The following is a 115343-nucleotide window of genomic DNA, read 5'->3' as shown; positions in this document are numbered from 1 at the left end:
ATAAATAACCTGCCTGTAAATAATAACCTTCTAAAAATGACTCTGCATCGTTATTTAATCGATCAGTAATTCTCTTTCTGTGGTATTCTGATTGCCATGCAAATCCTTTGTACTTGAATGCAGTTTCATAGTTCACCTGATCAACTTTATATTGCCCTGGTTCACCATCTTCGAATCCTCTTAAGGATCCTCCCCCTCCGGTTGAAAATCTTGTATATTGTGAAGTGTTAGTTAAAGCTGCGAATGCCAATGAAGCTTTAGGCTTCTCTGAAATTCCAATATCACTACCTTTAAAATCTACTGGTTCACCAAAAGGATTCCATTGTAAGCGACCGAAATACATCAAATTATTATCATCGTTTTCACGAGCACCCCTTCCAGTACCAGTAAAAATTCCAAACCAATAATCAAAATTGGCCATTCCTTTTAGAGTAGAATTACCATATACCTGCGCTCCCTGTTGTCTGTCTGCGGTAAAAGGCCTGTTAATTATTGATCGGTCGACCATAGTTTGAGCTCCTGAAGAAATAAATCTTTCTCTGGTGAATTCAACCTTCCATTGTCCGAATTTAAAATTCATCCAGGGATATTTTTCAATCATTATTCTGAAGTCTAATAATCTGGATGTAGCCAGTTCATACTCAAAATAATATTTCAACCATGGCTTATATCCATGACCTCCTACTTTTAATCTGGCCCGGTTAATCTTAAATACAGGCTTTAATTCTCCTGTAAGGTCATTAAAAGTTAACGGATCCTGATCTTCCGGAGTAGCAAACCTGAATTGCAATCGAGCTCTGATATTCATAGAAAACCTGTTATTATCAGATCTCATAGTGAATCCTTTTTTGCCATACTCTAGGTTTTTAACCTGAGGTTTTTCTATAACAACTTTGGCAGTATCACTCACTATTACTGTTGAGGTATCACCCTCTTGCGAAAAGGAAGAAAATCCTATTAATAATAAAAGAAAAAAGAAGGTTAGTTTTTGAAGCATGACCTTTTGTTAAATTAATATTTATTAAATGTTAATTAAATTTTAAAATCGGTCGCAAAGTAAATTTTTACAATTCAATTTTTAAACATATTTAAATGCTATATTAACTACCTAACAATTTAATAATATCAAATGGCCATAATTACAGACTTTGTTAACATTCAGTTAACATGGCAGAATTAAAAGTCTAATACAATACCTATCGATGGAAGAGCAGATCCGTTATCTATAGATTCAATTTCTGTTAATGTTGGAGGCTGGGATATACTACCGTCCGAATCTCTTAGATAGCCAATAGTCGGTGGAGATGGTGCCTGGCTGCCGAAAATATTTTGAATTTCGAGGAATAAATTGAGAGAGACTTTATTGAAATTCCACTTTTTATCGATTCTTATATCTACCTGGTTAAAAGAATCTAACCTGTTATATTCTAAACTATTATAATCATATATTATAATCGGGTAGGTTTCTGATGTTGCTTCTAAATCAACTTCTGGAAAGGGAGATGGCCCTACATACCTCGCTCTGACACCTAATTCCCAGTTTCTTTTAAACTTATAACCTCCTGTAAGAGATATCAAATTTCTACTATCCCATGAACTTGGAAGATATTTATCCTTATCGAATCCGGTAAATTCACTCCAAAATAAGGTGTAAGCAAAAATTGCATAAAAGTTATTTTTAAGCTTTTGGTTATAGAGGAATTCTAATCCATAAGTCCTGCCCAAACCAACAGACTCAACCGGCTCATTGCCCAAGACTTCAAAGCCAGCTCCAAGATTTGCCAAAGAAACACTATCTCTAAGGGAAACTGGATAGTTTTCATATTTTTTATAGAAACCTTCGATACTGATTTTAGATGCTTCGTTAAGTAAATATTCAATTCCTGCAACTATATGATCACTTTGAATATACTCTACATCCTTATTTACTTTGATATCTGAATCGTTAGCATATCCTAAAATTGTGTATGGAGGTAATTTATAATACCTGCCAATTGAGGCATTTAATGACCATCTTTGGTCTTCATCTAATTTATAAGTTGCTGAGAACCGAGGGCTAAAAGTCTTATATAATTGATTGCCATTATCTGTATAAGAATTTCCATCCAACCGGAAGCCGGCACTCAACCCAAGACGTTCTTTTAATAAACTGACACTAGCCTGACCAAAAACTCCATACTTCATAAAATTAATATGAGTATCATATGATACATTGTAGGTATTATCGGTCGTTTCATTTTTGTAGTCTGCATGTTGGATTGTTCCGCCCGCAGAAAAAGTCCAGTTGTCAACAAATCTTGTGGCCTCATATCTCAGTTTGGTTTCCCATTCACGAGAATTATTGTTGAATATAATGCCAGTTTCAGAAATATTATCTTCATATCGAACAAACTCATTATTTAAAATATTTGTACTTAAGGTTGTTCTCATGAATCCATCAACATCTTTAAACCTTCTTTTCCAACTGATTCCTGATGTGGTAGTCCATTGATTGATCACAGGAATCTGTTCCAGTGATGCTAATTGTTCCGGATCAGCATCCGATGGTTCATTAACACTAAAATTGTCAATTGATCCTATACCTGTTACAATTATTTCATTATAGTCATCGATTTTATGAGTTAACTTATACTGATAATCCCAATAATCAGGTAAAATTGTCAGATCAAGAAGTTTAAATAGAAATTGTAAATAAGATCTTCGTACAGAAGCGATAAATGAAGTGTTAGCAATACCGGCTTCATTTTTCTTCCCAATAGGGCCTTCTAAAGTTAGCGCAGCCTCTGATGCACTTATCCTAACATTACCACCAAATTCCCTGAAATCGCCGTTTCGCTGGTCAAATTGTAAAACTCCGCTAAGAACATTATCATATTGTGAAGGAAAAGCACTGGTAGTTAAGGTTACTCCTTCAAAAAAAGAAACATTTAATAACCCAACAGGACCCCCGGCACTTCCTTGCGTAGAAAAGTGATTAATATTAGGGATTTCAATTCCGTCGAGATAATAGACATTTTCGTTGGGAGCCCCTCCCCTAATGATAACGTCATTTCTAAATCCTGCAATACTTCCTGATACTCCGGGCAAGGATTGAACCACCTTAGCTATATCATTATTTCCTCCGGGATATGCCGCTATTTCTTCTCTGGAAAGTCTTTGAATCGATAAAGGCGTTGATTCAAGTTTTTGAAATGGATTAGCTCTGACGACAACTTCAGATAATTCTGATACATTCTCTTCTAATTCAAAATTAAGATCAGGATTACCGGCACTTCTTATTATGACATTATATTTGACTGCTTCCTTATAACCGATGAATGAAGCTTTAACATTATAAGATTTTGGTTCAATATTTTTTATAAGATAATAGCCATTAACATCTGTTACTGCTCCTTTAGTAGTTCCTTCCAAAACCACTGATACACCGATAAGAGGTTCACCGGACTTCGCATCTATTACTTTTCCTCCTAATTCTCCATTCTGCTGCCCCTGAATATCAGAAAATATAAAAAATTGAATCACAAAACATATATAAAAAACAAAGCTTCGACTGTCCTTCTTCATGATAATAGTAAGATATAACGCAATATTTTTAAAAATTTCTAAAGACAAAACGGAAAAGTACATTTAAAGTTTAGATTAATATAGATAAAATTTATCAGCTAAAAAGCTTATAAAATGAGACTTGCTGAAACACAGTTGTTTAGCTTTTTTTAAACTTAAATTGTATAAGTTTTCTTACATCAAATAAATACCAAATATATGATCGATATCCTATTAATTAAATTCAGGTTGATTTTTAGAATATTTGTTTAAACAGAATATCGTATTTAAAAATCAGAATGTTACAAAAAGCTGAATGGCTTTAATTGGTAAAAGACAAAATTTAATCTTTAAATTAGATTTAGGTATATTTAAAGGAAAATGTTATTACATATACTTTCTTATTACCTCATTATCATGTTAATATAAAAATTAAGATTTATTAACATTCAGAAAACATAAGTATTATAATTATCTTTGCACACCATGGGGAGAGTTAATAAAATTCTTAGTTTATTAATATTTTGTGCTTTAATAGTATACAAATGCAAATCCCTGTCTCCTTTAAAAAATCAAACTCTCTTAATTTTAATAACTAATAAGCTTTAATATGAATCAGTTTTACAAATCACTGACCTATTTGCTATTTATTTTAGTTAGTTCTTCTGCCTTTGCACAGGGATTAACTACATCAAGCATTAGTGGTGAAGTCTATGATATGATGGCAGAACCTCTGCCAGGAGCATCAGTCATAGCTATTCATGAACCTACGGGTACTAAATATGGAGTTGCCACTTTACCTGACGGGTCTTTCAAAATCCCTAACATGAAAGTTGGAGGTCCATATAATATTACTGTTAGTTTTGTAGGTTTTATTCCTGAAACTCTTCAATTGGAAAAACTTCAACTTGGAGAGAACTTTTCATTTACTATTGCCCTGATGGAAGAATCGACCACTCTGGGTGAAGTTGAGGTTGTTGCCTCCAGAAATGATGATGCAGAACAAACAGGAGCCGCTACTTATGTGAAAGGTGAACAATTGAGGGAATTGCCATCAATTGCCAGGAGTCAACAGGATTTCACACGTTTAACCCCTCAATCTGATGGTCTTAGTTTTGGTGGACGAAATAATCTTTATAATAACTTTTCATTAGACGGATCTGTATTTAATAACTCTTACGGACTTGACGTACCTACTCCGGGAGGACAAACAGGAGCGCAACCTGTATCATTAGATGCTATAGATCAGATACAGGTATCACTTGCTCCTTTTGATGTAAGACAAGGTGGGTTTACCGGAGCTGGTATCAATGCAGTGACCCGATCAGGTACAAATGAGATCTCTGCATCTGCCTATCACTTTTTTAGAAATGAAAATTTTGTTGGCGACCAGGTTTCAGGAACAAGTGTTCCAAATCTTGATTTTAAAACCAACACTTCAGGATTTAGAGTTGGAGGCCCAATCATAAAGAATAAATTATTTTTCTTTGTCAATGGTGAAATTGAAAGAAGAAATGAGCTCGCAACAGGGTTTGTAGCAGGCACTTCTGAAAACCAGGGTGATCCTAATGCTGCAACAGTTAGTGAATCAGACATTATAGCTGTACAACAACACCTGAGAAATAACTGGGGATATGACCCGGGAGCATACCAGGGGTATTTTCACGAAACTTATAATGATAAGATTCTTTTAAAGCTAGATTGGAATATAAATGACAAAAACAATTTTTCAATACGTTACAATTATCTGAAAAGCTGGAAAGACATACTTCCTCACCCTGAAGCGCTAGGTGGAAGATCTCCGGAGCCTTTCAGACTTGCTTTTGAGAATTCTTCATATAGAATCCACAATAACATTAATAGTGTAATTGCTGAATTGAATACCCAGTTTTCAAATAAACTCTTTAATAAACTCGTGGTAGGATACTCAGCTTTCCGAGATTACAGAGAGCCTAAATCAGCCCCATTCCCAACTATTGATATATTAAATGATCGAGGTCAGGTTGCTATTTATGCCGGATCTGAGTTTTTTTCAACAGAAAACAGACTCGACCAGGATATTTTCCAGATCAATGATAACCTGACATTTATCAGGGACAAGCACATGATCACTGTAGGTACAAACTTTGAATATTTTGCATTTGAAAACAGTTTTAATCTGTTTTATTATCCATGGGTGACTGCTTTCTCAGTTCAAGACTTTTTAAATGATGACTTTGTTTATTTTGCAGGTGATCCTAATGCACAGACTGGAGATTTTAACCAGGATGTGATTGAATCGAATAAGAATCCACTTAATATTACAAATGTTAAAGTAGCTCAATGGGCTCTTTATGTTCAGGATGAAATTTCGGTAAGCAACAAACTGAATTTAACCGCAGGATTAAGAGTTGATATTCCTCTTTATTTTTCAGATATAAATGGAGATCCCAGAGTTGATAATTATGATGGATGGGTTGACGAGAACGGAAACCCTGCTAGTTTCAACGCATCAGAATGGCCAGATTCAAAATTACTATGGTCTCCAAGACTTGGATTTAATTACAAACCATTAGAGACAGATAAAATAGTTCTTCGAGGTGGAACTGGAATATTCACAGGTAGAATTCCTTTTGTATGGTTAGGAAACCAGGCTGCTAATGCGAGATTTCTTCCGGGATACACATTTCAGGTTAATGCTACAGCAGAAGATTTCAGATTTCCACAAGTTTGGAAAACTAATTTAGCTGTGGATTACAAGACAGATAACAACTGGGAATTTACAGGCGAAATTCTTTACGGAAAAGATGTTAATGCTGTTGTTCATAGAAATTACAACATGAATGTTCCTACAGAAAGATTATCAGGAACTGGTGATGAAAGGCTTATTTTTACAGATTTTAGTGACGTAAACATTTATAGTTCAGAGCCTGATGCAGTAACTTTTCTTGATGCAGGAGCTATTCTTTTAGATAATACTAATAAAGGATACCAGTTTAATGTAACCGGTCAAGTGAAAAAAGCATTCGATAATGGATTAAACTTTATGGCTGCTTATACTTATCTGGATTCAAGAGACTTAACTTCTATTCCTGCTGAGATTGCTGCAGATGCTTTCCAGAGAAATGTTGTAGCAGGTAACCCGAATAATCCGGATTATAGCTGGTCTCGATATGGTATGGAACATCGTTTCATCGCTTCTCTTAACTATGGGAAAACGTATGCAAATGATAAGTTCAGAACTTCAATCGGTATGTTCTATGAGATCGGATCCGGAGGACGTTATAACATGGTGTATGCTACTGCCCCTGATGCAACGGCTAGTATTAACGGTGATAACATTACTTTTAATGACCTTATTTATATCCCTGCTAATCAAAATGATATAAATTTCGGAACTGTTGATGGTACGGGTGTCGGAATTGAAGCTGCAAATGCAGCAGAACAATGGGCAGCTTTAGATGCTTATATTTCAGAAAATGATTATCTGGATAGCAGAAGAGGTGACTATTTTGAAAGAAATGGTGGTCAATTACCTTGGTTCGCTCAATTAGATATCAAAATTCTTCAGGATTTCAATTTTCTGACAAACGGAAAAACTAATACTATTCAATTATCAGTTGATATATTGAACTTTGGTAATATGATCAACAGTGATTGGGGTGTAAGACAAATATTACAAACGAATGCTCCTATTACTTATACTGGTACAGATAATAACAACGTTCCTTATTTTAACTTTGATACTGATTTGCAGAATAACTACAATGATAATGTATCATTAGTCTCAAAGTGGCAAATGCAGATTGGAGTAAGATATATATTTAATTAATAGTTACTTAAAAATAAAAAAAGGCTGCCTTTTGAGCAGCCTTTTTTTTATCCCCTTAAGGAAAATTCATCATCTTCCAGAATTTTTGAAGCCATTTTTGTCACTTCATCAAGTTCATTAAGTCCATCTAACATGTGTTTCTTAATCTCATCAGGGTGCAGTTGATTATCCATTTCCATGAGTACCTGCAAGCCCAATAACCTGCACAGAGGTCCTCTAATTTTATGTGCATTAATAAATGCGTATCGAGTTAATTTTCTATTCATTTCCTGGATCTTTTTGGTTCGTTCATAAACCATGCTTTCCAGGTTACTATTTAATTCGGCAATCTCAAGTTGTTTATTAATAAGCCTCTCATTGGCATCTTTCCTTTGGGAAGCTTTTATTGCGATTACGTATGCATCTGCCAGGGATTTAAGTAATAAAATCTCTTCATCCAGCCAATGTCTTTTTTCTATTGATTCGCAACATATAACACCCTTTAATTTACCATAACTCATTATGGGGCAATCTAGTAGGGATTTAAACTTGTAATCAGATATATGATTTCTTTTAAGGTTAATTAAAAGGGGGTTGTTTTTAACATCTTCTACATTCAGGAATTCATTATTGATAAGAAAGTCAAAATATTCACTATGGCCAGATCTACTTACCTCCTTTAATGTACTTTCACTTTCTGAGCCAATATTATTATCATCAAGAATTAGTTTTTCATTTGAATAATCATAAACCCAAAAAGTTACCCTATCCAGTTTAAGGAAGTTTTTAACGTAATTAACAATTAATTTTCGTACTTCATGAAGATTTCCTTCATGTACGTCTTCCTCTTTTGAGATTTGATATAAAGCCTTTAAAACTACTCCTATTTTCTCCTTTTTTTCTTTGAGTAAATCATTAGCATCCTCCAATTCTATATGGCTCTTTTTTATCTCATCATACTGTTGACTAATAGTTTCTGCTTGTTGTGTTAAAAGAGTACTCTGGGTTTTTAATTCATTATTTAATTCGATAAGTTTATTATTAATTCTTGAAGTTTCTTTTTGGTATATATTCACAAAATAAATCCCGACTATAAGTAATCCTGAAATAGAGACTATATGCCACCAGTTCTGATTTCCAATTACTCCAAAGACGAGTTCATCTTCAAAAAGGTAAATGCCAATTAAGCTAAGAGTTATTAGGACAATCCAGAATATTACAGCTTTTTTATTTAGAAGTATAGAAGAAAGTAGTACAATAATCATCATCCAGTGTAAACCCGGAGCAACGATCCCACTTCTTTGTAACGAATAGGCTATTATAGCAAGATATATTGCAATACAAAATATCCAGGAAAACAGCTTTACAGAACGTGTTTTAATTAGAAAATAATAAAAGACACTAAAAGCAATGAAGGATATTCCAAATGTTATAGACTTATCTACAGAATTAAAAACCACATGAGATATGGTTAAAAATAATAAAGCAATTATTATTATCCTGTAAATTTTAACTAAAACTAAAAATTTATCCATGTTTGCTTTCTGGCTCCTATGTTTAGATAAAATAAGGTTGAGATAAAAAAAATAAATTCAATCAATCTGAATATAATATTAATCAAAATAATTAATTATAGATTTCAAATACTCGTTTAAAACGGAATATTTTTCGATTAAATCCTCATTTTTAATACATTATATTATTCAATTTAACATTCAGAAAAGATAATCAACGCAGTCTTATCCAGTTTTGATTGGGTAAATTTATAGGGTTTATGTTTTTGTTTAATCTTCAAACCTGCATATTAATCGACTTTTTTTGTGTTTTCTTTCTCAATAATTTAACCCTAAAATATAGTTTAACTCGTTAATTAGCTGATACGCTAATTATATTAAATAATTGTTTTGTCTTTCGGGATTTGATTATGAATTTTATTTAAATTTTATATTTGATTGAAGAAAGGAATTAATAATGAAGATCAGCAACCTTAATAATAATCGTTTATTTCCCAGACTGCTAGCTGAGGCAGAAGACAGGGAATTGAAAAATATTGTTGAAAAAGCTGCAAAAGACCTGGGCACTCCTATTGCCATGGTTAATTTAATGCTTGATCATATACAATTTTTCAGAGCTCATTATGGGTTGCCGGAAGACTTAAAAATAGCAGGCAGTACAAATAAGGACGTGTCATTTTGTCAATTTGTAGTTAATAAAGGAAATATATTTGAAGTAAATGATGCAGAAAATGATAATAGAATTCCTAAACATCTGGTAAGAGAATATGGTATCAAATCATATCTGGGAATGCCTATAAGAGCACGTCATGAAATCATCGGATCTTTATGTGTAATTGATACTGTACCAAGAAAATTCACTACTAAGGAACAGGAAAGCTTATTAAAATTATCTGAAATAGTTAATAAGAGGTTTGAAGAAATACTTATTGATAAAGAAAAATCCCGGCCAAGTCTTATTGAAAGAAACGCAACTTATGCAATTGAAGAATTGAGAGGTGCTATTAAACCTTTATCGGAAGGGGTCAATAATGGTTTTAGTTTTTTAAAAAGCATTAGTTCCTTTATAAAATTATCAGAACATCAGTTAAATGGAAATAGCGTTTCATCATCCTCATTAAGAAGTTTGCTAAATGCAGCAAAAAAATCAATAATAGAACTTGAGAATGATTTATATAACTTAGATGCTGCTGCAGGAGATATCAGCGATTCTGTAAAAGCCCTTGACAATTTATTAATTGAATCTGAAGCTACCTATTTAGTAGATGTTGCAGAATCAGGTAGAGAATTATCAAGACACCTTACTAAAGAGATTGGTGGAGTCTTCCTTCCTGATATCGAGACCAACCCACGCCTTTCAATTTCTAAATCCACCGGCATAGCTCTGGTATCAAACTGCTTGCTACATATGGCTATTATTTTATCAGAAAAGGAAAATTATTCTGATGGTATTAAAATGAATATTTCAGATCTTGAACATGAAGCTTGTATTTCAATCCAGGCATCAGGATTTAGCAATTCTAATTCAAAAAATCTTTTAAAGACTTTAAATAGCCTGACAATTAATAATCCCTCAATAGAAACCGTCAAAATACCAGATGGGGTCGAATTAAGGTTTTCTATTTTAAGGAAATAATTTATCTGTCATTTTTGGAACTAAAGGTCAGAAGGTATTTATCAGAATCTTTTAATATAAGTTCATTATCATGAATAATATATGATGAGGTTTGAGTTAATGAAAGAATCAGGTCATTTTCTAATTTAGAACATCCTTTTTTTCTAAAAGGTCTGAGTTGTATTAGCAAATAATTATCCTTAACAAAATATTTCCCACTAATTATATTACAACCGGTTTTCCCAACAACGCTGCCATGCTTATCAAACCGTAGTGTAGGGATTTTCCTTTTGGAATCAGGAATTCCGGTGGACTCAAAATGTATCTCAGTAAGCTTCCAGGAGTTATCTAGTAGTTTATCTCCTTTTGTAAATGATTCGTTTGTTTTACAAGAATAATTCAATAAAGAAATTAAAACGCTGCAAATAAGTAGGTGATATTTCATTCTGGTAGTATTTGTTTCTTATATAATATAAGAATTTCCAGAATTAATTTCACTTTTTATTTCTCACATATACATGTTTTATGTTAGATTTTTCAGTTTTTCTCTCGTCAATTTCAAATTGATCATCTAAATCCTTCAATATTGGGGTTAGTTTAGGATATCCATAATTCCTTGGATCAAATTCAGGTCTTTTTTTGATCACCAGGTTACCAACCTCTCCCAGAAATGCCCATCCATCATCATCTGCCAGGTCATTTATGGAAGATTTAATTATTCGCAAAATTTTCTTATCCAATCGTGCTTTAGATTTACCTTTAGATTGACTGGTTGATTTTTTGACTGATTTTGGTTTATCTTCATCATCCTTACTCAGGATTTCAAGATAGATGAATTTATCACAGGCAACAATAAACGGATCAGGTGTCTTTTTTTCACCAATTCCAATTACTTTCATCCCGGATTCCCTTAATCTTGTGGCAAGCCTCGTAAAGTCGCTATCACTTGAAACAATGCAAAAACCATCAACTTTCTCACTGTATAAGATGTCCATTGCATCAATAATCATTGCAGAATCAGTTGCATTTTTTCCTTGAGTGTATGAATATTGTTGAATTGGTGTGATAGCATTTTCAAGTAGGACGCTTTTCCATCCAGCCACTGTTGGTTTGGTCCAGTCTCCGTATATTCTCTTAGTGGAAGGAATACCAAATTTGGCAATTTCCTCCATCATTTCTTTCACATTTTTATACGGCACATTGTCAGCGTCTATTAATACAGCCAGCCTGAGATCTTTTTTTTCATTCATAATTACGTGTTTCAAGCGTAAGTTACGAAAAGAGTTGACAAATACATCTTGTCAACTCATAAGCCTTATTTTAAATTCAAACAGAGCTTATTGGATACTAACTCATCTCTGACATTTTTTATATAAAGACAAAGCTGATCGATCTCTTTTCTTGTTAACTCCGGATTTATTATACACAATCTTATCACCGGTCTGCCAAGCAGTTCGGTAGAAGTAATTATATATTGACCATCTTCCAGGAACTTATTGATCATTGCTCTTGTTAGTTTATCCTCATCCTGAGAATCACTATCCTGCAACTTAGGTCGGAAATTAATAATAGCAAGCCTTGCCGGTGTAACTATGGTCCATCCATCCTGGTCAATCAAATTTTCTTCTACTCTCCTGGCCAGATCCATACCGAGTTGAATGGCTCTGCGAAATTCTGATACCCCAAAAAACTGCAGCGATAACCAAAGTTTTAGAGCTTTAAAATTTCTTGTCAACTGAATACCCTGATTATAATAATTCAATTGCTCTGAATCATCGTAGGTTTCTTTTAAATATTCAGCTTCAATATGAAAGGCATTTAAAAGATGCTCCTTATTTCTTACTAATAGGCAACCAGCCTCATATGGCTGAAACCACCATTTATGTGGATCAAGAGTTATTGAATCTACCTCTTCTATACCATTTAACAAATGCTTTCCTTCTTCTGTTAAGACAATTGCAGCACCGTAGGCTCCATCTATATGAAGCCACATTTTATAATCATTTGCTATTTTTCGTAGCATTTTGATGTTATCTACAGCACCTGTATTCGTAGTTCCGGCATTTCCTACAATTACAAAAGGAATGAATCCGTCATTTAAATCTTTTTTGATCTGCTTTTCTAATTTTATCAGATCTATCGCAAAATTTTCATCGTGATCTATGGGCTCATATTGGTAAGGCTCAAATCCTAATACCCTTAATCCCTTTTTTACTGAGGCATGAGTTTGTGTAGCTCCGTATATTTTAAATTTCCGCCAATTGTCCGAATGAAAATTTCTTCTAGCAGTTTCCATGGCTGACATATTTGCCATGCTACCCCCACTTAAAAATAGACCACCTCCAGATTTAGGTAACCCGATACTTTCAAGTAGCCAATTGATGGTTTGTCTTTCTACCTTCGCAGGACCTTTTCCTACTAGCTGACTTCCGGAAAAAGAATTAAAACTGGAAATTATGTAATCAGCAAGATTACTAATGAAATTTGATGGTCCTGGTATATACCCCAGAAAACGAGGATTTGATGGCAAGGACGTTTCTTTATATATCTCACGAGTAATGAGTTTTAACAGACCCTCAAAAGATTTACCTTCTTCTTTAAAAGGGTTCTTGTTTAGAACTTCTTCTAGTTTAAAGCTTGGTTTACTAAGTGGCTTATATTTTTGATTTGCCTGATGATCGATAATCTCTGCAGTCACCATGTCTGCGAGTTCTTTCATTTCTTCAGGTGAAATTCTCAGGGGAGTATTATTATTCATATTGGACGCGTATATTTTCTTATTCAAAACTAGTAAATAGCTTAATTACTTCATTTATCTTAGGTTAATTTTCATTGCCTTTTGCAATAAATTTTGATGTCCCTATGTTAAAAAATGTTTATCGGAATTATACTGCTATTCATCATGTTATCATATGATATTGATCGATAAAATTAAAAACTATATAGTAGTCAAAACCAAATACCTTTTCTTTGCCGATATTTTTTTTCTTTCAATCATTTTTTAATATGAAAAGACTACATTATTTATTAATTGCCCTTTTTGTTTTTATCGGAACTGTAAATATTTCAGCTCAAAATCTTGATAGAAACACTGTGTCATTTTCCAGATTAAGACTTCCTTTGACGCCTTTACCGGAAAATATAAAGTTTTACAATCCTAAACTTGATTTAGGGTATATTTACCATGGAGATAGCAAAACTGAAGTAGAGCAAAAACTTCAGAATGCTATTAAGATTGATGGCCTTGAAAGAGGCCCTGCAGGAGAGGATTGCCTCACTATTATGGCTCGTCTTGAAACTTATTATAAGAGTGAAGTGAGATTTGAAACTGTTCAAAAAAGTGAAAAAAGAGGTGATGAAACTGTAAAAGTAACTTATCATTATTTGACTTTCGATTACAAATACCCTCTTTATTATGAATTGGTACTTCCGGGATCATATTCAGCTGAATCAAATGGATTTATAAATAATTCTAATGAAATGAAAAGTTATACGTCTGCTGAATATAGAAATAAGGGAGACTTATATAAGTGGTGGAATGAAAATTATAAATCACTTCAAGCTAAACTTCGCCAGGACTTATTGAACAGTAACGCTTCAAGCTTAGCTCATCTTCTAGATAATAGATTTGGATATAAGACTGTAAAAGATTCTGAAATGTTTTTCACAGTAAAGAAGTTTAAAAAGTTTGAATATACTGATCTAGACGAGGCTTATTCGATAGCTAAGCAAGGATTAGAAATGATGCAAGAAGACCAGCCTCTACCATCTGACGCAGCGAGATCAACAATGTCCAAAGCAATTGCTATATGGGTTAAAGCCTTAGATGAGGCAGATCTTGAAAACCGTAAAACCAGAATAAATTCTAAAGTTGCAGGGGCTATAGCTAACAACATGGTTAATCTTTATACTCTGATGGGTGAATTTGATAAGGCTCAGGAAATTATTAACAAAGCAGATGAAGAATTTAAAAAGGATGGTTGGACTTATATGGCTCAAGAGAAGTTAAATGATCTTAAAAAGAGAATTGAAGCTAATCAAATTACAATCCAATAATTTTTAAATAATTATTCTGATGAACTTTTTTACCAATTTTTTTACTGGACTTTTTTTATTGATCATATTCGTAGGATGTTCGCCTTTGGAAGAAGGAGAAAATAAACCTGCAAATACAATTATAGATAGTGACGGAGTAAATGTAGTCTTAGAATGGACTACGGGTGGTACCGTTACAGAATCTTACCAGGAAGCAGATCTTGATCTCTATATAGGAACTACAAATTCTGCGGCTAATGCAGAATTAAAATCTACAGGTTATGGTTTTGAGCAAATTGAAATAGGTTCTATTTATGCTGATAAAACATATTATGTAATGGTAAAATATTTTTCCGGAACGGCAAGAGCTGATTACACTATTTATGTTCAAGGTTTGTCACCCAATGGTGAAACCTTAACCTATGACGGATATTTTCTTTCTGATGATGATGGTCTGATCTCACAGGTTATTACAATTACGAAAAATCAAGATCGTTATAGCATTGTTGACTAATAAAAACAATTCACAATATAAAGGGCTTCAGTTTTGAAGCCCTTTTTTTATTATAATTAATTTCATATTTTGGTTTCTTAACCTGACTCAATTACCCTTATATGAAACTAATTAATCTCCCCTTCAGAATCTGTCTTCTGATTTTTTTTGTCATTCCTGCCATAGCAATTTCTCAGGAAAATTTACCCATGGAATTATTCGATGCAATTGAATATCGCTCAATAGGTCCATATCGAGGTGGAAGAAGTGCTGCCGTAACAGGTGTTTCTAATAAGCCTGATCTATTCTACTTTGGTAGTGCCGGAGGTGGTGTCTGGAAAACCTCTGATGGCGGTAAAACCTGGGGAAATATTTCAGATGGATATTTTGGAGGTTCGATTGGAGCCGTAGCTGTAAGTGAATATGACAATAACGTAATTTATGTTGGAGGTGGAGAGAAAACTGTCCGTGGAAATATGTCATTTGGTTATGGGATGTGGAAAAGTGTTGACGCAGGTAAAACATGGAAAAATGTTGGACTTAGTAATTCCCGTCATATACCCAGAATAGAAATACATCCAAAAAATCCAGATATTGTCTATGCTGCAGTTTTAGGGAATGTATTTAAACCTGGTCCGGACAGGGGTGTTTATCGATCAAGAGATGGAGGAGAAACGTGGGAAAAGATATTATATGTAAATGAAAGAGCCGGAGCCGTAGATCTTATTATGGATCCAACTAACCCGAGAATTTTATATGCTTCAACATGGAATGTCCAGAGAACCCCGTATAGCCTTGAAAGTGGTGGTCCGGGATCAGCTTTATGGAAAAGTACCGATGGAGGAGAAAACTGGACTGAGATCTCCAAAAATGAAGGTTATCCAACAGGAACCCTGGGCATCATAGGCGTAACTGTTTCACCAGTTAACAATGATGTTGTCTATTCAATTGCTGAAGCAGAAGATGGAGGCGTTTTCAAATCTGTTGATGGTGGAAAAACCTGGAATAAAGTAAATGAAAAGAGAGACTTGAGGCAAAGGGCATGGTATTACACTCGCATTTATGCTGATCCTAAAGACGTAGACAAAGTTTATGTATTAAACGTACAATATCATGTATCAGAAGACGGAGGCAAGACATTCAAAGGGTATAATGCGCCTCATGGCGATCACCATGATCTTTGGATTTCACCAAATGATCCGGATAGAATGATCATTGGAGATGATGGAGGAGCCCAGATAACATATGATGGTGGGGAAAACTGGTCTACCTACCATAATCAGCCCACTGCACAATTCTACCGCGTTACCACTGATGATCATTTCCCCTATAGAATCTATGGTGCACAGCAGGATAACTCTACAGTCAGGATACTTCACAGAACTGAGGGGTATTCTATAGATGAAGATGACTGGGAATCAACAGCCGGAGGAGAAAGTGCACATATCGCTGTTGATCCGGACGATAATGAAATAGTTTACGGTGGTAGTTACGGAGGATTTTTTTCAAGAATTGATCATAAAACGGAACAAATAAGATTGATCAATGTATGGCCTGAGAATCCGATGGGCTATGCAGCGAAAGATATTGCATACCGGTTCCAATGGAACTTCCCAATAGTTTTTTCTCCACACGACAAGGATAAGCTTTATGCAGCATCCCAATTTCTTCATGTTAGTACTAATGAAGGGCAATCTTGGGAAACCATTTCTCCTGATCTTACAAGAAATGATACTACCCGAATGATGGCTTCAGGCGGGCCAATCACCAAGGATAATACATCTGTGGAATATTATGGTACTATTTTCGCAGTTGCCGAATCTATTCATGAAGAAGGCGTGATATATACGGGTTCCGATGATGGCTTGATTCATATTACCAAAGATGGCGGACAGAATTGGACAAATATCACTCCGGAGAATATGCCTGAATGGTTGATGATAAACAGTATAGAGATCGATCCATTTGATAAAGGCGGAATGTATTTTGCTGCAACAGGTTATAAATCCGGCGATTTTACCCCCTACATATATAAAACAAGTAATTATGGCAGATCCTGGACAAGAATTACCGAAGGAATAGATAATGAGCATTTTACAAGGGTAGTCAGAGCTGATCCGGAAAGAGAGGGGGTTTTCTATGCAGGTACTGAAACCGGAATATATATTTCATTAAATAACGGAAAATTCTGGCAGCCATTTCAACTTAACCTTCCGGTCGTTCCAATAACTGATCTCACTTTAAAAGACAATAATCTCATTGTTGCTACCCAGGGGCGAAGCTTTTGGATCATCGATGACCTCACTCCTATTCATCAATACAAAACGGGAATGGAAAACAAATCTATTCACATATTTCAGCCTAAAAAGGCATATCGATTATATGGAGGGCAGGCTGAAGATACCCCTGAAGGAGAAGGCGTGAACCATCCTGGCGGGGTAATGTTCTATTATTACCTTAATGAAAAACCTGACAGTACAAATGCTGTTACTTTGACAATTTTGGAAAATGATGGAGACACTATCAAAACTTTTTCATCAGTTTCGGAAGATAAGAAGTTACTGATTGAGTCTAAAAAAGGAAGTAATTTATTTGTTTGGGATATGAAGTATCCTGATGCTGCAAAATTTGATAATCTAATATTATGGGGTAATGGTCTAGATGGTGCCAGGGCCGTTCCAGGAACTTATAAGGCTGTTTTAACCTTTGGAAGTGAATTTAGTAAAACCAATTTTGAAATTGTAAAGGATCCACGATCTGATTCAAATCAGGAGGAACTTCAAGCTCAGTTTGACTTTGTACGGGATTGTCAGGAAAAATTAACTGAAGTTCATAATTCGATAAAGACCATCAGAAAACTTAAAGCAAATATTAAAAGTGTCTTTAGCCAATTAGATAAAGAAGAGAATAGAGAAGTTTTTGAAAAAGGAAATGAAGTTCTTGAAAATTTAAACAGAATTGAAAATCAATTATATCAAACTAAAAATCAGAGTCCTCAAGATCCGCTTAATTTCCCTATAAAATTGAATAATAAATTAGCCAATTTGGCTCAACAAGCATCTATAGGGAATTACAAACCCACAAACCAGATGTACGACTATAAAAACGAGGTGGTAACTTTAATTGATGAACAACTTACTTATCTTGATTCAATTCTTAAAAATGAAATACCAGAACTCAATAATTTGATCGAGAATTCAAGCTATAAGCCACTGATGATCAATCCTTAGCTGAAATTAATTATAAATAAAAATTCTATATTTATATGATATAATAAATTCATTATGGAATCTATAACTATTAAGGCACCACCTGAAGTATCTGTCACTTCAAAGCGAAAGAGCCAGTCAATACCTGTTTATGCTTATGCAACAGTAATATCTTCAATCAGTATTATGATTGGGTTAGTGTGGGATATAAGCTGGCATACAAGCATTGGCCGGGATGGTCTTTTGTCTCCACCCCACCTGGCAATATATTTCGGAGGTATCCTGGCAGGTGTATTTTCAGGAATCCGGGTTTTAAAAACCTCCTTTTGGGGAAATGACCATGAAAAATCCAAAAGCCTGAAATTTTGGGGGATCTTTTATGGTTCTCTGGGTGCACTATTTTGCATTTGGGGAGCTTTTGCAATGTTAACTTCTGCTCCATTTGATGATTGGTGGCACAATACATACGGATTAGATGTTACTATTCTTTCACCGCCTCATACAGTTTTGTTGTTAGGCATGGTGACAATTCAATTTGGTGCAATGGTTAGTGTATTAGCCGTAAATAACAGAGCCCGGCAAATAGAAGATTATTCAAATAAAAGAAAAGCAAACATATTATTTGCGATATCCTCGGGGTTTTTGGTTTGTATGATCTTTACGATTTTAAGTGAGTTTTTTGGTAGACATGATATGCACAAAGCCTCTTTTTACCAGGTTGCATCAATGGCTGTCCCTCTGTTATTAGTCGCATTTAGCAGGTCTGCTCCTTCAAAATGGGGTGCTACACAGGCCACATTAGTTTATACAGTTTTTATGGCGGCCATGGTATGGATTTTACCATTATTTCCTGCAGAACCTCTCCTGGGTCCTGTGTTAAATCCAATAACTCATTACCAGGCTTTTGCTTTTCCGCTTTTATTACTATTTCCTGCCGTAGCAATTGATATTATTAATCAGCGTACACGAAATAAAAATAACTGGCTGAAGTCAATATATTTCAGTGTGGCTTTTGTAGCAGTGCTTTTTATCGTACAATATCCATTTGGTGACTTCCTAATGTCAGAATATGCAAGGAATTGGTTTTTTGGGACCGAAAGCTGGTATTTCGGGTCAAATCCTGACTGGGAATTCAGATACAGCTATGCTGATTACATGGAAACAAAAGGTCTGGATCTCTTAATTGGACTCCTGATTGCTATTGGATTAGGGTTAGTAAGTTCGAGAATAGGATTAAGATGGGGGAAATGGATGAATAACATTAAAAGGTGATATCAAAATCATGAAAAAGTCTTTATTATACATGGGCCTGTTTTTGAGCCTGATTCTTCTCCCATCACATATCGGGAGTCCCGGAGTGACGCTTGAAGGTGCAGCTGGTCCTTACAATCTAACGGTAGTTGTTAACTCACCTGATGTTATACCCGGAACTGCCTCAGTTGATATTTACACAACAGATAGAGGTATTGATTCTATTACAGTAAAACCGATGTACTGGTATGCTGGTACCAAAGGTACTCCTAAATCAGACCCGGCTTTACCAGTTGAAGGAGAACCAGGGCATTATAGAGCCGAAGTTTGGTTGATGAGTAGTGGAACAGCAGGTATATCAGTAAATGTCACAGGGAATGATGGAGATGGAGAAATTCTCGTCCCTGTTATGGCGGTTTCAACCGCCAAAAAAGAAATGGAGGCATCACTTGGATGGACATTAGCCGGACTGGGATTGTTTTTGGTAATTCTGATGACTACGATTATTAGTCTTAGTATAAAAGACAGCCAACGTGATCCCGGAGAAAAACCGGATAAGAATGCAAAAAGGAAAAGGTGGACTGGTGCATTTATTGGGATGATCATCCTGATACTAATATTGTGGGGAGGGAATAATTGGTGGAAAAGCTGGGCTAAAAACTACTCGAGGTATATGTACAAACCTTATACCGCCACTACTGAAATAAAGAACTCAAATGGGGTTCAGAAGCTAGTTTTTAACATTGATTCAACAAAATTGGAATCTTTATATTTAACCCGAAGTCTCAATTATCTTGTGCCTGATCACGGTAAGATCATGCATATGTTTTTATTGAGAGAAAACAAGTTGGATGTTTTTGCACACCTCCATCCTACCCGGGTTGATTCTTCTACCTTTGAGACAATAATTCCACCACTTCCACCTGGTAATTACTATGTTTTTACCGATGTATCAAGACTTAGTGGTTTTTCCGAAACAATAGCTGATACAGTTACAATAGGTACACCTTCAGAACAACTTATAAGCTCCTGGAGTGATTCATTGTTGATGGATGTTGATGACACATATTACATTACTGATCCTTTTATTAAGGATACCGAAAAAGATATTCTTCCTGGAGGAGATATTGTTATTTGCGGTAGCCCTGGTGAAAGGACTCGTTTGCCAGATAGTAGCTGGGTAACTCTGGAACTTCCTGAGGAAAAAGTTTTCAGGTCAGGTCAATTATATGATCTTACTATTGTTGTTGATGATCCGCAGGGCAATCCTGCCGAACTTCAACCTTATTTGGGAATGATGGGGCATGCAGTAGTATTCAAATCTGATGGGTCAGTCTACATTCATCTACATCCGGTTGGTTCTTATTCAACTGCTTCTCAACAAACAATGCTTTCCAGATTCCAGGGAGAATCGGGCATGGTCGATTGGGATAATCTTCCAGATCCTGAAATTTTTATGGACAGTGTTGATAATTACATAGCCTATCTGAATAAATTACCAGATAAGGAAAGAGAAGAAATCCTATTAGCAGACATGGATCACGACTATGATGTTAATGATCCTGAGCACGAAGAACATTCATCAGTTTCATTCCCTTATACATTTCCAACTCCCGGGAATTACAGGATCTACGTACAAATGAAACGAAATGGCAGAATATTAAACGGCGCTTTTGATGTAGTTGTTGAAGAATGACTTTCAATATTTTTTAAATAAAGGAACCATTATTATTTTAATGGTTCCTTTATTTAATATTCCTGATCAGGACCAGTTAATTCAAAATCCATTGATTCTATAATTTTTAACCTGTCGTAGTAGAAATGAACTTCATGAATTTTGTTGTTTATTATTAAAAAAGCTAAATGATAAGGAACTATAACGGAAATTCCATTTGTATGAGTATTCCGATTCTTTCCCCAGTTATAAATCCACTGTCCTTGGCTTTGTTCATCATATTCACCGACAAGCCATTTTTTTTCAATGATTTTGGGATTTAAAGTCATTCTTATTTCTTCCCAGAAATCTATATGACTATCCCTGTCCAACGATTGATTGCCTCCAAGATTATAAGCTGTCGAATTATCGGATAGCAATGATCTCATTGTATTCCAATCTGCTTCTTCATAGGCCTCAACAAAAATTTTTGCTGTTTCCAGTTCTGCTTGTCCATTTTTCAATTCATTATTCTGAGCCTGTAATTCGAAAAGAAATGCCGAAAAGAAAGAAAATACTATTAATATGGTCAGTTGCTTTTTCATGTCATACAATTTTAAATTTTATGATAATTACAATCACAAATCCTTACCTATTTAGCGAACTGATAAACTCTCTTTAACAGAAAAGTAATATTGATAAATTCTCTTAATAATTTTAACGAAAACAGATTATTGACGTTGCTATTATGATTAATTATATAAGCTATTGAGTCAAATTTCCCCCAGTTTAGGGTAGATAAAAAGATGTTACTTCAGGTTAAAAGTCTTTAGAAGTTCATCAGTATCCAGAGGCCTGGTATACATTGTTAATTTTCCATCCGGGTCAATTGGCCATTCTTTTTTGGGCTTATCCCAGTAAATTTCAACTCCGTTTTTATCCGGGTCATTAAGGTAAATAGCCTCTGATACTCCATGGTCGGCAAATCCTGTTAAGGGATATTTAGCTTTGAGTAGACGATCTAAAATGATAGCCAGGTCTCTCCTTTCAGGCATCAAAATAGCGGTATGAAATAAACCCGGTTGATGATTAGGGGCAGGTTTCTGGTTTTTACTGTACCAGACATTCAATCCGATATGATGATGGTAGCCTCCAGCGGAAATAAATGCTGCTTCATCCCCATATGTGGTGATTAATTCAAACCCAAGCAAGCCACAATAGAAATCGAGTGACTTTTTTAAATCGGATACTTTTAGGTGAACGTGACCTATTCTGGCTCCATCAGGGATTTTAAAATCATCAGACATTATTGCTTTTCCGTTAAATTAATAATTCTCACATGATCAAGCATAGCTTTATTTATTTCACCATCCATGTTTGTATTCCATTCTTCGAATATAACTTTGCCTGAATATACACCGGGTGATAAATATGTTTGGAAAACATTAGAATATCCCCAATCTGACCATTCGTCTGTACCTCGCTGTGGCAATACAACAACACCTTTGTAGGTATCATTAAGATAAAAACTACGAATAGCACAATTGTTATCAGTATTCCATGGTCCTGTTCCATTCGAATATCTGAAATCGATCAGATACCAGCTTTCCTCTTTTATATTAAGTTTAAATTCTACATCCTTATTTTTTGATTTTGATATCTCAATAAATCCTTCTCCTGTATAATTAGTATAATCTTTATCAGAAGGTTTTACATGATTTTCTAACTCGATATATGATATATTATCTTCAGGGATATTATAAAATGGTTCAGAAGTAAAAGAATGATATCCCATGGAATCTACTGCGCTCACCTTATATATATCCCCATCATTTTTATTCAATGGGATAGAATTTTTAACCGACCGGTCTTGTAAAGCCCCGTTTTTATAGATCAAATATTCTTTTGCCCCATCCATCGATTTCCATTGTAACTCGTTATTAACAAGTTTTACTCGAGGAGTAGGTAAAGAAAACAGATTAGGTTGTAGATTAATGCCATCCTGATCAAATGAGTTGTTTTTAAGAATGATTTCAATTGAATGTTTACCAGTTATGTCAGCCGATACAAAATTAATATCAGACTCTTTACCATCTATAAATATCTGTTCAATTTGATTCCCATATCCTTTTACTGAAATATTCAGCACTGCATCTCGATATTTAAAGTTTGTAAGCGTTTTTTCGCCTTTATAGCTTTTTGGAACAACTGGATTAAAATAAATTCCTTCCGGTTCAAAACTCATCCCCATAAAGACCCTGTGAACCATAGCAATATTACCAGCCATACTCCAGAGCATTCTATGAGAATTGATTTCAGTTCCTTTATAATCCCCTGTGCCAGCCACAAAGTTCTCGTAATTTGTAAGAAATAATCCGCAGGCTCTATATAAAGAAGCAAGACCATGATTAAGGACTTTTTCATTTCCTGCTTTGGCAGCAGCCAAATTCCAGTAAGATTGAACAAACGGCCAGATTCCATTATTATGATAAGGTGGAATTCCAGGGATCTGGGGATAAATACAGGTTACACCAAAAGGCGTTACCGGTGATCTCGATATTAATGTTTTCTGCTGTTCTTTACTTGCCACATCAAAAATAACTGACAGAGCAGAACCAAGTGCTTCAAATCTTGGTGACTGGTTGAGATAAGGTCTGCCATATAGATATTGGGCATGATATCCTTTGTCATCCATCCAGAGATAGTTATCAATCCCTTTCTTAATTCTTTTAGCTATCTCAGAGTATTTCTCATGTTCTTCTCCGAGCGCTTTCGCCATTTTACTTAAAATGATGTGCGCCTGATAATGGACAACATTTGTACCCAGGTTTTCTGAATAAAATATATCCCGGTTATCCATCCATTTGGGATAGGTCTGTTCCCGCCAGTCAAGAAATGATGATTCACCTTTATATAACCCTGTATTTGTATTAAATAGTGTTTTGCGATCATCTTCAAGGGTATTCTTAATTATTTCATAAGATTCTTTTAACCATTCTTGATCTCCGGTTACTTTATAGAGTTCCCAGGCAGCAAGAGCCCATGTTGTCCGGTCTGATGATACTGGCCAGGCACCACCTGAGCCTGTGTCCTGTATTATGCGACCTCTTTTTACTTTTCTCATGAGGCTGATTTTTGCTACTTTGGGTTCGTGATAGGCAAAGGCCAGGAAAATGGAATAACTAACATCCCTTGTCCAGACTCCTCCCCATTTAGCGCCTGTCCTCAAAGTACTATCAGGCTCAATGTTAAGGATAGCCTCTTCCAGTGAAAGATTATATATAGCATCTACTATAGGCTGGTTAGATTTATAACCTGGTTTTTGTGAAATATCTTCTGACAATTCCCATTTTTTATTGCTGGATTCAGTTTCATCGTAAGGATTAAGATTAACTGTAACCGTATAGATATGCTCTTCTCCGGATTTATTTAACTTTAATCCTTTGTCTTCCAGATTTACAAAATCCCAGGATAAGGGTTCAGCATTTCCTGCTATGTATACTCCTTTGAAATCATCTTCTGCGATTCTAGTGCCTTCATAGGTTTCGTAATATCCTTTTTCTTTGAAAGAGTTAAAAACAGGTGATAGATCCGCCTTAAACGTGTATTCATAATTGGTAGGCAATCCTGATTGAGGAACTTCAGTACTATCGACATACCGTTCCCCGAATGTTATAACTGGGGATTCATGTTCATCTGTAATAATGATAACATGATCTTCGCCAGGCGCAGATTCATTATCTTTCTGGTTAATGCTAAATTTAAAGTTTATTTTTCTGGAAAAGTTTTCTGAAGCAGGACTTTTGTAGTTAGACTGTATGGTTGAATCAGATATGACTCTGGCGAGATTTTCTCCCTGCACTACTTTGTCTTTGTATAGCGTGTATTCGTTATTGCTATACAAAATATCATTACTATTCGTCTCTTTTTCCTGATTTTCACAGGCGATAAAAATCATGATTGTTAAAAGGCAATATATCTTCCGCATAAACTAAATTTTATAGCGGTAAATTAATAATTCAATTCTGAATACGCATGTTAATGGGATTAGAAACTAACCATTTTTTGTATTGGCTGGTATGTATAATTAATCAGATTCTTTTAGCCATTCAATCGCTTTTTTTCTGTCAAGAAAAATTCTGGTTGGTTTTAAAGGTTTATTTAAACCAAGAAAAAAATTTCCAATCATTTTGCCTATTGGTTTTGTTACTATCAAAGCGCACTTAGTAAATGTTTTTGCATGATCTTCTCCTGCAAAATGTTTCCTGCATTCTTTAGACATGCTAATTACATTGGACAAGTCACATAATAAGGGTTTAGGGATTTTACCAAGTATCTCAGATGTAATCCTTGTGGATTCTAAACCATCTTCGTATGTCATTACCGTATCTGGGAAACATTCAGTTTCAAAAATTCCATCTTCATAAAGTGTGAATTTGATTTTAGAGTTTTCCCTAAAGTCAATAATACCGGGTGATATTTCCGAGGTAATTGCCTTGTTACTTACTTCTCCCATTTTCCTTTAAATTATTTAATATTATCATTAACACCTATTGTAAAATAAAAGTTTGATCCTTTACCTTCTTTAGATTCTACCCATATATCTTCACCTGTTGATTGAAGTAAATTTTTAACAGTAGCAAGCCCTATGCCCTGGCTTTCATGGGTTCCCTCAGGATCATATTTATGAAATAATTCGAAAATTTTATCCTTTTCGTCAAACGGAATACCCGGACCATTGTCTATTACTGAAATTACTGCTTTGTTCTCTTTTTCAGTAACCTTTATTTTTATTTCGCAATTCGGTTTATCACAATATTTAACTGCATTACTTATAAGGTTGCGTAAAATTCTAAGTAAAATTGTTCTGTTAAACTCAATTTTCTTTTCAAAATGATCTACCCTAATTGTAATATTGTCTTCATAACGGTCTGTTTCTATTATTTCATTAACTATTTCCTTTAGATTGACCTCACTTTTTAATTCTGTGGGATCTGCAACGACTGAATATTCAAGAATACCATGTACTAAGTTTTTCATTTTATCAACAGTACTGGCTATTTTAACAATTATGTCCTGTGCGTCACTATTTTCTTCGCTTACCGTATTAGCTAATAAATAAACCAATCCTGACAAAGAATTTAAAGGTGATTTCAGATCATGAGCAGTGCTATAAGCGAATTGCTCAAGTTTCTTATTGGTTTTATCCAATTGCTCTTTCTCAACAGTGTTATCTTTCAATTCTTCGCTTAACATGTTAAGACCAAGTGATATGGCATCGAGCCTATCATTATTTTTACTAACAGGTAATTTATGATCTAAATCTAGTGCCGCAATCCTTTCAATCATTTCAAGAATTTGGGAAAGCCTTTCATCTTTAGACATAATATTTTGTGCTATACAATTCAAATGATCATTACTAAAATAAAAAATTAACTAAATGATTTTTATAAGATAATACATTTTATATAACAATATAAATTTTTTGTAGAATTATAGTCAGGCATAATTATAATTCTAATTGAGCTAAAAACTCCTTACATTATTCTTTATTTATGTATAATGATATATTTATAACGAATAAGACATACTGATAACCGTTATAATATGCGAATTGTTTAATATATTGATATCAGTTAAAACCAATCAAATTAACCAATGAAAAATTTACTATACCTATTTGTTTTTTTTATTATAGCCTGTTCTTCGGCTAAAGTAGTTAGTTCCTGGAAGGATCCGGACACAACAATTAGGGAAACTAATTATGAAAAAGTAATGATAGCTGTACTAGCTTCTAACGAAGGAAGACGAAGGGCCGCTGAGGATTTTTTAGCTCAAAAATATCCAAAGCTTTCCCCCTCTTATCAGGTCTTCAGTGGAGTTGATGAAAAAAGCATTGATAAAGAACAAGTTAAAAACATTCTTACCAATCAAGGATTTGATGCAGTTATAGTAATGAGGTTAGTTGATGTATCAAAAGAGACAAATTATGTCCCTGGATCTTATAGTGGTGGATTTTATGGCTACTATGGATCATATTGGGGTGGTTATTATAACCCTGGATATTATTCTGAAGACACAAAATATACTGTATCGACAGATGTATTTTCCCTGAAAAAAGATAAACTAGTCTGGTCCGCTGTTACTGAGACATATAATTCTACTAAAATTGAAACGACTATTGAGGGTATAGCCTATTCTGTAACTAAAGAAATGAAGTCAAAGGGATTTTTGCAATAGAGTAAATTAAAAAGTCACGACTTTTATGGTCGTGACTTTTTAGAATAATTATAATTCCTCAGTTACTTTACCGCAATTCAGCATTTTGTCTCCAAAATATGGATTCATTACTTCTTTTTCAGAACTGATCCAGCTGGCACCCTTATTATTAAATGCCATTGGGCAATATTGCTGATAGAGTGGCATATCAAGTTGGGTTGATTTAATCATTTTATAAACAACCTCAGATAGGTCTTCGAAAGCTTTTCTTTGCTGTTCGATATCAGATGAATTGGCAATTGTGTTGCTAGCTTTAGATAATGCTTCCATTTTATCAACCTGATTTTCATTGATAAAAACATGTAGAGACTTTGCTGCCTCTGCTGTTTTTTCCCTATCAGATTCAACTAATGAATTTTTTATTTTTAAATATTCATTTACTATTGCTTTTGCTGTTGCAGGATCAGCATTCATCTCATAGGAAATTTCTTCTGTTCCTTCAGTGTTATGATCATCATTCATATCTGCATTGTGTTCATGATTTTCGTGCATTTCTCCATCATGCTCATGCATCTCTGTTTCATTTTCAGATGTTTCACTTTCTGAGCTTCCTCCGCAAGACATTACGAATAAAGACATTACAAGTAAAAAACTTAATCCTGAAATTAATCCTGATTTTTTCATTGTTTTGTTAGTTATCTATTGAGTTTAAAATTAAAAATATTATCGTTAGAGCTCCTAAAATTACCCACAAAATATTTTTGATTATCCGGGATGATTTAGAAGGCTTTTTAGCGTTATTTTCGGTTTTACAACAATCCTTCATTAGTTGATCTTTCCTTTTACTTCACCACAGGTAAGCATTGCATCACCAAAATATGGATTCCTGATTTCTTTATCAGCACTTAACCAATCAGCCCCATTATTACTGTCAGCCATTGGGCAATGCTGAATATAATATTCCTTAGATCCGGAGTTGAAAATCTCAGCAACTTCAATAATTTGGTTTGATATTGTTATAAACGTATCTCTCGCTTTATCGATATTATCAGCTTTCGCGAATAATTCTAGTGATTTAGATAAGTTTTCTTTGTATTCATCAAACAAGGTTTTAGCTTCTCCTGAAAAGTTATTTAGATTTACTGTATTAAGATTTGTTATTAATTTATTAGCAAGGTTTCTGGCTGAATTTAAATCATCATTAACAAGACTGTTTTTTAAATCTAAATACTGGTCTATCAACGTTTTAATTTGTTCTTTACCATTAATGTTAACTTCATCTTCCAGATTTAAACCTGATACATTTCTATTCATCATACTTGGTTTGTCAGCTAATTGTGCGGCAGCATCTACGCTAAAGGTGCCATTAACAACAATTTCTTCACCAGGACTTAAACCATCTAAAACAATATATTGATCATTAGCCTGTGGCCCAAGGGTGACTTCTCTGAGTTGAAATCCTGTTTTAGTTTCACTATCTGCCCTGACATATACTACGGACCGTGTACCAGTCCATAAGACCGCAGATTCAGGAATCATTATTGATTCGTCAATGTTTTCAACTTGTGCATCAACTATTCCTGTAGCAAACATTTCAGGTTTAAGTCTGTTATCAGGATTTTTTACAGTTACCCTTGCAGATGCTACTCTTGTTTGAGGGTCAATTACGGGATCAATGTAATCAATGATCGATTTATAGGTTTTACCTGGGATGGATCTGATGGTAAAAGTAATAGAATCTCCTTCATCAACCCAGGGTAGATCACTTTCATAAAGGTCAAACATAACCCAGACTGTAGAGAGATCAGCCAGCTCATATAATGCTTCGCCCTGTTTAACATGATCACCAATATTTACAGTCTTTTCAACTACATACCCGGATTCATCTGCGGTAATAGGGAATTCGGTTCTTACCCTGCCTGATTCAGCAATATTCTCGATCTGCCTTTCACTTAATTTCCAGTTTTTCAGTTTTCTCTTGGTTGATTCATATAATGAAGGTTGAGATTCCCTGATCTTTTTTGCTTCAAATAATTCTTCCTGAGCAGTCACCAACTCGGGAGAATAGATGTATGCTATTACCTGTCCCCTTTTAACTCTTTCTCCGGTAAAATTGACATTCAGCCGTTCAATTCTTCCGGGTATATGGGCAGTTTGCAAGAAAACTTTCCTTTCATCCTGCTTTACCTTACCTGTTAGCCTTAATACTTTGCCGGCGTTGCCTCTTGCTACTGTCATTGTTTGAATGTTTGCGAGTTGCATTGCAGTTTCTGACATCGTAACAACATCGGGATCAATTCCTTCTTCTCCACCTTCCTCAACGGGTATAAGATCCATCCCGCAAATAGGACAGTCCCCTGGTTCATTTTGCCTGATCTGAGGATGCATTGAACAAGTATAGATGGTTTCTTCAGAATGATCATGTTGCTCAACCTTTGTTTCTTTTTCTTCATCATCAGAACCACCTATGAATAATCCCGATAATACACCGATCAACAGCATAAAAATGCCGTATATTATTAATTTATATTTATTTGAAAGTTTCATTTTCATTTCTCGTTTTGTCAATGAATTCTTATTCAGTCGCTGTATCTAAATTATTACCTAAATAGTAATCGAGTTCAGCTTCGGCAATCTTATATTCTTTTATTACCTCTAATTGAAGTATCTGGTATTCTAACAGCTCTTGCTGCATTCTTAAAAGTTCTTCAAAATCCTCACTATTATTGGCATAAGACCGATATTGCAAACTAAGCATTTGCTTTAAGTGACTGATCTGCTTTTGATACAAGTCCAGTTTATCCTTTACTTTAGCCAACTCAAATTTTGACATATAATAGGCTGACTGAAAATCATTAATTGCCTGCAACCTCATTTCTTTATACGAATTTGACATTGCCCGGGCTTCGTTTTTAGCAGCCCTGTATTTTCCTCCGAATATAGGCAGGGAAATACTGACCATTGGCATGATTACATCTTTACCGCTATCTTCCACGGGCATCCTGGCCTTGTCAACAATCACATAGTCCAGACCAATCCCAAATCCGGGCTTACTTTGAGCTTCAATCGCTTCAATTTCCGCTTCTGAAGCTGCAGCCTGCATCTCAAGTGACTTAATCTTGGAATGATTATAGAAGGTAGAGTCTGAAATTATCTTTATCTCATCTTCGGAAATAGTCACAGTATCAGCAATCTGAAAAATAGTATCGACAGGCCAGTCCATTACTGAATTAAACCCCGCTCTTAATGGTTCTTCCTGATTCCTGAGGATTTCAATTTCAGTCTCAGATTTATTGATCAAAAGGTCGGTTCTTAAAACATCTACCAGAGGCACTTTTCCATTCTCAAACTTTATCTGTGCTATTTTTTTATATGATTTAAGAAGACTAATATTTTCTTCAAGCAGCGTGATCTTTTTATCCAGTTCATATAATGGGTAGTAATATCCAGCCAGCTTTTGATATAAAAGACTTTTTGCATTCTGAAACTCAAGAAACTGTGCATCTGCAGCAATTGCAGCAGCATCTCCCTTCGCTTTTAAAGTGCCAAACCATGGAAACATTTGACTAAGGGAAAACTTAGCTCTTTGAGGACCTACTCTTGTTTCTACTGGTGAAATAAAATACCCAAAAGAAAGTGTAGGATCTGGTAAACTATTAACCTTATCAACTCTTTCAAGAGCAGCTTCAAACTGATAATACTTAGCTTTTACTTCCGGATTATTCTCCAAAGCGATCTTATAATATTCATCAAATGTCTGGCTATATGTCGTTATACAAGTTAAAACCAATAATAACAGAGACACAGCCCCCTTCTGAATGGTTATATATTTAGTTTTCATTTCAGGCCTCATCTTTTTGAATTAATTTTCTTTCTTCTCTCCAGCTGTAGATAACCGGAACAATAAAATAAGAAATAGCAGATACCAACATTCCCCCAAAAGCAGGTATTGCCATCGGTATCATGATGTCCGATCCTCTGCCTGAGGAAGTCAGGATTGGTAAAAGAGCGATAATAGTAGTAGCTGATGTCATTACAGCAGGAGTAATTCGCTTCTTACCTGCCTCAATAACTGCTTCACGAACTGATTCTCTGGTGTTTGTTTTATTCCTGTCAAAACTTTGATCCAGATACGTTGCCATCAAAACACCATCATCGGTAGCGATACCAAATAAAGCAATGAATCCTACCCATACAGCCACACTTAAATTGATTGTATGTATCTGAAATACATCTCGGAAATTAACACCAAAGAGGTCTATATTGCCAAACCATTCATATCCATATAACCAGATCAGCATAAATCCACCGCTAAAAGCCATAGCTATGCCAGTAAACACCATTAAAGTTGTAGATACAGATCTAAATTGGAAGTAAAGAATCAGAAACACTACACCAAGTACCACAGGAACAATAATTGAAAGCCTCTTTTCTGCTCTGACCTGGTTTTCATATGTGCCTGAAAACTTATAGCTAACACCCTGTGGAACTTTTAAGTCCCCGGCGTTTATGGCATTTTCGATTGCAACCTGGGCATCGTTTACCACTTCCACTTCAGAAAAACCAGAGTTGCGGTCAAATAAAACATATCCTGTCAGGAATGTTTCCTCACTTTTAATTGCCTGTGGTCCTTTCACATATTCAATGTCTGCAACCTGATTTAGTGGAATCTGAGTTCCTGTTGGTGTCGGCAATAAAATATTACTTAAGGAGGTAGGGTCGTCTCTTAATTCCCTTGGATACCTGACTCTAACAGGAAACCTTTCTCTTCCTTCCACAGTTGTAGTAACCTGCATTCCACCCACAGCAGTTTCAAGCGCTTCCCTAATATTTTCTATTGTTAGTCCGAATCTGGCAGCTTCATCTCTTTTGATATCAAATTGTAAATAAGGCTTTCCTACAATTCTATCTGCAAAGACAGCTTCTTTTTTTACTGAAGGAACATTTTTCAGAATTCCCTCCAGTTTCATTCCAAATCTTTCAATAGTCTTTAAATCAGGCCCATAAACTTTGATTCCCATGGGGGCTCTCATGCCTGTTTGCAACATAACTAACCTTGTCTCAATAGGCTGAAGCTTTGGTGCCGAAGTTACTCCAGGTATTTTTGTAACCTTTATGATCTCCTCCCAGATGTCATCCGGAGTTTTGATATGATCTCTCCAGTTTCTGAAGTAATCACCATTCGGTTCTTCTACCAGGTAATCTTGAATATTATTTTTTATTTGTTTATTCAACTGGTGCTGAAGACTGGTTTCCAGTAATTCATTATCACTATTGTAAAAAACACTTTCAGATTTATCGTAATATATACTGCCATTTGTGTTAGCAAGCCCAGTTAAAATAAAGCGTCCTTTTTTATCAGTTTTAAACCTGATCTTGTGGCCATCTTCGTTGGTAATATATTCAGTTTTATAGTTAATGACGTTTTCGAACATGGATATCGGGGCAGGATCCAACGCTGATTCTACCCTGCCTAATTTACCGACAGTAAGTTCAACTTCCGGAATGTTGGTCACCAGCATATCCATTTGAGCTAAAACCTCTTTGTTATATTCAATGCCAGAATGAGGCATAGAAGTAGGCATTAATAAAAAACTCCCTTCATCTAACGCAGGCATAAATTCCTCTCCTATACCTGGGAATGTATGAGTTAGTGAAGACCATACTTCTGTTTTTCGAATATCAATTCCGATTTTTTCAATCCCTGTTCCTATAAATCCAAAGATTGCATTAAATCCAAGCCAGATATTTAAGGCTAGAATAATTAACACTAATGGAATTGATAAAAACAGCTTTTTATTTTCAAGACAGAAAGTAAGAATATTAGCATAAAACTTTTCAAGCAGTATAAAAGCTCCTAAAATAAGTGTAACCAATACGCTGACAAACAGGATGTTTCCGAATAAACTAATTCCCGCTCCCAGAGGAAGCCAGTAATAGCTAAGAAAAATCACTACAATCAAAATACTTAATACCAGCTCAAAATTCGAATAGAACTTCTTTATTACAACTCTGCCTTCAAGCTTATTTTCAGGGAGAACAGTTGCTTTTAATAATCCGGATAATCCAAATAACAATAAAGCAAGCCCAGCCCAGATATAGCCATAAACGCCTGATATTATTGCCATAATAATCAATGCGGAGTTTAGGATGATACTAGTTCTTTTTGATTTAACTCTTATACCGAACACAAAATGAGCAAGTGAAGGAAGAAGAAATAGAGCAACAAGTAATGCAGCAACCAGAGCAAATGATTTAGTCCAGGCTAATGGGCGAAACAATTTACCTTCTGCAGCCTGCATAGCAAATACGGGTATAAAACTGACTATTGTTGTTGAAACTGCTGTTAATATAGCAGAACTAACTTCAGCGGCACCATCGTATACAGCCTCTTTTACATTTTTAAAGTGATTTTTTGATTTTCTCTTTTCCGGATCATCTAAACCATACTCATTAAACTTTTTAATAATGTTTTCTGAAAGAATAACCCCTAAATCGATCATCGTACCAATTGCAATGGCGATACCCGAGAGAGCAACTATATTGGCTGTAACGCCAAAATAACGCATTGCTATGAAAACCATCAAAACTGCTATCGGTAGCAACACCGAAATTAACATTGAGGCTCTCAGGTTAAGAATCATTACTATTACAACCAGAATTGTAATTAATACCTCAAGTGAAAGAGCTTCTTCCAGTGTACCCAGGGTTTCGTGAATTAACTCAGATCTGTCATAAAAAGGGACGATGGTTAGTTGACTTTCCGTGCCATCTGCGAGGGTTTTCGAAGGAAGTCCCTGTGAGATCTCATTAATCTTACTTTTGACATTATTTATTACCGCCAGAGGATTGGAACCATATCTGGCTACCACAACCCCACCGACAACTTCTGCCCCATCTTTGTCAAGAATTCCTCTTCTTTGTGCCGGCCCTAATGTCACTCTGGCTATGTCTTTGACCCTGATGGGGATATTATTTTGTACATCAACGACAGCTAATTCAAGGTCTTCCAGTGATTTAATATACCCAAGCCCTCTGACAAGGTATTCAGCTTTATTTATTTCGACTGTTTTAGCTCCAAAATCCTTATTAGACTCCTGCACAGCCATCATTACCCTGGTCAGAGGTATATTGTAAGCTTTTAATGCATCAGGATTTACATCAATTTGATATTCTTTAACAAATCCCCCAATAGAAGCTACTTCTGATACTCCTTCGGCTGAATTGAGAGAATATTTAACATAAAAGTCCTGTATTGTTCTGATTTCATGTAAGTCCCATCCACCTGTTGGATTTCCTTCTTTATCTCTACCTTCGATGGTGTACCAGAAAATTTGCCCTAGAGCTGTGGCATCAGGACCTAAAGAAGGCTGAACATCTTCGGGTAATAAACCAGATGGTAGTGAATTAAGCTTTTCAAGAATCCTTGATCGTGACCAATAGAACTCAATATCTTCATCAAAAATTACATAAATGCTACTAAAGCCAAATATTGAGGTACTTCGTATTGATTTAACTCCTGGAATTCCAAGTAAATAGGTTGTTAATGGATAGGAAATCTGATCTTCAATATCCTGTGGAGATCTTCCCGGCCATTTAGTAAATACGATTTGCTGATTCTCACCGATATCGGGTATAGCATCAACAGGCACGGGATCAGATGGAAGGAAATCAGTTTTCCAACCAAAGGGGGCAGTGACAATACCCCATGCGACAAGACCTGAAAAAACAAGTATTGTCACTAATTTATTATCTATAAAATATTTTATTACTTTATTTAGCATCCTGATTAAGAGTTACCATACAATGAAATATTACTAAAGATTTTATAAGATCTTTAAATGTATTGTTGGTGAATTGATGCTATAAAAGAAATGCCTCATGCATGACGGTAAGGTCATTTATTACAGGAGGTAGAAATGGTTTTCGTAGGTTTGAATTTAAATCATCTGAAGTTATTACCTCAGGAGAAAAGGCAACTAGGAATGATGTGATAAATACGTAATTATAACTATCTAAGGAAACTTTTGAGGGAACCGTTATATCATCCGTTTCAATTGACTGATAGTGGTTATCACAACATTTTGGGCCTTTTAAAATGGTTTGATTAGGGTTTTGATCATGATATCCTTCATGAGTATTTTCCAACTCCATACCACAATCAAGATTTTTTGATCCAAAAGTAATTTCAGAAAGCATTGGTATGCCACCGCAAATATGAGTGGCCATTGTCAGGCTGCTGTTCCCAAGCAACAAAATTAAAATAAGCGATATGGAAATTACTCGTTTCAAATCAGATTATTAACGACCCAAATATATAATTAGTTGCGTTAAATTAAAATATAAGCTGATTAATATTTGTTAATCTATTTTATTTTTTAATTTTTTCAGATTGAATGAAAGAATGATCTCAAATATTCCGATTGCAATAAATGTTACAGCTGTCCAGATTACTACAGTGGCCCCTGCAATTATCGGGTTCCAAAGCAGAATAAATGCAAGGATTACTCCTATTATCCCGATAGCCAGCATCCAACCCCAGTTGGGACTTTGATACTTTCTGATTTCCATGGACCAACTTACAGAAAGCATAGATCTGAATAAAAGAGCAAAGCCAACTATAAAAGCCAGCACGATCATTCCTATTTCAGGCCTGGATAGAATTATAATCCCGATTAAGACATCTAAAATACCTCCAGCTAATGACCATCCCCAGCTATCTAATTCATGGCGATTAGCTATTGCATAGATAATTTCAATGATTCCAGTAAAAAGAAATGTTATACCAAAAATAAAAGCCAGGGTAACATATGCATCAACAGGATTAGTAAATACATAGGCTCCTACCAAAATTAATAATAATCCTATGATTAAGTGTAAATACCAATGTTTGATAGTTGTTCTAACTGTTTTTGTAAATTCACTCATAGATTGTTCCTTTTTTTATAATATAAGTCGTATCGTATATAAAAACAAACGGACTGACAGAAATGTCAGTCCGCTCAATTATAAGACTTAAAACCAAATTATTTGAACTTCTCCACATCATCACTGAGATCATAAACAGTAGTCTCAGGTATTTCTTTTTGTAGTAAACTAGAACCGATCGCGGATCGGTAGCCTCCTGCACAATGAACCACAATCGGTTTGTCTGTAGGTATTTCGTTTATCCGATCTTTTAGTTCAGGAAGTGGAATAGCTATTGCATTATCAAAATACAGGCCTTCTTCCGTTTCAGAATTGTTTCTGATATCAACTATAGTATATTTTTCTTTATTGTTTTTAAATTCATCCAGGTCAAGTTTTTTATCAGTAACATCCTTTTCTCCATTTATGGAATAGGTGCCTAATAGTCTTCCTTCATATCCAATTTTAGAAACCCTTTTCTTCGTCTTTTCAATTTGATCAGTGTTATCTCCTATCAGGTAAAAAGGACTTTCGGGGTTAACTATCGATCCCAACCAGGTTTCAAATTTATCTTCTTCACCAGCCTGTATATTAATTGCTCCTTTTAGATGTCCTTCTTTAAAATTGTCCTCATCTCTGACATCAACCAAAACTGCATCTTTTTTAATCTCAGAAGTATTCTTTACAACCGGAATTTTATTGAGTGTTTCTTCAATTGATCCGGCCCCACTCCTGTTCATATCTACATCAAATGGGAAATACATTGGAATAAAGGGCTGTCCTTCAAGAAAAGCCTCAATAAACTTATCTTTATCTTCTACTTTAAATGCCCAATTAGTTTCTTTTTGTTTACCTATAGTTGAATCCAGCTCGTCACTCATATTTTTCCCACACAAAGAACCGGCTCCATGCGCAGGATAAACTATTACGTCATCATTCAGATTCTTAAATACGTTATTAATAGTGTCATACATCATTCCAGCTAATTCTTTTCGGCTTAACTGGATATTTCCGGCTCCTTCACGAAGATCAGGACGACCTACATCTCCTATAAATAATGAATCACCAGTAAATACTGCATGTTCCTTACCATCACTGTCAATTAATAAGTAGGAATTGTGATCTGGTGAATGTCCGGGTGTAAATAAGGCTTTTATTACTAGGTCGCCAATTAGAACCTCTTCATTATGTCTTAATGGTTCAAATTTATAATCTACACCAACATCCGGGTTTATATAAATTCGTGCCCCGGTTTTTTCTTTCAATTCAAGGTGACTACTGACAAAATCCGCATGCGGATGTGTCTCAAATATTGCAATTAACTTTGCATCTTTTTTCTTCAAATAATCTAAGTACGGTTGTGGATCTCTGGCTGGATCGACAACTGCTGCTTCATTATTATCTATTATTAAGTATGATGCCTGAGCTAATGGCTTGTCGTAAAATCTTTTGATTTCCATGTTAGTAATTGTATAGTTGGATTTAAATTGATTCTACTTATTATAACGTTAACTAATACCAGATGTTAGTGATTTTAGTCACATTAGAGAATAAGATAACTTCTTTAAGTAGATTGATGTAAAATACTTATTTTCAGTTTATTAAAAGTTATAATTAAACACCACGTTTACTTGAAACATATCTACTTTATTAATTATATAATTTGGATTGTCAGGATAATTACCACTGCCGGGCTTCCAGGTTAAAAGTAATTCAGGTTTAAACCCTTTTAGTGATTCATTAGAATAAAATACATCCAAATTGATATGTGTATAATCCGGCATCGCGTATTTGTTCAATTCAGGATCTGTAACAGTAGGTCTTATATGTCGCCCCGCACTTATTGTGGTGTTAAACACGTTTTGTCCGGAGATAATCTTTCTTTGGTAAGTAAGTACGATTGCATGGTTATTAGCAAATCCTTCGGTTCTTTCACGTTTTTGAAAACTAAACAGAAACTCTCTACCCCATTCCCTTGGGAAAAGAAACCTGCCATCCGGGAAAATATAATCATAAGCAACCATAAATTTACTCTTACCTATCTTATGACTGATCTGTAAACCGACAATATTGGATTTCGAAGACGTGAAATACCTAAGTGAATCAAAAGAATTACCACCTTCTCCAACTCTTACCTGGTTTAACCACTCAAAACTCAGAGAGGTTTTACTGTTTTTGAACTGATATGTTGGTTTAAAATAAAATGCATTGAATACATTATCAGTGTAATAATTCCATACTTCGAACTTCAAAGCTTCTGATAATTTGTGATCGATGTTTAAGATAATCAGGAAATCAGAATCAGTATTATCCTTATAACCACTTTTACTACCATCTTCATTTCTCCCAGTCGGGTATTTTCCAATCGATTCCCCAATAGAATAAAAACCTCCTGTTGACCTTGGTGAAATTTCATTTATTATCCCCATTTCCAACAGAGTCTTTTTAAAAGACTTATTCTTATACCAAATTCCCTGAATAAATGTCGGGATCATTCGCCCATCTTGGCCATTTAAGAAAGGAGTTTTGACCTTCATACGGCCTAGTTTCACATCGTGATTACTCTTGCTATAGCGGATAAATAATTCTCCCAATATTGGAATGAAGTTATCTGACGGATCATTTAAGTCATACAGTCCAAGCTCGTACCTGCTTAATTTTCCTGTGGTTGGATCTGGTTTACTCAGATCCTGAACATTAGTGTTTACAGAAAGATATCCTGCAATTCCTGCTTCAAAAGATTTGCTAAACTTATAGGTGTACTTAAGATATCCACCCAATGCCAGGGAATGAAAGTCTTTAAGACTGTCTTTATTAAAAGTACTCATATAAAAAGTTCGGAACTGCCCGGAAACATCTGATCTTTTCAGACTATCTGTGTTTTGCCCCTCAACATTTAAACTTGTTAAGAATAATAGTGAGTATATAAGTCTGGTTAATCTCATTTTTTCTTTTTTAATCCATATTGTTGATAATAATAATCAGCAATTGGTTTAAATGGACCGTATTTATGCTGTAACGAATCAAATTCATCTTCCCAGGGGCCATAAGGTGTGGAGATTGGTTTTAATTTCCTGTCCGGAAAGTCTATTTGAGTATTGTTTTTTATTGGTCTGGAATATTTATTTATATATGCAGCTACATGAATAGCCTCTTCATCACTAAGCTTTGGCTTTTCGGTTGTAGCCTGTCCAAAAGGCATATTTCCTTTTATAAATGCTGCAGCAGTTAATACCCGGTGCATACCCGCACCATTGTTATACGAATCATGTCCCCAGAGAGGTGGATATTGATACACCTTATTTTTATTGTCAATTTTTATACCTTCCCCATTATTGCCATGACAAAGCGCACATTCCTGTTCATAAATAGCCTTACCAATTAAAGTATCAGCACGATAAGATGATATTTCAATATCAGTAAAACCAGAATGTTTTTGAACAATATAATCTGATGCTCCCTCACCTAGCCATTCCATATAACTTATTATGGCTTCCATTTGTGGAGAATCTTTAGGAAGAGACTTACCATCCATGCTTCTTTCCATACATCCATTGATTCGATCTTCCAGTGTAGAAACTCTATTTTCTCTACCTCTGAATTTAGGATATCTTTTAGTGACGCCTACCCAAGAAGCTGCACCGGAACGTGTTCCATTATCAAGGTGACAACTAGTACAAGATAGATTATTTCCTGTATATCTCAATTGTTCACTTGATGCCTGAGGCCCCATATATCCGGGTGATTGGTTAATTAATAAGTAGCCATATTTAATTTCCTGACCTTTACGACCGGCAGGAAGATGTTCATCAATAGTTTTATTTTCGATGAAGGATGTTTCATTTTTATTATCAATCAAAAAATCAGGATAAAAATTCACAAGCTCAACCAAAATAAAAAATACCGACAATCCAAATACCAATAAGGACAACACGAGAGCTAACTTCCCGATGGTTTTTTCAACATTCATTTGAATAGATCTGATGGTTAACAATTATACAGGTGAAGTCGTTTTTTTATGAAACCACTAAACTTCACCTGTATTCATCGGAAAACGTTAAGTGAAAATACGATTACAGAAATGATCACTGAAGTTTCACCGAATTACTAATACAAAAGTACTTCGGTGTCTAATCAAAAAAAGTAACTAATGTCACACTCGGACATAAAAAAAGCCGCTTTCGAGCGGCTTTTAGTAATTTCAATTTCACATTTACTTCTTGACCAGCCTTGCTATCAAGGATATGACAAACAGTACAATAAAGATGAAGAAAATAATTTTTGCAATAGATGCTGCACCTGCGGCTATACCTCCAAATCCAAATAGTGCTGCGATAATAGCGATTACTAAGAAAATTATTGTCCAACGTAACATAATAGATTGATTATTTGTTTTTTGGCTTTTAAACCACCAAAATTTTGCCAATTATAGTTAAAGCCTGTTTAAAGGGATTTTACTTGCCAATAAAAGAATGTAGGGGAAAAGATTCTACACCAATCGTAGTTTTTTCGGTACAATAATATTAGCTAATTACCTTGCTAAAGTTCACAATATCATCGGGTTTACCGCAAACATAAATCACGTCTCCCCTTCTGATCACTTCCTCTGGTCCGGATTGAATAAATTCATTTTTTCTATTTATTCCCAGGATATTGATTTTAAATTTTTTTCTGATATCAGAATCAGCCAGAGATTTTCCTATTATTGATCCTGAATCTGATATAACTCTTATGGCTTCAATATTTATTTCAGGAATACCTAAAGGCCTTATTTTCTTTCTTTCTTTTTTCCTGGTTAGCAATTCATAATTGTCAGAGCGAAAAAGCTTAGCTATATTTTCCATTCTGTGTACTGGAATTAGATATCTGTGTAATGCCCTAGTAAATATTTCAATGGAAGTTTCAAATTCTTCAGGAATAACCTCATCTGCACCCAATAATAAAAGTTCATCAGTTTCGGTAATAAATCTGGTACGCACAATCAGGTGAACAGATTGTGTGAGTGAGCGTATATTTGAAACTATACGTTTGGTGGCACTGGCATCAGAAATTGCTACAATAGCTACTCGTGCTTTTTCTATTTTGGCTTTATGTAGTATAAAATCGTTTGAAGCATCACCATAAAATATTTTCTCACCCTTTGCTCTTTCTGCTTTTACAGTTTTTGCATTAAATTCTATTATCCTATATGGTATGTCTGTAAGTCGAGCTGCTCTAGCAACATTACGTCCATTTAATCCAAAACCAATGATAACAAGGTGATCCTTAAGGTCTTCAGCATCAATAATTTTCTCTTCTCTCAAATCATCAAGTCTTCTTTTTTTATGGCTCCTTTTGCCAGAGAGAAAAATGGATAATTTTTCAGAAAACATCATTACAAAAGGAGTAGATATCATCGACAGAATTGAAATAGATAAAAAATATTGATTTAACTCGGGTGTTAAAAGTCCGTTATCTATACCTACTTGTGATAATATAAATGAAAATTCCCCTACCTGAAATAATGCCAGACCACTTACTACACTTGATCTGAAAGGATATTTTAATATACTGGATGCAAAAAAGACAATAAATGATTTCAGAAGAAATACAAGAACTAGAATTGGTATTATTATCAAAATATTTTCCCAAAGAAAATCCAGGTTCAATAACATCCCGATTGAGATAAAGAAAAAGCCTGTAAATAATTCTCTAAAAGGCAACACAAGGCTTACAGCCCGATGGCTATATTCTGATTCTGAGATTATTAGGCCAGCGATAAAAGCTCCAAATGCTAGTGATAAACCAGCTTGCTCAGTTAATACAGCAACACCAAGACAAATAGTTAAGGTAGTGAAGATGAATAATTCATTACTTCTGGTTTTTGCAACTAAGTGCATCAATTTAGGAACGACATATCGTGCACTCAGTAAGGTAAAAACTATTATTATCAGCGTTTTTATCGCTAATTCTGTGATACTTCCCAGAACATTTTCCGTATTTCCAGCCATAATCGGGGTGATTAGCATCATAGGTACCACTATCACATCCTGGAATATCAAAATGCCCAGAGAAAATCTCCCATGTGGCATATCCATCTCATTTCTATCCTGAAGCATTTTGAAAACCAGAGCTGAACTGGAGAGGGAAAATAAAAAGCCTATAAAAACAGCAACCATTATATCGTTTACGAAAATGTAAACTATCAGAGATATAATGAGGATAGTTGCTAACACCTGTAAACTTCCACCCAAAAAAACGGTCTTTCTAATGGAAGCCAGTTTTTTAATCGAAAATTCAAGGCCAATAACGAACAGCAAAAATATAACGCCGATTTCTGCGAGCATTTCTACCTCTTCATTGGCTGCTACCAGGCTTAATCCTGATGGCCCTATGATTACACCTGAAGCAAGAAATCCAATTACAGTAGGTACCTTCAGGCTTTGAAATATTAGTACAACCAATACTGAAATACCAAGTAAATAAAGTATGTCAATTAGTAGAGGTGCTGCGTGCATTGGTCAAAGGAAATTATTGTATAAATTTCCATGAAGATAATCAATACTGATGATCTGAAAAGTTTTTATTCCTGGATATTTAATAATTTTTCAAGTTGTTCGAAAAACATCCCGATATCATAACCATCGGCTAAAGCGTGATTAGCATGAACAGAAACCGGGAAAGTGTATTCCTTGTCATCTTTTGTTAGTTTGCCTATAGAAATTTTCGGACAGCTATCTTTATATTTAAAGGACCTGGCGTGGCTAATAGATGAAAATTTGATCCATGGAATCGAAGAGAAATGAATAGCTTCAGGGCCTGCTCTTTCAACATCCAGACCTGAGGATTGCTTTACGTCATTAAACTCTTTTGTGGCATTGTCTGCAAATTCATCAAAGTCTTCAAAAAATTTAAGAGAGGTAAAGCCAAATGTTCGGTCATCTCTTAAAACAGTAGATGATAAACTAACAGTATTATACTTCAACACCTTATCCTCAGAGATTCTTAACCTAAAGGCATCGATAGAATTTGCAACCCGAAGTATACAATGCATATAATATAAAGAGAATGACCAGTTGTTTCGTTTACAAAGTTTATAAGCTGCAGTGCAATTCATTTCAGCTGTAAGACCAAAATAAGGCTCATCAAAAGTGTTAAAAAAGTGAAAGTGATCTTTTCTCTTCCATGTATTAATATCTACTTCAGAAAATTCAGTCATTTTTAGAGGGTCTTTTTGGGGAACTTAGTTTTCCAATTAAAAATGCTAAAATTACAGTAAGATAGAGTTGTCCTGCAACCCCTGTAAATATAGCGATAGAGCGACCAAAATTTGAAGACGGCACCAAATCACCATATCCTACTGTTGTGAGAGTAATAAAACCATAGTATAGGAACATCCCTGTTTTAGAACCGATATCATCATCTAGAATTGTTTGATTAACTGAAAAATTAAATGAATTATTATCATACAAATATCCGATACCAATCAATAATGAAATAACTATTCCTAATAATAAATAACCGTTGATGGCTTCAAAAATGACACTGGGGGTCACTTTTCGGGCGGCAGCAATTATAATTATTAAGCGGAAAACTATATAAATAAAAAAGAAAAGCTCGGCTACTGATACAATTTTGAAAAATAATGATTCGGGTATTAAACTCCCTCCTATTCTCAGGATAAACAGTGTCAGTCCGACAACAAATACTTTAGATTTTTTTGCTTTATGAATCTCATTAGTTTTATGGCTAACCACATAACTACAAAACAAAATAATGAAGGCATATGATATCCCATAAGTTCCCCTTTTAAACTCTACGGGAAGAAGATTAACGACAAATATTGTAAAGAATAGGGTTATAGCAAGTAAAACATTAACCCAAAGCGAAATTTTATATTTTTTAGCCACTATTTATTCAGCCTTTTCTATTTTTTCTTGTACTTCTTTCTTTTCCTCATAATCCAATTGGAGGTTATTTTCCTCATCATATTTAAAAGTGAGAGCAAGATCCACCAGGACAGGAAAATGATCGGAATTTATAGAAGGAAGAGTTTTTAATTTCACAAGTTGGAAATGATGACTACAAAATATGTGGTCCAGAGGCCACCTGAGTAATGGATATTTAGCATTAAATGTATTGTAAAACCCCCTGCCTCTTCTCGGATCAAGAAGATCACTTGTTTTAAGAAATAACTCAGTAGTATGACTCCATGCTACATCATTAAGATCACCTGCCACAATTACAGGTAATGACTCTTTTACTGCTTTTTTACCAACTATGAGAATCTCTGCATCTCTGTCTGTTGCCCAGGCATTTTCACTTGGGACAGGTGGTTCGGGATGAAGACAAAATAATTTTATGCGATTATATCCCAAAACTACAGTTGTTTCTATAGAAGGTATTTCATTTTTAATCAAATGATTAACCTGGGTATTTTCAAGTTTTAATTTCGAAAAAAGTAACATCCCATAAGTGTTTTCCTGATCTTCTAACACCCGTTCAGTATATTGATCTCCAATTGCCTTATCCATAGCTTCTCGCCAGTCTGCACTCGTTTCAACCAGTAAAATAATATCAGGGTCGTTTTTAGAGATCAATTTGATTAGTTTACCATATTTCTTGTTATACTGATAGACATTTGATATCAGAAGACGTAAATTATTTCTGTTGTCTTCCTCTACTCTACTTAATTGAATGGGTGAAAAAACAGTATAAGGATAAATCTGATAAGATAGAAATATAATACTTGCTGAAAGTAAAACAAGGAGAATTATATCAATGATCTGAAAATCCTTAAAATATGCAAAGAAAATACAGATTATAACCAGATTAATGACCCACTTTTGAAGTCTTGGAAATTCAAACACCCGAAAAGTCCAAAAGTCATTTCTTATTAAAGGTAATATAGTAGCAAACACCATAAGTATGGCTAAGACTCTTATTACTATCGTTAAAATTACTTCCAAAATGATTATAAATTATTTACTATAATTTCAACAGAAATTTTCTATTTTAAAAATTAATTGATGGTAGTATAATTAAATCTTTCAATATTTGCTGATCCAATTCCTGATAATAAAATTATATTTATTGAAAATCTATTTAATTAGCAGATCTCCGGGCTTTTTCATAAACAATGTTAAAGATAGAATTTTGTTAAAGTTAAGGCAGGGTAACTACCAGTTATCAAATGTAATTGACTCGAAATTTAATTTGTATATATAAGTATCGTCTGATTGATCATGCTTTTTTGTTTAATATCCAATTGTTTCTAATACTAAAATTCTCATCATTCTGTAATCATTCAATCCGATTAATATATCCTGCTTGGTAGATTTCTTACTAAGAGTAATTTCATAATTAGTCTCTATCATTATTTACTCTATAATGGTTTGTCTTATTTAAATTTTATATTTCCTGACACTTTTTTAGAAAGTTTACGACAAACACTTACCCGAATCAGTTATTTTTTAATAAAATTATTCTTATATTAAATATGACTTTATGCGCTTTTATAATGAGTCTATCACTTTAACTTAAATTTGTTTTTATATGAAAAAGGTATTTTTATCAGTCCTTTTCCTATTCGTGTGCTTTTTTTCATATGGTCAAGAAAAACCTAATATCCTTGTAATCTGGGGTGATGATATTGGCACCTGGAATGTTAGTCATAACAACCGGGGAATGATGGGATATAAGACACCTAATATTGACAGAATCGCGAAAGAAGGTGTTGCTTTTACAGATTATTACGCACAGCAAAGTTGCACAGCCGGTAGAGCAGCTTTCATTTCTGGAAGTGTACCGGTTCGATCAGGAATGACAAAAGTAGGTCTTCCGGGAGCGGAACAAGGCTGGCAAAAATCTGATGTTACAATGGCTACAGTTTTAAAAAGTTTAGGATATGCTACTGGTCAATTTGGGAAAAACCACCAGGGTGATCTGGATGAACACCTACCTACTATGCATGGTTTCGATGAATTTTTAGGTAATTTATATCATTTGAATGCAGAAGAAGAACCTGAAAACCGGGACTATCCCCGTGACATGGTATTAAAAAATGGAAAAACTTTTCGTGAAGTTTATGGTCCCAGAGGAGTTATTCACAGCTGGGCTGATGGTAATGGTGGCCAAAAAATTGAAGATACAGGGCCTCTGACAAAGAAACGTATGGAGACTATTGACGATGAAACCGTTGAAGCTGCAATACGGTTCATTAAAGAGAAACATGAAGCCGGAGAACCATTCTTTGTGTGGTGGAATGGCACGAGAATGCACTTCAGAACACACGTGAAAGAAGAGCATACGGGAATTTCAGGACCAAGTGGTAATGAGTACCATGATGGTATGGTTGAGCATGACATGCATGTTGGTGAATTACTTAAAGTATTAGATGAATTAGGAATTGCAGATAATACTGTAGTAATGTATTCAACAGATAATGGGCCGCATTACAACACCTGGCCCGATGCAGGCACCACACCATTTCGAAGTGAGAAGAATTCTAACTGGGAAGGTGCCTATCGGGTTCCGACGTTTGTGCGTTGGCCGGGTAAATGGCAGGAAGACGTTACTTTAAACGGTATTGTAGCACATGAAGATTGGCTTCCAACATTCGCAGCAATTGCCGGTAATGATCAAATCAAACAAAAACTCTTAGATGGAGTATCATTAAATGGCAGAAATTACAGAAACCACATAGATGGATATAATTTAAATGATTATTTATCAGGAAAAACGGATAAATCACCCAGAAGTGAGTTTTGGTATGTAAACGATGATGGTCAGATAGTAGCGGCAAGGTATGATGACTGGAAAGTAGTTTTCATGGAAAACAGAGGCGAGAAATTCGGTGTCTGGGTAGAACCATTTGTCGAATTAAGAGTGCCCCAGGTATTTAATTTAAGAAGAGATCCTTTTGAGAAAGCACAACATAATTCAAATACATATTATGACTGGTTACTTGAACGAGCTTTTGTTCTGGTACCAATACAACAAATGGCAGGTAATTTCTTAAAGACGATGGAAGAATACCCTCCAAGTCAATCTCCGGGAGCTTTTAATTTAAGTTCGATACAAAAGCAACTTGAAATGGGTAGAAGTCATTAAATAAACAAACGAGGGATTTGATAGACTCAAATCCCTCTATTTTTAATATGGATCGGATACTATTCTTTTTATTCTTTTTACCATGCACACTATCTTTATCAGGTCAATCCGTTCGAAAATTTGATAATGATATCTATAACGCCTATTTCGATAGCCTGGAACAAATGGATTACGATCGAATTTTACCAATATTTGGGAAACAGGCGTATAAAAGAGGCTATGATATTCAATATGCTTATGGAATAAGTGGTGTTTACTTTACTCAGACACAGGAAATTTCAATCGAAAGTACTTTATTAGGCTTTAACGATAGTGAATTAGTCGACATGAGTGATTTTATTGTTTTTGCACCCACTGTTGCTACAACTAATGCCTATACGATACGACCTGACATCTGGATCTTTCCATTTATGAATGTATATGCGATCATTGGTGGTGGCACTACGCAAACGGAAGTCACGCTACTAGATCCAATTGGTCTTAGAACCTCACAAAGATTTAATGCATCTTCTTTTGGTTTGGGAGTTACTTTAGCCGGATCCTTAGGACCTGTCTGGCTGGCCTGGGACAATAACTATAACTGGGCAGATGTAGAGGTGGTTGTGGAGCCTGTACCGGCATATAATGGAAGTTTGCGGTTAGGTCATACGTTTTTTAACGCCAACAACCCACAGAGCAACCTGGCAATATGGGCCGGCGCTTTCTATCAAATTATTAAAAGTGATACCGAAGGTAGTATTCCCTTGCAAAATGTTTTTCCAAATGCAGGCAGTGGACAAACCATTGATAACTTAAGAGACTGGGCTTCTACCCTCCCACCTGCACAAAGACTAGTCGCTAATCAAATCATCGATAAACTAGAGGATATAAGTAATGGAATAGATCCGGATAATGCTATCATAAATTATAAACTGGATAAAAAAGTAGCCAAACCTATGAATCTGATTTTCGGAGCACAATATCAATTCAATAAGCGTTGGATACTTAGAACTGAATTAGGCGTGTTTGGTAAGAGAAGCCAGTTTATGTTAAACTTAAATTACCGATTTATTGGATTTTAAAAACAATATATACTCGAAACAGTTAATAGTGATAATTAATTCTTTTAATATAAACTTTTGCTGGGTTTAATAAAAAATATGTTTATTGAATTCCTCTGGGGATGCTATTAAAGGAAGATTATTAAATCAATTATAAACCAATATAAACACCGTTATGCAAATCAAACATTATCTATTCGTCATGTTGATTATGTGTACTACTATTGCACATAGTCAGGATAAACCCAATATCCTGGTTATTTGGGGAGATGATATCGGCTGGTCTAATCTCAGTGCTTATGAGCATGGAGTGATGGCTTACCGAACACCAAATATCGATCGGATCGGTTTAGAGGGGATTATTTTTACTGATCATTACGCCCAGCCATCCTGTACTGCGGGAAGAGCGGCTTTCATTACAGGCCAATACCCTATTCGATCAGGAATGACTACTGTAGGACAACCTGGTGATGCCCTGGGTCTCCAGAAAGAATCTCCAAGCCTGGCAGAAGTTCTTCTGGCAGAAGGTTACAGCACAGGACACTTCGGTAAGAATCACCTGGGGGACAGAAATGAGCATCTTCCCACAGTACATGGATTCGAAGAGTTTTTTGGTAATCTATATCACCTGAATACTCAAGAAGAAGCAGAACAAAGAGACTACCAGAATTTTGCCAGGGCTTATGAAGGTTCTTTGGAAGAATATGAAAAGAAATTCGGAACAAGAGGTGTAATCCATTCTTTTGCCACAGACGAATATGATGATACATCTGACCCGCGTTTCGGTGAAGTTGGTAAACAACGCATAACAGATACTGGTCCCTTAACCCAGGAACGAATGAAAAATTTTGACCGGGAAGAAGTGATTCCTAAAGCACTGGATTTCATTAAAAGATCTAAAGAGGACGATGAACCATTCTTTGTCTGGTTGAATACAAGTAGAATGCACTTATATACCAGAATAGAAGATAAATGGCTTAATAAAGTAGAAAAATACACCAGTGAAGCAGATTATTATGGAGCGGGAATGTTACAACATGATTCAGATATAGGCTATGTACTGGATCAGTTAGAAGAAATGGGGCTTTTAGAGAATACCATTATTCTTTATTCAACAGATAACGGACCGGAACATGCTTCATGGCCACATGGAGGTACTACACCGTTCCGGGGTGAAAAAATGACAACCTATGAAGGTGGAGTCCGGGTACCTTGTATGGTAAGATGGCCAGGCAAAATACCTGCTCGAACTCAACTTAATGGAATTCAAAGTCATCAGGATCTGTTTACAACCCTGGCTGCGGCTGCCGGAGTAGATGATGTAGCTGAAAAAATGATGAAGGAGAAAAATCAATATATTGATGGTGTAAATAACCTGGATTACTGGATGGGAAAAACTGATAAATCAGCCAGAAATCATATTTTCCATTACTATGAAAGTAAGCTGACGGCCGTGAGAATGGGGCCCTGGAAATTCCATTTCTCAACAAAAGAAGATTACTACGCTAATCTTGAGCCACGAACAGTTCCCCTGGTTTTCAATATTCGAATGGACCCGTATGAAAGTTATGATAACACCGACTCCTATGGTCACCTGATGCAAAAAGTATCCTGGCTGATTCAACCGATGGGTGAGCTCATGGGCAAACATTTACAGACACTGAAAGAGTATCCACCTGTTCAGGGAGGTAAATCATTTGATATGTCTAATGTTGTTGATGAATTTATAAAAAAAGCAAAACAGTAAATAAAATCAGGTTAGGAATGTTTTCCATAGTTATTAGGATTGAACCACTATTCTTGATTTAGATAGTTATTAAATATTTGATAAAAACTGCATTGTGTAATTAATACCAATGCAGTTATTTCTTTATTAATCTTATAACGTCTTCGTGTTACTTGTGAGAAACCTTAACAACATATACCCTAAACAGTAAGGTGATGATGGTTTTATTTTAAGTATAAAAATAAATGCATTAACTTATATAATAGTATTTGATTCAAGTTTTGATTCTTATCCACTATCAAAACCTGGATATAAATTAAATCAATTACAAAACACTCGATCTATGAAGGCTATAAGTTATTACCTTATTGTGATGATATTCGTATTTCTTGTTTCCTGTTCAGATAATAAGGAAAACGAAGAAACAACCGAAACAACTGAGGAAACATCAGTTGATAACGAAATCAAATCAAATCCATTAAAGAATGTTTATTTTGGCAACCTTCATATTCATACGAGGTGGTCGTTCGACGCATTCATTAATGGAGCAGCTACCGATCCTGACGGTGCCTATCGATGGGCTAAGGGAGAGTCCATTCCAGGCGGTGGTGATGGAACTCCACTACAGATAAAAGTTCCTTTAGACTGGTATGTAGTTTCGGACCACTCTGAGTTTATGGGTTCTCTTCCCATGATGGAAAATTCTGAAAGCCCGGCGAATAAACATCCCCTCGCAAAAGATATTACCGGTGATGATCCGAAAAAATCTTTTGATGCTTACACAAAAATCCTTGATGATATCTCTAATCGTAGAAATGACAGCATATTAGGTGACCCTGAGCTTCAGCAAAATGTATGGACCAAAATTGTAAATATTGCCGATGACCATTATGTTCCTGGTGAATTTACCACTTTTGCCGGGTATGAATGGACTTCTAATCCTGATTGGAGAAACCTTCACAGGATAGTCGTATTTAAGGATACTGACAATGTGCCTAAGCTTCCTTTTTCTGCTATTGATTCAGATGAACCTGAAAAGTTATGGGAATGGATGGATAATCAACGTCAGCAAGGTAATGAGGTTATGGCAATTCCTCATAATGGTAATGCAAGTGATGGGTTAATGTTTCCGAACGGTGAATCATATGGAGGAAGTCAAATTAATAAGGTCTATTCTGAAACAAGAATGCGTAATGAACCAGTTTATGAAATAACACAGATCAAAGGCACCTCTGAAACTCACCCTGCACTTTCTCCTAAAGACGAATTTGCATCTTTTGAGCTTTGGGATTATACACTCGCCTCAACAGCAACACCACCAAAGAATAAAAAGGGTGGTTATATGCGTGAAGCACTAACCCGTGGATTGAAATATCAAAAAGAAGGAAAAGGAAATCCATTTAAATATGGTTTTATTGGAGATTCAGACACCCATAATTCTGCCTCATCGATAGAGGAAGATAACTATACAGGTAAATTCGGGTTTGAAAATGACCCTAAACATCGACTTGAAGGACCTCCCGGAGTAAGTGACGCAGCTGCGAAACAAGTTCGAGAATTCAGTAGCGGTGGTGTGGCTGCTGTCTGGGCAAAATCTAATACTCGTGAAGCAATATTCGAAGCTTTCAAAAACAAAGAAACCTATGCTACTTCAGGCCCACGAATGAAAGTGCGGTTTTTTGGAGGATATGATTTTAATGATGAAATACTAAATAATAATGACTGGCTTGAGCAAGCTTATTCAAATGGAGTGCCAATGGGAAGTGATTTAAAGAGTGCCTCTGAAGGACAATCACCCGTGTTTTTAATTCAAGCAATAAAAGAAGCAGATGGAGCTAATCTTGATCGCATACAAATCATAAAAGGCTGGGTTGATTTAAATGGGAATACTGTGGAAAAAATATATAACGTAGCTCTCTCTGACAATCGACAAGTTGATAATAAAGGGAATGCACCTGAGGTAGGCAATACTGTTAATGCGAAGGAAGCTAGCTACACTAATGATATCGGCGATACTGAACTCTCAACAGTGTGGAAAGATCCTGATTTTGATCCAACTCAGTATGCATATTATTATGCAAGAGTTATCCAGATACCTACACCTCGATGGAGTACTTATGATGCCAAACGGATGGGTGTAGAGCCCCGTGAAGATCTGCCGGTAAGCATTCAGGAAAGAGCCTGGACAAGCCCGATCTGGTATACCCCGTCAAAATAACATTTGATACATCTTAAGGAATACAGTCTATGAAAACAATCAGTTACTATTATATTTTCGCTATTCTCCTAATTTTGAATTCATGCTCTGGAACTGAAGAACAAGAAGAATCAACCGAAGCAACTGAGGAAATATCAGTTGATAACGAAATCAAATCAAATCCATTAAAGAATGTATACTGGGGTGATACACATAATCATACTGGTAATTCCTTTGATGTGTACTTATTTGGAACACCAAACTCCACTCCCGAAACTGCCTATCGTTTCGCAAAGGGAGAAGAAGTAGAAAGTCCGACTACGGGAAGACCAATGAAATTGACTGAACCACTGGACTTTCTTGTCATTGCTGATCATGCAGAATTACTTGGTGCAATTCCATTAATGTATGAGAATACCCCGGGAATTTCTGATTCCAAATCAGGTCAGGCCTTTTTGAAAATCGCACCAGATAAAACTGACGAGAAAGGACTTCAAAAAATCTATGATATTTTGAACTTCGCAGCTTTTGACCAGCCTAATGAGGCCAATCTGGGAAGTAAAGATTTAATTAATGATCTTGGTGGAGAAAACCGCAAAGAAGCCTGGGCGCGGTATGTTGAAACAGCAGAAGCACACAATGATCCGGGAACCTTCACTACTTTAATTGGTTGGGAATGGTCATCTAACAATAGCGGGGCTAATCTACATCGGGTAGTTTTTATGCCACAAGGTAAAGATGTTGCCGATCAGTTTTTACCCTATAGTGCATTAAGTAGTGATAATCCTGAAGACCTATGGACATGGCTCGAAGAAACCAGTAGTCGTACTGGCGCAGAGTTTGTCGCCATTCCACATAATCCGAATATCAGTCTGGGATTGATGTTTCCTGAGACTCGGCTGAATGGAGAACCAATAGACAGGGAATATGCTGAAAGCCGTATGAAGTGGGAGCGGAATGTTGAAATCACCCAAATCAAAGGTGATTCCGAAACCCACCCTGCCCTGTCCCCAAATGATGAATTTGCTGATTTTGAAACGTATGATTTTGCTTTAACGCCAGATGGCACCAGGTCTAAACCTACTGAAGCCGATTATGTACGTTCCGGCTTAAAACGTGGTCTGGAATTGGAACAAAAGCTAGGCATAAATCCCTACAAAATTGGATTAATAGGAAGTTCGGATTCTCATACCGGAATGTCATCAATAGAAGAAACAAATTTTGCTGGTAAGGGTCAGCACGATGCAACACCTTCGAAAAGACCGCATCCAACTGGTATCGGATCATCAAAAGGCTGGGATATGGGTGCTGCCGGCTGGGTTGCAGCATGGGCTGAAAGCAATACCCGACAAAGCATTGTCGATGCATTCCAGAGAAAAGAAGTATATGCTACTACTGGACCAAGAATAACACTTCGCTTTTTCGGAGGGTTTGATTTTTCAAATGATGACCTGGGGAACAATATGGTTGAAACCGGGTATGATAAAGGTGTACCCATGGGTGGTGACCTGAATCAAAATGGAGAAAAAGCACCAACCTTCATGATCTCTGCTATCAAAGATCCAAATGCTGCTAATCTGGACAGAATTCAGGTAGTAAAAGGATGGCTTGAAGCTGACGGAAGCACAAATGAAAAAGTCTATTGCCCTTTCAGACGATCGTAGCGATGGTAGTGTACCAGTGGGAAATACCGTTGATCTTGCTACTGGAAAATATACCAATACGATTGGTGACGCAGAATTGAAAGTAGTCTGGACTGATCCGGATTTCAACCCATCACAAAATGCCTTCTATTATGTTCGGGTATTAGAGATCCCTACGCCGAGATACTCTTTACTTGATGCGATAGAACTTGGAATAGATGTTAAAGAAACCAATCATCCGGAAACTATTCAGGAAAGAGTGTATAGCTCTCCGATCTGGTATAATCCAAACCAATAAAACTTAAGTTATGAGGATATCTACACAACACATTTTTATTCTTTTTCTTTCATTGACATCTATATTGACGTATTCTCAGGAAGAAGAATTAATTGATGAAAAGTCTGAATCTGAAGCAGAAGAACTAGCAAAAAAATTGGCTAATCCCATAGCCTCTTTAATTTCCATCCCATTTCAGAATAATACCGATTTTGGAATCGGTGATCTGGAAGGCACAAGAAACACATTAAATATTCAGCCTGTTGTCCCAATCAAGTTATCTGACAATTTAAATCTAATAACCAGATATATCTTTCCAATAGTTACACAATATAACATAACCGAACCCGGTAGTAAGCAAAGCGGCCTTAGTGATGCAGTTGTATCTGCATTTTTTTCTCCCAGCAATTCAGAAAAATTAACCTGGGGTGTCGGACCAGTATTTCTATTACCAATCGGATCAAATGATTATCTCACCGCTGATCAATTCGGTGTCGGTCCTACAGCAGTGGCTTTAACTCAGACCAATGGCTGGACTATCGGTGGTTTAATAAATCAAATATGGTCTGTTTCGAGTGATGAAAACAAGCCTGATATAAATCAAATGTTTCTGCAGCCCTTTATTATCTACAACTGGAAAACCGGTGCAGGACTTGGTGCAAATATTGAATGGACACAGAACTGGGAATCAAATCAGTCTACTATATGGTTAAACCCGACTTTTAGTGCAGTAAGTGCATTGGGCAAACAAAAATTTCAACTTGTAATCGGCCCTAGATTTAATCTGGATGCTCCCGACGGTGCAAGAGCAGATCTGGGAGGAAGAGCAGTTCTGATATTCTTATTTCCAAAGTAGGTTAGCATATCATTTCTAGTTATTTTAATATATCTATCAAATCAATTTATGATCATGAAAAAACTATTAAAAGAGCCATTTTTGCATTTTGTATTAATTGGCTTTGCCATATTTATAGTTTATGCTTTTACCGTTGATGAAAATGATTCGGAAAATGCAATAATCATTGACGACAGCGATATCAGTCATATGGTTTCAATATGGGAATTGCAATGGCAGAGAAAACCTACCTCAGAAGAACTCGCTGGTCTGATCAATAAAACACTCAAGCAGGAAGTTATGTATCGGGAAGCGTTAAAAATGAACCTCGATCATAATGATGAGGTTATAAAAAGAAGGCTGGCTCAAAAAATGGATTTTATTACCAGTGATGTTTCAGCGATGGTGAATAACCCAAACGAGGAAGACCTTAAAGAATATTACAATAAACATTCTGAAAGGTATATGCGTCCTGCTCAATATAGCTTTTACCAGGTCTGCTTTACCTATGACAATCATTCTGATCCGGTCACTCAAGCTAAATTAGTATTAGAAAATAATAGTGATATATCTATTGATGAGTTCACAAAATTAGGAGATCCTCTACCCTTTCCTTTTTATTATGAGAGCATCTATGCCAATAAACTGAACTCAGAACTTGGTGGCAATATCGCAGAATCAATGGAAAATCAACCGCTAAATCAATGGATTGGTCCAATTGAATCTGGTTTTGGTATACATCTCGTTTATATCACCGAGAAAACGGATCCTCAACTACCCTCTTTTGCTCAAATGAAGGATGTCATAAAAAGAGACTATGATTACGATATGGAACTGGATAGCCGGGAAAAGATATATAAAAATATCAAAAAGAGTTATGACCTCAAGCTTGAAGCCAATCTGGATAGCGAAATAAAAGAAAAGATTTTAACAGAATTCGGTAGTTAACAAAATTTGAATTAAAGATGATTAAACGATATTATTTAATATTCATTTTAATGTTTCTGCCTGGAATCCTTTTGTCTCATGAAATGAGGCCGGCATATCTACATATCAAGCAGGTAAATGAAACCACCTATAATGTTTTCTGGAAGATCCCACGTCGTGGTGATATGGTCATCCGGTTAAGTCCGGTATTTCCACAATCAGAATCATTAACTGAGATTGTAATGCCAAAGTTAATGGAAGGTGCGATGTTGTACTCATATTCATTGACCACATCAAACCCTCTTGAAGGGCAAGACCTGATAATTGATGGATTGCAAAAAACCATGATTGATGTATTGGTAAATGTAGATTACCTCAACGGGGAAAAGGTATCTTTTATGCTAAAACCTGACGATCCTGAAAAGATCATTCCCGGTAAAATGAGCACTTTTCTGGTTATAAAAAATTATACAGTTCTGGGTGTTGAACATATTTGGTTTGGTATAGATCATTTACTTTTTGTCCTGGCTTTAATTATAATCACAAAGGGATTTAAAAAGATCGTTAAGACCATAACTGCATTTACCATAGCACATAGTATAACACTTAGCATGGCTGTTTTGGGCTTTGCTAATTTACCCGGGCCTCCGGTTGAAGCTGTTATCGCTCTGAGTATCGTTTTTCTTGCAATTGAGATAGTTAAGAACGCAAGCGGACAAGAAACGATTACCAGCAAAAAACCATGGCTCGTGGCTTTTACCTTCGGCCTTTTACACGGTTTTGGATTTGCCGGTGCATTAGCTGAAGTCGGACTTCCTCAAACAGATATACCTTTGGCGCTGGCTTTTTTTAATGTCGGTGTTGAGCTGGGTCAGATAGCTTTTGTTTTAGTTGTTTTACTGGTGATCCGTGCATTGTCATACAAGAAGAACTGGCCGCTTATAATTAAAAAGATTCCTGCCTATGCAATCGGATCTATAGCAGCCTTCTGGACCATTGAGCGTATTGCCGGATTTTGGTTTTAAAAAACAAACAACTGACTATTTAAGAGATGATCAAAACAAAATCACCTTTCTTATTAATAATCAGTTTATTATGTGTTTCGTTTTTATCTATTCAAGGACAAGATGTCCAAAAAAAGGCAAAGAAATTCCGGATAATCGGTCTGCCTACTATAGACTACAACCGTTCGATTGGGTTTAAGATTGGTGCGATGGGGATGGGATTTTTTAAACTAAATGAAAAAGATACCATTTCACCTATTTCATCAGTTGGCGTTACAGGCTTCTGGTCTACAAACAAATCATGGATCGTATTACCATATGCTCAATTGTTTTTCGCTGAGAATAAATTTAGAATAAAAGCAGCTGCTGGACTGGTAGATTTCAATTTTCAATATTATGAAGATACATTTTTCCCTGGTGGGGTATTTATAGATTTTAATACAGCATCTGATTTTGCCTATTTCAATTTTGGAATCAGGTTAAGAGAAAATCTTTACCTTGGACCTCAACTTATTTTTTCAAAGCGAGAAACATTATTTGACCTTCCTGTAGAAGTAAAAAATGAGACACGCGCTTTCAATGGAATTGGAGGTGTTTTGGAATGGGATGATCGTTCAAACGTTTATAATTCTCACTTCGGATTATATGCCAAACTATCAACATTTAGTTATCGTGATTGGCTTGGTTCTGATGTGAAATTCAATAATATTCAATTAGAGATAAACAAATATTTTCCAGTTGATTCAGTACGAACCATAGCTACAAGATTATATAGTTATTTTGCTGTTGGTGATGACATACCGTTTGAAGCTCAAAGAACGATTGGAAGAACAGATATCAGAGGTTATACTCAGGGAGAATTTCGTGGTGAGCAAAATATATCAATACAAGTCGAATACCGGTTGACATTCTATAATAAATGGGGAATGGTCGCTTTTGCAGGACTGGCCCTCTCTCATGATCCTGAAGGCTGGAGCCAGCTTTTGCCTGGTGGTGGTGCCGGAATCAGATATATGATGATACCCGATAAACGGATTAATGCCGGAATCGATGTTGCCGGTGGTATTCGTGACTGGGGGATTTATTTCAGGTTAACAGAGGCATTCTAATAATACTACCTAGAACCTAAACAATAATAGAAAAGTGTCCAGGCTTACTTCATCTATAACTATATTCATTTTACCATACCCATGATCTCCTCAATATCATTTTCGTTATATTCAGGATTAGCTCCTTGTTTAGAACAGACATAAGCCCCCATGGCACTAGCAAAATCAAGTGCTTTTTGCGGATCCTCTCCCTCGTATATTTTCAAAACTAATGCGCCTAGAAATGAGTCTCCTGCCCCAACAGTATCTACCACTTCTACATTATAACCAGGATTATAAAAAAAATCACCATCAGAATATAAAACAGCTCCTTTGTCGCCTCTAGTCACACATATCTTATCTACCCCGGAATTTAATGATATATACTTCATTGCCTCTTCAATTCCTTCAAAAGGTTGCCCGTAGACAAGCTTAATAACCTCTTCAATTTCCTTATCATTGAATTTAACGAAGTCTGCTGCATTGGTAAGTCCTAACAATGTTTCACTAGTATAATGTGGTGCTCTGAGGTTTATATCCAATACATTGAATGCATCGTTATCAAGAAGTCTGATCAAGGTCTTACTACTCATTTCACTTCGAGATGAAAGGGAGCCAAAAATAAAAATATCACATCCATCAACAACATTTTTCAACTTTTCCGAAAACATAATTTCATCCCAGGCTACAGGTTGATGAATAATATACGTTGCTTGTTTATTTTCATCTAGTTGAACATCAACTGTGCTTGTCGCAAGATTTTTATTTTTCTGAATATGATCAACATTTATATCCTGATGGATAATATTTAATAATTCCTCCCCATTATGATCACTCCCAATTCCACTGATAATTGAAACATCCGCTCCAAGGCTTTGCATTGTTAATGCAACATTTAACGGGGCTCCTCCAATTTTCTTATTTCCTTCAAAAACATCCCAGAGAACTTCGCCAAATGTAACAACTTTAATCTTTCTATTATCTTTTATCATAATGTAATCCTGTTTGTATATCGGTTTTTGGTGTTTATATCAATCCTAATATAACGAAAGAACTTAACTATCTAAACAGGACATAATTTCATTTGTTTAAAGTGATGAAAGTTACTTTCCGGGATATGATAAATGGGTAATTTTCTATATATAAAAACTAAAAGCCATGGAAAGTACTGAATTAAACAACACAAATCCAATGCCCAGAATTGGTGACCTGGCTCCTGATTTTGAGGCAATGACAACAAAAGGAAGTATTAAGTTTTCTGAATATGCTAAAGATAACTGGGTGGTTTTATTTTCTCACCCTGCTGATTTTACCCCGGTATGCACTACGGAAATGAGCGGTTTTGCACAACGCAAAGATGAATTTGATAAATTAGACACAAGGCTTATCGGGTTAAGCATTGATAGCATCCATTCTCATTTAGCCTGGGTGAATAATGTCAGGGAAAATACCGGAGTATATTTTAATTTCCCGATAATCGCTGACCTTGATATGAAAGTATCAAAACTGTATGGTATGCTTCAACCAAATGAGCATGAGACCGCCGCCGTACGGGCAGTATTCTTCATAGATCCGGAAAGAAAAGTCAGGTTAATCATGTATTATCCTTTAAATGTTGGTCGAAACATGAACGAAATTTTGAGGGTACTGGAAGCATTACAAATCTCAGATAAACATAAAGTAGCCTTGCCTCTGGATTGGCAAAAAGGAGACAAAGTGATTATTCCTCCGCCAAAAACTCTTGAAGAAATGGATGAAAGGCTGGCCGATGAATCAATTGAAAAAACAGACTTCTACCTCGCTAAAAAAGAGTTGGTCTAATCTTTTTTAGCTCATATAAAGTGGCGCTTAAACGGCGTCACTTTTATATTTTAATAGACTCACTTTTTTCTGTCAATTTCAAATTCCTGTATTGCCCATATAATCAGGATAAAACCAACTCCAGTTAATGTAGGTGGAGCGATATTGTTTTTAATTCCTAAGTAGATCATAATTACAGAAATTATTAAAAGTAAAATGCTAATGAGATTAATCTTGTTTTTTCTATTCATGACAACTTTTGGTTAAGTACTTCAATAGCTAATTCTTTACTCATGCTGTTCAATGATCAAAGATCAATGTCAACTATCACTGCATTATGATCGGAGATAAATTTATCTGTTGTAGGGATTATCTTAGTTTTAAATTTTCTTAAGCTATAGGATATCAGAATATGATCTATTTGCTCTTGAGTACCTAAATAAGTATATGTATTCCTTGTCGTTTTATCATCGATATAAATATCATCTCCTGATTGAATTAGCTCTTCGTAAATATCATCAAAACCCCGAATTCTTAATATCACAGGATGACGTTTTTGACTATTTAAATCACCCATTACAACCACATGATTCCCGACTTCCAATGAATTGATAATATACCTTCTTACAATTGAGGCCTGCCCGAGTCGTTGATAATCTGATTCGGCTCCACCACGTTCTGATTTAAGGTGCAGGACATAAAAATCAACCGTATCATTATTAATTTTAATAGTTGCTTTCAGTCCTTTACTAACCCCGGTATCATCAGTTTCGTCCATATCCGGTTCAGTAAAAAAGTAGGATCGGCCGTCTAATTCATCCCAACCTTCTAAAATGGGAAATTTAGAAAGGATAGCTACCCGTTGACCAGTAATGTTATCTCTTGAAAAGCAAACAAGAGAATGAGAATAATTGGTTCCCATGCTATCGAGTTTTTCAATAAGCAGGTCTACTTCTTCCTCCTGGCCTACTTCTTGTAAACCAATAACATCAGCATTCAGGGTGTGAATATATTTAGCCACCTCAATAGTTGCCTCATTGAACTTCTTACTTCTGAATTGATCTGTCCATTGTTCGCGGACTTCCTGGGTGGTATCACTAAGTCTGAATGGCAATCCGTATTTTACGTGAATCGTTTTTTCTACCAGGAATTCACAATTGAATGTTGCAACCCGAACCTGTGAGTACAGATTTGTAAAGCACAAGATGGATATTATCACACAATATAGTTTTAATCGGCTCATCCTTATTTAAGATAATGAAAATAAGTCAATTAACTATTATTTTAGGGTAAAAATATATTCAAATTTTAGCCAGACATGGTTTTAAAGTGTTAAGAATTCTATTATAGAATCACCTACATATTTTTTAATAAGAAGCTGGCTTAAATCATTTAAAATAATATTAAAAAAGAATTCAGTTAAGGTGAATATTGAGTTTCATTAGTGTAAATTATAGTTATATAACTAATTTATTTTTGTATTTATAATAAATTCATATGTCCGGCAAAGCCTACAGACTTCCGGGGTTTTTATTATTGTTGTTATTTACTTTTCACCTGTCATTTAGCCAGGATGTACCTGATAGTTTGAACAGAAATATATCTGGAAGAGTGATAAGTTCAAGTGATAGCATAATCGTAGATACAACTCGTATTATTGAAGATGCACCATTAGATATAGGACAAGATCGAGGGTTATTTATTATTAGTGCTGATAAGAAATTACAGCTAAGAATACTCGGTTCCGTTAGGTATCATGTAGTGATGGATCAGAATAATTTAGAATCTGAGAACTCCTTTAATACTCATGAAATCCCAACTGGAGATGATAATAATCCTATATTCAATTATTCAAATCAAATCAGTCAAACCAGACTCGGATTTGAAGTTACACACAGTACAAGTTCCGGAAATGTATTTATCAGACTTGAAACTGATTTTGCGGGTGCTGATGGATTCAGGATACGCCATGCTTATGGACAATTTAAAAATGTTTTATTCGGGCAGACCTGGAGTTTGTTCTCTCATGTGACAGCGGTTCCCGCTACTGTAGATTTCGCCGGACCAACTTCATCCATAAACATCAGAACTCCCCAGATGAGATATACTTTACCCAATATATGGAATAATTATACTCTTGATTTAGGTTTAGAATATCTGGTGCCTAATATAAATCTCCCGGATAGCATAGAGGCTGAAATCTTTCAATTAACACCTGATTTTACTGCACGGATAAGAAAAAATTATAATTGGGGACAATTTCAAATATCAGGAATATTACCTGTTTTGTCAGGTAGGAATATATTTGATGAAGTCATTGTAAAATTTGGCTATGGGTTGTCTGCTTCTGTAGTTATAAATTCCTGGAAGCAAGGTAAATGGTATTTCCAATCTGTAGTTGGCAGAGGCATTTCAAGATATTTTAATGATCTGGATAATAATGTTCTGGATGTTATAATAGACAAGAATAATAAATTAAAGCTTCCTTTAAACTATGGGTTCAATGCCACCTATGAACATTCGTGGAATGAAAAGTGGCTGACAAGTTTTACATACGGAATATTACAGTTAGAAAGATTTGCAATAAATCCTGATGAATGGTATTTCAGAGGACAAACTATTAGGTCCAACACATTTTGGGATGTATCAGATGGGGCAAAGATCGGAGGAGAAATTATTTGGGGCCAGCGAACAAATAAGAACTTCGTTAAAGGAGACGCTATAAGAGTTAACGTCCTAGTTTATTACGACTTTTAACCGTATAATAATTAACTCCTGGATTTTGCATATCTTGACCTGAAATGATCATTGTCCTTAAAAACACACGCATTTATCTCGTTAATCTTATTGCCTTCCTCCTTATCCACTTCCAGTAGGTCAATTAATGAAACTCCTACATTTGGTAAAACCTTATCCCGCATCATAAAATAAACCTTATCTAACTCAGGATGAAGTAGTAAACTTTGTGTAGTTGGAGTAATACTAGAATATTTTTTTCTGTAAAAATCACACATGTCCTTCAGCATGTGATGAGGGTGTGAAAAGTCAAAATCATAATTATTTCTGACCCTGTCTATAAGACTATCAGGCATTCCATCTTGTTCATAAGATTTTGCTAATTCATGCGTTTTTTCATCTATTAGATCAAAATCTTCTAAATCAGAATTTAAAAGATCTGATTCTTTTTGAAGAAGTAATATTTTCATTAACTGCTCTATAGAAAGCCACAATAAATTACTTCCTCCGACAGTACCGCCGCGAATCCACAGGTATCTACCCTGAATATAATTTCTGTCAGCAGTAGATAACCAGTTGTTTAATACCTTGATAAAGTGTTTATTTTCAGCCATATATAAATTTAATAAATTATATCGGCTTCTTTCGTGACGAATGACACAATATCAATTGATTTTGTTAAGTATTTATATTTGATTTCTATATACTCTATAAGGCCTATTTGCTGATTTTTTTAAATATCTTCCCTTCTTTCTCCATTTCTCTTTGTATACCTTTATAAACTTCCTCTAGTTCAATGTAATTTTTATTATTTGATAGCATTTTCAAACAGGAGAATTGAACTATATTAATTATACTACCACCGCTAAGTTCATATTGGGCTGCAATTGCAGGTATATCATAGCCTTTTTCGAATACAATTTCTTTGGGAAATGATTTTTCCCATATTTTTTTTCGTTCATCATAAGATGGAAATGGGAATTTAATAATAGCATTAAATCTTCTTAAAAAAGCTTCATCTATATTGGTTTTATAGTTAGTTGATAAAATAACTAATCCATCAAAATTTTCAACCCTTTGTAATAAGTAGCTTACTTCCTGATTTGCATAACGATCGTGAGCATCACTAACATTGGTTCTCTTTCCAAATAACGCATCAGCCTCATCAAAGAACAAGATCCAATCTTTTCTGGCGGCTTTCTTAAATAAGTTTTCAAGATTTTTTTCAGTTTCTCCGATATATTTTGACACGACAGTTGATAAATCAACCCTGTAGACCATTTTATTTGTGTATTTACCCAGTAAAGTAGCTGTAAGTGTTTTTCCAGTCCCTGGAGCTCCATGAAATAGCACCCTGTAACCGGGTTTAAGCTTTTTATTCATTTCCCAGTCATCCATTAACTCATCATTATACTCAACCCAATTTTTAAGTTCTTCAATTTGTTCTTGAACAGGTTTTGAGAGAACCAGGTCTTCCCAATCCATTTGAGTATAAATATTTTGTGCAGGAAAAGTGGGACCAAAATCAGGATTTGAGACATACCCAGCGGTAAATAGTTCTATATATTCTGGGTTCATGATAATTCTGCCACTATAAAAAGGATTACCTGACTTTGCTTTTTCGAGAAATAGCACCTCATCTCTGACAAACCAATGTTCATTTGAAAAAAACTTTTGTACAGCAAAACGAAGGTCCAAATCATCCCCTGCCAGAAAAAACAGAGCTGTCTCTCCTGTTGGAACAAAGCCTCTCCCCTCACTATCTCTTTGTCCTCCTATTTCTGTAAAATCTCCCGACTCAGGTAATGATTCTTTTATAATTTTTTCAATAAAATCAGGTTGGATATGAGGTGCTAATGCTAATAGAATTATAAAATATTCAGCAAAATTTGGAGTGTGACTTTTAATAAATGAGGCAAAAGCTGAATCATCATCATAAAAAGCCAGATCATCCTCATTTAAATTTGTAATTAGTGCATTGTTCTCTTTGTAATAATTTTTCAGGCGATACTCAATAGCTTTTTTTAAATATAAAAGGGAATGGGTTAAATTCTGAGCATTCGATATCGGATTAATATTTTGCATAATCATTTATTTTAAAACGACATTAGATCTTTTAGTTAGTTCGGAGATTGTCTGATCAGATACTTTTTTATTTTCTTTTTTTAGCTGATTGTAGAAATTAATAGCTTCTTTTTTTGCTGTTAATGCATTAATAGCGTTCTTTATTTCCCCGGCCTGGAGTACTGATATTCCCGTATTTTTGGCAATGTGTTGACTGGAATCAGTTGATAAATTAACTCGTTCAATTTGTGTTTCATCCAATTGGTAACTACTTAGAGCCTGATCAACAGGGTTATCAACATTGGTCGTAACGAGGTTTTTCTTGTCTTTATAACTTCCTCCTTTTTCTTCGAGTAAATAAGCTTCACAAGAAAGAGTTGTCGGCACATATTTTTCTGCTTCTTTTATTGTTTTTACTTTGGGCCAGTCTATGGGTTCAATATTTGTGCCTTTTAATTTTTCATCAGAGGGTGCAGATGAAGCTCGATTATAATTCGGAGTTACATTATACCTAACTATTGCCCCGCTTGAAACTGCTGTCTTAACTTTTGTTTCAACATCTTGTAAATGATTTTTATTGCCTTTTACAGAAAGAGGCGTCATGTTTTTCCAAATACCCGGACCATGAATATTATCATTTAAAAGATGTCCTCTAACATAAAAAGCGCCTTTACCAAGTCTTCTTAGATTCAATTTATCATACAGGGTATGAGCTGCCTGGGTTGGAGAAGATCCTTTTGTTCCTTGCTTAGGTAGTTTTTTGGTGAGAATTTTTGCTTCCATAGATTTTCCCATAGAACTACCTCCATAAGTTCCAGGAGTATGCTTTACATCAGATTCCGGAAGATCAGAACCAAACAATACTGCTGTAGGTACACTCAACTGAGTTAGCAATTCTTTAATTCTTTTTTCTTTTTGTTTGGATAGTTTTTTCTTTTCCTTTTTATCTTTACCCCCTAATGGTTTATTCTTTTCAGTATCGATTTTTGCGGCAATCGGCTTAGCTTTTTTCAGTGCTTTTTCTTTCTTTTTATCATCGCCAGGGTCAATCTCTTTTAAAAAACTTTCATAGGGTCCCGGATTTTCGCTGGCCACCATTAGTTTTGCCGACTTTCCTTTACCTTTTAAGTAAAGTTTATGCTTCTCACCGTCGGCTGCTTTAAAGTTTTTCTTTGCCTTCCACCAATTTACTAATTTATCCTTTGCCCCTTTAACAGCATCTTTTCCTTTTTTAAGGAACTTTTTAACCAGAGCAATGCCTTTATCAATTAACTTATCTATTATTTTATTTATTGGTGCAGTTACTTTTTTTATCAACTTTTGTATTGTTTGACCAATACCTCCTAACCCTGCCATTGAGGCCAGCAAACTGATCAATACAGGTAAGCTCTTACTCATCGCTTCTTCCACCTTTTTTGAGGCAGCCTCTATTTGACCACTTGCAATAGCGGCAACTGAATTGTATACCGACTTAACAAAATCAACAATTTGCTGAAATTTATCTACCAGCCACATTATCAGATCATATGCAAGCTTTAGAATTTTAACAAGTGCCCCCGCTGGATTTAAAAGCCCTAAAAGCCAGGTGATTCCTTCATATACAACTGTTTTAATTACATAATCCCTGATAGCTCCCATAACCATTTCTTTTAGGTTGGAGAGTTTCTCTTTGACAATTTCCCATAAGACCTGAGGACCTTCAGTTATTACTCTTTTAATGATTGACAGACCTTCTTCAACAACATAAAATACTTTTTCCGCCGGAGGAAATTTTTTAATTATTCTGGCTTTGATATTTTCGTAGGTAAGACCTAAAATCTGGAGAACTAATTTGAAAATGCCAATTACATCAAAAGTCTCCGGTAATTTTATTGGTGTTTCAGCAAGTGCGCCAGTAAGCCAACCGATTAGCCCCTTTATTAAATGCTGCTTAATATTAGAGAAAAAGTTTCTTACCCCTCCCCCAATAGCAGCCATTAGATTATTAAAAAACTTTAAAGGGTTTTTTAATATATCTGTTAATAGTTTTTTTGCTTTATCCAACAAATCAAAGATTGGACCAGGATCAATTCCGGCAATATTACAAGCTGCCTTAATAGCAATTTTTAGTGCTTCTGCAAAATCTCCTGTTAACACTGCACCCGCTATTTGCACTGCCGCTTTGAGCCCCTCTTGAAATGTAGCCAGGATTTTATCCAGTGCTGCAGCCAACCCATCAGCCAATGCTTCCACTCCTTCAATTGCTTTATCAGCTACATAGTTAACACCATCAATAGCAGTATCTACGAAACCATCAATACCTTCATTAATTTTTTTTGCGAGGCCAGGAAAATGCTCTTTCAAATATTTATTTACCTGGTTTTTAGCCCAGTCCCTAAACTTATTGAGTTTATCAATAACCCATTTTCGAGCTTTATTAATTAAATCTACTGCTAATTTCTTTGCTGCTTCGATGATTTCCGCAACCGCCTTCCTCAAAGCTTTAAAAATTGAATCAATAGCATCTGTTATAGCCTTAACCGCTTTTTTGATCGCACTTTTAACTCTGTCCCACCAACTATCACTCTCTTGTTCTTTTTCTAGTTCCCGTTTCTTGGCAGCCGCTTCCTTTTCTTTTTCTTTTTTCTTTTTTTCAGCCTTGTCTTCACCAGATTTTAATTCCTTTTTAGCATCTTCTTCCGAGGTTTTAACCTTTTCAGTGATTTCTTTATTACTTTTTACTTGCTCTGTATCCGCCTCTATATTAAATGAATTAACATGGTCATATGCCCCCTGGATACCTTCTTTTTGCTTACTGGCTACTTTCCCCCTGTTTTCTATAACTATATTTCGCTGTTCATTATCAGCGTCTTCACTAATTTTTTTCGCCTTCGACTTTGCAGTATCTATTTCTCCTTTCTTTTCAGTATCTCTTTTGTTTGCAGCTTGTTGTGTTTTGGTTTTGGCCTCATTTAGGTTTGCTTGCAATCCTGGCTGCATCATTTCATCAGTTTTATCCCTGACGTTTTTTGGCAGTTGGGCTTCGGCAAAATCTTTAAGGTTATCCTTATTTTCAGTTTTTATATTTGCTGTAGGCTCGCTGTTTATCTTAGCTGTTTTTTCTTCATTTACTTCCTTAGGTTGGATGTTTTTTTGTCCAGGATGATTTTTTAATTTATCAGTAACTGTATCACGCTGTGTTACCACCTTCCCTTGGGCATCATCTCGTTGATTTCTTAATCTCTCAGGATCGGATTCCCCTTTAAGTTCTACAGAAGGACGATCACCTGCACTTGTATTGACCCCATCATCAGTAGTTTTGATACGGGACATAAAGCTTTTGATATTATTTCGTAACCAGGCTAAAAAACCATCATTGTCATTTTTATCTAATAATTTTTTATTTTCCTCATTCGATGGTGCAGGTCCTTTATTTTCATGAGGAGTTGCTTCAAGGTTGCCAGGATCTGCTCCGGTAGTACCATCAGTTATATCACTTTCAGAGGGTATACCTAATTGATCCGGAGGTGTAATTCCTTCTTCGACCTTACCGCTGGTTTTTAATTCTAATTTAGGTGGATTATCAGCTAATTCTTTTTTCTCAGAGTTAGCTTTTTCTTCGAGTTTTGGACCCAAAGTATTAAAGTTGTCGGCCATCTGTGAAGGTTTTGCTTCAGTATATTTTACCATAGCCTCATCAGATGAACCGGATATATCCAACTTTTCAATTTTAGCAATTTCTTCAGTTTCATCTACCGAGGGTGGAGCCGGTAATTGCACCTCTATACTGGTATCTTCCTCTGATGGTGTTTCTTCCGGGGAAATTATATCTTCACTTTCCCCTGCAGGCAGTTCAGTTACTTCTTCTTCATCAATTGGTTTATCTTCACCCCCCTCCTTCTCTTCAGGTTCAGAAATCTCATCTGGTGTGACCTGAGTTTTCACTAAGGGGACATCTGGCATATTTAATTTACCAATGGGATCCATAAAGCCAGATTGTGCATCTTGCCGCCACTTACCAATAGGCTCCCACTTCTCTTCAACCTGGCCTCCTAAATTATCACTACCGGCAGTATTGCCATTGATCGTGGCAACCATTATACTGTTATAATCTTTTCCTTTTGCTGATTCCGGATCTTCCACTCCGGTCACCATGGCAAAGTGCTGGTTTGGTTGAAAATCAAATGCTATATCACCTTTTCTAGGCAGCTCACCAGGTTTCCTTGGAATGGTGTGTTGCAAAATATTCTGACCTAATTTCCAATCCGGAAGTGGTACTCCTGCCTTTTTTAATGACCACCAAACGAAAATACCACACCAGCTTGGTAAGGCATCTTTCTTTTTTCCGTCTACCATGGTCATTGTAATATATTTTATCACCTGCTTTGGGATAACTTCCTTATTCCCAAAAGCAGTAAAGAAAATTTCATATAATTTTTCCCAGCCTATTCTGGTTTTATCAGCATTGATCAACTTTGAATTAATCTTTCCTATCTGCGACCTTGCTATGCTAATTGCTTTTAATATTTCTGGACGAACATAATACCCATTATCATCCTCTTGCAATTGAATCACTTGCTCTTTCTTCTCTTCAACAACTCGTTGCTGTATGGTATGTGTTAATTCATGGGCAAGCAGGTGTTCACCTTCTTTTATGTCAGGATTAAAATTATTTTTGTTAAAGAAAATATCCTTACCATAAGTAAATGCCTTGGCTTTAAGCATTTTTGACAGTAAGATAGCCGTATCATCAGTATGGATTCTTATACCGCTAAAATCTGCGCGAAATTCTTTTTCCATTTTTGCCTTAATAGGCTCAGGCAGTCCCTTTCCTTTACTTTTTTGTTCTTTAAGTTTAGCTTCTATGGCACCATCATTAATACTTTGTTTTTCGCTCCTTTTAGCTTGAATTTTATCTTCATCCGATTTCTCCTGAAGATCTTCTTCTTTTTCCTGAATTGCTTCCTCCTGCTCTAATTGAAGATCATTATCTTGTTTTTGTTGTAGTTTATAGTCTTTTGATTCTTTATTCTCTTCTTCCTTTTTCTTTTGAAACAGATCTTCGCTTTTTTGAATTTCATCATGTTGCTTCAGTTGAATATTTTCATTCTCCTCATTTTCCAGATCAATACTTTTTTGTAATTCTTCTTCTTCCTTTTTTGATTGAATCTCTTCCTCATTTTGAGCCTGTATAGCTTCGTCTTCCTTCTTTTGAAGTTCCTGTTTTTCTTGCTTATTCTGTATTTCCTCTATCCCTTTTAATTGAACTCCTTTTGTAATTTGTGAGAAAAGACCTTTCTTTTGAATTGTTTCTTGAGTAGAATCTATTTCTTCATTGAATGGTTTTGAAGCGACCACATTGTCTGCCATTTTATCAGCTTCTTTCTCGTACTTATCATCTTTCTTACCTGATTTTAGTTTTGACTGAACTTTCTTTTGAAAATAAGGACTATGGTTTGCCCTGCTCTTTTTGGTTGTTGAAGAGTTGGGGGAAATGGCCGGTGATACCTTGGTTTTCATTGTTTTTGTTTCAAGCCCAGTTTACATGTACCTTCCGGTCCAGCCATGGCAGTTTAATCAAAGATAAGGGCCATGGTAATTGCCCAATAAGCATATCTGCACCTCTTTGTTCTACAGTGATTTCTAAGTAATGATCATGGATTTTCAGCAGCCCTTCACGCTGAAGAAATGTTTCTCTAAAAGAATCATTTCCGGTATTTTTCAAAACTTCCCAATATTTAATAGCGTGTTCAATTACAATTTCTATTTCTGCTTTATCAGATTTTGATAATACCGGTTTATATTTCAACTCTTCTTCAATCGCTATACCACATAGTAATTTTAGAAAGACAACCTGAGATTCATCGAAATCTAAATGCCCATTGACCATGTAAAACAAAATCCACACACCCTTTTCCCGAAGTCGTTGTGTTTTAAAGTCATTTTCTTTCAATAAATTTAAATTTTCAAAAAGTAGTGAAATAAATGGGTTTAAAATTACCACCCCAGCATTTGCCACAAAAAGCCCCATATCCTCACTATCCTTTCTATTTGATGGATTCTGCTGTTTGTTTTCATCTGTTTGATCATTTAGCCCTACCATATTATCTTCTTCTATAGTTGGGTTCTTTATCTTACCCCTTTCAATTGTAGTAATCCACTTTGTGAATTTTGTTAATAATTCTTTCTGACCTTCATTCTCAATAAAAGATGGGTTAGATATATTTAGTTGTTTTTCTTCAATAACCTGCACAACAAGTTTATTGACCAGCCAAACAATAAAATTTGCGGGGAAATTATAAATCAGTCTATTTTGGATTTGTTTTTGGCAAAGCAAAGAAATGTATATTTCAATATTTTGAATCCGGTTTTTTTTATAAAAATTTTTAATTGCCTCAGCAAGTTCCTTACTTGATGAAAAAGAATTAGACCATGAAAAGTGACCTTTTTTTAAAAAGAAGAATAGAAACTCTATCAAGGTTAATTCCTGAGCAATCTTACTTTTTCTGTTAATATTCTTATTATTATTTGTTCTTTTATGTTCGATTAGTTTAGAAAGAAGTTCCTTTTTAAATACTTGATGTAACTCATCCTCAAACTGTTTTAAAGAAATTTGACCTAAATCAATTTCTAATTCATCTATTTCAATGTAAATACTTGCATCAGCTACCTCATCACAGCTTTGTTCAATTTGTTTTATGGCTTTTTGTAAAAACCATCTTTCAATTTTACCTGGCAAATTGAAATTATTCTCCTGTTCATCAAACCGAAAATTTAAGGTGGCACTTTGTACGATATGGTTGGCAATTACCATATGATCCTATTTTAATTTAAGCTTTTTAATTGCTTCAAATACCTTTGGCTTTTTACTTAGATTATTATTTTCTATCCAATCATTGGTAAGCTTACCCAAATTGACAGATGATTTTTTATTAATTTTTTCGACCTCCGAAAATGTACGTTTAGTTCCGGAACTCATTTTTTCAGGAGAGATAAGAGATATTTTATCTAAATAGGAATTATGAACTACTTTTAATGATTCGTTAATTCGATGTATTGATTTTTCATTTTCAGCTTCATCTAGTAATTTCACTAGCTCACTATTCGTTTTCTTATATTCTTTATTGATCTTATTAATATCTGATTTGGGACTCATCATAGTATCTACCCAGGAAGCAACTATTTCGGCATTTTTTTCATCCACTTCTCCGGAAGATTCTACATAATTTTTTTCAGCAAAGGAATTATAGTAATTATAACGACTACCATAAAATCTCAAAGCCTCTTTGCCTGTATCTGTATTTATATCATAACCGGATCTTCCGTCATATAATTCAACTACCAATCGATTTATCCTCTCCCACTCCAGTTCAAAATCCAGATTTAAGGTTTGATTAGGCTGAATTGTAATAGTTTGTGATTTCTGCTCATAAGCCCTTGCTTTAGCTATAACTTTATAAGTACCGTCCGGTAAATTTAAGCTGTATCCATTTTCATCAACTTCAGTTTCTTTAGCCTCATTTGTATTAATATTTATTGCTGTAACTGAAGCTCCAAATATCATATTCCCTTTTCCCGCATCCCTAACTGTCCCGGTTATAGTTGCCTCTCCTTGCTCCACTTCTTCTTCAAAAATATCACTACAATCTCCATCGCAACATTGCGTTGAAATACAGAAATCACCCAACACAATATAATTATCTAAGGGATCTGATGGCTGGAAATTAACCGCAGCCATAGCGTTTATTTTAGGGGCCTTTTTTGCTGCTACAAGTTTTTCTTCGAGAAAGGAAATCTTTTTCTTTTTAGCTAAGTGATGTTCCATAGTCATATAGTATTCATTGGTTAAAATGAATTTGTCACCTAACTCTTCCATCAATTCTTTAAAATCTTCATCTACAGAATCTTTGTGGGCATATAATATTACAAAAGTACCTCCTTTTGGCACCCCGGCTTTATGTTCCATTTCTGGATGTTTACTAGCATAACCAGGTAAAGTCATCTCTGATAAAATATTGAAAAACCGCTCTGAAAGCTCGCCGCTTAAGTTCCCAAGTAAGGATTGTGTATTATCAGTAGCCAGAACAGATCTCTTCTCAGCAGTATATTGCTTTGCCTCTGCATAATATTGATCTTTTTGCAAAATTTGAGGTGTATCTTGATTATCAAAATTAGTGAAGGCTTCTACAAAGTAATTATATCTGGCTTCAAATAATTCAAAATCAAATTTAGAAATGCTTTCACTACTTAAGCTTTTCATTAGATCTTCTGTCGAATCCATTAATGCCACAGTCGGGTAAATAGCTTCAGTTATTGTTTTAACATCAGTATCCTTCTTTATTTCCCTTTTTATTACCCGATGTGTTCTCTCATATAAATTTTCTTTTTGTCCCTCCCCATTAATTGCCAAATAAAGATTGCCCAAATCCTTAACTTGTGATTCTTTATTAATTTCTTTAACAACCGTTCCTTTATCATAACCTTTCTCATTTCTTATTTTTTTCAAGATTTTATCACTTTTTTGTCTTATGATTTTTTTATCGATAAAATCCCGGTTGCGAGACTCAGGAAAATCCTTTTCTATAGTTTCTGCAGCATGAGATTCAAGGTCTAAATGGGGCATTTTCAAAGTACTCCTTCCTATTCTTGAAAGAAGAATTAGAAGCATAAACAACATAAAAAAGAGAATGGCAATTAGAATTAAAAATATAATATCCAGATCTCGCATTTTACACATTAAAAGTCTACGGGCTGAATTCATTAATTCACTTATTTGCTCATTATCTTGATCTTTATTACCAGTCAAACCAAAATATATAGGTTCTATAGCAAATGATAACCCCAAATCTTTCTTTTGGTTGATCAAATTTTTCATTACAGTAGCCAGTCCTTGTCCTATATGGCCTTCAATTCTATAAAAATTATGATCATCCATTTTATTTAATAAAGGATGTACATTAGCTTCAGATATAAATTGATAGGACAGAATTCTATTTAAATCATTTCGAATTGTTTTATTAAACGACCAGTTAGCATGAAAATCATCTGACCCATTAAATGCATAATAGAATGGGATAGATTTTTCTGAAAGATAAAATTCTCCATCCTTACTAGGAGTAATTTGTATATCCTTTTGATTCATTACGGAAGAATCATATCTGAATGCAGACAGGTATAGTCTATAATGTAGTGACCTGATTTTATTTAAGAGCATCCCCTGCTCTTGAAAGATCATAGAAGGAATAAAATAGTGTCTGTATTGTAATGGCCTTGATGATGGAGCCAATCCTGTTTGTGCCAATATTGGATTAAAATCATTACCCAATGAAGTTGGTGAAAAGGCTGTCTTGCTATGATCGGGTTTTCCTAACAAAATATGCTTTGGAAATCTTTTAGGATTTGGACAGCACTCGGCTACAAATTTATGAGCGAAATGTATAAATTCATTATATGACTGCACGAGGTCATAGTAAAAATCATATAAATATTGAAGAGATATTAAATTCTGGGCAAAATCACTATTTACACGAGCTAGATGACCGGAGAGATTATCGAAAGGTCCTGAGGGAAAATCAGATTCAGGATATATTTCTGTTAGTAGATATTGATAAGTTTCAAATGAGTTTTCAAGTGCATCTATCAAATCAGGCTTCAATCCATCTAAGATGCTTTTTATTCTCGAATATAGTTCAATGAAATTCTTTATATTATATCGTGAAGGGTTGATTTTTTCAATATTCAGGTTATTAAGATTAAATTTTGGATGTTCATTTAGGTGCACTGGTAATTTTGCTATCTCTTCTTCTTTATGTAGAATATCAATTGCATCTGATTCATTTATGGCAATCACCCGAATATCAAATGTCATTTTAGCTCCTTTATCAGAACAATCATTAATATCGCAATTACGCAATGACTCCCTTTCACATTCCAGGTAAAGGAGAATCACCTTTTCATTTAAAAATTCTTCGGTTATTTCACCAGGTTCTTCTTCACCTTCCTCTTGCACAAAATCAGTAGGAAGTAATTCCCACATATCTATATTCTCATTATTCTGATCTTTGAAAAAATGATAAGGTTCGTCCTCGAATTCACCATCAGAACTTTCCTCAATTGAAGTTCCGGGAAGTGTATATGGCAAAAACTTATTATAGAAATTTTCTTTTAAGCTTATCAGGAACCCCTGAGAGGTTACTGCAGTTCCCTTACTAATATAAACAACTTCTTCAGTGGGCTTCCAACTAGGCTGCAATCCACATAAGATGCCAATTCCTATTAATTTATTTCGAGTATCTCGATCTTGTTTTTCCAAGTACCCTACAAGATCGTTTAAATGTGTATAGCTAAGAACTTGATTTGGTTCGAAGACTGGATATTCTGAATAAGTGCTCATAGCTTATAATTTAAAATATGCCTAAATTTGTATTCCCAAGCCGAACAGGGTTTTCATCCCCATCCTCTTCACAATCATGAAGTGTAGCTTTCGGGTTTATAGTTTTTAAGTTTTGTAATATTGACAAAAGGTCCCCCAGCGCACTGCTGAGTATAGAAGGATCGATATCTTTATCAGCCTTAGCTTCAAGCCAGGTTTTATATTTCTCATCTAGTTCTTTCATTTGCTCATTGCTTACCCAACAGATTTTTAAATGAATATGGGCGGGAATTTCTTTTCTCGCCATTTGCTCAAAAAATTGTCTGAAATGCATATTGTTAAACCGCCCTGGCCAGTATGGTAACACAAGTGACACCCTGAATGAATATGGGTCTTCTTCTCCACAGAAGTCACAATCTTCGGGCAAGCAGACACTCATCAACGGGTCATTATCATGAAAAGGCCTTAATAATATATGCTCAATAAGATGAAATCCTTCATCAATACATATATCATCTGAATTAAGTATCTGGTCGTAAGCCTTAATGATATTATGGATTACTTCATATGCTTCCTGGGGAGAATTGAAAATTTCATCGTGAGTCAGGGTAATTCCACCTCCGGAAATAGTAAAATGATAATTCCCTGAACCATTATCATTTACGCTATATGATTCAGCAAATCTAACTCCTTGGAAAACTTTTGTACTGTTCTCCTGCGCCTTTGTTTTTTTATCAAATTTCTCTTTAGATTTAAATATTATTTTATTCTGTTGATCTTTAAAAACAGCCTGGTGTTTATTGCCTGTTTTTCTTGATTTAGCCATTGTTGTAACTATTTCATTACAATGAAGATCACGTCTTAAATAACTGCTTATTCCCAGAAGACGGCTCAGGCGTTTTTCAAATCCGGATACATTTTTTGTATTCCAAATTTCGGTAAGGTCTTCCGGACGATAATTAAAGGCCTTACCTCGTTCCCTGCTAAGTTTTGGGTATAACTTCAAGAAACTTGTTTTATCTTCAATTAAGTCATCTCCAATTTTTAACTTATCCCCATCCAGAGAATAACTCATCATAACATAATCTGTAAATTGCTCAGCAAATCGTGCTAACAGATGATCTAATATTTGATTTTTACGGATATAATAAAGTTCGTTGCTCTCAGTAAGTTTATTTCGTTTAAGATTATTTGATAAAGCTGGAACTCCTCCATCTTCAATGTACATTTCACTTTCAAAATCCTTATCAACTCCTGTCATTATCGAATTATCGAGATATTTGCTAAAATATGTCTGCTTCACACTTGTGTCTAAGGAAAATAGCTTTCTGAAGTTAGAGAGTTGCTGTAAATAATCAGCTAGTAATTGATCATAGAATGTTAAGTAACCTTTCAGTTGCTTTGCCTTAGCTCTTCTTTCCGGGGAAGCAGAAGAAGGTAAGCCCTCTTCGCTTATTCCATAGTTTAAGGGCAAATCATCTTGAATGGTAAAATATTCATCTATATTTCTATATTTCCCCGGTTCGACCGGCAGGATTTGTCCCAGTGAGACATACGCTGATTTTTTTGAAAGTTCCCTTAATTGGTTTAGGGTATTTTCAAATTCTATAGTTTTTGCTGTATAAGGGATATTGTTTTTATAGAAAAGTATTTTCGAAGTTTCCAGATACAAAAATGGCTGATGATCTGGAGGAATTTCCATACACCACTTTTGGCTATCACCAATTGGTTTACCCTCAGAATCATATTTTCTAAGTAAAACATTCTTGACAGCAACTACTTCTTCAAAATCCATTAAGATATTTATAATATCAGAAGTATGAATAAAACGCCTGAGTTGTGTTGCTTTGAGTTCATTAACTTTATTAAAACCCGGCTTTGTAAATACCTTTTCATTTGAACATTTAAAATCATAATCAATGAAAGGGCCATTAAATATTTCATCCGTACTAATCCCTTCTTCCAATAACTCTGAAAGTGTATAAAATTTTAGTTGAGGATTGAAATATTGTTCAATTGCATGATAGGTTTTAGCTTGAACTAATTCTATATCGGCGTCAGGCTTTAGAATCATATCTGCGCAAATAGATATTCTGCAAGATTTTACTATATCAATCTTTAAAAAGTCCTCAGATAAATTTCTGTGTGCATTCAAGACACAACAAGCCTTATTTAATATTTTATTTATAGATTGCTGTTTGGCCCAAAAAACAGGAAACAAACTATTTTCTTCTTTATCCAATAGTACATTTTCCAGTTTAGTGGAAGTTACTTCCAGAGAGGGTAAATCAGAATCAGGTTTATCAGAAATAATTCTAATCCGCACATCTGTGAAGGATATGATAGTGCCATTTGAATATTCGACTGTTAAGCCAGTTTGCCATATTCCTTGAAATATCTCTGCAGGAGGATTATCTATTGTTAGCGAGGTAAAATCTTCCTCAAATGGCAAGTCCTTATCGACAAATTTTTCATCTTGGATACTTAAGTTAAGTTTTAATCCTTTTAAAGGACCTTTTGCAACAACATAAATAAGGTCATAATCATTGAGTGACCCAAATTTATCATCAATTTCCAACTCCAGTAAAACTTTGTAAAGCCCTGTTAATTTTATGGGATGATTATCTTTACCTTGATCGTTTTGGGGTTTAAAATCCAATTTTTCTTCCTTACAATTTGCAAAAATCGGTATTTCAGAAGACCTGTAATCACTTAGTTCAGAATCGGTCATTGGATTTAGCCATGCATTTTTAATGCCTTCGATCTTTACAAGTAATTTTCGATAATCGATTATTGATAATGGATTACTTGTTAAAATTTCATGAGCAGGAAAAAAACTACTAATATCAGGTTTATCAAATCCACCATTTGGCCTGGTAAGAATATCCTTCATGTCAAAGGATGTCCGATAACTTAAGTCTGTTAATGCATAGCTTAAAATTTCTAATATAGTAATACCCGGATCATGACTATTATGATCAGTCCATAACTTGCCTGATAGCTTTTGAATATGCTCAATTCCCAGACTTCTAAGATAATTATAATCTTTTGCCGGTAATAAAGTTCTATTTTTATCTATAACAACTGGTTCTGTCATATCAATTATATCTCGTTAATAATATGCGTCTCATGAGAAACAAAAATTGTCCGTGAAACGCTAGATTCTATTACTTCATGATCAACCTTGTTCCAATCACTATCTATTATGGATACATCTTTTTTATGGTACATTTTAAAATCTTTGACATAGTCTACATGCTCTTGTTCTTCTATAAAGTTGATGATTGCAGACTTATGTATTTTACCTCCAAAACTTATTTCTGCATTGTTGTTAAATGCCCAGGGGGATAAAAATTCAATTATAGATTGGTTTAATAATGTCGTATAAAACTGAATATCTCCAATCTCTGGCATAAAGGACACCTTGAAATCAACTTGTATTTCTTCAAATTTCGGGTTTTGCACTTCTAACTGAACAAATGGTGAAATACGGCTACTCAAAAACTCCCTGACTTTTACCAGTGTACTTTTCTTAGTATAAGGTCTTAAAGAGTTTTTTAACTGACTATCAGTAAGATCAGGCACTGTAACTACTAATACATGTCCAGGTTTTATTTCATTATCAGCTATGATATTATTTTGATCATCTCGACATACCTCAGTATGGGTAATGCATTTAGCTCTATATATCTCAGGGAATTCTTGAAGTATAAGTTTTTCATAATCCCATATTGTCACTGCCCTGTCTTTATGCCTAAGGCGTTCACTAACCCGAACATAGAATTGTTCATCCGTTTCAATCGCACGTCCATCAAAAGAGTCATAAGGTTGAGAAACTTTTTTTACAGATGAATTACTTAATTTTAATTTTGATATTTCTCCCTCAGATACAATTTTACCGGGAAACAAAGGATCATTATTTTGATTATCAAATGAAACTTGTACAGCCTGAGCATTAATAGAAATAATATTATTTAATGAGTCGCTATCCTTTTCTACTGACAATTTTATCCAATGGAAGGAGTTGTCTAAAATATCATGCTTTGTATCTGCGTTTCCTGGAAACGACAATCCTACCAATCCGGTACCGGTAAGATTATTTGTTTTATCATCAATATCTTGTTCGTCAAATTTTATCCACTCATTTCTAACTAAATAATGCCAGGATACCTTCGTAGGTAGTTTGAGAGGATTAGAGGATCCTTCATCAAGTTGAAATAATAGAGATATTTTTTGAGGTGGTTTCAGATTTTCAATACCAATATATAATTCTCCTTCATTTTCAATATTGGGGATTAAAAATTCCTGATTACTCTTGGTAACAGTTGTCTCTCCAAATGGATATAAATGAAATATTTGTTGTACTTCATCAATAGTGGTTTCATAACTTAATTTAAAATCATTGACTACGGCATCATATGGTTTTTTAGGAATCTGATTGGTTGCATTAACATTTGTAGGTACCGTATAGCTACTACCCCCTGCTTTACCAATTAATGCTAAAGTTTTGGCATCTAAATAATCATCATGACCAAATCCTCTTCCTAATGAAAATTTGAAGTAACCGTTGGAGGCAGCATTGGTATAGGGCTTATTTTCTGAGGATAATTTATCATCTACACTAATTTCATCAAGATTATTTAGAAGTAGGGCATGGTTTTGAGAAGCAGTATAGAGGTTAGAATTGGTAAACATGTCTCTATCGGCAAAGGTATCGCCCTCCCAGACTCCATTTTTTAAATAGCTAAACTTCCATTTGAAGTTATCCGGATTAACCTTTGTATAATAAGAAAACTGACCATATTGCTCTTTATATTTCAAATCCAAACCCAACCATTGGAGAGGCTTTGAATTTAATTCATTACTTCCGATAATAAACGAAGATCCTTCAGTTGGTAATGAACCGAAAAGATTAAATGGCTTTGAAATATCGACTATACCGTTATCATTTTGTAAAATAAAATCTTTAACATTTTCTACTACTGAAAAAATGCTAATATTTTTGAATTTCATTTTTTTTAACTCAGTATATCGCTTAAACAAATTTTCATTTAATTCCTTTTTGTCAAAGTCAAAAACATATTCCAATACAGGATAGGAAGTTTCATAATCTCTCTCATGTATCTCAGTATTAAACGACATTACAGGCTCTTCTTCTGCCTTGATAGTAATAATTGTAAATAGAACAGTCCCAAATAAAATCACCTGGACCTCGGATTTCTCATTTGATCCAAGCTCAATCCATTTTTTTTCTCCTGTAAGGCGGACTTTAAATAACCCTTTTAAATCTTCAATGCCAGCATTTAATGTTAGTTCTGCAGCGACTACAATTGTTCTTTTTCCTTGAGTTAAAAACAATTTTTTATCAGCAATAGCGAAACCCAATCGAGCGAAAGGCATGGAAGGTTCTCCACCTGAAGTTAGCGGTCCAAATGCCGGCCAGCTAGTTTGTTTATCCTTTAGCGGTTCATCAATACCATCTGAGGTTTTAACATTCTCAGCTGAATAAGGAATCAAAAAATTGGTTGGACTGGATTTAATCTCAGGCTGGTAGAATGACTTAAGGTTTTTAACAACCGCCTTATTAATTACGATATCCTGCTCTGATTTAAAATGAACATCATTTCCTAAATCATCTTTTCCATTTTTAAATAGTGTGCCGGATTTAAGTAAATATTCACTGACATTTTTTGCTAATTCAATTGTCACGTAAGCCTTTTGAGGTTCCGCATTTTTGGGAGAGAGACTTAGGATTTCCCTGTAATAATAATCTAAATGTCTTTTAGTTAATTGGTTGAGTTGATTTTGATTGATTTTAAACAAATGAACAAATGATAAAAACAAAGCATAATCTGGTTTATGCTCCTGATTATCTTCCAGGCTCTGTTCAAAATATTTTATGGCTTCAAGAATAAGATTTTCAACACCGGCGTAAATCTTATTGATTTGTCCAGATAATAAACTATAATTCAGGGCATCATAAATCTTTTCATATATGGTTGTTCCTTCTAAAAAAGGATCTTCATCTGCAGGAATGCCATTATAAAAAGATGTCCAATCAGAGAGTAAAACTTCTGAAACAAACTTTTCATTTAAATCTAAGTCACTTATAGACGTCATTCCTTCAATTTCACTTAGTACCTCATCTGGTATTGTTATGCTCCCTGGCAAAGTGAAATTATTAACATCTATAGCTCCTCCATCAACAACATTCTGGTTAATGGCGCCTTTATAATTAGCAATAATTCTTTCAAGTGCTAGTTTTAAATCCCGATCAAATTGATTTGAAATAAATGCTTTTAAAGGATGAGTGCCAACTAGTAAGCCATAGTGGTTACTTATCTCCTTTATTAATATTATAGGGAGATATATAAATAATTTATAATGAGATTTTAAAATAGTTAAATCAGCTGATTTATCTGATTCAAGAAAAATGATTAAGCTTTTGTGAAAATCAAAGTATATACTTTTAGGAGTATTAATAATTGAAGCAAAAATAGCTGACGGATCATTCTCGAAATATGCTTCCCAGTTGTTATCTGGAAAATTTTTAGGGTCATAATACTTAATAAATTGACTATACTTCTTTGCAAAAACTATTATATCCTTAATGTCTCTTCCATCTACTTTTACATTTTCGGGATACAATGAACTTATATATCGGTCACTTTGACTAGTGCCGCTGTGTTTAAAAGGGTTGCTTTGGTCACATTTCTTAGCCATAATTACTGGTTAGCCTCCTTTAAATAGAATGGGTAGACATAATTATACCTTGAATTATCAGTTCTTACTTTAAAATCTACTTTGATAAATAAGATGCCATTATTCTGATCTACATCCAGGTTGACATTTTCCGCATCAATTCTTGGTTCATGATAAAGGATTGCTGTTTCAATTAAGTTTCTCAAATATGCCAGCATTCCGGTATTCAAAGCATCAAAAACTGACTCAGCTAAACTGCATCCAAATGTTGGATTCATGACTCTTTCTCCTAAACTCGTAGTAAAAATTATCTCTAAGCTTTCATAGATATCCTGAATACCTTTAGACATTTCAACCTGATTTTGAGTTCTGGTAAAAGCAGGTGGAAAACTCCAGCCTTGTCCTAAAAATTCCTGATCAAATTCCATTTATCCTCCTATATTTACGGTTAATAATCCAGCAGCTATAGTTCCACCATGGGCTGTACTATCTCCTAACCTGGCAGCCGGTTTCCCTCCAATCATAACAGTTCCCGATCCCATAACGATAGAATCCGGAGGGCCGGCACACGAACACATGTCCCCTACTGTTGCTGCTGGCACACCACCTATCAGTACTGTAGGGCTACCAGGAGGCAGTATTGGCCCTCCTGCATGGGGCACACCACCTGGATTAATTAGTGGGCATGTATGAAAATCAGTTATCCTTGCTGCTGCTGGCATATTAATTTATGTTTACTATTGAACCTTTAATATCCATTGTCCCACTACTTGAAAGCTTTGAGCTTGCACTGCCTTCAGCCTCAAATCCGGCACTAGCGGAATTTTTTATGTTAACGCCTTCTGTTTTTATATCTCCCTGAGCCTTCATAATGATATCCTTGCTGCTTTCAATGGTTATCCCATTGGAATCCAGGATTATCTTATTATCGTTTTCGTCATTTATTGAGATATTTCCACCATCTTCATTTAGCATGATGGTATTACCTGAAGGAGTAAGTAAGGATAGTATATTTTTTTCATCGTCAAATGTAATGCGCATATCACCCCTTGTAATTATTCCCTTAATATGGTTATCATCAGAAGCGTCAAGTGGTGAAGGCTTTGCACTACTATGCAACATCCCCAGGACCACCGGATAATTTGGATCATCATTAATAAAGCCTACGATGACTTCATCATCAATTTCAGGTAGCCAGACAATTCCCCTGTTTGCACCCGCATCTGGTAGAGCTAATCGACACCATGTTCCTTCGTCATCATTATTTATTGATGGAATTTTAACTAAGATTCTATTTTCACCGGCAGGGTCTTCTTGCAATTGAGTAACCACTCCGATTTGCAATCCATTTATGGCAGGATTAAAATAAGCTCCGGGCAAAGAGTTTACCTGATATTGTTCCAGGTGCCATTTTTCTGAATGACCTATTTGTAAAGTAGTTGTCCAATTACCATCTCCTATGGTATGTCGAATCCCGGAAACAAATGCATTTCCGGAGAACCGCTTACCCACTCCCTTTAGTTCTACAGAATCACCGGGAAAAATACCTGAAGTACCTTGAACTTTTACAGTACCTCGAATTTTAGCAAATCTTGATTTAATCATTTGGGCTTCTGCCCATGTTTCTATTTCCTGTTGAGTAAGTGATCCGCTATGTTTTAGACTCAGCGGATTTACTTTACCTACCTCTGCAATTTTATTTCCTTCCCTAAATCCATGATCTGGATCATTAACTTCAGATATATCAGTTTTAATTAATTCCTGACTGGTATAGTCCCAGGCTGAAGCCTCGACCGATTCGAACTGTGTTCTAGATTCCAGTTCCAGATCTGCATCAAGAATATCCACGCCATAGGTAAACTTTCCAACTGCAGAAATTGACGGGACCATTTTTTTTATTTTAAGTTTTCCACTCGAATAAAGACAATAATGCCCTAAACGCTCAGCGCGGGTCACAATGAAATCCCAATCACTTACTTGATATTGAACTATTTCAGGATAAGGCTCACCCAATAGCTCTATATCTGTTGATATTCCGTATTCCTGACAAATTTGATCAAACAAATCTCCGTCGGAAAGCTCTTTAAAGTATCGTGATTTACGATCTAAGGTCATTTTAAAAGCTTCATCCCTTGCTTCAATATAAAGCAAGCTGCCTCCGGATCTTTTAATCTTAATTCTTTGTTTGGTTACTACTCCACTAAAAAGCTTTTTTTCATTGAGATTGTACCCTGATTTAACAACTATATTGCTACCGGTTTCGAATGTGTTACCAGTACTTATTTCAAATTCTTGCTTGGCAGCATCCCCGTCATAAAGTAAAATTCGTGTAAAAGATATTTGATTAATTGTCTGGCTGATGTCAATTGAAACCACATTATAGGTAGCAGGTATTACTTCTCCATTAACTTCAATAGTAAAAGTTGTTAACGATGTATCCGTTTTATTAATTAAATCCGGGTTTGGTATACTAGGCATAGCTTATTGTTCTAAAGGCGGAAAATATAACCGCTTTCCATTTTTCAATCTTCGAATATTATCAAGTCCATTTTTTTCGGCTACATGGATATAATAATTGGTCGATTCGTATTCCTTATAGCTGACAAGCCATAATTGTTCTTTTTCTTTTACATCATGTGAACGAGTGAGATCAGGAGAACCTAAGTTTTTTAGTAATTCCTTTAATAGTTTGGGTTTATGTTCTTTAAAAGTCGCCGAAATAACTGCCCTGAGTGGCGTTCCATCAGGTCTGAAAAGCTTATAATTTATTGTATAACTTTCCAGGACACAATTTGCTACAAATGTACCCCAGCTCAGCATTAAGAACCTGGGACGATGTATTGGACCAAAGAACCCTACTGTGGCTTTAAACAATTCAATTTGTGCCAACACCTCCTTTTTTTCTCCCGTTGCCCCAGTTCCATCCAACAGAAAGTCAAATGAATATTGCTTTGGCTTTATGCATTTAAATTTCGCTTCCTCTCCATCATCACCATGGGCAGGATCTTCCTGGGCATATTCCAATTCATTGGTCACGCTAAAGGTTTCAGGGTTAAATTGAGCTATAAACGGAGGCCCTGAAGGCAAAGCTGCTTGAACATTTTCAGATTCGCTAAATGGCAATATTTTAAGTTTTCCTAAAAATCCGTCCAACATTTATCTTTCGTTTTGATCTCTTAGTATTTGCAATAAATGATCTGTTAACTCTTCTAGTCTAAGTATCCTTTGTTTATTAGAGTCTGCGGCATTTTGACTACCTCCCTGAATGGCCTGTTTGCTTCTTGTTTCAGCTTTGCCAACTTCAGCATTTACTATTAAATTTCTAATGATAACAGGCATATTATGGTGTTTCTATTCTATAAAATTGATAGGCAAGCTCAAGCGTTTCGACCACGATGTCACTATTCTCAGCATTAAAATCAGAGATACTCCATTTTTTTGGCCATGCATTTTGAAATATATATTGTTGTAGTGGTTCATGCTCTTCATTTAGGAGGTTTACCCATATAGTAATTGGTTTAATGTCCAAATTATAAATGGCATCTTCACACCATTCGTACAGGACAGAACCTGTTAATAAACCTCTTTTTAAAACCAGATCAGGAAACCGTGCACGAATTGGCAATTTTTGTATAAACCGATTTTCACCACCTTCTACAACAGTCTCCTCTTCAAGTTCTAAATTAAGTCCAGAGACTTCCCTGAATTTAAAATCATTTTCACTGATTCCGGGAAGATCAAAAATGACGCTAAAATGAAAGCCTACAGGCGGATAATATTTCTGGTTGCTTTGAGCCATAACTTATTCATTGATAATGCTAATTCCTTCGTGAGCAAGCTCGATTGAATTGACAGCCACTTCATTGCCATCAGCTTTTAAATCTGTTCCGGCAATTTTAGCCGGCCAGGCATTTTTAACTCTCCAGGTCATTGTCGGCTCATGTTTTTCATTAAGTAAGCTTATTGTAACATCCCGACGTTCAACCTTATTAAGACTAGCGGTATTCCACCAGGCAAAAAACTCATTATCCAGTGGCAAAATGCCTCTTTTTAATGTGACATTTCCGAATTTTTGTCTTCCAGGCATTTTCAGGGAATTGTATTCTCTGCGGTAACCTTCAGTATATTCGATTATTTCAGTTTCAACATCTAATCCGGTCACTTCAGTAAAACCGATTCTAGAACCTCCCCACTCAATTTGAAAATGAAATTTTGGTAATGGATATTCAGCCATGATTATATAATTTTGATAATTGTTTTACTTATTAAGATTCCTGCATTTTATGTGAGAATTTTAGAATAATAAATTCAGCTGGCCTTACTACTGCCATTCCAATTTCTACATTCATAAATCCATTGAGTATATCCTCAGCAGTCATTGTTTGGTTTAACCCGACTTTTACATAAAAAGCATGTTGTGGTTTTTCACCTGCTAACGCACCTTCTCGCCACTGGAGAATAAGAAAATTTTCGATCATGGTTTTAACCATGGTCCATGTGTTCTTATCATTGGGTTCGAATACAAATCTTCCTGTAGCCTTTTTTATTGATTCTTCAGCGAAATTGAAAAATCTTCTCACAGGAACGTATCTCCATTCATTATCATTTCCAGCGAGAGTCCTTGCTCCCCATACCAGGGTTCCTCTACCAGTAAAGGTTCGAATAGCATTTATCGATTTTCCTGAATTAGGATCGATGTTTAAACCATCCTGAAAATCATTTGTCACTTTTATAGTCGGGCTTTCAATATTTGAAATGCTTACATTCGCCGGGGCTTTCCATACTCCTCTGTCATTATCAACCCTTGCATAGACTCCGGCCACCGCACTACTTGGAGGCAAAGTAACCTTAAATTGGGTCACATAGCTTTTAACTGCGACATATACACTATTAAAGTCTTGAGCAATATTTTCAGTAGTATCATCCAAGGTCACGCCTCCGGTAATACTGGTTGGTATAGTAACTGAAGTTGTTCCCGTTACATCTGTTCCTGTTGAATCCAGAATTTTTACTGTATGTGACGTAATTGTAATGGACGAATCATTAGTTAAAAAAGGATATGAGGTCTTTAGAAATGGATAGTAAGCAGCTCCATATTTAATAATACTTAGATCACTTAAAATTGGAGTTCTAAAATTAGTATCGATATCCGTCATTGATTTGTCATTTGGCACATCAATAACTGTCACTCTGTCTTGCAACTTATTGCATTGTTTTAATGCCGCATTTATGATATCTGCATAATTACCCTCATATACTGCACCTGGTGATGCAATAATTGTTGGCTCATCAAATTCTTCTAAAGTATTAACAGCATTAATAAATTTTGTTGACGCAGCTGAAACGATATAACAAGGCCCCCCACCATTGGCATAAAACAGTTGTATAGCATAATACAACAAATCTGAACCACTGGGTGGTGATGGTGGAGATCCTGTTAATGTAACTTTGGTTGATAATAACCGCAGCGGTTCTTCAGAATATTCCTGAACAACATCTACAGCAAAGGCTTGATTTGAAGAACGACCGAAAATTTGTTCGAATTCCAATAGGGATGTTATTCTTTTCGGAACATCAATCAATGTATTACTTTCAGCATCGGAAGTCTTTTTAGTTATTCCTATAAATGCTGGTATTGCTGTTTCCACTGGTGCCACCGAAGGTGGAAATGTGGGTATTTCTTCAATATAAACTCCTGGTGTACTCATATTAGTATGGTTATAATTATCTTGGTTTAAATCTTATTTCATAAACATTTCCTGACGGATCCGCGTTTTCCTGAGAAGTTTCCCAGTAGATATCTACAATTCCATTAAATTCTTGTTTTACTAATTCATTATCTAGATATATAGTCCTGGCAGCAGGTTGACCACTGTCTGTCTCTAGTAAATAAGGTCCTGCCTGATTAATATATGAAGCTTGTTGCAGTAATGGATCGTTTAATTTGGTTCTAACATTGATTAAACCCAGTGGATTTTCAATAGCAACTGATTGAAGTGTATTTGTTGGATTAAATTTTTCCTTAATTCTATATTCTGTTGGAGTTGGTGCGATTGACATATCAGTATTTACAGTGAACGTCACTGGCAACATCTTCATTGAATCACTTACATTCACTTCCGAACCCTCTGTTAATACTTCCGTCGGCCCATTTAAAATATTCCCGTTATTATCGAGGTTATCAAAATAAAGTTGAGGAACAACATCAAAATCTGGCTCATAAACTTTAAAGAAATTAAGGTCAGAAATAATCATTTTAAAATTGAAACGTGTTCTTTTGGTGATCGGGGCAATAACAGGGTCTGTAGCATAAGGATTTCTTTGATAAAATATATCAAATCCGCCTATCCTGGGTTTGAATACTAATCGATGTTGATTTAAAATCTTTTTGCATTCATTACTAGGACTAAAGAAAATCGATTGCAAAGGACTTGAATCAGAAGTATTAATTGTTCTCACCTTAAAAAATTCTATATATGATATTGTAAAGCTCATTTCATTCTGTAGGTGAAGTATTAACTGATATGGTATTAATGGCAGGCCCTTCTAAATCAATATCACGTTGTAGTTTAACTAATCGTAACTTGTACATAACTGAAGGGAAATGATCACCGCCCAATACACCCCAAATATGGTTTAGCTGTTCAAAATTCAAACTGAACAATTCCAGCATTATTTTTTCCAGATTATCAGGGAAGGGATTTGCTATACGTTCATTTTCTGATGAAAACCAATGCCTGTTTTGAAAAACTTCTATCGTGTCAGACATGCGCTGTACACTTTTGGTATATGTTTCAAATTCAAATGCAAAAAAAACGAATAAATTTAAATATACAGGAGGCTCCTTATACCTGATTTGGTTGTTAACATTAATATAGTGAGGGGTGTTTTTTAAAATACCTTCTTGCTCCACATTAAATAAAGATATATAAAGCCCCTCTTTATTTTCTGCTTGTTTTAAAACCTGAAGATTTTCAATAATTACCTCATCAGAAGTTAAGCCTAACTCAAATACTAATTCTTCTCTAATATAATTTAATGCGTCAAGTATCATAATTACATTTTTTCAAAAATCAATTGAAAATCACCTTCATCAATCATGTTCTCAATTATTGGCAAAAGGTCATTTTTGGTTATGTTTTTAACTATCACTAAATTTTTTGACCAGAAATATTTTTTTGCCACATTCTTGCTATCATTAAATTCTTTTTCAAATTCTTTTTCCAGTTCAGTGACACATATGAAATTCGCGCGGTATTTAAATCCAGTCCCTATCTTAACTATTACTTCTGTATTTAAATGGTTAAAATCTACAGTTTGATTAGCACTTTCTTGTGACAAATAAATTTTATCTATGGTCATAAACGCTTTGTGTAATACGCCTTATTATTTCTAAAATAGCATTAGTAATAAATGATTGTCAATGAATATTTGAGATTGGGTAAGGTTTCCGGAATCTTCGGTATTAATCATAGAACTAACGGTGTCCGGTATATGAGTAGGTTGTAAATAAAGAAATTAACTTATGCAAATTAATCGTTATTAAACGATTTTAGTGTGCAAAAAAATACTATTAGATATGATTCATCAGGGAAAGAAATTCAATCTTTCTCCTTCTAGCTAATGGAACTGGTTTAGAATTAGCATTAAAGAACAAAAAACCTTCTTTAGTATACTTTTTTACAAATTTCAAATTGATTAAATGAGATTTATGACAACAGAAAAAACCAAGATTCAATAGAATTTTTTTAAATTCACCAATATTATAAGAGCTTATGATATCGGTTTTATCGGTTGTGATGATCCTCGTACATTTTTGTAATCCTTCACAGCGAACAACCTTATTAGTATCAATAAATTCGATCCCTTCAATTGTGGGAACACCTATAAGTCTGTTATGTTCAAAATTTGGTGGTGCATTTTCTTTATGAAGGTTGATTTCTGATTTTATTTTTTCAAATGCACATTGAATAGATAAGCCGACTTCTTTAATGTCTAATGGCTTGGATATAAACCCACAAAAATTATTTCTCAAAGCATGAATAGCATCTTCCTGATTGCTTGAAATTGAAATTATTTTACAAGAGGACAGGTCAGTAAAAAGATGACCGAAATCTTTAAATATATTAGAATCAATAAATAATAAATCAACTGCTGGATGAGTAATTTCATCTATGGATCCTGAAATTTCACTTAATATGCCAATATTATTAATTTGTGGAAATAGATTTTTTATCCATAAATCCAAAATAATTGAATCATCTTTATTTTGATCAATAATTATAGAATTTAGCGATGTAGTTGAAGTCGATTCACTCTTTTCAAATTTCTGATAACTCCGATCATGATTTAACTCAAAAATAATCTCTGAAATATGGTTCAAAGAAATATTTTCATCTCCTTTAATGTGTGATGATTTAACATTTGACATTATCCTACTTTACTTTGGTTTTAATAATTTCAGATACATGTTAGGACTTTATAAAACTTTTCAAATCTCTCCCTTTAAATTTTATGGTACCGAGTATTTTAAATTCAGAAAGTTAAAATATTTACAAACTAGCTTAACACATGTTATTAACATTAAAAGTCTTAAATATATAACTTCGAAGAAATACCCAAGTTTGGGTATTTTGTGTTCAAGTTTTTTGACAGAGCATATTATTTAATCAAGAGGAAAATTGACAAGAATTATTTTTAAATAATTTCCTGGTAACCTTTATAAAATTAGAATCACTAAGCTATAAAAGAATCTAAAATTTTATTAGTTTATAATATGATTTATTCGGTTTTAAAATTTAGAAGGTGGCTATATAATAATTAAATAAGATTCTTAATTACTAATCCCTTACTTCTACCTTAAACTAAAACTATCCAGCCATGAAAAGAATTATATGTTATTCACTTTCAATTATCTTTATATTGATACTGATTTGGGGATGTAAATCTTCCGGATCATCAGCGACTGATGATAAGGATGTCATTAAGATGTCTCTTGCTACACTAAACATCAAATCACGACCATTGGACCTTGGTAATATTGGCCAGGTTTACCGTCTTCAGAATCCCCCACCCGAAGAGACTCGCTTAGAGGTAAAAAATGATATAAGTAATAAACTTTTACCAAAAACAATAAGACTTTTCAGGTATGTAGAAAGTGACAATCTTTGGGTCGAGATCAAAGATTCTTATTATGATGCAGAAAAAAATGAATTAGTAGGAAATAACTTAAAACCAGGTCTTTACACAGCTAGCGGTTGGTCTTCAAATCCTGCAGCGAATGCCATGCAACGAATGATCTATGATTTGAGTAAAGGATTTGAACCAATATTCAATGAAGATCAACTATATCAGGATCGCGATAATAGTGATCTGGATATTGATTATCGAACTACAATTGTTCAAAACTGGATCAGTTATAGCGTGAATCTAAAACGAATTACTTGCGAAACCATAGATAGTGAAGAATGTGATGATTCTTGTGGCAGATCAGCTGGCAGAACCAAATTAAGTTCATGCCCTGAAGAATGCCCTGAACCTGAATGCTGTGAATGCATAGAGTTTACCTGGCCTGAAAAGATTTTGATACCGGTTAGCTTTCTGGATATCCAGGATATTCCTCTCCCAAGACCAATATGTCCTTATGGATTAAGCTGTCCAACAAATTCAGATAATTCAATCATTAAACCGACATTAGACGTTCCTGATTATTCATTCATGAAGGATCTTGGAATGGCCAGACTAATTAATGATGCAGCATTGAGAGACAACTTGCATCAATTGACCGAGGTGATTATCGGAAAAGAATATCCGGTTCCCCCACCCTGGCCTAATTATAATTAAATTACTCATATTTATAAAAAATAAAAATGCTCCGCTGCTTAACGGAGCATTTTACTTTAAAAATTAGTTGATAACTTTTCCTAAACCATTACCATTTGGAGCATGATACTCAGGGTAGAACCAATCGGGGACATAAGGATTATACCCTGTATTTTCAACTTGAATCAGAATAAGGTCGGGCCAGTAAAAGGAAGTTCTTCCAATTTCTTCACCATCCATATTATACCACCTTTCGCCTTCTATATAATCAGTACTTTTACTGGCAATTAGTTTTCTCATTTGAGTCCAGCGTTCGCTTCCTTCACCCATCGAATATTTAAATACGATCCAGGCATTTGAATTCACCCAGGTTTCAGGATAGATTCCATCTTTGGAAAGAAGATCATTATTCCATTTCATTTGAAGCTCACAGTCAAGTAAGAAGGGGGGCATCATAAATTGAAAATAATCAAATTGACTTAATAACTCATTCCAATACTCAATACCTTCACCCTGGTATGGCGGATAATGATAATGTGGCATATCCTTAAACAAAGGATCACTCATGAATACATTAATTAAATACCCTTTATAGTGTTGAGCATTTAAATTAAAACCCCATTCATCTGTTCCTGTAATTTTTGCGTTCAGATTCTCTGGTTGATGCATCGCTCTTACATCCATTTGTCTGGCGGGTACAATTTCTTCAGTTTCCTGACAAGAAAACATGAATGCCATTAGACAAGTCATTCCGAAAATAATTTTTATGTTTTTCATGGTAAGGTATTTTGGATATCTGCATATACCCAATTTCGTTCAACCCCCCGGATTGTTGTTAGTAATTTTGTGGCAATGAATAACAATTATGGAGCTTTAAGCTTTATTAGCTCAATTTTTATTTCTAGATGACTTAAAACATTAATTTTCAGTCATCAACTTATTGATTTTTGAAGAGACGTTGTGTGGGACCGAAAGTACTTCTTGTTTTGAACTTGAATAATAGAAATTGAATTCTTCCCTATTATTTACCAATATTTGAATGCTTATTTTAAAGGAATCAAGTTGTTGTTTAATTGTTCCTGAGATTATGATGAAATCACCTGAAGTATCGAAAGATTCGGTAATATCTATTTCTAAATCATCAATAGAATGTATACTATAATTCAGAAAATCAAATTGTTCACTGTATGTGTTTAATTCATCCTTCATTGCACTACTGAAGCCTTTGGAAAGATAATCATATTCTCTATTTTCAGATTCTACAGTAATAGGTAATATGTAAACGTTAACATTTCTTTCATTTTCATCAAAATAGCTACCTAATAGAAGGAAGACAATAATTAACAGTGAAAACCCAATAACAGAGGAAATCCAATATTTATTTGCAGGGAAAGATTTATCAGCTGGATTTAGTGTTAAGATAGTGGACTCAGACTTTTTAAATGTACCCGGAGTTATTCCATATTTTTCATGAAAGCATTTATCAAAATATGACAAACTTCCAAATCCAGTGAGGAAGGCTATTTCCGAAATATTAAGATCACTATTTTTGAGTAATTCTTTAGCCTTGTCAAGCCGGACCTCTTTGATAAAATGGCTTGCTGACGCTCCTGTAATGGCCTTAATTTTTCTATTTGTCTGAGATCGACTTAAATTAAGCTTATCAGCCAGAGATGAAACGCCAAAACCTTCATCTTCGATGTTATTTAGGATTATATCCCGCGCCCTATTTATAAAATCATCATTGACCATACCTGATGGATCATATTTGATTAAGGTACTTTCATATTAGTTAAAAATATATGACAAATGTCAATGCTTGAGCTGATGTTAAATGGAGACGAAATAATTGTGAAATTTCATTTAGTTATTATGCCTCTTCCTCTTATTCTTTTGGCCGACATGTACAGCAATCATAAATTCCAGCAAGTATTAATGCGATTTTTAACTATCTGAAATTCTGGATGCTCACGCACATGATCGAGAATTGAAGGAAATAGATATCGAATAAGTAGCGTTGGCCAGGGTTTCCAGTCATTACATCTATTAAGTAAAGCAAGTGATTGCTCTATATCTCCATTGGCTGCTGAAACTACCGCTAAGGTTAAATTATCTTTGTCAATATCGTTACTTTCGGCTTCTCCATCCATCTTTAGAAGAAGCAGAGTTTTAATCAATTCGGGACCTCCGGGTGCCCATTCGACTGCTATATTACCTAATGCTTTTTGAGAAGCATTATATTCACCTAAATGAAATAGAATAATACTGTGATAAAAATCTACAGTTGTCCAGTCTGATTGTAGTTCTTTTCCTTTAATTACATAATCAAGAGCCAGGTTTGTTTTTCTGTTAATCAAACAAGAAAATGCCAAATTAATATTAGCCTCAGGAGAGAATGGGTCAAGTTCAACTGCTCTTTTACCACTTGACATCGCAATATCTGGCTTTCCAATTAACTGGCTATTCCAACTCAACTTATTATGGGCATTCGCATAGCCGGGCCTTAGTTTAATCGCCGTATGAAGACTTTTAGACGCTTCAGTTCCTTTTTGATAACTATTCTGAAGAACTCCTAACGCAGCGTGGGCTTCTGCCAGATCAGAATCTATTTGTATAGCTTCTTTTATTAGTTTTTCAGCACAGGGAAGAGTTTCTTCAGCTGGTAAATACCCATAACCAAACAAACCAAGTACAGCAAAAGCTTTACCTACCCTGGCAAGTGCAAATTTTTCATCCAGGTTCATGGCCTGATCAAAATGGTCCATCCCTCGACGCATTCCTTTTTCTGTTCGCTGCTCAATGCATGCCCATCCTTGCATATACAGTCGATAAGCTGTTAAATTATTAGTGGATTTCTTTTCAACTTGTTTTTTCTCATTTGGAGTTAAGGTGGTCTCAAGTGCTGAGGCAATTTGTTTTGTGATATCTGATTGTATGTCAAACAAATTGGTAGCATTGAGTTCTCCCTGAAAATTATTAGACCAAATTTGACGGTCTGTTTGTGTATTTACGAGCCAAACACGTACCTGAACCAAATCTTCAATTTGTTGCACACTACCTTCGACAACCCAATTCACATGCAATTCTCGTGAAATCTCACTAAGGCTAACGAGTTTATGTTGATATTTAAGTACCGATGTTCTGGAAGTAACTTCTACTCCTGAAATACTTGAAAGCCTCGTTAAAAGGTCATCATGAATTCCCCGGGTAAAAACCTTTGCATCTTCTTTCCCTAAGGTTTCAAATGGAAGGATCGCCAGACCTTTCCGTGATGACTTTAAATCTCCATTAGATATTTTATGATTAGACCGAATAGAATCTGTTAAATTAATAATTTCAGTAGAAGGAGTTATTCCCCAGTCTTCATAAGCTTCTTTTTCAAATTGCTTAAATAGCTTTAATGCTTCTGACCTTTTTCCTTCCTGATCCAGAATTTGAAGCATTCTTATATAGGCAGCTTCATCAAAATCAGAAAGATCCAGTGCTTTCCTGGCCCATTCAATACGGTAATCACCGCTAAACTTTTCAGATAATTTCCAGGCTGATTGAGCAGCTTTTTCCCGGAAATAATTTCTCATATTATCAAGCCAGGTAATATATTCATTTGACACATTTCCCGGATGAAACCCTATAAGGAGATCTCCATGATATAAATCCAGTGCTTTCAAAAATTCATTTTCTTTTACCGCTTCCTGAAATTTCAATGCATCACACCAGATACTTTCTTTGTTAAGCCTGATTTCCTCATTACCCCGATTATCGAAAGCATCCTTTCCAAGAACACTTCGTATTTGGTGAAGCATGTTACTTAAAGAATTTCGAGCAGCATGTTGAGATAAATCTGGCCAAAATAATGATGTGAGCCTGTCTCTGCGATAAAAATGGTCTGGATGACCTAAAACAAGATAGATCAAAAGTCCCAGTCGTTTAGGACCAGCAAGAAAAGACTGGCTATAATTACCACTATTGTCTAATAACAATAAATTCCCAAGAACATGTAATTCATTCATCTCTGACTCCTCTTACTTTAATCTAATAAATAATTAGATACATACAAAAAAAGTCTTAGATGAAATCTAAGAGTAAACTAATATTTAACAAAGACCTGAACATTAGAATTGCTAATAACAAAAAACTATAATCAATTATTCTATCACCAAACCCGTTTAATAATGAATACGATACGATTATACAACCTTACAGGCTGGATCTTTTTAGCAGCCCTATTTTTAATTTCTTGTCAGGAAGAATCCATGGTCAACCCTGGAAATCCTGAATTAAAAGGCCTGGCTAATGCAAACGATAATGCCAGAGATCAAGCTTATCTCCAAAAAAATTCCTTGGAGATGACTGTTTTTCATGATGAAGGAACAGGCGAACATGCATATAATTTTAGTACCCAAGAGGTCGACGCTGGCTGGGTAACCATGAAGCTTGTAAATCCAACTCACTCAGATCACTTTGCATTATTTTACCATGTACCTCAAGAGGCAATTGAAGCTGCTGAAGCAGCAGATCTGTCAATTAAGGACTATTGGCACCAGGTAATCACTACACCTTTCCAAGATGAATTTAATCCATATATCCAGGGAAATATAGATTATGGAACATTTGTCAATAATCTTGTTGGAGAATTATTAGGTGTTGCGCCATGGTTTTTTAATCCCGGAGCTGCTGTAGTTGGAGGTCCTGGGATAACAGCTGGTGGACATGTGAGTCAAACTTCTGTGTACCTTGAACCGGGAACATATATTGCAGAATGTTACATAAAAGATGACGACCAGCTTTTCCACTCTTATACAGGTATGTTAGAAACACTGGTAGTTTCCTCTTCGTATGCAGATGTGAAAGAACCAAAGCCTTCAATTGATGTTACCGTTTCTTCAATAGACGGTATTCAACATCCTGAGACTATCCGTCCGGGTAAGCATACAGTGGCAATCCATTATTTAGATCAAACTACCTATTCTAATCTTGTCGGGCATAATGTTCAGTTAGTTCGATTTGATAATGGATATGATACTTCACTACTTAATGAGTTAGGATTATATATGAACTGGTCAACAGTAGAAGGTTTAACTGTTCATTCACCTGAAGGAACCACATTTATGGGAGGGTCGATGGAAATGTTATCAGGAACAGCATATTACTATGTTAACTTAAAACCGGGTACTTATGCCTGGATTGCTGAGGTTCCTGATTCTGCTTCAAAAGGAATGCTTAAAGTATTTACTGTGCCATCACCAAACTAATAACTAAATAATGAGCCACACAAGTGACCATGATAATTTCATGGTCATTTTTTTATTTACATTAGCAATTTCTCTATTAATTTGAATTTGATATGCGCTTTACTAAGATCTCAAAATAGCATTAATAATATCAGATTTGAATATCAAATCCATGGATCAGGATCAATCTAAGTCCGACATATAAGATTAAAATAGCTGTAAGGATACCAATAACTCTCATATCTAATTTTTTATTGGAAATATAAGATCCCACCAATCCACCAAGTACAACTGCAATAATCAGGTTGATTACCAGATCATAATTGATTACAAAAGTTCCAGCTACTGTCAATCCTATAATACCTGATATTGAATTAACTAAAATAAATACTGAGGCTAAAGAAGCTACTACAAGTGCATTTTTCCAGTTTAATAAATTGAGTGTCGGAGATAAAAATATCCCGCCACCTATACCAGAAACACCGGATAGAAATCCTATCACTCCACCAAGTAGAAATTTCACCGATTTTGATAATTCTTTTGAATTCAGGTCTGTTCGTATATATTTCAACACCATAAATATACCGGCAAGTAGTAAAGCAGACCCCAAAATAATGAAAAATGTACTTTGGGTTAATTCCACCGTTGCACCCAGGTAAGCCATAGGAATGCTGAAAAGAAAAAAAGGCCATACCAATTTCAGCTTAAGCACACCATTTTTAATAAACATGATTGTTCCAATAGATACCACACAGGCATTTAAAACCAAAGCTGTGGACCTGATTTCGTAAAAATCGGTTAATAGCAGACTCAAAATAGCCAGGTAGCTGGATCCGCCTCCAAATCCTACCGAACTATAGAATAAGGCCACAAAGAAAAATATAAATGGAAGATATTCTAATGCCATTTCAAAAAATCATATAGCAACTAATTTCGTCTCCTTTTTTAAAGCGGGTTTCCGCATCAATGTATGCTAAGGCATTGCCAACTGCTAAAGAATGAAGCATTGAGGAACTCTGACCATTTAATACTTCAACTTGATTGTTAAATACTTGTGCTTTTAAGAATGACGGGCGGTCAGATTTATTTTCAAAATCATGGGAGATCGGTAGTGAAAACTTATCCAATCCGACTTCCTTCATACCACTCAGTTTTTGTAAAAATGGTAACACATAGATATAAAAACAACTTAATGATGAGGCTGGATTTCCTGGTAGGGCGAACACATATTTATTTCCTTTCTTACCAAAGTAAAGAGGCTTACCCGGTTTTTGGTATACCTTATAAAAAAGCTCTTCTACCCCGTTTTCTTCCAGGGCTTCTTTCACAAAATCATAATCTCCGACTGATATTCCGCCACAAAGAATTAATACATCTGAGACTTCAAGCTTTTCTTTGATACCTTTTTTTATCGCCTCAAAGGCATCTTTAATATGGATCCTGGTCTGGCATAAGAAACCAAATTGCTCACAGGCTGATGAAATTGCATAGCTATTTGATTCATAAATTTGTCCTTCCTGTTTTGGCTTTCCTGGCTCGATCAGCTCATTACCTGTAGTAATCAGATTGATCTTTGGCTTGCTAAATACCCGAACCTTTTCTTTCCCAAGACTACCGATCAATCCGATACCTGCTGGTGAAATGGTATAATTCTTTTCAAATACTATCTGACCTTCTTGTAACTCCTCTCCTTTTCGCCTAATACACTGTCCTTCAGCTGGTTCCTGATCTAGTATTAGTTTACTTCCTTCTACATTAGTTTTCTCCTGCATCATAACAGCAGTTGTATTTTCCGGCACCTTTGCCCCAGTAAAAATTCTTACTGCATGCCCGTTGTTCAAGGAGATATTTCCAGTATCACCTGCAGCTATTTCTCCAACAATCTCATACTCTTTTGAAATTCCACATAATGCGTATCCATCCATTGCTGAATTATCAAAGGAAGGGATATTAAATGGCGCAATAATATCTTCTGCCAGTGAGTAACCCAGGCTGTCATTCAATGGAACTAATTCTGATTCAAACTCTATGTTTTGGTTTGAGATAATCGTTTGTGCTTCTTCTATTGTTACCATTATCCACCTATTGATATCATTGATCTGTTTTTCTCATAATGCTCTGCATCCATCTTAACATCCATTCCGTCACGGGAATATTTTTTGGTCTTTATTGCATTGATTATAAGCTCCTCCATTTCTTCTCCATTACGAAATGGAGTAAGCAGATCGGTTTCTGAATTAGCAAACAGGCAGTTCTTCATTTTCCCATCGGCTGTTAACCTGATCCTATTACATTCGCTGCAAAATGGATTAGTTATCGTACTGACAATGGCGAAACTGCCAATATGACCAGGGACTTTGTAATTGTTGGATGTACTGTGTTTCGGGTTTACGAGTTCTTCAACTTCACCAAATTTATGAGACACGGTATCCAGTATCTCTTGCTTTCCAACACCTTTGCTCCAATCCCATTTATTTCCTTTAAAAGGCATAAATTCGATGAACTTAACGGTTAAATTTTTATGCCGGGTGAGTTCTACAAAATCATTGATTTCTTTATCGTTCACTCCTTTGATCAACACAAAATTAAGCTTAAGCTCCATATCCATTTCAAGAGCTTTTTCCATGTTTGTCATGATCCGGTCAAAATAATCTCGTTTAGTAATGAAGACCGAATTGACTTTATCCAGTGTATCCAAACTGAGGTTTATTTTATTTAATCCTATTTTTTGAAACAGATCGAGGTATTTATCCAGGAGAATACCATTGGTAGTGATCTTTAAGGTCAATCCCAGTTTTGACAGTTCTTCAACAAGATAACCGAAATTTTTCCTGACAAGCGGCTCTCCACCGGTCAGGCGAATGGTGTCAACTCCCAGAATACGAAATATAGCAGAGAGAGCAATGATCTCTTCAAGACTCATGATATTAGGTTTGTCCATAAGTTGAATTCCATCTTCCGGCATACAGTAGAAACATCGAAGATTGCACCGGTCTGTCAGTGATATTCTGAGGTAGGTGTGTGGTCTTCCAAATTTGTCTACTATTTTCTTGTTAGTCATGTCTTTTCCCTTCTATCACTTTATAAACATGTAAAATATGTGGAAAAACTGAATCCATACATTCTACGGCTCCTTTAGTAGATCCGGGCAAAGCCAAAACCACTTTACCGTTCTTCATTCCAGCGACTGATCTTGACAACATAGCATAAGGCATCCGTTGTTGACCATAGTTTCTCATCTGTTCTTCCACCCCTTTTAACCTGAGGTCAAGCAATGGCTCTATCGTGTCAGGAGTTACATCTCTTGGCCCTACGCCAGTCCCCCCGGTATAAATGATCATATCTGCTGTATTTTCACTCAGAATGGATCTGATCGATTCAGGGTCATCAGGTATAATTGATTTTTTAGCCTCTATACCAAGCTCAGCTAATTTTGAAACAATAGCTTCACCTGCCTTATCCACTCCTTTGCCTTTTGATATTGTATCGGAGCAAACTACCACATGAGCCTTTAATCCATCGGCATTGATTTTAAACGACGATTTGCCTCCCTTTTTCTTTTCCAATCTGATCGCGCCAATTTCCACGTTTTTATCAATGGGTTTTAGCATATCATACATTGTCAGCGCAACGATACTGGCTCCGTGCATTGCTTCAACTTCAACACCAGTCTTATAAATTGTCTTTACAGTCATCGAAATGTGTATTTCTAATCCTGATATTTCAAAATCGATACCTGTATACTCTATGGGTAGAGGATGGCAATCTGGCAATAGATCAGGTGTTTTCTTCACTCCAAGTAAACCGGCTGCTTTCGACATTTCGAAAACATTACCTTTGGGCACAGTATTTTCTTTTATTCGATCTATCGTTTCCTGACTACTGGTTTTCACCACTGCCAGGGCAGTTGCTTCTCTTAGCGTTGTAACTTTATGTGTTATATCAATCATTTATTTACTTTCCATTGATGGGTTTCATCTTCGAAAATTTCCTTACCGAAAATGGGCACTCGGGCCTTGATTTCTTCTACCAGATAATTACATGCTTCAATAGCTGTTTTTCGATGAGCAGATGATGTAAAAACAAATAGACATAATTCCCCTGCTTTTACTTCTCCAAGACTGTGATAAATATGAGCACAAGTCATATCAAATTTAGAAAAAGCAGCTTCCCTGATTTCGTGAAAAACCTGCTCAGCCATATCCTCATATGCAGTATACTCAATAGAACGCACTTCATTACCATCTATTTCATCAGCTCTAACCTGCCCAAGAAAGATACTATGCGCACCAATATTGGTCTTTGATTGATGATTTGCTATTGACTGAGCTATCTTTTCCGGGGGAATGGCTCCCTGTATAAACACTTTTTTTGTTTTTTTCTTATCCATTTATAATTGTTTCAATTCCACCTTCAACATTTTTTAAATTATGAAATCCGAAATTCTCTTTAAGTAAATCAATTGCTTTCAAACTTCTGGATCCTGATTGACAAAACACCAGTACTTCCTGCTCATTTGGTATTTCTTCAAACCGTTCTTCTAACTTCCCTAAAGGAATATGAATGACATTCTCAGAAACCACCGTTGGTAGTTCGAACTCTTCTCGCACATCAAGGTAAATCCTCTTTTTATCTCCTATCTCACAGTTTACCCTAACAGGCTGGATGCCATTTACTTTTATCAACTCAATTTCACCCGGTTTTGCTTTAATAGTTAAGGTTTGTTCGGTACCTGAAAGAATATTGATCAATTTCAATTTACCGGAAAGCACATTACCAATATCAAGTAATACTTTAAGTGCTTCAGCTGCCTGCATTGTACCCAATATTCCCGGAGTAACTCCCAGTACTCCTGTAGCTTCACAACTAATGTTTTCACGGGTTGGTGAAGGAAACAGGCATCGATATGTTGGACCATTACGGTAATTAAACACTGATATTTGCCCCTCATTTTTATAAATTGATGCATAAATCCAGGGCTTTCCGGTCAGGATACAAGCATCATTGATCAGGTATTTGGTTTCAAAATTATCTGTTCCGTCAATGATCAGGTCAAATTGACTAAACCACAATTTGGCATTTTCAATATTCAATGATTCTTCAATAGGAATTAATTGCACCTCACTATTTAGCTGCCTCAATTTGTTTACTGCAACAAGCGCTTTGGGTTTCCCAATATCAGATTCAGTATATAAAACCTGACGATGAAGGTTGGTTATTGAGACCTTGTCGTGATCCATTAAACCAATTTTACCAACACCTGCTCCGGTGAGATATTGCGCAGCAGGACATCCCAAGCCTCCAACACCAACGATTAATACACTGGCCTTATGTAGTCTGGCTTGTCCTGAGGATCCTACCTCATTAAGTTTTATTTGTCTTTCGTATCTCATTACCCTCCTGCAAAAGGTGGTAAAAATGCCACCTCATCACCTTCATTTAATTCGACTGATGATTCTAAATCCTGATTTACTGCAAGTTGAACAGACTCAGGATCAGGAATCTGGTACTTTTTGATTTGCTGATCTTTCAAATCAGATACAGACATTCCTTCTGAGATTTCCAGAGTCTCTTCATTTTTGCCTGCAGCTTCGGCGATCATCCCGAAATATTTAATATTAATTTTCATTGTTATTCGTACTGTTTTAATCGGTCGACATCAACCTGGGTATCTACATCAAATATTCCTTTATCAAACTTCACTGTCTTGAATTCAAAATTATCCCTGTGGATTAATTTTTTCGCTCCCTGGTCACCACTAAGCTTTTCAAGATCTTTAAATACATCTTTAGAAAATATGGCAGGTACTCCGATTTCATTTTCATACTCTGAATAGGTAGCATGATTTTGCCCCTTTAGCTGTACTTCAATAAGGTTGATCAAATTATTTCTCTCAATAAAAGGTTGATCTGACAGCAAAATCACCACGTGTTCTAATTCAGGATCTACATCCTGTGCTGCTTTCAAACCTGACCGGATACTTGATGCGATTCCTTCATTCCAATTCTCATTAATTACTACTTTAAAATCGGTAGTATTGATCTGTTTCTTAATTTCATCTGTTTCTGCTCCCAATACCAAAACCTTAACTCTTAAAGGAATAGAATCAGTAACATCGATTACATGTTGAAGCAAAGGTTTTCCATGAAACTGAACCAGTTGTTTAGGAAACCCCAGCCTGCTGGATGATCCAGCTGCCAGTATTATCACTCCTATTATGTTATCCTGCTTCAAACCCTGGCTTCTTTAAATTGATTATCATTTTTATCGTGTATCGGACCATCTTTTTCTTTAAGTGGCCTGGCATTATTTCCTGTAAGCACTGCTTGTATTTCTGAAAGAATGGAAAGTCCTATTTCGGCGGGAGTCTCTGCCCCGATCTCCAGTCCAACAGGTGCATGAATTTTATTTAAAAATGACTTCTGAAGATCAAAACCTTCATTTTTTAGATCTTCAAGCATACGATTATACTTTTTTACCGGTCCTAAAATCCCGATATAGGGTATTTCTTCCTGATTGATCAATAATTTCAGCACAGCCAGATCATAATTGTAATTATGGCTCATCAACACAACACAACTGCGATCATCTAATGATATATTATTAAGTGTTTCTTCGGGCTTTGTGACAATAACCTGGCAGGAAGAAGTAAAGCGGTTTTTGTTAGCATGGGTAGGTCTGCCATCAGTCACAATAACTTTCCAACCTAATAGTTCCGCCTGTTGGGATAAAATTTGGGCATCATTACCGGCTCCAACTAAAATCAATTTTATCGGAGGCTGATAAACCTGAATAAATAAATTGCCTTCGGAATCTTCAGTAGAAATTTCCACAAAATAAGGACTATTGTTTTTAATAGCTTTCACTGAATGTTCAAGAACAAGACCTTTCAAATCATCAGGACTATCATTTCCGATAATCGTTGAGTCATTTGTTACCAGCATAGTCGTACCAAATTGTTCTTTGGACTTATCCAGATTGAATCGAATAATGATTGCTAATGATTTATCCTGTTCTGCGGCTATATTCAGTAGCTCACATGGATTATAATGCTTTTCATAATCTATCGGTTCAAATAATACCTGGATAATGCCATTACAACCTAGCTGAGCTCCGATTATTACATCATCTTCATTGCTGGTGTCATAGGTTATTAATTTATTTTCCTGTTGATTTAAGGCATTCAAAGCCTTTCTTAAAGCATCACCTTCAAGACATCCACCACTGATTGCACCAGTAATATTACCGAAGGCATCAACCAGCATTCTTGCACCTGCTCTCCGATAGGACGAGCCTTCTACATGAACGACAGTAGCCAATACACTTTCTGTCCCGTCACTCTTTAAGGAATTATACCTGGATAATATTGCATCGATCTCTCTCATACCGCTGAGACTTTTAATTCATCGACAGCTTTTCTAATTTCTTCAGCAGCGTATTCAACTTCTTCTATAGTTGTATTTCTTCCCAAACTGATTCGAATTGATGATAACGCCAACTCATCACTTAATCCCATTGCCTTTAATACATGAGAGGGCTTCAAGGTATTAGCACTGCATGCAGAGCCTCTTGATAGCGCAAGTGTATTTAGTCTTCTTAATAAATTTGATCCTTCAATATTTTCAAATGATATATTGATAGTATTCGGTAGCCTTTTAGAGGCTCCTGAATTTAATTTGGCACAATCAATATTTAGTAATTGATTTTCCAGCTTGTTCCGCAATGACAATATTCTTTCATTTTCCTCTTCAAGATCAGTTAAAACCACCTCTGCAGCATTGGCAAAACCGACAATTCCCGGAACATTCAAGGTTCCCGGTCTCATACCATATTCCTGACCGCCACCATAAAAATGAGGATCAATTTTTAGTTTATTACTTTTATTAATGAACAGAGCACCCACACCCTTTGGTCCGTAAATTTTATGGGATGAAAAGAAGGCTAGATCCGGATCAATTTCCTGTAAATCCACGGGTATTTTACCTATAGCTTGTGTAATGTCACTAAGTAACTTCACTCCTTTACCATGAACAACATCACTGATATCTTCAATTGGGTGAATAAGTCCTGTTTCATTATTCGCCATCATTAGGCAAACAAGGATCGTTTGAGAATTGATAGAATTTTCTAATTCTTTAATATCAATATTCCCCTCCCTATCGACATCTAAATAAGTGAGATCAAAGCCCTGTTTCTCCAAATTCTGCAGTGTATCTAATACCGCCTTATGCTCTGTTTTGCAGGTGATAATATGATTTCCATTTGATTGATTTGCTTTACAATATCCATGGATAGCAATATTAGCAGCTTCTGTAGCCCCCGAGGTAAAAATGATTTCTGTCGGATTGCAATTCAACAAGTCTGCTAATTGTTCCCTGGCTAATTCTACTGCTTCATCTGATTCCCATCCAAAAGAATGGTCACTACTAGCATTACCATAGATCTCATTGAAATAGGGCAACATGGATTCTAAAACCTCTGTATCAACAGGGGTAGTTGCATTATAATCAAGGTATATTCTATTTCTTCTTTTCATTGTTTCGTTATGTATGCTTGTATATATCGACAAGCTAAATATAAGGCTTAAGACTAAACTTAAGCCTTATTATCTATTTCAACATTTTGGTTAATTCATTATTTTCCATGAGAAGTTCATTAATCTTCATTTGAAGGTTTTCAAACTCCATCATTACTTTTTGTCCATGAGAAGTCACTTCAGCACCACCTCCATGCTGACCTCCTTTTTTAAGAATAACCATAGGTTCGACAGAATGCTGATTGAGTCTTTGAACCATCTCCCAGGCCTTTTTATACGACATATTCATTAGACCGGCAGCCTTGGATAATGATCCTTCACTTTGGATCCCTTTCAACAATTGATTCGGACCCGGACCAAAGAATCGTTCATTATCTTCTTCTACCCAGCATTTGAATTTTATGACTTTATTCATTTCAGCGGTTTTCAAATCCTTAGCCTTTAACCTTTACTCCACTTTTTAATTCATTGATAAAAGGCTGATTGTAGAACCTCTTCCCTGTGGCTTTATATAAAGCGTTAGCCAGTGCTCCCATTATCGGAGGAAAAGGAGGTTCGCCAAGTCCTGTAGGGTCGATTCCGTTTTCAATGAAATAAACATCAATTTCTTTTGGTGCTTCCGGGTGACGAATCAATCGATAGCTGTCAAAATTATTATGCTGTGGTTCTCCTTCTTTAAAGGTCATCTGGCTATACATTGCATGACCGATTCCATCAACTGTCCCTCCTTCTACCATGTTTTTCGCAGCATCTGGATTGACCACAATACCACAATCAACCGCGCAGGTAACTTTATGAATCACGGGTTGATCACCATTAACACTCATATCCAAAATCTGGGCAACATAGGAGTTATGACAATAATAAGCTGACACTCCCCGAGCCACATTTGAAGTTTCTTTACCCCAGTTTGACTTTTCTCGCACCATTTCCAATACCCCGGCATATCTTGCAGGGTCATAATCATTCTTTTCTCCTACCGGATCATTTTCAGCACGTTTCAGCATATCCAGTCTGAATTGGATAGGATCTTTTCCCATTTCTTCAGCAAGTTCATCTAGGAAGGACTGCTCTGCTCCTGCAATAAAGTTAGAACGTGGTGCTCTGAATGCACCAACTGAAATATTTGTATCGATAGACCAGCTTTCAGCCAGGTAATTATCTACAGCACCTGCAGGAAATCGATTTGCAAATAGTGGACTTTCCGGAATACCTCCTGCATTGACATGAAATGCCGTCAGGTTATTGTTTTCATCAAGTGCAGCACGATAGGTCACATGATACGCCGGACGATAAACTCCGTTGGTCATATCATCCTCACGGCTATAAACGAGCTTAATTGGTTTGCCCATTTTTTGAGAAATCACAGCTGCTTCTACCAAAAAGTGACCATAAAGCCTTCGTCCAAAACCACCTCCCATACGGGTCATTTGAATATCGATGTCTTCAAGTTCAAACCCCAGACGTTTATTCACACTTTTTTCTGCATATTCAGGTGTTTGTATCGGACCTAATAATTCAGCTTTGTCTTCAGTCACATTCGCAAAGAAATTCATTGGTTCCAGGCAATTATGTGCCAGGAATGGGCAAGTATAGGTTCGTTCAATAATCCTTGAAGCTTTTTTGAATTCAGCTTCAGGGTCTCCATCACGTCGTACCACTTCCGAATTTCGGGCTCCGGTTTCAGCCATCAATGTGGCATGAATATTAGTATTTTCTAATCCGCTGGTACCATCCATTCCGGCTGATTTCTCCAGAATTTGCATTTTCTTTACCAGGTCAGGATTCAATTCCCACTCAACATTCAATGCTTTTTTGGCCTGCATAACCTGCCAGGTTGTTTCCCCTACAACGACAGCGAGTTTGGAAAAAGCCGCTGTATCGCTCCATTCCTTTTCCATATCTTCCGGATAGGTATCAATGGTAAAAACATCAACAATCCCGGGCATGGATTTGACCTCATCGGCATTCATGCTTTTAAACTGCATTCCAAATGCCGGTGGCTGTACCACCATTGCAATCAACATTCCATCTTTATAGACATCCAGTCCGTAAAGTGGCTGACCGGTAACTATTTTCTTCCCGTCAACATTCTTTCGGGATGTACCGATGATTTTGAAATCATTATTATCTTTTAATTCTACTTCTTCTGGAACTGCAACTTGAGATGCAGCTTTTGCTACCTCTCCATATTCAAGTTTGCGATCTGAACCTTTATGAGAAATCACACCCTTATCTACCGTAAGATCAGCTACATCTGCTTCCAATTGATTAGCTGCAGCGATGAGTAACATTTGCCTGGCTGTAGCTCCTGCTGTTCTGAGAGATTCCCATCCCTGGCGTATGGATTGGCTACCTCCTGCCAGCTGACGGGTGAATATATCTGTATTCAATGGAGCCTGCTCAACTACGACCATATCCCAATCCACATCCAACTCTTCAGCGACTATCATCGGCATTGAAGTTTTAACATTCTGACCGATCTCCGGATTAGGAGAATATATTGTTACGACACCATTATCCCCGATTTTTAAATAGCCATTGATCTCAAACCATTCTTCCGGCATTTCGAGAACCATTTCCTCAACGCCATCTTCATTCGGTCGTTTACATGCCAGCCAGTTGAAACCGATCAACAGTCCACCTCCGGCAAAAGAGACACTTTTTATAAAGGATCTTCGTCCAATTCCTGTTTTTACCTTGCTCATTTTTCCTGGGTTTTAAATTGACTGACAATTAAGATTGTTCGGATTTGGCTGCTGTTTTAATGGCAGCTTTTATACGGGTATAAGTGCCGCAACGACAAATATTGCCATACATGGCATTTTCAATTTCTTTATCGCTGGGATTAGGATTCTTTTTCAATAATGCTGTAGCAGTCATTATTTGGCCTGCCTGGCAATATCCGCATTGGGGAACGTCATGCTCTAACCAGGCCTTCTGTACCGGATGATCTCCTTTTTCTGAAAGGCCTTCGATAGTTACTATTTCATTATTTGCAGCTGTAGAGATGGGAAGCTGACAGGAACGTACTGCTGTGCCATTAAAATGGACTGTACAGGCACCACATTGAGCAATTCCACATCCATATTTAGTTCCTACTAAATTGAGATGATCTCTTAATACCCAAAGAAGAGGTGTTTGCGGATCTGCATCAACAGTTTGTTCCTTTCCGTTAATTGTAATATTAAATTCTGCCATGGTAGAGGGTTTTATTCAAATTAAGAAATTAATTCCTTTTATCCGATGGCAGAAGGAAATTTGTATTTACAAACGGGGTATTAATAAAAGATAAATCAAATTTTTAAGTAAAAGGACATTTTATATAAATTCTCCTTTATTAAATAATGTATCATTTATTAAAAAACACATACCAATCCGACAGAAGGACCTTTAAAACTATATTTTACGCCAGCTTCAAATCCTTTATATGGCATGAATACGTTAATATCAAACTGTTGATAACTAAGACTACCTCCCAGCCAGTCCAAAGGGAAAAATTCCAAACTCAAATTCATATCAAATAATGAACCGTTAAATTCATCAATATCAATACTAAAAACACCCACTTTTGATTGAAAAGTTACCCAGTCTGCTATCTGAAAATGAATCATCAACCCAAAATTCGGCAGTGGCACTACATATTTAAACTCTTCATTAATCTGTCCAATATCAGATGTGATACCGGTTGATAGTTGCATCGTATATAAATTAAAATAGGCACCTAAAAAAGAATTCCCTGTATCCTGAATAGTATATAAATAACCTGCACTGATTACATTCGTTCTGAAATAAGTCCTGAACCTGAAATCTTATGATAAGGTATCACTAAGAAATACTATTTCACTTTTAGAAATTGAACTTCTAGAACGATTTATACCATAATATTGAGCTATAATTCCACTTCTGGGAGTAAAGCGGTAATAAAAAATAGTATTAAGAAAAGAACGATTGGATGCTAGTCCCAGGTTATCCTCAAGACCGTATTTAATAGATACAATACTATTTTCTTTATTAAAGGAGAAAGTGGTATTTAAATTAGCAAATACATTATTTAATCTAAGAAATAATCTTTCACCATCCTGTTTAAATTGCTTCCTCTTCAAATTCCTGATTTCTTTTTTCGTAAGATTACTATGAACTGTAGAATCTTGCTGTGCTTGTAAAACAGTAGCACTAACAAAAAATAATAAAGAAATATATAAGATAATAATGTTAAACATGTACGAAACAGGATATTGTCTGATATTGTCCTATTAATTTAATAATTGTATTATTTAAATTAAGCAGATAGAATTATTTTAAATAGAATAGATTGAGCCTCTGGAATATTTCAACAATACAATTCTCTATAATATCAGTAAAGACAAAAAAATCATTTTAATAAATCATAAATACATAATTACTGCATTATCTGAGAAAAGCATCTTATTGAAAACTCACCGTATCTAATGTTAAGTCAATATTATGTTGATATTAAACTATGTACATTCAGAAAATAAAACTTTAAATATTAAGCTTATATTATTTATATTAATAATTGGAAAAATTAAAGTATTAAATGCTAAATACGAAATTCCATAAGCCTGTACTTGGTACTCAGATTATTTCAAGACCCAGAATAAATAAAATATTCAATGGAATACCAGTTTCAACATTGGTATGTGCACCGGCGGGGTACGGTAAATCTGTAGCAGTGAGTCAGTGGTTGGATAATCATTCTGTAAATTATTTATGGTTGAATTTGGATGAAGATCAAAATCATTTAAACATATTTTTAGAATATCTTGTAACTGGACTTCAAGAGATATACCCGAATAAGTTCTATAATTTCAATTCATTGATATCCAACCATCGATTAGTAAATAAGGATAAGCTAAAAGAAGTTTTTATAAATGAATTAGATGAAATAGAGGAGCCTTTATATATAATTCTTGAGGATTACCATCTCATTACCGATATTGATATTCACTCAATAGTTGAAACATGTATTAAATATAGTACCCGCTATTTGAAGTTCATAATTATATCCAGATTAGATCCTCCCTTTAATACTTTTGATCTGAAAGTATATGAGAAATTACAGGAAATAAGAATGAAAGAATTAGCTCTTGATCATAATGAAATCGTGGAGCTAATTGAATCAAATCTAGATATTTCTATTTCTGAAAATGAATTGAAAAATTTTGAAGACCATGCAGAGGGCTGGATACTTGGGATCAAACTGGCTATTTCATTAGTAAGAAAGAATAGATCAATATCATTAAATTCATCATTACTTATGTCACATGATATAAGCAGGATTGTTAAAAACCTTATTGAAAATTTAGACGATAACTTACCCGATTTCCTATTAAGTTTTTCATTATGTAAAAAATTCAATGAGGACCTTCTCCGTTCCATAGTGAAATTTAGTGGCAATAAATGGAATTTCGATGCCAACATAATAGAGGTGTTAAAGGATCAAAATTTATTTATCACACAATTGGATGAACAAGGGAAATGGTACAGATTCCATCATTTTTTTAGAGAAATTCTTTTAAAGATTTCGTTTGAAAATAAGCCTGAGGAAACACAATCATTATACAGTCATATAAGCGAATGGTTTGCCGATAATGATATGATTGACGAAGGAATCAATTATGTCATTGAATCTAATCAGTACGATAAGGCCATAGAATTAATAGCAAAATTTCGTTATGATATGCTCAATAACGATAGATGGTGGCAAGTCCAACGCTGGATTGATAAAGTTCCTGAAAAAATAAGAAAAACTAACCCTGAATTATTGCTTGCTCAGACTCTAATCTTTGAAAACACATGGGAATTAGATAAAATACCCCCTATAATTAATGCCTTAGAAAAGTTATTAGACTCCGAATTAAGTGAAATACAAAAATCAGAGATCCTTTATAATAAAGGTCATCAACAACTAAATGTTCACTCAGACCCAAAAGGGGCCATCGAGTTTTTCAACAAATCAAAAAATATATATACAGATAATACTGCTTTTTTTGCACGAAGAGAGTTGTTTTTATCCATTTCACTACAAATGTCAGGAGAAATAGAAAAGGCATTAAGGTCAATAGCTGAGATGGGAAAAATATATAAAACTGGAACTTATCTCTACCTAAGAACTTTGTTCGCAAAGACAATTGTTTTGTTGTTATCAGGAGATTTTAAAAAGGTCAAAAAAACTGTTGAGGAATTTGAATATTTTTCTCGGGATAGTGGATTTGATTCAATTGAATCCTACAGCTGCTATTTGCTAGCAAATATTTCATTACAAATGCTAAACATTGAGGAAACTATTGATCTTCTCGACCGCGGAATGAAATTTATTGGTAAAATGAATTATCGATTGTATTTCGATTCTATGATAATGAAGGCTTTATGTTATAAAATAAAAGGCGAAGATACTCTGGCGAAAGAGACTGTAGATAATATTAATAAATTGGTAAATCAATTACAAAACAAATCTTTTATTGTCTATTATCAATCTGCAAAAGCCAGGTTAAAATGGTTGAATGACAGTGATAATGATTTGTTATCAGAGATTAAAGAATTGAATTTCAAAACACATTTCATGGAAATATACTTTTTTGTGGATGTGCCAATAATTACTCAATGTAAAATATTGATTTCATCTGGCCAAACTGAGGCTATGAAGGAAGGGTATTTACGAATAAAAGAGATTGAATCATATTTACTTTCCATTAATAACGGATATCATTATCTGGATATAAGTATGTTAAAGGTATACTATTACTATAAAAATGGTAAAAATAAAAAAGCTTCAATTTTAGCAAAATCTATTATTAATGAAGCGAATACCCGAAATACCTGGTGGCCAATTCTTGAATATTTAATTAAGGAACCAGCATTGATATCAATTTTAGATAAAAGTATACTTCCATCACATTTAATAGAATTATTACCACAAGAAATAGATTCTTTTATTGATATCGAATCACGAATATCGATTAAACAAAACAATGATAGACAGATATCATACAGGGAACAGGAAGTGTTAAAAGCTGTAGCAATGGGTTTACGCAATAAAGAGATTGCTGAATCCCTGAATATTTCAGAAGTAACTGTTAAAAGCCATTTAACAAATATTTTCAGAAAAATAGATGTTCCAAATCGTACATCTATGATTAAAAGAGCAAGAGAATTAAACCTGATTTAATTAGACTTTAGATTAATACGACTTTTTTGCGACTTTAGTAGGATGATTTTTAATTATTAAAAGATAAAATTTAATATATCAAAGAAGTCGTAATGAAATCTATAAATCTATGACCACCAATTACCTATTTGCTAACCCGGCAAATTATCATATCCAATTATTTGGCCCTCCTTCCCAGACTTTGAAAGAAATCCTGGGTTCAATGGAAATAAGAACCTCCACTATTGCCGGAAATAAATACACAGAAGTAACAGGAGTATTACCGGATCAGGTTGCATTAATCGGTATCATACAAAAGATACACCAGTTACATTATGCAATAACTTCAATAAAATTGATAGACATAGATATAAATCTATTGAATTAGTGATTTCACTACTGATGAAATATGACTTTAAAGAAACAACTTAATAAGAATGAAAAAATTAGATGAAAACACTCACTTCATACCCGAGTCCGTCATTTGATTATATACTAATTCTATTCCCATTAAGGGTAAAATATAAAAAATCATTACAGAATTATAATTAATAAAACCTATTATGATTAAAAATATTAAAATAAGATTCCTTCTAATGCAGATTTTGGTTATTACCCTGATAATTGGTTGTAATAAGAATCAAACTGAAGAGGTCAATAATAAAGAACCGTCTGAAACGATTAACCTGGAAGACTTTACCAGTATGCAAATGACTGGAGTGGATCAGATCTCAATAGATGTCGATCTGGATAGGGCCGTAGACAGATTATCAAGGGCTATTCAGTTTAAAACCATATCCAACCAAGACAGAAGTGATTTTGATACGAAAGCTTTTGAGGATTATCACAAGTTTTTAGAGCAAGCCTATCCCAATGTTCATAAAACATTAAAAAAGGAGCTTCATGGTGATCCTCGGCCATACAGCTTGTTATATACCTGGGAAGGTAAAGACCCGAGCCTGGAGCCGGCATTATTTTATGCACATCAAGACGTGGTTCCAGTACCAGATGATTCCAGAGATGAATGGAAAGTAGATCCATTTGCCGGCACTATAAAAGATGGTTACATCTGGGGTCGAGGTGTATTAGATGATAAAAACCAAATTCACGCTATCCTGGAAGCCGCAGAAATGAAAATTAAAGAAGGCTGGCAACCTTCAAGAACCATATATTTTGTTTTTGGGCAGGATGAAGAAGTTGGTGGCGCAGAAGGTGCTAAAAAAATTGCTGATGTTTTGGAAGGTCGAGGTATCAAAAGGTTCGCCTATGTTATGGACGAATCGGCACCGTTAGTACCAGGCATATTCCCGGGAATAAAAGAAAACACCGCTCTTATCGGGATTGCCCAAAAAGGTTTTCTAAGCCTGGAACTAGCTATTCATGGTGTAGGCGGACACTCTTCTCAACCACCAGAAGAATCAAATATCGGAATTTTAGCTAAAGCCATTACAAAATTAGAGGCGGCACAATTCCCATATCGAATCCATCCTGCGGTTCGTAGCCAATACCGTTATATGGGACCTGAATTGGATAAAGAAAATCAACCATTATATGCCGCTGTAGCTTTCGGGAAAGACGGTGAAATGACTGAACTCGAAAAACAATTTATAGATGTGATGTCCGAAAACCAATTAACGAGAGCCATGTTGCATACAACCATTGCAGTGTCTATGTTTAATGCTGGTGTAAAGGACAATGTATTACCCCCTGCAGCAACAGCAGTTGTTAATTTCAGACCGATGCCTGGAGACACACCTGAAGTCATTATTCAACACGTTAAAGATGCCATCCAGGACGACCGAATTACGATAAAGGATATTTCAGCCTCGACACCGGCAACCAATATTGCTGACCCTAATAGTGAGGCTTACAAGATTTTGGAAAAAACCATTCGCCAGATTTGGGGCAATGATTTAATAGTTGCACCATTCTTTGTGATTGGAGGGTCAGATTCAAAACATTTTCAAGCCAGAGATTTTGCTCCTGATGTATTTACCATCACTGGTATTCAATTAGAAAACACCAAAGAATTTGAAGGTTTCCATGGCGTAAATGAACGCATTTTGGTAGAAGAATACGGTAAATCTATAGGCTTCTTTTACCAGATATTTAACAACCTGGAGGATATATAAATTTTATTATCAATATAATATGAAATATATCACATCACATTTATTATCAGTCTTATTCCTTCTCACCTTAAACTTAACAGTTCAAGGCCAGGAGGAACCCTCTGTCACTCTGATCACCAACGCCCAGATCTTTGATGGGGTTAATGAAAAGCTTGTCGAAGGAGATATACTCATTGAAAATAATTTAATTAAAGAGATTGGTTCTTCTATCAAGGCTCCAAATGGTGCTACTGTATTAGATGCAGACGGAAAGACTGTAATTCCAGGTCTAATCGATGTCCATTGGCATACTACCTATGCCTACACCCCTGCTTCTATTCTTCTGGCGAATACAGGTGATATGCCTGAAGTTGCTATAATCAGTATGACCGGAGCTGAAAAAACCTTGCTAAGAGGATTTACTACCGTAAGAGACCCGGGAGGAAATCCATTTGCAATCAAGAAATTGATTGATGCAGGGGAATACCCGGGGCACCGAATTCTCCCATCCGGACCTTTTATGAGTCCGACTACCGGTCACGCAGATCACTACGGCAGATTGGAAACACCCAGAGATAAATCAACCATTAATTATTGGGAAAGAAATATGATGTCAATGACATCTGATGGAGAAGCTGAAGTTCGTCTCAGAACAAGGGATATTTTGAAAATGGGTGCTACTCAAATCAAAATTTGTACAGGCGGTGGTGTATCATCCGAATTTGACCCGCTTGATGTAGGAGAATATTCAATGGACGAAA

At 35.3% G+C, this 115343-nt stretch carries 91 protein-coding genes (2 of these 91 cut by a window edge); 26 read left to right on the top strand and 65 right to left on the bottom strand.

Going from position 1 to position 115343, the window contains the following annotated elements:
- Window positions 1-997: the 5' portion of an OprO/OprP family phosphate-selective porin gene (locus OO013_RS08635; RefSeq protein ID WP_266056399.1), read on the bottom strand. It extends 242 nt beyond the left edge of the window; only the first 997 of its 1239 coding nucleotides appear in the window; its start codon is at window positions 995-997; its stop codon lies off the left edge, out of view.
- A gap of 179 nt (window positions 998-1176) precedes the next feature.
- The gene (locus OO013_RS08630) at window positions 1177-3564 is read right to left on the bottom strand and encodes a TonB-dependent receptor (protein WP_266056398.1); all 2388 of its coding nucleotides are present in this window, start codon (window positions 3562-3564) and stop codon (window positions 1177-1179) included.
- 589 nt (window positions 3565-4153) lie between these two features.
- On the opposite strand from OO013_RS08630, the gene OO013_RS08625 reads away from it, so the two are divergent.
- Window positions 4154-7354 (top strand): TonB-dependent receptor, encoded by a 3201-nt coding sequence (locus tag OO013_RS08625; RefSeq protein ID WP_266056397.1) that lies wholly within the window; start codon window positions 4154-4156, stop codon window positions 7352-7354.
- A 47-nt stretch (window positions 7355-7401) separates the two neighbouring features.
- Here the strand turns inward: OO013_RS08625 and OO013_RS08620 are convergent, their stop codons facing one another.
- Complete coding sequence (locus tag OO013_RS08620) at window positions 7402-8868, bottom strand: GAF domain-containing protein (RefSeq protein ID WP_266056396.1); 1467 nt, start codon at window positions 8866-8868, stop codon at window positions 7402-7404.
- 436 nt (window positions 8869-9304) lie between these two features.
- Between OO013_RS08620 and OO013_RS08615 the strand changes: the two genes are divergently transcribed.
- Entirely contained in the window at window positions 9305-10483 is a 1179-nt protein-coding gene (locus tag OO013_RS08615; RefSeq protein WP_266056395.1) for a GAF domain-containing protein, read from the top strand.
- 1 nt (window position 10484) lies between these two features.
- Here the strand turns inward: OO013_RS08615 and OO013_RS08610 are convergent, their stop codons facing one another.
- From OO013_RS08610 to OO013_RS08600, 3 genes are all read right to left on the bottom strand, one after another.
- Window positions 10485-10907 (bottom strand): META domain-containing protein, encoded by a 423-nt coding sequence (locus OO013_RS08610; protein ID WP_266056394.1) that lies wholly within the window; start codon window positions 10905-10907, stop codon window positions 10485-10487.
- 49 nt (window positions 10908-10956) lie between these two features.
- Window positions 10957-11712, bottom strand: coding sequence for an NYN domain-containing protein (locus OO013_RS08605; protein WP_266056393.1), 756 nt, complete (start codon window positions 11710-11712; stop codon window positions 10957-10959).
- 65 nt (window positions 11713-11777) lie between these two features.
- Entirely contained in the window at window positions 11778-13220 is a 1443-nt protein-coding gene (locus OO013_RS08600; RefSeq protein WP_266056392.1) for a pyridoxal phosphate-dependent decarboxylase family protein, read from the bottom strand.
- A gap of 248 nt (window positions 13221-13468) precedes the next feature.
- Here OO013_RS08600 and OO013_RS08595 point away from each other — a divergent pair, with 248 nt between their 5' ends.
- From OO013_RS08595 to OO013_RS08575, 5 genes are all read left to right on the top strand, one after another.
- Window positions 13469-14518 (top strand): hypothetical protein, encoded by a 1050-nt coding sequence (locus tag OO013_RS08595; RefSeq protein WP_266056390.1) that lies wholly within the window; start codon window positions 13469-13471, stop codon window positions 14516-14518.
- 19 nt (window positions 14519-14537) lie between these two features.
- On the top strand, window positions 14538-15011 hold the full coding sequence (locus OO013_RS08590) for a hypothetical protein (protein WP_266056388.1): 474 nt from the start codon (window positions 14538-14540) through the stop codon (window positions 15009-15011).
- A 101-nt stretch (window positions 15012-15112) separates the two neighbouring features.
- The gene (locus OO013_RS08585) at window positions 15113-18220 is read left to right on the top strand and encodes a VPS10 domain-containing protein (protein WP_266056386.1); all 3108 of its coding nucleotides are present in this window, start codon (window positions 15113-15115) and stop codon (window positions 18218-18220) included.
- Window positions 18221-18274: 54 nt separating this feature from the next.
- Window positions 18275-19471, top strand: coding sequence for a hypothetical protein (locus OO013_RS08580; protein ID WP_266056384.1), 1197 nt, complete (start codon window positions 18275-18277; stop codon window positions 19469-19471).
- Window positions 19472-19481: 10 nt separating this feature from the next.
- Window positions 19482-21146, top strand: coding sequence for a DUF8832 domain-containing protein (locus OO013_RS08575; RefSeq protein ID WP_266056382.1), 1665 nt, complete (start codon window positions 19482-19484; stop codon window positions 21144-21146).
- A 53-nt stretch (window positions 21147-21199) separates the two neighbouring features.
- On the opposite strand, the gene OO013_RS08570 is transcribed toward OO013_RS08575, so the two are convergent.
- The 5 genes from OO013_RS08570 to OO013_RS08550 form a co-directional block, all read right to left on the bottom strand.
- Entirely contained in the window at window positions 21200-21709 is a 510-nt protein-coding gene (locus OO013_RS08570) for a nuclear transport factor 2-like protein (protein WP_266056380.1), read from the bottom strand.
- 204 nt (window positions 21710-21913) lie between these two features.
- Complete coding sequence (locus OO013_RS08565; RefSeq protein WP_266056379.1) at window positions 21914-22411, bottom strand: VOC family protein; 498 nt, start codon at window positions 22409-22411, stop codon at window positions 21914-21916.
- Window positions 22411-25092, bottom strand: a complete 2682-nt coding sequence (locus OO013_RS08560) for an alpha-L-rhamnosidase-related protein (protein ID WP_266056378.1) — start codon at window positions 25090-25092, stop codon at window positions 22411-22413. Before OO013_RS08560 ends, OO013_RS08565 begins: the two co-directional genes overlap by 1 nt.
- A 99-nt stretch (window positions 25093-25191) precedes the next feature.
- Window positions 25192-25620 carry a DUF7793 family protein gene (locus OO013_RS08555; RefSeq protein WP_266056377.1) on the bottom strand — a complete coding sequence of 143 codons (429 nt, stop codon included), beginning with the start codon at window positions 25618-25620 and terminating at the stop codon, window positions 25192-25194.
- Window positions 25621-25631: 11 nt separating this feature from the next.
- Entirely contained in the window at window positions 25632-26489 is an 858-nt protein-coding gene (locus OO013_RS08550; protein ID WP_266056375.1) for a sensor histidine kinase, read from the bottom strand.
- 273 nt (window positions 26490-26762) lie between these two features.
- Between OO013_RS08550 and OO013_RS08545 the strand changes: the two genes are divergently transcribed.
- Window positions 26763-27344: a hypothetical protein gene (locus tag OO013_RS08545; protein ID WP_266056373.1), complete on the top strand. Its 582-nt coding sequence runs from the start codon at window positions 26763-26765 to the stop codon at window positions 27342-27344.
- 48 nt (window positions 27345-27392) lie between these two features.
- On the opposite strand, the gene OO013_RS08540 is transcribed toward OO013_RS08545, so the two are convergent.
- The 14 genes from OO013_RS08540 to OO013_RS08475 form a co-directional block, all read right to left on the bottom strand.
- Window positions 27393-28007: a DUF3347 domain-containing protein gene (locus OO013_RS08540; protein ID WP_266056372.1), complete on the bottom strand. Its 615-nt coding sequence runs from the start codon at window positions 28005-28007 to the stop codon at window positions 27393-27395.
- A 141-nt stretch (window positions 28008-28148) separates the two neighbouring features.
- Window positions 28149-29870, bottom strand: a complete 1722-nt coding sequence (locus tag OO013_RS08535) for an efflux RND transporter periplasmic adaptor subunit (protein ID WP_266056371.1) — start codon at window positions 29868-29870, stop codon at window positions 28149-28151.
- Between the two features lie 28 nt (window positions 29871-29898).
- Window positions 29899-31164, bottom strand: coding sequence for a TolC family protein (locus OO013_RS08530; protein ID WP_266056370.1), 1266 nt, complete (start codon window positions 31162-31164; stop codon window positions 29899-29901).
- Between the two features lies 1 nt (window position 31165).
- The gene (locus tag OO013_RS08525; protein WP_266056369.1) at window positions 31166-35107 is read right to left on the bottom strand and encodes an efflux RND transporter permease subunit; all 3942 of its coding nucleotides are present in this window, start codon (window positions 35105-35107) and stop codon (window positions 31166-31168) included.
- 79 nt (window positions 35108-35186) lie between these two features.
- Window positions 35187-35615 (bottom strand): HYC_CC_PP family protein, encoded by a 429-nt coding sequence (locus OO013_RS08520; RefSeq protein WP_439651830.1) that lies wholly within the window; start codon window positions 35613-35615, stop codon window positions 35187-35189.
- 69 nt (window positions 35616-35684) lie between these two features.
- Window positions 35685-36251 carry an HdeD family acid-resistance protein gene (locus OO013_RS08515; RefSeq protein ID WP_266056367.1) on the bottom strand — a complete coding sequence of 189 codons (567 nt, stop codon included), beginning with the start codon at window positions 36249-36251 and terminating at the stop codon, window positions 35685-35687.
- A 98-nt stretch (window positions 36252-36349) separates the two neighbouring features.
- Entirely contained in the window at window positions 36350-37690 is a 1341-nt protein-coding gene (locus tag OO013_RS08510) for an MBL fold metallo-hydrolase (protein WP_266056366.1), read from the bottom strand.
- Window positions 37691-37831: 141 nt separating this feature from the next.
- The gene (locus OO013_RS08505) at window positions 37832-39175 is read right to left on the bottom strand and encodes an OprD family outer membrane porin (protein ID WP_266056365.1); all 1344 of its coding nucleotides are present in this window, start codon (window positions 39173-39175) and stop codon (window positions 37832-37834) included.
- Entirely contained in the window at window positions 39172-40200 is a 1029-nt protein-coding gene (locus tag OO013_RS08500; protein WP_266056364.1) for a c-type cytochrome, read from the bottom strand. The genes OO013_RS08505 and OO013_RS08500 overlap by 4 nt, the downstream gene beginning before the upstream one ends.
- A 243-nt stretch (window positions 40201-40443) precedes the next feature.
- Entirely contained in the window at window positions 40444-40605 is a 162-nt protein-coding gene (locus OO013_RS08495) for a DUF1328 family protein (RefSeq protein WP_137092642.1), read from the bottom strand.
- A 148-nt stretch (window positions 40606-40753) separates the two neighbouring features.
- Window positions 40754-42727, bottom strand: a complete 1974-nt coding sequence (locus OO013_RS08490) for a monovalent cation:proton antiporter family protein (RefSeq protein ID WP_266056363.1) — start codon at window positions 42725-42727, stop codon at window positions 40754-40756.
- A 65-nt stretch (window positions 42728-42792) separates the two neighbouring features.
- On the bottom strand, window positions 42793-43428 hold the full coding sequence (locus OO013_RS08485) for a CatA-like O-acetyltransferase (RefSeq protein WP_266056362.1): 636 nt from the start codon (window positions 43426-43428) through the stop codon (window positions 42793-42795).
- Complete coding sequence (locus OO013_RS20270) at window positions 43421-44119, bottom strand: potassium channel family protein (RefSeq protein ID WP_266056361.1); 699 nt, start codon at window positions 44117-44119, stop codon at window positions 43421-43423. The genes OO013_RS08485 and OO013_RS20270 overlap by 8 nt, the downstream gene beginning before the upstream one ends.
- Window positions 44120-44122: 3 nt before the next feature.
- Window positions 44123-45178 (bottom strand): endonuclease/exonuclease/phosphatase family protein, encoded by a 1056-nt coding sequence (locus tag OO013_RS08475; RefSeq protein ID WP_266056360.1) that lies wholly within the window; start codon window positions 45176-45178, stop codon window positions 44123-44125.
- A 586-nt stretch (window positions 45179-45764) separates the two neighbouring features.
- On the opposite strand from OO013_RS08475, the gene OO013_RS08470 reads away from it, so the two are divergent.
- From OO013_RS08470 to OO013_RS08425, 10 genes are all read left to right on the top strand, one after another.
- Complete coding sequence (locus OO013_RS08470; protein ID WP_266056359.1) at window positions 45765-47321, top strand: arylsulfatase; 1557 nt, start codon at window positions 45765-45767, stop codon at window positions 47319-47321.
- Between the two features lie 47 nt (window positions 47322-47368).
- A complete protein-coding gene (locus OO013_RS08465) occupies window positions 47369-48382 on the top strand; it encodes a hypothetical protein (RefSeq protein ID WP_266056358.1) in 1014 nt (337 codons plus the stop codon).
- A 190-nt stretch (window positions 48383-48572) separates the two neighbouring features.
- Window positions 48573-50108, top strand: coding sequence for an arylsulfatase (locus tag OO013_RS08460; protein ID WP_266056356.1), 1536 nt, complete (start codon window positions 48573-48575; stop codon window positions 50106-50108).
- Window positions 50109-50430: 322 nt separating this feature from the next.
- The gene (locus OO013_RS08455) at window positions 50431-52305 is read left to right on the top strand and encodes a DUF3604 domain-containing protein (protein WP_266056355.1); all 1875 of its coding nucleotides are present in this window, start codon (window positions 50431-50433) and stop codon (window positions 52303-52305) included.
- A gap of 29 nt (window positions 52306-52334) precedes the next feature.
- Window positions 52335-53948 (top strand): DUF3604 domain-containing protein, encoded by a 1614-nt coding sequence (locus OO013_RS08450; RefSeq protein ID WP_266056354.1) that lies wholly within the window; start codon window positions 52335-52337, stop codon window positions 53946-53948.
- Window positions 53914-54225 (top strand): DUF3604 domain-containing protein, encoded by a 312-nt coding sequence (locus OO013_RS08445; protein WP_266056353.1) that lies wholly within the window; start codon window positions 53914-53916, stop codon window positions 54223-54225. Before OO013_RS08450 ends, OO013_RS08445 begins: the two co-directional genes overlap by 35 nt.
- Window positions 54226-54235: 10 nt before the next feature.
- A complete protein-coding gene (locus OO013_RS08440; RefSeq protein ID WP_266056352.1) occupies window positions 54236-55060 on the top strand; it encodes a hypothetical protein in 825 nt (274 codons plus the stop codon).
- A 54-nt stretch (window positions 55061-55114) separates the two neighbouring features.
- Window positions 55115-55987: a peptidylprolyl isomerase gene (locus OO013_RS08435; protein ID WP_266056351.1), complete on the top strand. Its 873-nt coding sequence runs from the start codon at window positions 55115-55117 to the stop codon at window positions 55985-55987.
- Between the two features lie 17 nt (window positions 55988-56004).
- Window positions 56005-56991, top strand: coding sequence for a HupE/UreJ family protein (locus tag OO013_RS08430; RefSeq protein ID WP_266056350.1), 987 nt, complete (start codon window positions 56005-56007; stop codon window positions 56989-56991).
- A gap of 26 nt (window positions 56992-57017) precedes the next feature.
- The gene (locus OO013_RS08425) at window positions 57018-58079 is read left to right on the top strand and encodes a BamA/TamA family outer membrane protein (RefSeq protein ID WP_266056349.1); all 1062 of its coding nucleotides are present in this window, start codon (window positions 57018-57020) and stop codon (window positions 58077-58079) included.
- A 65-nt stretch (window positions 58080-58144) separates the two neighbouring features.
- Here the strand turns inward: OO013_RS08425 and OO013_RS08420 are convergent, their stop codons facing one another.
- Window positions 58145-59050 (bottom strand): carbohydrate kinase family protein, encoded by a 906-nt coding sequence (locus OO013_RS08420; RefSeq protein WP_266056348.1) that lies wholly within the window; start codon window positions 59048-59050, stop codon window positions 58145-58147.
- 166 nt (window positions 59051-59216) lie between these two features.
- Between OO013_RS08420 and OO013_RS08415 the strand changes: the two genes are divergently transcribed.
- Entirely contained in the window at window positions 59217-59879 is a 663-nt protein-coding gene (locus OO013_RS08415; RefSeq protein ID WP_266056347.1) for a peroxiredoxin, read from the top strand.
- Window positions 59880-59938: 59 nt separating this feature from the next.
- Here the strand turns inward: OO013_RS08415 and OO013_RS08410 are convergent, their stop codons facing one another.
- Window positions 59939-60109 (bottom strand): hypothetical protein, encoded by a 171-nt coding sequence (locus OO013_RS08410; RefSeq protein WP_266056346.1) that lies wholly within the window; start codon window positions 60107-60109, stop codon window positions 59939-59941.
- A gap of 56 nt (window positions 60110-60165) precedes the next feature.
- Window positions 60166-61077, bottom strand: coding sequence for an endonuclease/exonuclease/phosphatase family protein (locus OO013_RS08405; protein ID WP_266056345.1), 912 nt, complete (start codon window positions 61075-61077; stop codon window positions 60166-60168).
- Window positions 61078-61355: 278 nt separating this feature from the next.
- On the opposite strand from OO013_RS08405, the gene OO013_RS08400 reads away from it, so the two are divergent.
- Window positions 61356-62615, top strand: a complete 1260-nt coding sequence (locus tag OO013_RS08400; RefSeq protein WP_266056344.1) for a DcaP family trimeric outer membrane transporter — start codon at window positions 61356-61358, stop codon at window positions 62613-62615.
- Between the two features lie 11 nt (window positions 62616-62626).
- On the opposite strand, the gene OO013_RS08395 is transcribed toward OO013_RS08400, so the two are convergent.
- From OO013_RS08395 to OO013_RS08305, 19 genes are all read right to left on the bottom strand, one after another.
- On the bottom strand, window positions 62627-63208 hold the full coding sequence (locus OO013_RS08395; RefSeq protein WP_266056343.1) for a hypothetical protein: 582 nt from the start codon (window positions 63206-63208) through the stop codon (window positions 62627-62629).
- A gap of 103 nt (window positions 63209-63311) precedes the next feature.
- A complete protein-coding gene (locus tag OO013_RS08390; protein WP_266056341.1) occupies window positions 63312-64679 on the bottom strand; it encodes an ATP-binding protein in 1368 nt (455 codons plus the stop codon).
- A 6-nt stretch (window positions 64680-64685) separates the two neighbouring features.
- Entirely contained in the window at window positions 64686-70157 is a 5472-nt protein-coding gene (locus OO013_RS08385; RefSeq protein ID WP_266056340.1) for an eCIS core domain-containing protein, read from the bottom strand.
- A 10-nt stretch (window positions 70158-70167) separates the two neighbouring features.
- Complete coding sequence (locus OO013_RS08380) at window positions 70168-71451, bottom strand: contractile injection system tape measure protein (RefSeq protein ID WP_266056338.1); 1284 nt, start codon at window positions 71449-71451, stop codon at window positions 70168-70170.
- A 6-nt stretch (window positions 71452-71457) separates the two neighbouring features.
- Window positions 71458-75030: a carboxypeptidase-like regulatory domain-containing protein gene (locus OO013_RS08375; RefSeq protein WP_266056337.1), complete on the bottom strand. Its 3573-nt coding sequence runs from the start codon at window positions 75028-75030 to the stop codon at window positions 71458-71460.
- Between the two features lie 10 nt (window positions 75031-75040).
- Window positions 75041-78106, bottom strand: a complete 3066-nt coding sequence (locus OO013_RS08370; protein ID WP_266056336.1) for a baseplate wedge protein — start codon at window positions 78104-78106, stop codon at window positions 75041-75043.
- 5 nt (window positions 78107-78111) lie between these two features.
- Complete coding sequence (locus OO013_RS08365; protein WP_266056335.1) at window positions 78112-81732, bottom strand: baseplate J/gp47 family protein; 3621 nt, start codon at window positions 81730-81732, stop codon at window positions 78112-78114.
- A gap of 2 nt (window positions 81733-81734) precedes the next feature.
- A complete protein-coding gene (locus tag OO013_RS08360; RefSeq protein WP_266056334.1) occupies window positions 81735-82139 on the bottom strand; it encodes a GPW/gp25 family protein in 405 nt (134 codons plus the stop codon).
- Window positions 82140-82433: a PAAR domain-containing protein gene (locus OO013_RS08355; protein WP_266056333.1), complete on the bottom strand. Its 294-nt coding sequence runs from the start codon at window positions 82431-82433 to the stop codon at window positions 82140-82142.
- A 1-nt stretch (window position 82434) separates the two neighbouring features.
- Entirely contained in the window at window positions 82435-84189 is a 1755-nt protein-coding gene (vgrG, locus tag OO013_RS08350) for a type VI secretion system tip protein VgrG (protein ID WP_266056332.1), read from the bottom strand.
- 3 nt (window positions 84190-84192) lie between these two features.
- Window positions 84193-84867, bottom strand: coding sequence for a CIS tube protein (locus OO013_RS08345; RefSeq protein ID WP_266056331.1), 675 nt, complete (start codon window positions 84865-84867; stop codon window positions 84193-84195).
- Window positions 84868-85050, bottom strand: coding sequence for a DUF5908 family protein (locus tag OO013_RS08340; RefSeq protein WP_266056330.1), 183 nt, complete (start codon window positions 85048-85050; stop codon window positions 84868-84870).
- A 1-nt stretch (window position 85051) separates the two neighbouring features.
- Window positions 85052-85510 carry a phage tail protein gene (locus tag OO013_RS08335; protein WP_266056329.1) on the bottom strand — a complete coding sequence of 153 codons (459 nt, stop codon included), beginning with the start codon at window positions 85508-85510 and terminating at the stop codon, window positions 85052-85054.
- Window positions 85511-85513: 3 nt separating this feature from the next.
- Window positions 85514-85945: a phage tail protein gene (locus tag OO013_RS08330; RefSeq protein ID WP_266056328.1), complete on the bottom strand. Its 432-nt coding sequence runs from the start codon at window positions 85943-85945 to the stop codon at window positions 85514-85516.
- A 31-nt stretch (window positions 85946-85976) separates the two neighbouring features.
- Entirely contained in the window at window positions 85977-87419 is a 1443-nt protein-coding gene (locus OO013_RS08325; RefSeq protein WP_266056327.1) for a phage tail sheath family protein, read from the bottom strand.
- A 16-nt stretch (window positions 87420-87435) separates the two neighbouring features.
- Window positions 87436-88206, bottom strand: coding sequence for a hypothetical protein (locus tag OO013_RS08320; RefSeq protein WP_266056326.1), 771 nt, complete (start codon window positions 88204-88206; stop codon window positions 87436-87438).
- A gap of 1 nt (window position 88207) precedes the next feature.
- On the bottom strand, window positions 88208-88765 hold the full coding sequence (locus OO013_RS08315; RefSeq protein ID WP_266056325.1) for a Pvc16 family protein: 558 nt from the start codon (window positions 88763-88765) through the stop codon (window positions 88208-88210).
- Window positions 88766-88767: 2 nt separating this feature from the next.
- The gene (locus OO013_RS08310; protein ID WP_266056323.1) at window positions 88768-89073 is read right to left on the bottom strand and encodes a hypothetical protein; all 306 of its coding nucleotides are present in this window, start codon (window positions 89071-89073) and stop codon (window positions 88768-88770) included.
- Window positions 89074-89284: 211 nt separating this feature from the next.
- Complete coding sequence (locus OO013_RS08305) at window positions 89285-90142, bottom strand: LytR/AlgR family response regulator transcription factor (protein ID WP_266056322.1); 858 nt, start codon at window positions 90140-90142, stop codon at window positions 89285-89287.
- 449 nt (window positions 90143-90591) lie between these two features.
- On the opposite strand from OO013_RS08305, the gene OO013_RS08300 reads away from it, so the two are divergent.
- The gene (locus OO013_RS08300) at window positions 90592-91554 is read left to right on the top strand and encodes a hypothetical protein (protein ID WP_266056321.1); all 963 of its coding nucleotides are present in this window, start codon (window positions 90592-90594) and stop codon (window positions 91552-91554) included.
- Window positions 91555-91617: 63 nt separating this feature from the next.
- Here the strand turns inward: OO013_RS08300 and OO013_RS08295 are convergent, their stop codons facing one another.
- The 3 genes from OO013_RS08295 to OO013_RS08285 all read right to left on the bottom strand — a co-directional run bounded on the left by OO013_RS08295 (window position 91618) and on the right by OO013_RS08285 (window position 95543).
- Entirely contained in the window at window positions 91618-92310 is a 693-nt protein-coding gene (locus OO013_RS08295) for a hypothetical protein (protein ID WP_266056320.1), read from the bottom strand.
- 141 nt (window positions 92311-92451) lie between these two features.
- Window positions 92452-93285 carry a helix-turn-helix domain-containing protein gene (locus OO013_RS08290; protein ID WP_266056319.1) on the bottom strand — a complete coding sequence of 278 codons (834 nt, stop codon included), beginning with the start codon at window positions 93283-93285 and terminating at the stop codon, window positions 92452-92454.
- A gap of 161 nt (window positions 93286-93446) precedes the next feature.
- On the bottom strand, window positions 93447-95543 hold the full coding sequence (locus OO013_RS08285; protein ID WP_266056318.1) for a BTAD domain-containing putative transcriptional regulator: 2097 nt from the start codon (window positions 95541-95543) through the stop codon (window positions 93447-93449).
- Window positions 95544-95705: 162 nt separating this feature from the next.
- Here OO013_RS08285 and OO013_RS08280 point away from each other — a divergent pair, with 162 nt between their 5' ends.
- Complete coding sequence (locus OO013_RS08280; RefSeq protein WP_266056317.1) at window positions 95706-96785, top strand: hypothetical protein; 1080 nt, start codon at window positions 95706-95708, stop codon at window positions 96783-96785.
- A gap of 130 nt (window positions 96786-96915) precedes the next feature.
- Here OO013_RS08280 and OO013_RS08275 read toward each other — a convergent pair whose 3' ends face one another.
- The 15 genes from OO013_RS08275 to OO013_RS08205 form a co-directional block, all read right to left on the bottom strand.
- Window positions 96916-97671 (bottom strand): sulfite exporter TauE/SafE family protein, encoded by a 756-nt coding sequence (locus OO013_RS08275; RefSeq protein WP_266056316.1) that lies wholly within the window; start codon window positions 97669-97671, stop codon window positions 96916-96918.
- Between the two features lies 1 nt (window position 97672).
- On the bottom strand, window positions 97673-98839 hold the full coding sequence (locus tag OO013_RS08270; RefSeq protein WP_266056315.1) for a molybdopterin molybdotransferase MoeA: 1167 nt from the start codon (window positions 98837-98839) through the stop codon (window positions 97673-97675).
- Window positions 98839-99825 carry a GTP 3',8-cyclase MoaA gene (moaA, locus tag OO013_RS08265; RefSeq protein WP_266056314.1) on the bottom strand — a complete coding sequence of 329 codons (987 nt, stop codon included), beginning with the start codon at window positions 99823-99825 and terminating at the stop codon, window positions 98839-98841. The genes OO013_RS08270 and moaA overlap by 1 nt, the downstream gene beginning before the upstream one ends.
- Window positions 99818-100714, bottom strand: coding sequence for a bifunctional molybdenum cofactor biosynthesis protein MoaC/MoaB (gene moaCB / locus OO013_RS08260; protein WP_266056313.1), 897 nt, complete (start codon window positions 100712-100714; stop codon window positions 99818-99820). The genes moaA and moaCB overlap by 8 nt, the downstream gene beginning before the upstream one ends.
- The gene (locus OO013_RS08255) at window positions 100711-101154 is read right to left on the bottom strand and encodes a molybdenum cofactor biosynthesis protein MoaE (protein WP_266056312.1); all 444 of its coding nucleotides are present in this window, start codon (window positions 101152-101154) and stop codon (window positions 100711-100713) included. Before OO013_RS08255 ends, moaCB begins: the two co-directional genes overlap by 4 nt.
- Window positions 101147-102157: a HesA/MoeB/ThiF family protein gene (locus OO013_RS08250; RefSeq protein ID WP_266056311.1), complete on the bottom strand. Its 1011-nt coding sequence runs from the start codon at window positions 102155-102157 to the stop codon at window positions 101147-101149. The genes OO013_RS08255 and OO013_RS08250 overlap by 8 nt, the downstream gene beginning before the upstream one ends.
- Window positions 102157-102393, bottom strand: a complete 237-nt coding sequence (locus tag OO013_RS08245; RefSeq protein WP_266056310.1) for a MoaD/ThiS family protein — start codon at window positions 102391-102393, stop codon at window positions 102157-102159. The genes OO013_RS08250 and OO013_RS08245 overlap by 1 nt, the downstream gene beginning before the upstream one ends.
- A gap of 2 nt (window positions 102394-102395) precedes the next feature.
- Window positions 102396-102998 carry a nucleotidyltransferase family protein gene (locus tag OO013_RS08240; RefSeq protein WP_266056309.1) on the bottom strand — a complete coding sequence of 201 codons (603 nt, stop codon included), beginning with the start codon at window positions 102996-102998 and terminating at the stop codon, window positions 102396-102398.
- Window positions 102995-104149, bottom strand: a complete 1155-nt coding sequence (locus OO013_RS08235) for an XdhC family protein (protein ID WP_266056308.1) — start codon at window positions 104147-104149, stop codon at window positions 102995-102997. Before OO013_RS08235 ends, OO013_RS08240 begins: the two co-directional genes overlap by 4 nt.
- The gene (locus tag OO013_RS08230; protein ID WP_266056307.1) at window positions 104146-105300 is read right to left on the bottom strand and encodes a cysteine desulfurase family protein; all 1155 of its coding nucleotides are present in this window, start codon (window positions 105298-105300) and stop codon (window positions 104146-104148) included. Before OO013_RS08230 ends, OO013_RS08235 begins: the two co-directional genes overlap by 4 nt.
- 73 nt (window positions 105301-105373) lie before the next feature.
- Complete coding sequence (locus tag OO013_RS08225) at window positions 105374-105715, bottom strand: winged helix-turn-helix domain-containing protein (protein WP_266056305.1); 342 nt, start codon at window positions 105713-105715, stop codon at window positions 105374-105376.
- 19 nt (window positions 105716-105734) lie between these two features.
- Window positions 105735-108008: a xanthine dehydrogenase family protein molybdopterin-binding subunit gene (locus OO013_RS08220; RefSeq protein ID WP_266056304.1), complete on the bottom strand. Its 2274-nt coding sequence runs from the start codon at window positions 108006-108008 to the stop codon at window positions 105735-105737.
- Between the two features lie 28 nt (window positions 108009-108036).
- Window positions 108037-108501 carry a (2Fe-2S)-binding protein gene (locus OO013_RS08215; RefSeq protein ID WP_266056303.1) on the bottom strand — a complete coding sequence of 155 codons (465 nt, stop codon included), beginning with the start codon at window positions 108499-108501 and terminating at the stop codon, window positions 108037-108039.
- Window positions 108502-108659: 158 nt separating this feature from the next.
- The gene (locus OO013_RS08210) at window positions 108660-109001 is read right to left on the bottom strand and encodes a hypothetical protein (protein ID WP_266056302.1); all 342 of its coding nucleotides are present in this window, start codon (window positions 108999-109001) and stop codon (window positions 108660-108662) included.
- A gap of 111 nt (window positions 109002-109112) precedes the next feature.
- Window positions 109113-109523, bottom strand: coding sequence for a hypothetical protein (locus OO013_RS08205; RefSeq protein WP_266056300.1), 411 nt, complete (start codon window positions 109521-109523; stop codon window positions 109113-109115).
- A gap of 338 nt (window positions 109524-109861) precedes the next feature.
- Here OO013_RS08205 and OO013_RS08200 point away from each other — a divergent pair, with 338 nt between their 5' ends.
- The 4 genes from OO013_RS08200 to OO013_RS08185 all read left to right on the top strand — a co-directional run.
- Window positions 109862-112492, top strand: a complete 2631-nt coding sequence (locus tag OO013_RS08200) for a LuxR C-terminal-related transcriptional regulator (protein WP_266056298.1) — start codon at window positions 109862-109864, stop codon at window positions 112490-112492.
- A 109-nt stretch (window positions 112493-112601) separates the two neighbouring features.
- Window positions 112602-112859 (top strand): DUF8691 family protein, encoded by a 258-nt coding sequence (locus tag OO013_RS08195; RefSeq protein ID WP_266056297.1) that lies wholly within the window; start codon window positions 112602-112604, stop codon window positions 112857-112859.
- A 208-nt stretch (window positions 112860-113067) separates the two neighbouring features.
- Window positions 113068-114603: a M20 family peptidase gene (locus OO013_RS08190; RefSeq protein WP_266056296.1), complete on the top strand. Its 1536-nt coding sequence runs from the start codon at window positions 113068-113070 to the stop codon at window positions 114601-114603.
- Window positions 114604-114622: 19 nt separating this feature from the next.
- A protein-coding gene (locus OO013_RS08185; protein WP_266056295.1) for a metal-dependent hydrolase family protein crosses the window boundary here: on the top strand, window positions 114623-115343 show its 5' portion. 617 nt of this gene lie beyond the right edge of the window; 721 of the gene's 1338 nt are visible here — the first part of the coding sequence; it begins with the start codon at window positions 114623-114625; its stop codon lies beyond the right edge, outside the window.

The sequence above is a fragment of the Mangrovivirga halotolerans genome (assembly GCF_026241165.1).
GTDB classification, from domain to species: Bacteria; Bacteroidota; Bacteroidia; order Cytophagales; family Cyclobacteriaceae; genus Mangrovivirga; species Mangrovivirga halotolerans.
The sequence above is the reverse complement of the archived record's forward strand: the minus strand, read 5'-3'. Positions and strand labels throughout refer to the sequence as shown.

What these genes read in the sequence shown, in the direction of transcription:
- OO013_RS08300 (WP_266056321.1), top strand. Translation starts at nt 90,592, where the DNA reads ATGAAAAGAATTATATGTTATTCACTTTCAATTATCTTTATATTGATA.
- OO013_RS08220 (WP_266056304.1), bottom strand. Translation starts at nt 108,008, where the DNA reads ATGAGCAAGGTAAAAACAGGAATTGGACGAAGATCCTTTATAAAAAGT.
- OO013_RS08415 (WP_266056347.1), top strand. Translation starts at nt 59,217, where the DNA reads ATGGAAAGTACTGAATTAAACAACACAAATCCAATGCCCAGAATTGGT.
- OO013_RS08500 (WP_266056364.1), bottom strand. Translation starts at nt 40,200, where the DNA reads ATGAATGTTGAAAAAACCATCGGGAAGTTAGCTCTCGTGTTGTCCTTA.
- OO013_RS08615 (WP_266056395.1), top strand. Translation starts at nt 9,305, where the DNA reads ATGAAGATCAGCAACCTTAATAATAATCGTTTATTTCCCAGACTGCTA.
- OO013_RS08430 (WP_266056350.1), top strand. Translation starts at nt 56,005, where the DNA reads ATGATTAAACGATATTATTTAATATTCATTTTAATGTTTCTGCCTGGA.
- OO013_RS08425 (WP_266056349.1), top strand. Translation starts at nt 57,018, where the DNA reads ATGATCAAAACAAAATCACCTTTCTTATTAATAATCAGTTTATTATGT.
- moaCB (WP_266056313.1), bottom strand. Translation starts at nt 100,714, where the DNA reads ATGATTGATATAACACATAAAGTTACAACGCTAAGAGAAGCAACTGCC.
- OO013_RS08380 (WP_266056338.1), bottom strand. Translation starts at nt 71,451, where the DNA reads ATGGTAATTGCCAACCATATCGTACAAAGTGCCACCTTAAATTTTCGG.
- OO013_RS08455 (WP_266056355.1), top strand. Translation starts at nt 50,431, where the DNA reads ATGAAGGCTATAAGTTATTACCTTATTGTGATGATATTCGTATTTCTT.
- OO013_RS08505 (WP_266056365.1), bottom strand. Translation starts at nt 39,175, where the DNA reads ATGAGATTAACCAGACTTATATACTCACTATTATTCTTAACAAGTTTA.
- OO013_RS08490 (WP_266056363.1), bottom strand. Translation starts at nt 42,727, where the DNA reads ATGCACGCAGCACCTCTACTAATTGACATACTTTATTTACTTGGTATT.
- OO013_RS08575 (WP_266056382.1), top strand. Translation starts at nt 19,482, where the DNA reads ATGAAAAAGTCTTTATTATACATGGGCCTGTTTTTGAGCCTGATTCTT.
- OO013_RS08325 (WP_266056327.1), bottom strand. Translation starts at nt 87,419, where the DNA reads ATGAGTACACCAGGAGTTTATATTGAAGAAATACCCACATTTCCACCT.
- OO013_RS08585 (WP_266056386.1), top strand. Translation starts at nt 15,113, where the DNA reads ATGAAACTAATTAATCTCCCCTTCAGAATCTGTCTTCTGATTTTTTTT.
- OO013_RS08230 (WP_266056307.1), bottom strand. Translation starts at nt 105,300, where the DNA reads ATGAAAAGAAGAAATAGAATATACCTTGATTATAATGCAACTACCCCT.
- OO013_RS08540 (WP_266056372.1), bottom strand. Translation starts at nt 28,007, where the DNA reads ATGAAAAAATCAGGATTAATTTCAGGATTAAGTTTTTTACTTGTAATG.
- OO013_RS08330 (WP_266056328.1), bottom strand. Translation starts at nt 85,945, where the DNA reads ATGGCTGAATATCCATTACCAAAATTTCATTTTCAAATTGAGTGGGGA.
- OO013_RS08510 (WP_266056366.1), bottom strand. Translation starts at nt 37,690, where the DNA reads ATGGAAATCAAAAGATTTTACGACAAGCCATTAGCTCAGGCATCATAC.
- OO013_RS08600 (WP_266056392.1), bottom strand. Translation starts at nt 13,220, where the DNA reads ATGAATAATAATACTCCCCTGAGAATTTCACCTGAAGAAATGAAAGAA.
- OO013_RS08190 (WP_266056296.1), top strand. Translation starts at nt 113,068, where the DNA reads ATGCAGATTTTGGTTATTACCCTGATAATTGGTTGTAATAAGAATCAA.
- OO013_RS08255 (WP_266056312.1), bottom strand. Translation starts at nt 101,154, where the DNA reads ATGGATAAGAAAAAAACAAAAAAAGTGTTTATACAGGGAGCCATTCCC.
- OO013_RS08515 (WP_266056367.1), bottom strand. Translation starts at nt 36,251, where the DNA reads ATGAGTGAATTTACAAAAACAGTTAGAACAACTATCAAACATTGGTAT.
- OO013_RS08205 (WP_266056300.1), bottom strand. Translation starts at nt 109,523, where the DNA reads ATGTTTAACATTATTATCTTATATATTTCTTTATTATTTTTTGTTAGT.
- OO013_RS08270 (WP_266056315.1), bottom strand. Translation starts at nt 98,839, where the DNA reads ATGGTAACAATAGAAGAAGCACAAACGATTATCTCAAACCAAAACATA.
- OO013_RS08620 (WP_266056396.1), bottom strand. Translation starts at nt 8,868, where the DNA reads ATGGATAAATTTTTAGTTTTAGTTAAAATTTACAGGATAATAATAATT.
- OO013_RS08565 (WP_266056379.1), bottom strand. Translation starts at nt 22,411, where the DNA reads ATGTCTGATGATTTTAAAATCCCTGATGGAGCCAGAATAGGTCACGTT.
- OO013_RS08315 (WP_266056325.1), bottom strand. Translation starts at nt 88,765, where the DNA reads ATGATACTTGACGCATTAAATTATATTAGAGAAGAATTAGTATTTGAG.
- OO013_RS08570 (WP_266056380.1), bottom strand. Translation starts at nt 21,709, where the DNA reads ATGAAAAAGCAACTGACCATATTAATAGTATTTTCTTTCTTTTCGGCA.
- OO013_RS08495 (WP_137092642.1), bottom strand. Translation starts at nt 40,605, where the DNA reads ATGTTACGTTGGACAATAATTTTCTTAGTAATCGCTATTATCGCAGCA.
- OO013_RS08375 (WP_266056337.1), bottom strand. Translation starts at nt 75,030, where the DNA reads ATGAGCACTTATTCAGAATATCCAGTCTTCGAACCAAATCAAGTTCTT.
- OO013_RS08235 (WP_266056308.1), bottom strand. Translation starts at nt 104,149, where the DNA reads ATGAGAGAGATCGATGCAATATTATCCAGGTATAATTCCTTAAAGAGT.
- OO013_RS08545 (WP_266056373.1), top strand. Translation starts at nt 26,763, where the DNA reads ATGAAAAATTTACTATACCTATTTGTTTTTTTTATTATAGCCTGTTCT.
- OO013_RS08630 (WP_266056398.1), bottom strand. Translation starts at nt 3,564, where the DNA reads ATGAAGAAGGACAGTCGAAGCTTTGTTTTTTATATATGTTTTGTGATT.
- OO013_RS08195 (WP_266056297.1), top strand. Translation starts at nt 112,602, where the DNA reads ATGACCACCAATTACCTATTTGCTAACCCGGCAAATTATCATATCCAA.
- OO013_RS08355 (WP_266056333.1), bottom strand. Translation starts at nt 82,433, where the DNA reads ATGCCAGCAGCAGCAAGGATAACTGATTTTCATACATGCCCACTAATT.
- OO013_RS08550 (WP_266056375.1), bottom strand. Translation starts at nt 26,489, where the DNA reads ATGTCTAAAGATGAAAGGCTTTCCCAAATTCTTGAAATGATTGAAAGG.
- OO013_RS08435 (WP_266056351.1), top strand. Translation starts at nt 55,115, where the DNA reads ATGAAAAAACTATTAAAAGAGCCATTTTTGCATTTTGTATTAATTGGC.
- OO013_RS08440 (WP_266056352.1), top strand. Translation starts at nt 54,236, where the DNA reads ATGAGGATATCTACACAACACATTTTTATTCTTTTTCTTTCATTGACA.
- OO013_RS08555 (WP_266056377.1), bottom strand. Translation starts at nt 25,620, where the DNA reads ATGGGAGAAGTAAGTAACAAGGCAATTACCTCGGAAATATCACCCGGT.
- OO013_RS08345 (WP_266056331.1), bottom strand. Translation starts at nt 84,867, where the DNA reads ATGTTGGACGGATTTTTAGGAAAACTTAAAATATTGCCATTTAGCGAA.
- OO013_RS08385 (WP_266056340.1), bottom strand. Translation starts at nt 70,157, where the DNA reads ATGAAAACCAAGGTATCACCGGCCATTTCCCCCAACTCTTCAACAACC.
- OO013_RS08335 (WP_266056329.1), bottom strand. Translation starts at nt 85,510, where the DNA reads ATGGCTCAAAGCAACCAGAAATATTATCCGCCTGTAGGCTTTCATTTT.
- OO013_RS08250 (WP_266056311.1), bottom strand. Translation starts at nt 102,157, where the DNA reads ATGAGATACGAAAGACAAATAAAACTTAATGAGGTAGGATCCTCAGGA.
- OO013_RS08560 (WP_266056378.1), bottom strand. Translation starts at nt 25,092, where the DNA reads ATGCGGAAGATATATTGCCTTTTAACAATCATGATTTTTATCGCCTGT.
- vgrG (WP_266056332.1), bottom strand. Translation starts at nt 84,189, where the DNA reads ATGCCTAGTATACCAAACCCGGATTTAATTAATAAAACGGATACATCG.
- OO013_RS08595 (WP_266056390.1), top strand. Translation starts at nt 13,469, where the DNA reads ATGAAAAGACTACATTATTTATTAATTGCCCTTTTTGTTTTTATCGGA.
- OO013_RS08305 (WP_266056322.1), bottom strand. Translation starts at nt 90,142, where the DNA reads ATGTCAAATGTTAAATCATCACACATTAAAGGAGATGAAAATATTTCT.
- OO013_RS08410 (WP_266056346.1), bottom strand. Translation starts at nt 60,109, where the DNA reads ATGAATAGAAAAAACAAGATTAATCTCATTAGCATTTTACTTTTAATA.
- OO013_RS08420 (WP_266056348.1), bottom strand. Translation starts at nt 59,050, where the DNA reads ATGATAAAAGATAATAGAAAGATTAAAGTTGTTACATTTGGCGAAGTT.
- OO013_RS08280 (WP_266056317.1), top strand. Translation starts at nt 95,706, where the DNA reads ATGAATACGATACGATTATACAACCTTACAGGCTGGATCTTTTTAGCA.
- OO013_RS08200 (WP_266056298.1), top strand. Translation starts at nt 109,862, where the DNA reads ATGCTAAATACGAAATTCCATAAGCCTGTACTTGGTACTCAGATTATT.
- OO013_RS08530 (WP_266056370.1), bottom strand. Translation starts at nt 31,164, where the DNA reads ATGAAAACTAAATATATAACCATTCAGAAGGGGGCTGTGTCTCTGTTA.
- OO013_RS08485 (WP_266056362.1), bottom strand. Translation starts at nt 43,428, where the DNA reads ATGACTGAATTTTCTGAAGTAGATATTAATACATGGAAGAGAAAAGAT.
- OO013_RS08625 (WP_266056397.1), top strand. Translation starts at nt 4,154, where the DNA reads ATGAATCAGTTTTACAAATCACTGACCTATTTGCTATTTATTTTAGTT.
- OO013_RS08450 (WP_266056354.1), top strand. Translation starts at nt 52,335, where the DNA reads ATGAAAACAATCAGTTACTATTATATTTTCGCTATTCTCCTAATTTTG.
- OO013_RS08610 (WP_266056394.1), bottom strand. Translation starts at nt 10,907, where the DNA reads ATGAAATATCACCTACTTATTTGCAGCGTTTTAATTTCTTTATTGAAT.
- OO013_RS08525 (WP_266056369.1), bottom strand. Translation starts at nt 35,107, where the DNA reads ATGCTAAATAAAGTAATAAAATATTTTATAGATAATAAATTAGTGACA.
- OO013_RS08580 (WP_266056384.1), top strand. Translation starts at nt 18,275, where the DNA reads ATGGAATCTATAACTATTAAGGCACCACCTGAAGTATCTGTCACTTCA.
- OO013_RS08370 (WP_266056336.1), bottom strand. Translation starts at nt 78,106, where the DNA reads ATGACAGAACCAGTTGTTATAGATAAAAATAGAACTTTATTACCGGCA.
- OO013_RS08400 (WP_266056344.1), top strand. Translation starts at nt 61,356, where the DNA reads ATGTCCGGCAAAGCCTACAGACTTCCGGGGTTTTTATTATTGTTGTTA.
- OO013_RS08275 (WP_266056316.1), bottom strand. Translation starts at nt 97,671, where the DNA reads ATGGCATTAGAATATCTTCCATTTATATTTTTCTTTGTGGCCTTATTC.
- OO013_RS08590 (WP_266056388.1), top strand. Translation starts at nt 14,538, where the DNA reads ATGAACTTTTTTACCAATTTTTTTACTGGACTTTTTTTATTGATCATA.
- OO013_RS08390 (WP_266056341.1), bottom strand. Translation starts at nt 64,679, where the DNA reads ATGCAAAATATTAATCCGATATCGAATGCTCAGAATTTAACCCATTCC.
- OO013_RS08245 (WP_266056310.1), bottom strand. Translation starts at nt 102,393, where the DNA reads ATGAAAATTAATATTAAATATTTCGGGATGATCGCCGAAGCTGCAGGC.
- OO013_RS08470 (WP_266056359.1), top strand. Translation starts at nt 45,765, where the DNA reads ATGAAAAAGGTATTTTTATCAGTCCTTTTCCTATTCGTGTGCTTTTTT.
- OO013_RS08310 (WP_266056323.1), bottom strand. Translation starts at nt 89,073, where the DNA reads ATGACCATAGATAAAATTTATTTGTCACAAGAAAGTGCTAATCAAACT.
- OO013_RS08465 (WP_266056358.1), top strand. Translation starts at nt 47,369, where the DNA reads ATGGATCGGATACTATTCTTTTTATTCTTTTTACCATGCACACTATCT.
- OO013_RS08295 (WP_266056320.1), bottom strand. Translation starts at nt 92,310, where the DNA reads ATGAAAAACATAAAAATTATTTTCGGAATGACTTGTCTAATGGCATTC.
- OO013_RS08360 (WP_266056334.1), bottom strand. Translation starts at nt 82,139, where the DNA reads ATGGAATTTGATCAGGAATTTTTAGGACAAGGCTGGAGTTTTCCACCT.
- OO013_RS08460 (WP_266056356.1), top strand. Translation starts at nt 48,573, where the DNA reads ATGTGTACTACTATTGCACATAGTCAGGATAAACCCAATATCCTGGTT.
- OO013_RS08340 (WP_266056330.1), bottom strand. Translation starts at nt 85,050, where the DNA reads ATGCCTGTTATCATTAGAAATTTAATAGTAAATGCTGAAGTTGGCAAA.
- OO013_RS08445 (WP_266056353.1), top strand. Translation starts at nt 53,914, where the DNA reads ATGAAAAAGTCTATTGCCCTTTCAGACGATCGTAGCGATGGTAGTGTA.
- OO013_RS08535 (WP_266056371.1), bottom strand. Translation starts at nt 29,870, where the DNA reads ATGAAACTTTCAAATAAATATAAATTAATAATATACGGCATTTTTATG.
- OO013_RS08365 (WP_266056335.1), bottom strand. Translation starts at nt 81,732, where the DNA reads ATGGCTAAGAAATGTGACCAAAGCAACCCTTTTAAACACAGCGGCACT.
- OO013_RS08605 (WP_266056393.1), bottom strand. Translation starts at nt 11,712, where the DNA reads ATGAATGAAAAAAAAGATCTCAGGCTGGCTGTATTAATAGACGCTGAC.
- OO013_RS08320 (WP_266056326.1), bottom strand. Translation starts at nt 88,206, where the DNA reads ATGAGCTTTACAATATCATATATAGAATTTTTTAAGGTGAGAACAATT.
- moaA (WP_266056314.1), bottom strand. Translation starts at nt 99,825, where the DNA reads ATGACTAACAAGAAAATAGTAGACAAATTTGGAAGACCACACACCTAC.
- OO013_RS08210 (WP_266056302.1), bottom strand. Translation starts at nt 109,001, where the DNA reads ATGCAACTATCAACCGGTATCACATCTGATATTGGACAGATTAATGAA.
- OO013_RS08285 (WP_266056318.1), bottom strand. Translation starts at nt 95,543, where the DNA reads ATGAATGAATTACATGTTCTTGGGAATTTATTGTTATTAGACAATAGT.
- OO013_RS08290 (WP_266056319.1), bottom strand. Translation starts at nt 93,285, where the DNA reads ATGGTCAATGATGATTTTATAAATAGGGCGCGGGATATAATCCTAAAT.
- OO013_RS08215 (WP_266056303.1), bottom strand. Translation starts at nt 108,501, where the DNA reads ATGGCAGAATTTAATATTACAATTAACGGAAAGGAACAAACTGTTGAT.
- OO013_RS08225 (WP_266056305.1), bottom strand. Translation starts at nt 105,715, where the DNA reads ATGAATAAAGTCATAAAATTCAAATGCTGGGTAGAAGAAGATAATGAA.
- OO013_RS08395 (WP_266056343.1), bottom strand. Translation starts at nt 63,208, where the DNA reads ATGGCTGAAAATAAACACTTTATCAAGGTATTAAACAACTGGTTATCT.